Below are 109,529 nucleotides of genomic sequence, written 5' to 3' on the forward strand. Positions count from 1 at the left end.
CCTGTGTGGTGAACTTTCCGCCGCGCCAGATCGGCCCCTTCATGTCCGAGGTGCTGACCCTGGGTTTCCCGGACGCCCACGGCAAGGTGGTGCTGGTCACGGTGGACCGCGACTGCCCCGACGGCGGGCGGCTGTTCTGATGCCCTCTTCCTCGCCCGATGTGAGGAAGGCGCTCGACGCGGCGGCCGACCTGGTGACCGTGGCGCTGGACGAGCTGTTGCCGCGCGCCGACGGCCCGGAGACCCGACTTACCGAGGCCATGCGCTATGCGGCGCTGGGGCCCGGCAAGCGCCTGCGCCCCTTCTTCGCCCTTGAGACCGCCAAGCTGTTCGACGCCGAGGAACAGGCGGTGTTGCGCGCGGCCTGCGCGCTGGAATGCCTGCACGCCTACAGCCTGATCCACGACGATCTGCCGGCCATGGACGACGACGACACGCGTCGCGGCCGACCGGCGGTGCACAAGGCCTATGACGAGGCCACGGCCATACTGGCGGGCGACGCCCTGCAGGCGGCCGCCTTCGAGATCCTGGCCGACCCGGACACGCATCGCAGCGCCGAGGTGCGCTCGGAACTGGTGCTGCGGATGGCCATGGCCGCCGGCGCCCGCGGCATGTGCGGCGGCCAGATGATCGATCTGATGGGGGTGCGCGACGACCTGGGCGGCGTGGCGCGCATGCAGCGTCTGAAGACCGGCGCCCTGATCGCCTGCGCCTTCGAGATTCCGATCATCATCGCCCGGCCCGAGGAGCGCGCGCGTCAGGCCCTGATGATGTTCGCCCAGGACCTGGGCCTGGCCTACCAGATCATGGACGACCTGCTGGACGCCGAGGGCGATCCCAAGGCGCTGGGCAAGGCCGCGCGCAAGGACGCCAGGCGCGGCAAGGCCAACTTCGTCACCCTTCTGGGCGTGGACGCCGCGCGTCAGCGGCTGGATCACCTGACCCAACAGTCCAAGGCTCACCTCGACGTGTTCGGCCCCGACGCCGAAATGCTGCGCCGGGTGGCGGATTTCATGCTGCAAAGACGCGCCTGAGATGACGGTCAACACCTCGATCGCGGCGCGGATTCTGAGGGTCAATCACGGCGGCGAACACGGCGCGATCTTTATCTACAGCACGCAAATCGCCGTGGCGCGGTGGCGTGCGCCGGACCTCATACCGTTCCTGAAGGAGGCGCTGGATCACGAGCAGGCTCACAAGGCGCGGTTCAGGTCCCTCATGCCCGCCCGCGAGGCCAAGCCCTGCCGCCTCATGTGGATCTGGGCGGGCGGCGGCGCTCTTCTCGGCCTAGTCACCGGGTTGCTCGGACGCGAGGCGATCCTCGCCTGCACAGAAGCGGTGGAGCGAACCGTCCATGGCCATCTGACCGACCAATGCAGGTGGGCCAGGGGTCGCGATCCCGAGCTCCTTCATGCGATCAGCCAAGTACAGGCCGAAGAAGAGGCGCACATCGCCTACGCTGTGAACACGCGGCTCGGCCACGGCCAAGCCTGGCTGGCGAGCCTCATCGGCGGAGTCACCGAGGGGCTAATCTGGGTCTCCACGCGCGGGGATTCCCGCCGGCTGGCTGGGGAGCTTGCTCACCTCGCATGAATGGCCTCGCGCGCGTCGGCAAGAGCGCGTAAAACGCCAGCCCATGCCTGAGACCCCGCACCTCGACGCCATCGCCTCGCCCGCCGACCTGAAGGGCAAGACCATCGGCGAGCTGAGGATTATCGCCGACGAACTGCGCGCCGAGACCATCGACGCCGTCAGCCAGACGGGCGGGCACCTGGGTTCAGCCCTGGGCGTCATCGAGCTGACCGTGGCGCTGCACCACGTGTTGGACACGCCCCAGGACATCCTGATCTGGGACGTGGGCCACCAGGCCTATCCCCACAAGATCCTGACCGGGCGACGCGACCGCATCCGCACCCTTCGCCAGGGCGGCGGCCTCAGCGGTTTCACCAAGCGCGCCGAGAGCGAATACGACCCGTTCGGCGCCGCCCACGCCTCCACCTCCATCAGCGCGGCGCTGGGCTTCTGCGTGGCGCGCGATCAGCGCGGCTCGGACGAAAGGGTCGTGGCCGTCATCGGCGACGGCTCCATGAGCGCGGGCATGGCCTACGAGGCCATGAACAACGCCGAGGCCACCAATGGCCAGCTGATGGTCATCCTCAACGACAACGACATGTCGATCGCGCCCCCGGTGGGCGGCATGAGCGCATACCTCGCCAAGCTGGTCTCGGGCGGCGCCTACCGGTCCATGCGCAAGATGGGCAAGGCCATGGCGGGCGTCCTGCCCCAGTCGCTGCAGCAGGCGGCGCGCAAGGCCGAGGAATACGCGCGCGGCATGGTGACGGGCGGCACCTTCTTCGAGGAGCTGGGCTTCTACTATGTCGGTCCGGTCGACGGGCATGACCTGGACGCCCTGACCCCGATCCTGAGGAACGCCGCCCAGATCACCGACCGGCCGGTCCTGGTCCACGTGGTCACCAAGAAGGGCAAGGGCTATGGCCCGGCCGAGAACAGCGCCGACAAGTACCACGGCGTCGTCAAGTTCGACGTCATTTCGGGTGCCCAGCAGAAGGCGCCGTCGAACGCCCCCAGCTACACCAAGGTGTTCGGGACCGAGCTGATCAAGCGGGCCGAGCGCGACCCCAAGATCGTCGCCATCACCGCCGCCATGCCTTCGGGCACCGGCCTTGACCTGTTCGGCCAGGCCTTCCCCGAGCGCACCTTCGACGTGGGCATCGCCGAGCAGCACGCCGTCACCTTCGCGGCCGGTCTGGCGGCCGGGGGCCTGAAGCCCGTCTGCGCCATCTATTCGACCTTTCTCCAGCGTGGTTACGACCAGGTGGTCCACGACGTGGCCATCCAGTCGCTTCCGGTGCGCTTCGCCATGGACCGCGCGGGCCTCGTGGGCGCCGACGGCGCCACCCACGCCGGCAGTTTCGACATCGGCTATATGGGCGCCCTGCCCGGCATGGTGCTGATGGCCGCCGCCGACGAGGCCGAGCTGGCCGCCATGATCGCCACCTCGCTCGAGATCGACGATCGGCCCAGCGCCTTCCGCTATCCGCGCGGCGACGGCGAGGGCGTCGAGATCCCCGAACTGGCCGCGCCGCTCGAGATCGGCAAGGGCCGCATCGTCCGCGAAGGCACGTCGGTGGCCATCCTGTCCCTGGGCACGCGCCTGGGTGAAAGCCTGAAGGCCGCCGAGCTTCTGGCCGCGCGCGGCGTCTCGGCCACGGTCGCCGACGCCCGCTTCGCCAAGCCGTTGGATGAGGAGCTGATCCTGCGCCTGGCCCGCGAGCACGAGGCTCTGGTCACTGTCGAGGAGGGCGCCATGGGCGGCTTCGGCGCCTTTGTCCTGCAAATGCTGGCGGCGCGCGGCGTGCTGGACGGCGGGCTAAAGATCAGGACGCTGACCCTGCCGGACCGCTTCCAGGACCAGGACAAGCCCGAGCTCATGTACGCCACCGCCGGCCTGGATGCGCGCGGCATCGCGGCGTCGGCCCTTGAGGCTCTGGGCGTGCCGGCCGAGCGCGCGGCCAGAGCCTGATCAGGCGCCTGACCGGCTTGCCGTGAGGCGCGTCCACCGCTACCACCGAGCGGCAGACCCATTATTCATCACCTGATGAAAGAGACCGCGATGCGGAAGATCTATCCCGGCGCGAAGGAGGCCCTGGACGGCCTGCTCTTCGACGGCATGACCATTATGGCCGGCGGCTTCGGCCTGTGCGGCATCCCGGAGAACCTGATCGCGGCGCTGCGCGACTCGGGCGTGAAGGGGCTGACCGTCATCTCCAACAATGCGGGCGTGGACGGCTTTGGCCTGGGCCAACTGCTGGAGACCCGGCAGATCCGTAAGATGGTTTCCTCCTATGTCGGGGAGAACAAGGAGTTCGAGCGTCAGTACCTAGCCGGGGAGCTGGAGCTGGAGTTCAACCCGCAGGGCACGCTGGCCGAGCGCATCCGCGCGGGCGGGGCGGGCATCCCGGCCTTCTTCACCGCCACCGGCGTCGGCACCCTGGTGGCCGAGGGCAAGGAGGTCCGCGAGTTCGACGGCCGCAAGTATGTGATGGAGACCGGCCTCGTCTCGGACCTGTCCATCGTCAAGGCCTGGAAGGCCGACGAGCGCGGCAACCTGGTGTTCCGCAAGACGGCGCGGAACTTCAATCCGATGATGGCCACGGCCGGCAAGGTCACGGTGGTCGAGGTGGAAGAGATCGTGCCCGTCGGCTCGCTCGACCCCGACCAGATCCATACGCCAGGCATCTATGTGGACCGCCTGATCGTGGGAACCTTCGAAAAGCGCATCGAGCAGCGCACCGTTCGTCAGCGGGAGACGGCGTAATGAGCGAGCCCGCCCCCATCGATCGCGACGAGCTGCTCAAGAAGATCAACGGCAAGCTGGCCTGGATCATCTTCTTCCTGGTGCTGATCACCCTCAACACCTGTTCGCTGGAAGACAGCATCAGCGACGCCGTCCGCGACATGCGCAACGATGACGCGCCTGCCGCCGCCGCCGAGGAGACTGCCTGATGCCCCGCACCCGCGACCAGCTGGCCCAGCGCGCCGCCCAGGAGCTGCAGGACGGCTTCTATGTGAACCTGGGCATCGGCATCCCGACCCTGGTGGCCAACTACATCCCCGAGGGCATGACCGTGACGCTGCAGAGCGAGAACGGCATGCTGGGCATGGGCCCCTTCCCCTATGACGACCAGGTCGATCCCGACCTGATCAACGCCGGCAAGCAGACGATCACCGAGATCCCCGAGAGCGCCTATTTCAGCAGCGCCGACAGCTTCGCCATGATCCGGGGCGGCCACATCAACCTGTCCATCCTGGGCGCCATGGAGGTGGCCGAGAACGGCGACATCGCCAACTGGATGATCCCCGGCAAGCTGGTGAAGGGCATGGGCGGGGCCATGGACCTGGTCGCGGGCGTCAAGCGCGTGGTCGTGGTCATGGAGCACGCCAACAAGCACGGTCAGTCCAAGGTGCTGAAGCGCTGCACTCTGCCCCTGACCGGCACGGGAGTCGTCAGCCGCATCATCACCGACCTGTGCGTCTTCGACGTCAAGCCGGACGGCGCGGGCCTGGAGCTGATCGAACTGGCCGACGGGGTGACGCTCGAAGAGGTCGCCGCCAAGACCGAGGCCGCCTACACCGTTGCGTCCGGCCTGGCCTGACCCGGGAACAGAGTCGCCAGCATGGCCAGGGCCTCTTCGGTCTCGGCCCTGTTCGGCGTCTCGTCGTCGATTCCGTAGCCGACCATTTCGCCCGCGCCGACCGCCTGGATGACCATGCCGTCCGCGCGGGGGACCATGGTGACGCCGTTGTAGTAGAGGCCGTAGGTCACCTCCGGCTGGGGCGCCAGCCAGCCGATCTGACCACGCACCGGCACGATGCTGTGATCGCCGAAGAGGGCGCGGGCGCCATATCCGGTGCAGTTGACGACGACCGGCTCCGGCAGGTCCGCCAACTCCGACGGGCGATGGAACGTGCGTGAGACGATATGGCCGCCCTCCAGCAGAAAGGCCTCGGTCAGCTCGCGCGCATACTCGGCGACGTTGAAAGTCATCTGCGGAAGGAGGCGTGCGGACTCCACCGGGAACGGATGCTCTTCGGGCGACAGCCGCCGGCTATGCGGGCCCAGATCATCGAGCCGCCCCTCGAAGTGCTCGAAGGGGACGTGGCCCGGAGACGGCGGCGGCCCGACGCGCGCCCTCTGACCTTCGGCCGCGCGCAGGTTGTACTGGTTGACGAACCTCACGGGATCGCCGTCGAGGCCCACGAAGGTGCGGTGGACCGCCCACGCGCGGCGAGCCATGGCCTCCCACCGCTCCGGGAAGTCGGGCGGCATCGCGTCCGTGGCGGCGATGCGCGACTCCGGCGACCAGATGCCGGTCGCCCGCGCTGAGGGAGTGAACGGCGTCCGCTCGGCCGCGTAGATGGTCGTGCGCGCCCCGCTTCGCAGGAGCGTCAGGGCCGCCGTCAGCCCCAGGGCGCCGCAGCCGATCACCGCCACGTTCTGGACGCCGCCCCCCAGCGCCAGATCGCGCGCCAGGGTCGCGGAGCCCCAGGATAGGGACCATCCGGCCCCGCCGTGCCCATAGTTGTGCACGACGCGCTTGGCCCCGATCATCTCCGCTTCGATGCGCGGCCCCTGCGCGCGGAAGGGCCTAAGACAGACCGTGATGTGGCTGATCCTGCCCGGGTCGGTCTCCAGGGGCGCAAGAACGGGGCGTTGGAATGCCGGGCGCTGGTGGAGGCTGGACGCCGGGGTCAAACGCGCCGGAGACGTCGAACAGCCGGCGAGGCCAAGGCCGGCCAGACCCCCCAGAAGCAACCGCCGATCCAGTTGAACATCCATCGGCGCCCCCACACGCTTGCCCCCCTGAGCGGGTAGCATCGGGTCGTAAGCGCAGCAATGCGCCGTTGCCGAGCGCCTGAAGTCCGGGTCATAGTTTCCCCTCTGTGAGGGGGCAGACCATGGCTGGGGGTCTTCCCCGGCCGGATTCAGGCCGGGTAGAGGCGATCAGGAGCGGGCTGAAGGGCTCGGAGCGCGATGTGGGCCGCGAGGCCCTGCGCGCGCTGGACACCGCCATGGAGCGGGCCGCAAGGCGTCTGTCCGCGTCGATCAACGTCCATGGCGCCAGGGCGCGCCGCCTGGCTGAGCGTCTGGACCGGCTGGACGCGGCTCAGCTGGAGCCGGGCCGGGGCCTGGGGGCCCTGTTCAACGGCCGCGCGGCACGGCTGAAGGGCCTGAAGGACCGGCTGGCGGGCGCGAGCCGTCTGCTGACCGACGGGGCCGCCGTCCTGTCGGAGCAGGCCGCCGGCGTGCAGGCGCGCCTGGTAGGTCTGGAGGACGCCTATGACGAGGTGCGCGCCTGTCTGATGGAGGCCCTGGCCTGGCGCGAGGCCGCGCCCGCCGAGCGCCGCGACCGCTTCGATCAGGCGTGCCGCCGGGCGCTGCGGCTGCTGACCTGCCTGCGCGGCGCCCAGAACGTCACAGGCCACGCCGAGGCCACGTGCCAGACGGCGCGCGAGGCGCTGGAGGGCTTCGCCCGGGGCTGGCGCGACCTGCTGGCGGATCCGAAGGCCTACGAACAGGCGCGCAGGGCGGCCCTGACCGCCGCGCGGAACGCCGAGCGCGCGCTTGACGGTATGGCTGGGCGAATGTCGGAGCTGCGCGGACGGATCAACGCCCGCTAGCGCGCCGCGCCCGCCGCCCAGGCAGCCATGCGGCCCTGAACCTGATCCACGGCCTGGGCATAGGCCTCGGCGATGGCGGTGACGCGATTGTCCGACGCCCGCACCTCGGCCCGGAAGGTGTCCTCGCCGATGATCGCGCGCTCGGGGAAGCGCAGCAGCCGCCCGCGCGTCTCGACCACCACAGTCGGCGCAGCCTCGTCGCCAGCCAGATAGCGGGTCTCGAACACAGGCACGTCGACGGTCAGCGTCAGGGTGGAGGCCACCAGCTCCTGGCGGTCGACCAGCCGCACACCCCCCTGCTCGGCGAAGGCGCGCTTCAGTCCCTGCATGAACTGAACCTCGGCGGGGCTCACCCAGCGGCTGGCGGCGATATAGGCGGCCTGCCTGCCCGAGGTGGTCAGGATACGATCGGACGCCGCCGCCCGATTGAAGGACACCTGGCCCAGCTGGATCGCCGGGGCTCCGGCCGGAACCGCCGCAGCGGCCTCATCCTCGGCGCCGGTGAAGCTGTAAAGCTGGGCGGGATCGGTCTTTCCGAACAGGGAGATGCAGCCCGGCAGGGCCAGGGCGGCGGCGAGCACACCGGCCAGGGCCAGGCGATGGCGGAAGAGCTGGGGCGTCACGGTTCAACCTCGCGTTCCTGGCCGGGCGGCCTCGAAATCAGTCCCTGGGGACTGGCCTGCACGTCTTCGATCAAACGGTTCAGGGCCTCGGTGGCCTCCTGGAGGGAGCTGATCGCCGCCGTCAGCTGGGGCAGGCCGGTGGAGGCGAAGTCGCCCACCGGGCCGTTCAGCCGCGCCGTCATCTGGCGCACGTCGGCGGCCGCGCCTTCCACCTGGCCGGCGGCCTCGGAAATGCGCTGCACGGCCTGGGCGCCGTCGCCCTCCACAAGACCGCGCGTGCTGGCGGCCAGCTGGCGGAACTCCTGAAGGGTGGCGGTGGCCTCGCGCAGGGCCGCCTCGGCCTCGGCGAACATCTCGCGCCGGGCCGCCAGCTCGCTGGACACCGTCTCGATGTTGTTCAGGGAGGTGGAGAAGGAACGGATATTGTCGTCCGACAGCACGCGGTTGACGCGGTTCAGCGCATCCACCGCCTGGGCCAGCAGCGTTCCCGAGCCGGCCAGCAGTTCCGTGATGGCGCTGCTCTGGCTCTGGATCACAGGAACCGTATCGCCTGGGTAGCGCGACTTCAGCAGCACGTTGCTCTGGCCCGAGGTGATCTGGATGTAGTTCAGCCCGGTGATGCCCTGGGGCTCCAGCTGGGCGCGCGAGTCCACCTTGACCGGCGTGGTGCTGTCCAGGCGCACGCGGGCGATGACCTGGGCCCCGGTCTCGGGATCGAGGGACAGGTCCGTCACCTCGCCCACCTTGATGCCGTTGAACTGCACCTCGGCGCCTTCATTCAGGCCGCGCACCGGCCCCTGGAAGACGATGTCGTAGAGGTCATAGTCCTCGTTGAACTGGAAGGCGCTGAGCCAGACCACGAAGATGGCGGCGGCGACCAGGAGGATCACCGTCGTCAGGCCCACGGCCGCGTAGTGTGCGTTGCGTTCCATCTATCTGCTTGCTCCGGCCGCGGCGGCTCGTCCGCGCGGCCCCAGGAAGTATTCACGGATCCAGGGATGATCCGAGGCCTCAAGCTCCTGCACCGTAGCCTTCTCCACCACGCGCCGGTCGGCCAGCACCGCCACCTTGTCGCAGACAGCGTAAAGCGTATCCAGGTCGTGGGTGATCATGAAGAGGGTCAGGCCCAGGCTCTCGGACAGGCGGCGGATCAGCTCATCAAAGGCCGCGGCGCCGATAGGGTCGAGGCCCGCCGTCGGCTCGTCCAGGAACAGCAGCTCCGGGTCCAGCGCCAGGGCGCGGGCCAGGCCGACGCGCTTGCGCATCCCGCCCGACAACTCCGCCGGCTTCAGGTGGTGGGATTCCGGGCCCAGGCCGACCATGGCGATCTTCATGGCGGCGACCTCATCGACGAAGTCGCGCGTCAGGCCGGTATGCTCGAGCAGCGGCGCGCCGACGTTCTCAAGCACGGTCAGGGACGAGAACAGCGCCCCCTGCTGGAACAGGACGCCGGTGCGGCGCTCAAGCTTGGCGCGCTCGCTCTCGGACAGACCGCGCACGTCCTGGCCGAACAGGAGCACCTCGCCCTCGTCGGCCTGGCGCAGGCCCAGGATGGAGTTGAGCAGCACCGTCTTGCCCGAACCGGAGCCGCCCACCACGCCCAGAATCTCACCGCGCTCGACGGTCAGGTCGAGGTTTTCGTGGATGGTGCGCTCTCCGAAACGGTTGACCAGGCCGCGCACCTCGACCGGCGGCGTGTCGGCGTCCGGGGCCGCGGCGGCGTCCTCGATCCGGGGGGCGGCGCTCATACGCCCGCCTCCAGATAGATCATGGCGAAGATCGCATCGATGACGATGATGGCGAAGATGGCGTGGACCACCGCCGCGGTCACCCGGCGGCCCAAGGACAGCACGTCGCCCCTGACCGCGAAGCCCTGGCGGCAACCGATGGCGGCGATGACCACGGCGAACACCGGCGCCTTGGAGACGCCGACCCAGAAATGCTGGATGGGCACATAGGCCGTCACGCGCTGGAGAAAGAAGGCCGGGCTCAGGTCCAGCTTGGCCCAGGCCACCAGCACCCCGCCCGCCAGGCCCGCCACCATGGCCACGAAGGTGAGCAGCGGCAACATCAGCAGCAGGGACATCAGCCGGGGAATGACCAGGGCCTGGAAGGGGTCAACCCCCATGACCTGCATGGCGTCGACTTCCTGGGTCATCTTCATGGAGCCCAACTCGGCGGCGAAGGCCGAGGCCGAGCGCCCGGCCAGCAGCACCGCGGTGATGACCACGGCGAACTCGCGCAGCACCGATATGGCGATCAGGTCGACCGTGAAGACCGAAGCGCCGAAGTCCGTCAGCAGGTCCGCGCCCAGGAAGGCGATCACCGCCCCGATGAAGAAGTTGGTCACGGCGACGATGGGTATGGCGTCCATGCCGGCCCGCTCGGTCAGGCTGAACCAGGCCGGCCAGCGGATCGTCCTGGGCCGCGACAGAGCCGCGCCCAGGGCCATGACCAGACGACCGATGAAGATCATCGATCCGGTCATCTCTTGGGCGAAGTCGAAGACGCCCTGGCCGATGCGCACCAGCGAGCGGGTGATGGGATCGAGCCTGGGCGGCGGCGGGCCCTTCTCCGGCTCCAGTCCCCGCACGTAGTCGAAGAGGCGCTTGGCCTCGGGCCGGGCGCTCCAGCCCTTTGCCGGCAGGGGCTCATCCGAGGCTCTCAACACCGCCAGAAGGCCTACGGTGTCCACGCCGGCCAGGTCCGACAGGTCGACGGCCGAAAGCTTTCGCCCCTGCAGGGCGCGCGCCAGCCGCCGGGGCGCGCGGCCCAGCGCCGTGGCTGTCCAGTCGCCGGACAGGGCCAGGACGGCCCCGCCCTTAGCTTCGACGATTCGGAAGTCGGCAGCCTGCATAAGGCCTTCATAGCAGAGAGCTTCGCCGTCGCGCAGACGGCCCGGGCCCAGGTGAGCGCCGACGTGGTCGCACGGCAACGCTCGGCTCAGGCGGCTGTTCCCCTGGCCAGCCGTCCGGCCGTGCGCAAATCCTCGACAAAGGCTTTGTAGGCTGCGGCCTTGGCAGTCTCGTCCGGCAGGCGGAGAAGGTAGGAGGGGTGCACCGTCACCAGCCCTTCGGCGCCGTCCTCCAGCGCGAGGGGGCGTCCGCGCACCTTGGTCACGGCGACCGCCTTGCCCAGGACGGCCCGCGCGGCGGTCCCCCCAAGGGCGACGATCACGCGGGGCCGGGCCAGGCGGCGCTCGTGGTCCAGCCACCAGCGGCAGGCCTGTACCTCGCCCGCGTCAGGCGTCTTGTGCAGGCGTCGCTTGCCGCGCAGCTCGTACTTGAAGTGCTTGACCGCGTTGGTGACGTACACGTCGCTACGGTCGATGCCGGCCTCGGCGAGGGCCCGGTCGAACAGCTTGCCCGCCGGACCCACGAAGGGCTTTCCAGACAGGTCCTCCTGGTCGCCCGGCTGCTCGCCGACGAACATCAGACGCGCCTGGGCCGGGCCCTCGCCAGGGACTCCCTGGGTGGCGCCTCGCCAGAGGTCGCATCTGCGGCAGCCGTCCAGCCGGGCGGCGATGTCAGCCAGCGAACCGGGCGCCCTGTCTTCATCCGCAGACCGAGCGGGGACGCGCCGCAGGGCCTTTTCAGCGTAGCGGGCCGGTTCGGTGGGTCCGGCGCGGACCATGGCTCGTTCCCTCTGTTCGGCCTGGGCCATCAGATCTGGAATGAGCCGCGCCTCCGGCAGGTTCCGCCAGTACCGCTTCGGCATCTCGGACTGCATCATGGCGGGTTTCAGCCGGGCGGGATTGAAGGTCGAGGCGTAGTAGGTGGCCCAGAAAACCTCGATCTCATCGCCCTTGGGGGCGTGGGACCTGTCCACGCCGGGGGTGAAGCTCAGCGCCTGCGTGTCCCAGTGGGCGCACAGGTCCGGCGTCAGAATCGAGAAGGCCATGGTGGAAAAGCGCCGGGCGAAGAAGGGCGCGGTCAGCTCCGCCACCCGGTGCGCCGGCTCGAACCAGGCGCAAAAAGCGGTCTCGGCCGCATCGACCGGCCGGAAGCGGACGAAGGCCTTCATCTTGTGGGCGGCGCGGCTGACGTTCTTGGCGCGGTCCAGCGCATCGGCCACGTCGGCGTCCGTCTCATGACGCATCAGGTTCGGTTCGTCCTTCAGCCGCCACAGCAACCGGTAAAGCAGGTCGAAACGATCCTCCTTGCGATGCAGGATCACCCGCTCCGCCAGATCGAGAAAGGCGCGGGGCGCGCTGAACGCCTGACCCTCCGCCGCAGGCAGGGGCGCATCAAAAAGAGCCTGACCGCCGACGCTGAAGGCCGCCTCGTGCGGGGGCGCGCCGGCCAGCCGAAGACGCCGGGCGCCTGCGCGCCAGCCGTCGAAATCCGTCTCGGACGCCAACGAAACGACGTGCATCAGAACAGCGACAGCTGCACCGGCTGGGGCTCGGGCGGCAGCACGCCCTTAAGGTCCACGCGGTCGGTCAGCCCGCCGGGCGACCAGCCGTCCGCCACCACGAAGGGCTTGATCTTCTCGACCGAGCGACAAAGACGCTTGAGATCATCCAGCCCCAGCCGTTTCCAACGCCGCAGCGAGACGATGCGGTTGACGCTCTTCACGCCCAGTCCGGGCACGCGCAACAGCGCCCCCCGCTCGGCCCGGTTCACGTCGACGGGAAAAACATCGCGGCGGGCCAGGGCCCAGGCCAGCTTCGGATCGAGCGCCAGGTCGAGCATGCCGTCCTCGGCGCCCTCGAAGATCTCGCCCGCCTCGAAACCATAGAAACGCATCAGCCAGTCGGCCTGATAAAGCCGATGCTCCCGCATCAGGGGCGGTTTGCTGACCGGCAGGCGGGAACTGGCGTCGGGAATGGGACTGAAGGCCGAATAATACACCCGCTTCAGGCCGTAACCGCCATACAGCGCCGCGCTGCGTCCCACGATCTCGGCGTCCGAGGCTCCGTCCGCCCCCACGATCATCTGCGTGCTCTGGCCGGCGGGCGCATAGCGGGGCGGACGCTTGCGATCCCCTCTGCCGGCGCGGTGCTCATCCAGCTTGAGGCGCACGGCGCCCATGGCCTTCTTGATGACGCCGGCGTCCTTTTCCGGCGCGAACGAGGCCAGGCTCTCCTCACGCGGCAGCTCGATGTTGGCCGACAGGCGATCGGCGTACAGGCCCGCCTCGGTCACCAGGTCGGGCGAGGCCTCGGGGATCAGCTTCAGGTGGATATAGCCGCGAAAGTCGTGGTCCAGCCGCAGCGACTTGGCCACCCGGATCAGGGCCTCCATGGTGTAATCGCTGGAGCGGATGATGCCCGACGACAGGAACAGCCCCTCGATGTAGTTGCGGCGGTAAAAGGCCAGGGTCAGATCGACCACCTCCTTCACCGAGAAGCGCGCCCGCTCCACGTTCGAAGAGACGCGGTTCACGCAGTAGGCGCAGTCATAGACGCAGAAGTTGGTCAGCAGGATCTTCAGCAGCGAGACGCAGCGCCCGTCGGGCGTGTAGGCGTGACAGATGCCCATGCCCTCGGTGGAGCCGATCCCCTTGCCGCCGAGGGAGTCCCGCCTGGATGTGCCCGACGAGGCGCACGAGGCGTCGTACTTGGCCGCGTCGGCCAGAATAGCGAGCTTTTCTTTCAGAGACTTGGCGGCCATGTTCTATCTATGTTCCATACGCGTGAAGGTGGCCAGCGGTTCAGCGCGCGACCTTCCGCCGCGCGAAACTTGCGAAGGGTTCTCAACTGTGCGAGGAGGCGTCGGTCGCGCCCAGGAGTCCCGCCCCCATGCCCCTCGCCCGCCTGTTCAATCGCCGCCTGACGATCGGCCTGGGCCTGGCCGCGATGTTGAGCCTGCCACTGGCCGCCTGTCAGGGCGAGGACGGAAAGCGGGACGACGCGCCGGCCGACGCGGGCGTGGTCAACCTCTACACCGCTCGGCACTACGACTCGGATCTTCAGGTCTACGAGGCCTTCACCGAGGCCACCGGCATCCGCGTGCGCCGCATCGAGATGCCCGCCAGTGAGATGATCGAACGGTTGCGCGCCGAAGGCGACGCCAGCCCCGCCGACGTGATCGTCATCGCCGACGCCGGCGCCATGGGCCGCGCCGCCGAGGCCGGTCTGCTACAGCCGGCGGCCTCCGACGACCTGGTCAGCCGCGTGCCGCAGAACTTCCGCGATCCGCAGAACCGTTGGTTCGGCTTCACCCGCCGCGCCCGCGTGGTCGCCTATGACTCGGCCAAGGTGCGTCCCGAAGAGATCGACACCTACGAAGAGCTGGCCTCGCCCCGCTTCCGCGGCAAGCTGTGCGTGCGCAACTCGGACAACCCCTACAACATCTCGCTGCTGTCAGCCCTGATCGAGCATTGGGGCCCCGAGCGCGCGACGGAATGGGCCCGCGGCGTCGTCGCCAACATGGCCCGCCCGCCCCAGGGCGGCGACACCGACCAGATCCGCGCGGTCGGCGCGGGCCAGTGCGAGGTGGCCATCACCAACAGCTATTACTTCCTGCGCATGGCGGGCTCCGAAAACGCGGCCGACCGCGAGATCATGCAGGGTGTAAGGCTGGGCTTCCCCAGCCTGGATGGGCGGGGATCGCACAACAACGTCTCGGCCGCCGGCCTGGCCGCCAACGCGCCGAACCGGGCCAACGCCATCCGCTTCATGGAATTCCTTACCGAAGCTCAGGCCCAGGGCGTCTTCGCCGAGGTGACGAACGAGTTCCCGACAGCCGAGGGCGCGGCGGTTCCGGAGCGCATGCGCGACTACGCCGCCCGGCCGGTCGATCCCCTGCCCATGAGCGCCTACGGGCCGCGCCAGGCCGAGGCCCAGCGCATCTTTGAGGCCGTCGGCTGGCGGTGAGCCTGCCGCTCCGCGCCCGAAGCGACCGGAGGGGCCCGAGCCCCCTGGCCTGGGCCGCCCTGCTCGCCGCCCTGGTGGCGATCGCGCCGCTGGCCGCCGCCGTCATGACCGCCCTGCAGCCGGGGGCCCACAGCCTGACCGCGCCGACCTTTCTGAGGTATGCGGGCGCCTCGGCGGCGTTGGCCGCCATGGTGGCAGTGGGCGCCACCGTGCTGGGCGCGGCGGCCGGCGTGCTGGTCGGACTGCATCGCTTCCCGGGACGAGGCTTGATGGCGTGGCTTCTGGCGGCGCCCCTGGCCGCCCCCACCTTCGTGCTGGCCTACGGCTACGCCGACCTGTTCGACGTCGCCGGACCGATCCAGTCGTCGCTGCGCGGTGCGCTGGGGGTCAGCCCCGACCTGAACGTGCGCAGCCTTTGGGGCGCGGGCCTGATCCTGTCCCTGGCCTTTTACCCCTACGTCTACCTGACCGTGCGCGCGGCTCTGGCGCACCAGTCCGCCAGCACCCTGGAGGCGGCGCGCACCCTCGGCGCCACGCGCGCCCAGACCCTGCGGCGGATCATCCTGCCCCTCTTGCGGCCGGCTCTCGCGGCGGGCGCCGCCCTGGCCGTCATGGAGACGCTGGCTGACTACGGCGCCGTTTCCTTCCTCGGTGTGCAGACCCTGACCACGGGCGTGGTGCGGGCCTGGAGCGTGTTCGGATCGACCGCCGAGGCGGCCCGGCTGGCCCTGCCGCTGGTGGGGGCCGCCGCCGTGCTCTTGTGGATCGAACGCCGCAGTCGCCAGGGCCGGGTATCCGACGCCGCCAGGGCGAAGGCGACGCCGCTCGCGCTCGAACCCCTGGGCGGATGGCGCGGCCTGGCCGCCCTTGTCTTCTGCGTGGGGCTCATCGGCCTCGGCCTGGCCTTGCCGCTAGGCTGGCTGGCGCATCAGGGCCTGAGCGTCGAGCCCGATACGGCCGCCCTGGTCAGGGCCGGCCGCAATGTCCTGATCCTGGCCGTTCTGGGCGGCGCCCTCACCCTGGGCCTGGCCACGGCCCTGGCCCTGGGCGGGCGCAGGACGCCGTTTCTGACGCGGCTTGCGGGCCTGGGCTATGCGACCCCCGGCGCGGTCATGGCGGTGGGCCTGCTGGCGCCGGCCGGATTCCTCTGGCGCGGGGTCGAGGGCGCCGCGCAAGGATTGGGCGCCGGCGTGCTGCTGCTGGTGCTGGCCTACGCCTCGCGTCTGACCGCCGCGGCCCTTGAACCCATCGGCGCCGGGCTGGAGCGCGTCACCCCCGCCATGGCCCACGCCGCCCGCAGCCTGGGCGAGAGCGAAACCGGCGCGGCCCTGCGGGTCGAGCTGCCGATGGCGCGCGGCGCCCTTCTCACGGCGGCCCTTCTGGTGTTCATCGACATCCTCAAGGAGCTGCCCGCCACCGTCATGCTGCGCCCCTTCGGCTTCGACACCCTGGCCGTGATCGCCGACCGCTACGCCAAGGACGAGCGCCTGGCCCAGGCGGCGTGGCCGTCGCTGCTGATCGTGCTGATCGCCGCCCCTGTGGTGATCTGGTTGAACCGGCAGGTGAGCCGCACGGCGCGAGGCGTCACGCAATGACCGCCGAGGTCCACATCGACCAGGTCCGCAAGGCCTATGGATCGCGGCTGGCCGTGGCCGACGCCTCGCAGAGCCTGGCGCCGGGCGCCGTCACCTGCCTCCTGGGTCCGTCCGGCTGCGGCAAGTCCACCCTGCTGCGCCTGATCGCCGGGCTTGAGCGGCTGGACAGCGGTCGCATCACCATGGGCGGCCGGACGCTGTCGGGCGCGGGCGTCCACGTGCCGGTCGAACGACGCCGGATCGGCCTGGTGTTCCAGGACTTCGCCCTCTTCCCTCACCTGACCCTGTTGCAGAACGTGGCCTTCGGCCTGGGCGGACTTGCGCGAGCCGAACGCCGCGCCCGCGCCCTTGAACTGCTGGAACGGGTGCATCTGGCCGACCGGGCGAACGCCTATCCGCACGTGCTGTCCGGCGGCGAGCAGCAACGCGTCGCCCTGGCCCGCGCCCTGGCCCCCCGGCCTGAAGCCGTGCTGCTGGACGAGCCCTTCTCCGGACTGGACGGCGCGCTTCGAGAAACCGTGCGCCGCGCCGCGCTCGAGCTGATCCGCGAGACCGGCGCCGCCTGCCTGCTGGTGACGCACGACGTGGACGAGGCGCTGATGGCCGCCGACGCTCTGGCCGTCATGCATCAGGGGCGGATCCTCCAGACCGGCGCCCCTCAGGACGTCTATCAGCGGCCCACCTCGGCGGAGGCGGCGCGGCTGCTCGGGCCGATCAATCTGATTCCAGCCCGGATCGCGGACGGCGTGGCGTTCACCGCCGTCGGAGAATTTCCCGCGTCCGGCGCCCCGGCGGGGGCCGGCAGGCTGGGGGTCCGGCCCGAGGACGTGGCCCTGACCACCGGCAATGCGCTGAGGGTCCGTTCAGTCCGCTTCGCCGGCGGGCGCTGGACCGTTGAGCTGACCGGGCCAGACGGGCTGGAACTGCGCGCCTCGGTCACGGGAACGCCGCCACGCGAAGGCGAAACGGCCGGGATCCGCCTGGACCCCGGCCGCCTATCCGTCTTCGGTTCGGAGAAGAATTAGTCGCGGTACTGCTGGATGCGGGTCGTGCGCAGGCCCTGCATGCCCCAGCGGTCGATGGCCTTTTGCCAAGCCAGGAATTCTTCAGCCGTCAGGCGATAGCGCTCGCAGGCGTCTTCCAGCGTCAGGAGACCCCCGCGCACGGCGGCGACCACCTCGGCCTTGCGCCGGATCACCCACCGCTCCGTATTGGGCGGGGGCAGATCATTCAGCGTCAGTGCGTTTCCTGTCGGACCCACGATATACTTCTCGCCTCTGCTGTTTACGCGTTGCTCTTGCAGCATGGGCTTAGGCCTCTCTCACCACCATCTTGGCGCAAGCATAGCCATCCGCCCCTAAAAGCCGCTTAAATCCCGTGGTGAAGGAAGACTGAATCATGACAGCCCCCAATCATGGTAAATCAGGAATTAAGCGCCCCCGTTAGTATGGTTAATCTATCGTTTCACCCGGATCAGCTCCTCGAGCATTTCGTCCGCCGTAGTGATGATCTTGGATGAGGCGGAATAGGCGCGCTGGGTCGTGATCAGGCCGGTGAACTCGGCCGACAGGTCGACCGTCGAGGCCTCCAGCTGGGACGGTGCGATGAAGCCCGAACCGCCTGAACCCGGCGCCTTGAGGTTGTAGGTGCCGGAGCCCTGGCTCACCCGGTAGGCGTTTCCCGACACCGAGGTCAGGTTGTCCGGGCTGGGGAAGGTGGCGATGGCGATCTGGCCGATGCGGCGGGTGACGCCGTTGTCGAAGATGGCGGCGACGTTGCCCAGTTCGTCGATCTCGATGTTGGTCAGGTTGCCGAAGGCGGTGCCGTTGGTGATCACGGCCTGGACCACCGACTGGCTGTCGTACTGGGTCAGCCCCCCGGCCGCTGCGGTCAGGTCGAAGGTGATCTGCTGATCATCCACACCCAGCCCCCCAGCCCAGTTGACCTGGCCCGCGCCCGGCGCCGCGGCGTCAGAGGCGCCGAAGGTCAGGCTGGCCTGGGAAGGATCAGGGAACAGGGCCACGCCGGGCGCCATGGCCTGCATGGCGGCCACGTCCAGGCGTCCGTCCTGGGTGAAGGCCACAAGGCCCGAACGGATCTGCCCGGGGGCGAGGCCCGCGCCGGTCACTACGTCCGACGCCGGAATGGCGCGGATCTCCGCGTACCACTGGTTCGGCACGTCGCTCTTCAGCAGGGCGATGGACAGGGTGCGCTTGCCGCCCTTGGAATCGGAGACGGGCACCTGCAGCTCGAAGTCGGGCTTGACCCCGGCGCCGGTATCGGGGTCCCACGCCGACATGGAGTTGGTCAGCGCGTTGTAGGCGTTGGGACCGGGAGGAACCAACGCCGCGTCGGCCGCCTCGGGCGAGATGGCCTGGGATGACCGCAGGTTGGCGTTAATCTGGGCCCGGGTCGTCGGCTCGGCCGCGCCTCCCACCGCGCCCACATTGATCGAGCCCAGACGGCTGAGGTCGGAGGGGTCGGCGCTGACTTCCCCCTCTGCGTCCACCGGCCAGCCCTGCAGATAGAAGCCGGCGCTGTTGCGCAGATAGCCGAGGGTGTCGATCTGGAACGAGCCGGCGCGGGTGAACAGCCGCGCATCCGTGGCCTGCAGGTTCTCCGGCCGTTCGGTGACGACGAAGAAGCCCTGCCCGTCGATCCCCAGGTCCGTGCTGCGGCCGGTGCGCTGCAGCAGGCCCTCGGCGGAGATGAAGTGGCGCGTGTTGGCCTTGACCCCGCCGGCGCTGTACCCGCCGGCCGAGGAGCCGGTGACGATGGTCTGGAAGTCGGTCTGGCTGCGCTTGTAGCCGACCGTATTCACGTTCGAGATGTTGTCCGAGATGGCCGCGAGGGCCGCGGAGTTGGCGGTGAGGCCGGAGACGCCGGCCAGCATGGCGCTGTTGATGCTCATGGCGATACGCTCCTTACGAGAACAGTTTCATGGGGTTGAGGCGGGCCAGGATGCTGTCCGCCTCGTCCCCGGTCGGGGCCGGGGCGGCGGCGGGCTGGGCCACGCTGATGATCTGACTGAGCGGTAGGACCGAGCCGCCCACGGTGACGTAGGGCTGGCCGTCATAAAGCTCGACGGCGGTCACGCGGCCGCGGATCAGCACCTGGGAATCCACGGGCGCGCCGCCCGCGGCCGCCGCGCTGATGCGCAGGGTGTAGACGCCGCCATCGGCCAGCTGGTCACCGGCGCTGTTGCGCCCGTCCCAGGTGAAGTCGTGGACGCCCTCGCCCAGTTCGGGGGCCGCGCCCCTCCAGACGACCTCGCCCTGCCCGTTGAGGATTTCGAGGGTGGCGCCTTCGGCCTGGCGCGCCAGTTCGTAGGACCAGGTCGCCTGGCCGTCCTGGAGGCGCACGGCGGCGCCGGCGGCGGTGACTTCCTTGCCGATATACTGGACCGCCCCGTTCAGACCGGTGGCGGAGGCGCCGACCAGGCCGGTCAGCAGTTCGTTGGTCAGGATCTGCTGCTCGACGCCCGCCATCTGCACCAGCTGGGCGGTGAAAGCGTTGGAATCGACCGGCGAGAGCGGATCCTGGTTCTTCAGCTGCGCCGTCAGCAGCTGCAGGAAGGTCTCGTAGTTCTGGGCCAGGCTGGCCCGTCCGGTGACGGTGGACTGCTGGGCCTGGTTGAGGGAGACGCCGTCGACCATGGTCAGATCCTTACGTCCACGCCGGATCGGGCGTTGAATGTCAGCCGCTGCATGGGGGCCTCCGCCGCCTCGGTCAGGCGCTCGCCGGCGTCAAAGGCATGGGCCGCGCGTCGCCCGCCGCGGCTGTCCTGGTCGCCCCGCTCGGCGAAGCTGAAGGCATCGTCGGCCAGCTGGAACCCGGCCTGCTGCAGGTCGCGGCGCAGCTCATCCACCCGTCCGCGCATCTCGGCGGCGGCGGCCGGATTGTCGAAAGCCAGGCGCGCCTGCAGACGCCCCTCGGCGTCGATGTCGAGCTTCACGTCCACCTGGCCCAGATCGGCCGGGTGGAGCTCCATCTGGAAGCGCGAGACCTGGCCCTCCAGGCGACGCAGAATCTGCGCCGAGACCTGCGCGAGAACATCGGCGGCCGCCACGGCGTGGGCCGCGTGGACGGTCGGCTGGAAGGCGGCGCCCGTCAGGGACGCGGTCGCAGCGGCGCTCTGCGGCAAGGACGCCATGAGCGCGTCGTCCGCGGCGGCGCCCGGAACTTCAGCCGTCTGAGACGCCTCGGCGCGGGCGGCGGTCTGTGCCTGAGCCTGGGTCTGAGCGTGGGCGGCGACGGCGGTCTGGGCGGCCATCGGATGGGCGGCGCCCCCCTGTATCGACGCCGCCGCCGGCGAGGTCGGGGTCAGGGGCGCGGTGGGCGGGCGGGTCTCAGCCGTGTCCGCCCCCTCGTCCTGCATCTGCAAGGCCATGGCGCTGAGGGCGGCCAGGCCCTCGGTCGCGCCCTGAGTCTGGAACTGAGCCTGGGGCTGAGCTTGGGCCTGCGCCTGGCCCGCGGGCGCCGCCGCAAGGGGCGGGGAGCCGGGGGTCTGGGGCGTGGAGAGCTGGGCCACGCCGGGGGCCTGCGGCGCCGCATCGGCGATCGTAGCGACCGGCGCGGCCACGGCTGATGCGGGCGTGGAGGTCTGTGAAGCAGCGGCGGCCGCCGTCGGCGGGGCGGCCTGGGCCGGCGCCGTCTGGGGCGTGGATCCGACCAGGGCGGCCGTGAGGGGCGTCGTCTCGGCGGACGGGTCCGGACCCGACGCTGGCGCGGCCGGCTCACCGGGAGCGGCGGGAGCGGCGCTCGTCAAGGGCTGCGGCTGGATCAGCCGCCCAGGACGGGTCGGCGTCGCGAGGGCCGCCGCCTGCACCGGCCCATCATTGGCGGCCTCCGGCGCGGCGGACATGGGCCGCGACAGCCGCCCGGCCGGGCGCGCGCCGCCTTGCACGACTGGAGCCGCCGCTTCATCCGGGGCTCCGCCGCCACCCAGGCTGGCCAGCAACTGCTCAAAGCCGCCCAGACGCGCCGGCGCGCCCTGGCCCTGGGGGGCCGGACGGGGCTCAAGGGCCGCGATGGACAGCTCGGCAGGCGACATGGTGCGCGCGGGTTCCACGAAGGGAGAGTGGGGCGGCGCGTTTTGCACCCGGTCGTGGGAAGCGCCGCAGCAAGGCCTGGGCCATCGGCTAGTCCATTATTATTGCGGGACTTTCTCGCGCCTCATCGCGCTCAAGGTAGGAGCGCCGGTCCGAATCTGCCGCGCGCGGACGACCCTTTTTTGCCGGGCGAAGAACCGCGTCTGAGCCATTCGGGAGCCGGGGCGTTCCCTCGGACGGTCCCGCAGACGAACCTCAGGAGGGCGCCATGGCCCACGACCGGCTTTCGGCCCTGTTCATCAACTGCACGCTCAAGCCCAGCCCTCAGACCTCGAATACCGACGGGCTGATGGACGTCGTCCGTGCGGTCATGGAGACGCAGGGCGTGACCGTCGAGACCGTTCGGGCGGTCGACCACGACATCGCCCCGGGCGTCCAGACCGACATGCGCGAACACGGCTTCGAGCGCGACGACTGGCCTATGATCCAGCAGAAGGTGCTGGACGCCGACATCCTGGTCATCGGCACGCCGATCTGGTGCGGAGAGAAGTCCTCGGTCTGCACGCGGGTGATTGAACGGCTCTACGGCTGGTCCGGCGAGCTGAACGACAAGGGGCAGTCGATCTTCTACGGCCGCGCGGCGGGGTGCGTGGTCACCGGCAATGAGGACGGCGCCAAGCACTGCGCCATGAACCTGATCTACTCGCTACAGCACATCGGCTTCTGCATCCCGCCCCAGTCGGACTGCGCCTGGGTGGGCGAGGCGGGTCCCGGCCCCTCCTACTGCGACGACGGCTCTGGCGGCCCCGAGAACGACTTCACCCAGCGCAACGCCGTCTTCATGGCCTGGAACCTGATGCACATGGCCAAGCTGCTGAAGGCGGCGGGCGGCTTTCCCAACGAGGGCAACGACCGTCGCGCCTGGAAGGCGGGCGCGCGCTTCGGTCACCCCAATCCCGAATACCGCTGACGGAACGGCCCGGCGCCGCCGCGGGTTAGCGAGGCGAACCCTGAAGGAGCCGCCGCCATGGCCGACCGCCGCCACGCCGACAACGCCACACCCGACGCCGATGAGAAGGCGGTCGTCGAGCGCCAGCGCGACATCCAGCGGCCCATCGACCGCTCAGACCGGAAACAGGACGAGGACGGCGGTTCCGGCGCCATGCAGGCGGGCGCGCGCAAGTACCCCGAACCGCCCTTTCCCGAGCAGCATCAAGCCAAGCCAGGCCTTGAGGCCAGGTTGAAGCCCGAACCCCTCTATGACGCCCCGCACTGGAAGGGGTCGGGCAAGCTGGAGGGCATGGCGGCCCTGATCACCGGCGCCGATTCCGGCATCGGGCGGGCCGTAGCGGTGCTGTTCGCGCGCGAGGGCTGCGACGTGGCCATCGCCTATCTGTCCTCGGAGGAGGACGCCAAGACCACCAAGGCCGCCGTGGAGAAAGAAGGGCGCAAGGCCATCCTGCTCGCCGGCGACATCGCCGATCCGGCCTTCGCCAAGGAAGCGGTCAAGCAGACACTGGACGCCTTCGGGCGGCTGGACGTGCTGGTCAACAACGCCGCCTATCAGCAGCACGTGGGCGACCTGATGGAGCTGAGCGAGGATCAGTTCGATCTGACCATGAAGACCAACCTCTACGGCATGTTCCACATGATCAAGGCGGCTCTGCCGCACATGAAGCCAGGCTCGTCCATCATCAACACCGGCTCGATCACCGGCATCGACGGCAATAAGCAGCTCCTGGATTATTCCCTGACCAAGGGCGGCATCCACGCCTTTACGCGCGCCCTGTCAGGCTCGCTGCTGGAGAAGGGAATTCGCGTGAACTGCGTGGCGCCGGGGCCGGTCTGGACCCCCCTGAACCCCGCCGATCGCGACCCCGAGGGCGTCTCCGAGTTCGGCTCCAGCGCCAAGATGAAACGTCCGGCTCAACCCGAGGAGCTGGCGCCGGCCTATGTCTTCCTGGCCTCGCCCCAGTCGGGCAGCTACATCACCGGCGAGATCCTGCCCGTCATCGGTGGGTACTAGCGCTCGCGCTTCCTGACCCACATGGCGGCGTCGGCTTCGGCCAACCAGTCCTGGGGGGCCGCCTGGCCAGTGAAGGCGCGCACCCCGAAGGAGCCGCCCAGCGGGCGCCGCTCGCCCTCCCACTCGAAACCCTCATCGCCGAGAGCGCGGGCCAGGGCTTCGGCCTTGGCCCTGGCGGCCGCCTGATCGGCGTTCAGCAGCAGCACAGCGAACTCGTCGCCGCCCAGGCGCGCGACGCTGTCGCTTTCGCGCAGATTGGCCTCGAGCAGACGCGCCACACCGATCAGGGCCGCGTCCCCGGCCGCGTGGCCCAGGCCGTCGTTGATGGTCTTGAAGCCGTCGAGGTCCAGATAGAGCAGCGCCGCCGGCACGCCATGACGTCGGGCATAGGCCATGCCTGCCGACAGGGCCTGGTCAAAGCCGCGCCGGTTCAGCACACCGGTCAGGGCGTCGCGGTCGGCCAGCCGCTCGGCCGCTTCGGCGCGGGCGCGCCAAGCCTGCAGCTCGGCCGCCAGCCGTTCGATCTCGGCCTTCAGGGTCTCGGCGGAATCGCTCACGGGACCAGAGTAGACGGCGCGGTTGCGAGCGCAACGCGGGCGCCTATACTCCGCGCCTTTCCGAAAGGGGCCCCTCCGCGTCATGGCAGACCAAAGCGCCCGGGTGGCGATCATCATGGGCAGCCGCTCGGACTGGCCGACCATGCAGGCCGCCGCCCATGTGCTGGATGAGCTGGGGGTCGCCTATGAGGCGCGGGTCGTCTCGGCCCACCGCACGCCCCAGCGCATGTACGACTTCGCCGCGGGGGCCAGGGACGAGGGCTTCCAGGTCATCATCGCCGGCGCGGGCGGGGCGGCCCACCTGCCGGGCATGACCGCCTCCATGACCGACCTGCCGGTGCTGGGCGTGCCGGTGGAGTCCAAGCTGCAGAACGGCCTTGATTCCCTGCTGTCCATCGTCCAGATGCCCGGCGGCGTCCCGGTGGGCACCCTGGCCGTGGGCAAGGCCGGGGCCAAGAACGCCGGCCTGATGGCCGCGCGCATCCTGGCCCTGGCGGACGCGGACCTGGCCCGCAGGCTGGCTGACTGGCGCTCGGCCCAGTCCGACGCCATCCCCGAGAGCGTCGAAGACTGACGTGACGCCCCTTCCGCCTGGCTCCACCATCGGCATCCTCGGCGGCGGTCAGCTGGGCCGCATGCTGTCTCAGGCCGCCGCGCGCCTGGGCTTCGATGTCTGCATCCTCGATCCCCAGGAAAACAGCCCGGCGGGGCGCGTCTCCAAGGGCCAGATCGTCGCCGCCTACGACAATCCCACGGCGCTGGATGTGCTGGGCAAGGCCTGCGACGCGGTCACCTTCGAGTTCGAGAACGTGCCGGCCGCCTCGGTGGAGCGCCTGCAGAAGACTGGCGCGCGGGTGGCGCCGGGCGCCCTGGCCCTGGCCACGGCCCAGGACCGTCTCGAAGAGAAGACCTTCCTCAACAGGGTTGGGGCGCCGACCGTGCGCTTCCTGCCCGTCGACACGGCCGAGCAGGCGCGTGAGGCGGCCCAGCGGCTGGGCGTTCCGTCCCTGCTCAAGACCCGGCGAGAGGGCTATGACGGCAAGGGCCAGGTCTGGGTGCGCAGCGTCGCGGGCGCGGGCCGCGCCTTCCGTCAGCTGGGCGAACGACCCGCCATCCTGGAGGCCGCCGCGCCCTTTACGCGTGAACTGTCGGTGATCGCGGCGCGCGGCTGGGACGGTCGCACGGCCGTCTATCCGATCGGCGAGAACCGCCACGGCGGCGGCATCCTGCGCTCGACCCTTGCGCCCGCCGATATCGATGAGCGTCTCGAACGCCGCGCCCGCATCATCGCCCGGCGCATCCTCAAGGGCCTCGACTACGTCGGCGTGCTGGGCGTCGAGCTCTTCGAGCTGGAGAATGGCCGCCTGCTGGTCAACGAGATCGCCCCGCGCGTCCACAACACCGGCCACTGGACCCAGGACGGATGCGACTGCGATCAGTTCGAACAGCATATCCGCGCCGTGGCCGGATGGCCGCTGGGCCCCACCGCGGCCCACGCCCGCGTCGAGATGAGCAACCTGCTCGGCGAGGATGTGGATCGCTGGGAGAAGCTGGCCGGCCTGACCGATGTGCGCGTCCACCTCTACGGCAAGGGCGAGGCCCGCCCCGGCCGCAAGATGGGTCACGTGAACCGCATACTGGAGCGCTAGCGGCTCTGGCGCGCGCCCGCCGAGGCGCGCATGGTGCGTCCATGAGCCCCTCGCCGCCCGCCGAGACCTGTCGCATCGACGTCTGGCTGTGGCGCGCTCGCTTCTTCAAGACCCGCGCCGAGGCGGCTCGCTTCGTGGAGACCGCGCGCCCTCGGCGCCTCCGCCATGGATCCGAAGCCCGGCTCGACAAGCCCAGCCGCTCGGTTCAGCCCCAGGACCGCCTCGTCTTCGCGCGCGCCGGTCGGCTGATCGACGTGCAGGTGATCGCCTGTGGCGTCCGGCGGGGCCCGCCCGCCGAGGCGCGGGCGCTGTACCTGTCCACTGAGGAGCCGACGGCATGATCGCCTTGCTCACCGCAGCCTTGGCGCTGGCGACCCCCGCCGACGAAGCAGCCATCGCCGAGCTTGAGCGCGCTTGGCACGGCGCCGCCGACGCCGCGTGGATGGAGGCCCATCTGGCCGAGGACTTCCTGCGGCCGATGCCAAGCGGTCAGATCTGGGACCGGGCGCGTCAGATCGAGCACGTCCGCCGTCTGCCGGCGGCGCCGCCGCTGAGGGTGTCCGTCGAACCGCTGCGCATCCGCATCGCCGGCGAGAGCGCCCAGGCCATAGGCGAAGCCAGCCTGATCGACGCCGAAGGGCGCGTATTGGATCGGAACGCCTTCGTTGATCTCTACATCAAGGTGGAAGGCCGCTGGCGCCTATTAGCCGCGCACCGCAGCCAGGTCCGCCCGGTTGACAACGGCGCCCCTTGAGCCCAAGTCCGCCCCCGGTTTCTCTCCCCGTCCCCTGATCGTCCCCCGATGACCTACATCGTCACCGACGCCTGCGTGCGCTGCAAGTTCATGGACTGCGTCGAGGTATGTCCGGTGGACTGCTTCTACGAGGGCGAGAACTTCCTGGTCATCAACCCGGACGAATGCATCGACTGCGGGGTGTGCGAGCCCGAATGCCCGGTCGACGCCATCAAGCCCGACACCGAGGACGAGCCCGACGGCAAGTGGCTGCAGATCAACGCCTCCTTCGCCAAGGTCTGGCCCAATATCACCGTGAAGGGCGAGCCGCCCGCGGACGCCGAGCAGTTCGAGCGCGAGACGGGTAAGTTCGAGAAGTACTTTTCCGAGAAGCCTGGGAAAGGCTCTTAATCTGCCCATCGCCGCCAAGGCGTAAGCGGCTGGTATCTGCGAACCTCGGTCGGCGCGCCCGGCTCTATCGCGACTAGCTGGCGCCGATGCAGGTGGGCGATGGCGGTCTGCACCGTCCGGCGCGCCAGCCCGGTGCGGGCGGCCAGATCCGCATAGCTGAGCGCCACGCGCCCGCCGTCTCCCGCGGACCAGATCGCCAGATAGACCACATAGGCGGCCGGCGTTCGATCATGGCCGATGAGGTCGGCCATGAGCCCTTCCAGCATAGGGCGATGCAGGGTCACTGTATCCTTCATTGCCATAGCAATAACGCCTCTGGTGGACTCCGGCGAGCCCCCTTGGCTACCACCGCGCTCGGAGGCCGAAATGATCAACCGTCTCAAGTTCGCATCCATTCCCACGCACGATCAGGACGCCGCCCTCCGCTTCTGGGTCGACAAGGTGGGCTTTCGGGTGATCACAGATCAGCCGATGGGGGGCGGCAAGCGCTGGATCGAATTGGGCATCGGCAACGCCGAGACCCGCATCGTGCTGTTCACCCCCGAAGGGCATGAGGATCGCGTCGGCTCATTCTTCAACGGCTCTTTCGCCTGCGATGACGTCGAGCACACCTGGCGTAAGCTGTCGGAACGAGGGGTCGAGTTTGAAGGGCCGCCCCAGAAGCAGCCCTGGGGCACGTTCGCCACGTTCCGCGACCCGGATGGAAATACGTTCGTCCTGTCCAGCCGCTGAGCGAGCCCGTCGTCGCGCTTCGCGATCATTCGCCTGCGGTTGGTTTTTCCGCTTTTCTGTGATACATTCGCAACCTGGATGGGCGGTCGTGAACTTCGCGGGCCGCCCGATTTCGTGAAAAGAACCGTCCCTCGAAAGGAACGGCTTTCGGCAAGGTTGGGTTGTCTCCTGTTCCCGATGCGGTGATCGGCGTCCGGCGGACCTGAAAAGGGCCGCCCCGGCGACACGGCTCGCGGTCTTCGGTCCGCGGGGGAAGGCGGCGCTGACCTTGCAGCACAAGAGGATTTGGAATGACGAGCAAGAGCGGGCTTGAGTTCAAGGTCGGGGATCATGTGGTCTATCCGGCGCATGGCGTCGGCACCGTGGCCGCCATCGAGACCCAGGAAGTCGCCGGCATGGCGCTGGAGGTCTATGTGGTGACCTTCGCCCACGAGAAGATGACGCTGCGCGTTCCGACCAAGAAGGCCAAGACCGCCGGCCTGCGCTCGCTCGCCGCCGAGGACGTGGTGGGCAAGGCCCTGACCACGCTGAAGGGCCGCGCCCGGGTGAAGCGCACCATGTGGAGCCGCCGCGCCCAGGAATACGAAGCCAAGATCAACTCTGGCGACCTGATCTCCATCGCCGAGGTGGTCCGCGACCTGCACCGCGCCGACAACCAGCCGGAGCAGTCCTATTCGGAGCGCCAGCTGTATGAATCGGCCCTGGACCGCATGGCCCGTGAAGTCGCCGCCATCGAGCGCATCGACCGCGACGCCGCCGTGGCCATTCTGACCAAGTCGCTGAGCAAGCAGCCCCAGCCCCAGGCCGCCGCTGCCGCCTGACGGGCGCGTTCAGCTTCAGACAAGAAAACGCCCGGCCGCATCGCGACCGGGCGTTTTTCTTTTGAGCTCAGCCCGAAAGGACCAGCCGACGGTCAGCCACCGCCCGCTCTACGGGCACTCGGCGCTGATGCGGCGGGCGCGGATGCTGCCCGTGGGCGCGATGGGCACACCGCCGATGGAGGTGCGCAGATTGCCCGACAGCTGGAAGGTGGTCGGCGTATAGGTCCCAGAGACCGACACATCGACGGTGCGGCCGCGCTTGTCCCGGCACTGGCCGACGAAGCGGGCCCGGCCATTGGCCACCTCGCGCGTCGGATAGGTGCAGGTGTAGTGGCGGTTGCTGGGTCCCGAGAAGAAGCGCTCGATCTCATGGGCGCGGACGCACCGGCGTTCGGTGTCGCTGTCGCTGATCGGACCAAGCGCGATGCGGCTGGAGCTTTCCCAATAGCCGGGCAGGATGGGGGTCGACTCCTGCGCCTGGGTCACGGCGCCGGCCAGCAGGACGGGCGCGGCGAACACCAGGGCGCGGCGAAGGGTGCGATTCAGGTTCATAGCGGCATCATAGCTGGGATTTGTGAACGGCGCCTGCAAGCGGGGCCTTCCAGTCCGGCCTTTCCGCGCCTTGACGCCGAAGGGCCGTTCGGCCTATATCGCCGCTCCCGCGCGGGCTGATCAGGCCTGCGCGTTTGCATTTTATCGCGCCAGGCGGCGCGCATGAAGGATCAAGACGATGTCGCGTCGTTGCGAACTCACCGGTGTCGGCCCGATGGTTGGCCACAAGGTGAGCCACTCCAACATCAAGACCAAGCGCCGGTTCCTGCCCTCGCTGCGCGCCACCGCGCTGCAGTCCGAGGCCCTGGGCCAGAGCTACCGCCTGCGCGTGTCGAACGCCGCGCTGCGCACCCTGGATTTCAAGGGCGGCCTGGACGCCTTCCTCGTCAAGGCTGACGAGGCGGTGCTGTCGCCCCGCGCGCTCAAGCTGAAGCGTCAGATCAAGGCCAAGCTGGCCGAGACCGCCGCGGCCTGATCACCGCAGATCTCTGAATGTCGAAAGGGCCGGTCCTGCGACCGGCCCTTTTCTGTTGCGCCCTAGGGATTGGCGGCGCGCCAGGCGGCGATCGCCTCGAGCGCGGGATCGCGGCCTTCCAGCCAGGCCTCGATGGTCAGCGGCGCGGGGATGTCCGGCTGTAGGCTGCTCACGCGGATCGGATTGCGGCGGATGTTGCCGTGGCAATCTTCCTCCGGACAGCCGGTCATGTAGTTGTGCCGCTCCGTCGCCTGCAGCAACAGGCCGCCGGAATAGGGAAGTTCCATCACATCGCCCTCGGCCCAGAACTCCAGCCGGTCGCCCACGGGTTCACCGACAATGACGACGCGATCGCCGCCGGCCTCCTTCAGATAGCCCAGGCTGGCGATCGCGGCCGAAAAGGTCTGACCCGACGTCAGGGCGAAGATCCGGCCGCCCTCGGGGATCAGGGTCGGTAGAGTCTTCATGAAGTTCCGCGCCGTGTTCAGGTCCCCGCCCCCATTGAGACGCAGATCAATAATGACGTTTCGGGGCCGGACGTCGCGGATTTCAGCTTCTGCGGCCGCGAGCGCCTCGGCGATGGGCTGTCCCCGCCCGTCGCGGGTGGCGCGCATGGCGAAATAGAGTGCCTGGAACTCGGGCATCTCCTGAGTGAAAAACGTCTGATCCGGGCGGCTCAGATATGCGGGGACGGCGCCGTCACGGGGCGCATCAAGCAGGCGGGACCGGAACGGGTTCAAAGGCGGCGCGGCGATGAGATTCGGACTGCGCTCGACTTCACGTCCGCCCTCTGTCCGGAAGCGCAGGGTCGGCCGGTCAGCGTTTGAGATCAACCCGGCCTCGGCGAGGATGGCGGGGGTGCGGAGAAACACCGGGAGGAATTGATCCTTCCACGACTGCTCGCCCCCTTGGTAGCGGTTGTAGGCGGCGCGCAGGTCGGGAACGGGGCGGCCGTCCATGGCGATTAGTTCGGCGCCGGTCAGTTCATCATCTCCGGCGGAGTCGATGACGTAGATGCGCCCCTGGAACACATGCAAAGTGTAGGGCAGCAGAGCGTTGTCCCTCGCCAGCACGGTGGGGATCATGAGGGTGTGGCCGTTGTCGGCGAAAGCCGCGATCTCGGCAGCCGCCAGCCGCACCGCATTCGGGGCTATTCGGGTCGCCCGCGGCTCCAGTTCATCAAGCCGAGCGAGGGCCCGCGCTCGTTCTTCCGGCGTGTAGGCGGCGTCACCCTCAACGAAGGCGCGGATCGAGGCCAGATCTCCGGCGGCGCTGGGCGCCGCTTCAGCCGCCTCTACGGTTGGAGAAGCGCCGTGTTCCTGAGCGCTTGCCGGCAGAATCCCCGCCAGAGCCAGCGCCGCCAAGGACGCCCCTATCGACAGCCGCATGCTCCACCCTCCCAAGCGATAGCCGCGCCACGCTAGGTCGGTCTCGCCGCCCCGGTCGAGTTAAGCTTTGGTCACGCAAGGTCGGTGCCGGACTTACGCCTCCAGCTCGATGTCCCAGTAGAGGTAGTCCATCCAGCTCTGGTGCAGATAGTGCGGCGGAAACCGCCGCCCGGCCTCCTGGAGACGATGCATGCTTGGCCGCAGCGGCGCCTTCATGGGCTGCATGTGCGCCTCGCGTGGGGTGCGGCCGCCCTTCCTGAGGTTACAGGGCGCGCAGGCGGCGACGATGTTCTCCCAAGTGGTCCGCCCACCCCGGGATCGGGGGACGACGTGGTCGAAGGTCAGCTCACCCCTGGCTCCGCAATACTGACAGGCGAAGCCGTCGCGGAGGAAGACGTTGAATCGGGTGAAGGCGGGGCTGCGCGCCTGCTCCACATAGCTTTTCAGCGAGACCACGCTGGGCAGCTGGAAGCTCACCGAGGGCGAGCGCACGACCTTGTCGTAGCTCTGGATGACGTCCACGCGGTCCTGGAATACGGCCTTGACGGCCTCCTGCCAGGGCCAGACCGAGAGAGGGTAGTAGGACAGCGGCCGGAAATCGGCGTTCAGCACCAGGGCCGGCCAGCCCGATGGCGGGCGGGTCAGGACCTGCATGGATGTCTCCATGCCAGGCCGTTTTCATGCTGGAACGCCGCGAACCTGAAGACGCCGCCTCCTTCTCATGCAGCAGCGCGCGAACGCCGCTTCGGTTCACGATAGGCCTGATTCTGCGACGGGCAAACGACGCTTGTGCGTCGTCACACCACCGCGCGCAGGGGCGAGGGCGGCACGGCGGGCTCGGCCTCGGCGTCCGGGCCCACACGACGATAGATCAAGGCCTCGGCCACATGGCGGCGAAGGATCGGGCCCGCCCCTTCCAGATCGGCGATCGTGCGGGCCAGCCGCAGGGTGCGCGTCCAGCCCCGCGCGGTCAGGCCGCCCGCTTCCGCCGCGCGCAGCAGCAGATCCCGCGCAGGCGCCTCCGGCCCCGCCTCGCCCTCCAGCACCGAGGCCGGGATGCGGGCGTTGGTCCCGTCCTCGGGCTTCAGGCCGTGGGCGGCGGCCCGGCTGATCTGGACATCCCGCGCGCGCGCCACGCGAGCGGCCACCTCGGCCGAGGTCTCTCCATTCGCCGGCAGGGCCATGTCGGCGGGGGTCACCGGGGGCATGTCCACCTGCAGGTCGATGCGGTCGATCAGAGGTCCGGAGACGCGGTTCTGATAGTCCTTCTGGCAGCGGGGGGCCTTGCCGCAGGCGCCGCGCCCGGGACCGCCCAGCCCGCAGCGGCATGGTCGTGTTGCCATTTTGTTGGCCGCCTCAAAGAACAAACTTCGGGTCCGGAGAGCGGAATTTGTGCTCGGGGAAGGGGCGTCGCTTGGTCGCCACCTCCGGGCTCGGCGCCTGGCCTTAGGGCATCGAGTGGTGGATGCTGCTGCCGTTGTAGGCAGCGATGCGAAGTCGTGGATGTTTTGGGAGCGCGATGAGCGCGAGCCGTTCATCCACTTCTATCCCGCACTCATCGCCTATCTCGGCTATGAGCCATGGTCGGAGCCCAACTCGTTGGGTGAGCGACTACGTCTGGAGCGCAGGCGTCGGGGTGTAAGGATTGATCAGGCCGCGAGACTAGTCGGCGTGGACGAAGGAACATGGCGGCGATGGGAACGTGGCGAGTGGAGGGTGGCGCGGGGCTCGGTTCCAGACCTGTCGGCGTTCCTTAGGTGCCGCATCGCAACCGCGTACCCTTCTGCAATACGTTCTTTAGCCCGCCGTTGAGCATTCGAACATCCACCCGACGCGCTTAGATACGTTCGCACTGCCCGTTCGCCCTTCGAGCTTGTGTACTGACGACCAGGGAGATGTCGCCGTAGACGCTGCGCCGCCACCGCAGCGGCTGGCGGGGGGGGGGCGACCTCACGCGCTGCGTGGGTTCAGATGATCGAGCCGCCGGCCTTCGAAGACCCCGACAGCGAGCGCAGCGAGCACCAGATAGCCGATCAGATTAAGCACAATGATGTAGGCCAACGCCAACACGCCAGCGTCCAGGATAAACGCGACATGTGCGAGGAGGGAGAGCAAGTGCAGGCCCGCCGCCGCCGTGGGCCAGAACCGGTTGGTGCGCAGCGCAAGCCAGATCATGACCGCAAGGAGCGCGAGGTCGACGCCCATCAGGCCGATCTGTGGCGAGACCCAGTCCGTAGTGTCCTGCATGATCGGGGCAGCAATGTATGCGAGAAAGATGGCCGTTGCCCCCCAGCGCTCGGGTGAACGTCCGAACACCCAAGCCAAGCCGCAAACAATGAGCACGACTATGGCCGCCACAAGCTGATGCAAGCTGTCGACCAAACCCAAGGTAGCGTGGAGAAAGTCCGTCATGGCGGCGGCCTCCTTCAGACCACCGCCACTGTGCCGGACTCGATTCTGGTGGCAAGCCTTAGGCGGCCTTGCCGCCCTCGACTGCCTGGAATCCGGTCTTGGCCGGTATTCCATCCTCAGGTTTCTCCAAGCCCGGTCCGCTGGCGAAGCGACCAAGACCAATGCGGCGATGCGCAGCGGCCAATTCTTCGTGGGTCACCACGATGGAGCGGCGAGCCTCAGAAAGGGAGTTGATCGCGCCGGCGGCGCCGTCGAAGGCAGGTTGCCCGACGCACGCGGCCAGACGGGCCCGAAGGCGGGCGCGGGGCAGAAGACTGGCCAATTCAGCAGTCTTGCTCAGCGCCTGGTCGATGGCCAGTTCGGCTTCAAACAGCTTTTCCGCCACATCGGCGGCGATCTCATGGCGTTCAGACATAAGGGCTCCTTGCGCACCGAAGCCTCGGCGCGTCTTGATGACTGTGGTTCTTGATGGAGGCTCGGCCTCAGGCCGCCGAGAGGCTCTGTATTGCGTGGAGGAGGGCCAGGATGCCGGCTAATCCGGCTCCGAGGGCGACGGCGGTCACGGCTGCCACCAAGAGCATCAGCCCCACGCGCTGGTAAAGGTTCAGGTCATTGGGTCCGAGTCCTCCTCTTGCGAGGGGTTGAACCCATCGTCGGCCAGGATGGCGGCGATCAGGAGAATTTCCTGTAGCACCATTTCCGAGGGCTTGGCCCAGGCCTGCTTTCGCGTCCCCGAGACCAGATCGCTCGCCATCCGCTGCTTGACCGGCGTCGTAGCTAGGCTGGAGAGTTGTCGCTCCAGCTGTTCCCAGGTGAAGCTCAGCGGCGGAAACGCCGACGCCGAGATCACCGGCCACCGGTCCTCGAACCTGCCGACGTCCCGCCGCAGCCGAGCCGCCGCCTGGATCGTGCTTCGCTTCACCTGCTCCGACATTTCCGGCCGGTCCCTCCCCATGTGACGTCGGGGAGAGTGAGCCTGATGAACGAGCTGCGGACATACCGGATGGGGCGTATCCCGGTTTATCCGGTAGGCCGCCACCCTCCTGGACGGCGAGCAAGGCGCGTACGGCTTGGCGGCGGGTCGAGACGCCGAGCTTGCGGCAGGCATTGGAAATGTGCTTGTCGACGGTCTCGCTGGAGATAGACAGGAGCCGCGCGATCTCTTTGGATTGCTGGTGTTGCGCCACGAGTCGAAGCGCCTCACGCTCACGCGCCGTGAGGCTGTCCAGACCGTCGTGACGCCCCCGCGTCCCCCCCATCTCGCAAGCTCACCTAACGGAACTTTTTTGATGTATATCCGAGACAAGGCTGATGTCGGAAGCCCCTGACCCGCTCGACGCGGCCGTGGGGGTTCGCATTCGCATGCGGCGCACGACCATGGGCCTCACGCAAACTCAGCTCGGGCGAGCGCTCGATCTGTCGATGCAGCAGATCCAGAAATACGAGCGTGGCGCGACGCGCGTGTCCGGGCGCACTCTGCTTAGGATCGCGAAGGAGCTGGACTGCACAGTCGCCTGGCTGGTGGGAGAAGAAGAGACGCAGGACACGCCCTTGATGGCTCAGCTTATGCTGCCGGGCGCCGACCGCTTGCTCGAGGCCTATGCCGCGCTCCCCAACTCGGAGCTTCGTACGGCGGTCGTTAAACTCGTCCGGAGCATGGCCCAGCCGAAGAACTGGATCTCAGACGGGTCCGACCACGACGACTGAAATCTAGCTGTCTGACAGCGAACCCCGTGTCCCCTTGTCATGCTCCAGGGGGCCGAAGCGCTGCGTCCCGGGATGAAAAAAGAGGCGGCAGCTGCCGCCTCTGAAAGGACTAATGACCGGAAGACCGGCTACCGCGCCGCCACTTGGCCGTTCTTGATCCGGCGGCCAGCCTCAACAACAGCGCCTGGCTCGACCACGGCGTCGACCTCAACGATAGCTGTTTCATGCACGCGCGCCGAGGCCGCCACCCAACCGCCGATCGTACCGTCCGGATTTTGTCGGCGTAGTGCCTTTTCGCGCCGCCCACTGGGATCAACGAATGTGAAAGTTGCAGTTGAAGACACGGGACCCTCCATGCTCGCCCGATTCAGTCTACCGCAAACTGTAGTGCTTCGCATGCAGTGGATAACTATATCTGGTTATAGCATGGTTAAGAGCCGCAAGCCGATCTCGCGGAAGTCAGTCGCGAACATGAAGACCACGGCCCCGGCCATCACAAGCGGCACCCAGATGTCGAAAAGGGCGATAGCCGATTTGACGGCAGCCTGAAGCCGAGCATTTCCTTCGAGGTTCGCCCCAAGCTCATCTGGCAGCGACTGCGCCTGGGAGCCGGCCCCGGTCACTTGCGCGACCTGATGGTCCAGTTGGGAGGCAAGCCGGTCCTCCCATACGCGCAGCACGAAGTAGGCAGTGACGACAAGGGAAGCGGCGGCCGTCAACACGGCCGCATGCTCCGCGCCCGCTAGAGCCCACCAGCCGGTTAGATTGGGCGTGTCTGCGGCGCGCTCCAGCGTCTTGAGGAGGATCGCCGCGCCCGAAAGGGCGGCGGCCCGCTGGCCCAAGGCCCGCGTCACCGCGGGAAACGGCCCATATTATGACCGCCGCGAATGCGGTAGGCGGTCGTCTTGACCTTCCGCCGCCCCTTCCGGTGCTTATAGATGCTGACCAGAAGCGTGGCGTGAGGCGACCCCAGCGGAACTAGTTGGCGATGTACGACCTTCGATCCTTCCGCCAATAGGGCCAAGTCGGGCTCTGGAAAGATCCCCGTGGCCCGCGCCTGATCGCGTAGGACGTCGTACTCCGGCGTCGGATGGCACACCGTCACGACGCCTGTGTCGCGAACGGTCAAAATGGCGACACAGTCGTCCTTAGCGAATGGCATGGTCCCCTCCGTCGCCTGACAGATATCAGCGCAGGAGTCCGAAGACAACTAACATGATATCCGCCGATTCGTCATGACTACCTCCGGTATTCCCGGTGAACGCCCCGCGGCCCGCCGATCCTCGGAGCGTGTCCGCTGACACGCGGATACCAAGTCCGACTTTATCCGCTCGTACAACAAGGCCGGAGGCCAGTGACTACGCCTCAGGCAGATTGACGATCTGCCCAGCGTAGTAGCGATCGGAGTCGAGAATGGTCGTACGGTTCAAGGCCAGTATCTCATCAGCACGGGCCCTATTGCCGAGCTGGTTCTCCGCGATCTCGGCGAGCGTAGAGCCCGCAGGGACGACGTATCGGCGAAGGGGGTTTCCTTGACCATCGACTGCGGGAGGGAGTTCCGCCGGCTCGTATCCGCCGCGCGCCACGAACTCCCATGGAAGATACGACGCCGCAGCTCTATCCATCTGCGCCCGAATATCTTCCAACGGCTTCGGTCGCCAAAGCGGGCGGTCAGATCCCTCTGGCGCAGCCCAGCGGACGATGGCTGCGGTGGAGACCTCATGCATTGCCGTGGGCCCACGACGATCATGCTTGGGCAGATTGCGCATCACAACCGAGGCAATATCCCACTTCTTCTCAGCCGTGTTGACCGTTGGGGCAAGCACGTCCGGTCGGATACCCCAGATCTTCGAGTACGAAGAGGCGTCGAGCGCGAGACCCTGTTTCTTTGCCCCCTCCCACACCCACTCCAGGGCCTCGTCCGACAAGCCACGGATCTCACCTCCGCCACCGACCGAACCATGGTCTCCAGGGAACCACTGCTGCTGGTACGGCCGATCAGAGTCATTGATTGAGGCGCCGCGTTTCTCGTTGAGTTCGTCGACGTTATCCCAAAGTGTCACGTCAAACTTCTTCCGGCGCTCGTCGATGGCCACTGCGTGCCGGGCCGCCTCCACAGAAGGATGTAGCCGATGGTCGTGGAACTCGGCCGCGTCGTACTCCCCATCGCCGTCGTCGTCCCCGAGCATGGGGTCGCCAAGGGTCTTCACCGTGTCCCAGACGCCAATGTACTTGATCCCCACGATTGGGAGCTTGTCGGCTCCAGCCGCCCCGCCGTTCTTGAGGCGCCAAGCGCGGTCCTGCTCGCTGGCGCAGACGTCAGGCGCGAACTGGGCGCGGAAGCGGTTGATTTCGTCCAGCTCCTCGATGGCGTCCTTTTTCTCACGGCGCTCGTACAGAGATGCGGCCACGTGAATTTTGTCGGCATAGCAGCTGTTGACGATGCCCACGTGCTGAATGAGGCCAGCGAACGAGCGGGCGGTGTAGGCGCCGCGTGAGAAGCCGAAGATGAAGATCTCATCCCCGGGTTCGTAGTTGAAGACGAGCGCTTTGTACCCCTCCACGACACGCTCGTAGAGACCCTTGCCGGTCGCGCCGCCCACCATCTTGTCGCGCCAGGTCCCGGTGCCGACCCCCTCATCGTAATACACGATCTGAGCCACGCCGCCCTTCGCCGTGTTCTTCACGCCAGCCGCCGTGATGGCCACATTCGTCGGGTGGGGTCGATCGAGCGTGTTGCCCGTGCCGTCAAAGCAGAAAACCAGACGCTTCATCATGCTCTCCGTTCTTGCCCCGCTTGAGTAGCGGGACGTCCCGTCAAGGGCGGGCGCATCCCCTCACTGAATCGCTCGACTCACCCCATACTACTTTATAGGAGGCTCACAGGTATGCGCACCACCATTATGATGCTGGGTCTGACCTGGCTTCTCACCGCCGGAGCCGCGGCCGCCGACGACGCTGAGATCCACACCTTCCATTGCCTTCATGGCTGCCCGATGGGAACGCCAGCGACGAACGACCTCGTCGTTCGGGAAATCTACACGCTGTCCTCGAACGATCGGACGAAGTTCGCCGACTGGGTCGCCTACCGAGTTACCGCAAGCACTGTCGGCGCATCTGAAAGCCGACGCTGGCGAGCCGATCCATGGCTGGCCGATGATGAGACTTTGGAGCCGAACGACTATGACGATGCGCCCCGCGCGCTCTCGATAGATCGCGGCCACCAGGCGCCCCTCGCCGCACTGTCTGGCACCCCGTACGCGGAGGACACAAACCTTCTTTCAAACATCACCCCCCAGCGGGCCGCACTGAACCAAGCCTCCTGGCAACACCTTGAGGCGCAGGAGCGGAACCTCGCGACCCGAGCGACGGATCCTGAGGTGCTCTATGTGCTCACAGGGCCGCTGTACGAGCGCGTGCTCCAGCCGCTCCCGATGCCGAGGGGGGCCGAGCGGCACCGGGTGCCGTCCGGCTATTGGAAAGTCATCGCGACCGAAGACGGCCGAATGTCGGCCTTCATCTTCCCACAGGAGACCCTGCGGAGCGCCAACTACTGCGACATGCGCGTTTCGCTCGAAGAAGTGGAGCTTCGCACCAATCTGACCATTTTTCCAAGGCTCGCTGAGCGCACCTTCGCCTCGCTCGATCTAGCTCTAGGCTGTCCACCCCTTTGATTTGAGACCCCGGGCGTCGAAATCTTGCCAGGGGCTATGTTTAGCCGCCGACATGAGCTGTCCGAGAGCACGCCATTGGCTAAGCTATATTTTGGGCGATGCGAGAACTCGGTAGCTGCACTTCGCAAACGTCGCCTCCGCGGACCTCAAAGACCCTTTTTGCGCGCCTCACCAATGCTGGTCGATGAGACACCACGATCCGGGTGATATTGAGACCGGCGACGATGTCAGCAATCCGATCCTCGTTGGATGCATCCAGATTTGCAGTTCCTTCGTCGAACACGAGGAGGGCAGGATCATTGTAGAACGCCCTGGCGAGGAGAATCCGCTGCTTTTGCCCGCTCGACAAAGCCGCGCCGAGTTCACCGATCAATGACTGATAGTTCATGGGCATCGCCATGATTTCGTCGTGCACCTGAGCCGTCTGCGCAGCGCGGTGCAGGCGCTCTCGATTCACGTCGGGACTAAAGAAATTGATGTTATCGGCGATAGAGCCTGCGGCTAGATGATCTTCTTGGGTTACGAGACCAATCGAGCGCCGCCACGCCCGCCAAAGCTCAGGCGATGCGACCGCACCGTCCAGCTCCACGTGTCCAGAACTGGGCGTGTACAACCCCAAGATCAGCTTGAGTAGTGTCGACTTGCCTGAACCCGACGGCCCGGTGATCGCTACATAATCGCCGGATGGTATATGCAGATTGACGCCCTTGAGCACCGGGCGGTCGGTGGCGCCGTACCGAAAGCTCACATCGACGAGCCGGATATCGCCCCCGATCGGCTCTGTTAGAGCTGCGACTTCAGTCGCCTCGGCCGGGGTGGAGACAATCTCCGACAGCCGCTCGAGCAGGACCTTCACCATCTGCAGCTGGCCGTACGTGGTGAGCAGGCGAAGCAGCTTCTCCGAGGCTAGGCCCCTATAGACGAATGCGGCCAAAAGCATGCCAAGCGTAAGTTCGTCATTGATTACGAGGTAAGCGCCAGCCGCCATGAGGAGGACCGTCGACGCCGACGATATCCCCGCGCCTGCCTGGGACTGAAGAGTGCGGAACCTGGCCAGCGAAAACGCCGAAGCCAGGGCTTGCGCCAGTTGGTTACGCCACAAGGTCTCCCGTTCGGCCTCTCGCGCATTCAGTTTAATCGGGAGAATGCTCCGAAGCGTCTCAAAAAGTATGCTTTGCTCGTGACTCCGGTCGGAGATGCTGGCGTCCACTAACGCATTGATCCGGCCCTGAAGGGCCCACGTCACGCCGCCTGCGACAGCCGTCGAGACGAGGGTTATAAGACCCAGCCAGACGGAATAATGAAAAAGGATCGCGAGGGCCAACAGCGCCACCACAGTGTCGATGAGCGCAGCCACCGCGCCGCTCAGGATGATCTCATTGATCTGAGAAACGCCTTGGAAGCGAGACGCGATGTCTCCCATGCGCCGGCCCTCGAAGAAGGTGATGGGCAGCCGGACCAAGTGTCTGAAAACATTGCCTGCCGCTTCATAGGAGAGGTGGCTCGCGTAGTACTGTATGATCCAGGCGCGGACGAACTCGATCATGAGCTGAAGGCCCGCCAGCAGCAAAAAGACCCCCGCGATCAGCGGTAGCAGCGAGACGATCCCAGGCTCGACCGCCTGATCGATGATGAACTGCATTTGTAGGGGAAGGACAAAGCTCACGCAGCCCAGCGCGGCGGAGAAAGCCAGAACTTGGAAGAGAGCCGCGCGAAGCGGTCCGGCGTCCTTCCATAGGGTTGAAAGCCGAACCCGGGGCGTCGGCGCGCACAGTGTGACGGACGAGGTCGGCTCAAGTTCAAGCACGACGCCGGTGAAGTGTGCAGAAAGCTCGGTCCTTCTGATGCGACGCCGACCCACTGCAGGGTCCAGAATTTCTACGTGATGGCGATCGATGTGGCTGAGGACCACAAAGTGATTGAAATCCCAATGCAGAATCGCCGGCAGTCGGACGACCGACAACTCGTCGATCTCGGCGCGATAAGCCCGAGGCGCCAGGCCGCTTGCCGATGCGACCTCCATGAGACCCTTCAGATTGACGCCCGCGAGCGAAGTCTGAAATCGTTGGCGAAGCGCACTCAGGGTCGAGCGCCCATCGTGGTGGGCCAGCACCATGGCCAAGCACGCTAAGCCGCACTCAGACCCCTCGGTGGCGCGAAAGAACGGGACCTTTGACCGGCGCTTCGTACTCATTGCTCATTGCGATCCCAGAGTCGCTGAAAAAGGGACCGGGCATCTTTGACGATGGACAGCCTAACGGGCGCCCCGGCCGGCCAAGCGCGGGTACCAGGGGGAAATCTCACCCGGACGAGGTATCGGATCGAATCCGCCGCCCCCTCGCCGGCAGTGGTGCTCGGCATTGGTGTTTCAGATACGCTGGCGACGACGCCCTCGATCCGACCATCACCCACGCCGGTGGAAACTAGGCGGGCCACCACCCGCTGCCCGACCTTCACGCGACTCAGAGCGTCTGCGGCGATAGGCACCTCCGCCTCGATCGGTGCGCCAGCCGATATCTGTAAGAGGGGGCGAGCCGGCTGAACGGCCTCACCCGCTCTGGCGGTGATGGCGCCAACAATGCCCGCGGCGGGAGCTCGAACTACAAGGCGGCTTTGGCTCTCGAGCGCCGCCGTAGCGAGCCGAGAGTTGCTCGCCGCGACATCGCTCAGAGCCGTGATTCTGGCCCGCCGGCCCGGGATCGCCGCGGCCGCCGCTCTGAGTTCAGCGAGTTGGCGAAGGAGGCCGGCTTTTCGCTCATCTAGAGCGGCTGCATTCCGCTGCTCGCTTAGATATTGATTGCGACGCATGTCGAGCGCGGCTTGAGACAGCATTCCCCGGGTGACGAGTTCGCTAGACCGCTCGTACTGCTGCTGCGCTATTTCCACCTGCTCGATCTGCAGCAGGGCTTGGCGATCCAGGCTTTGCAGTTGGGCCTGGAGCGCTTGAATCTGATTAGACAAGCCAGCAGCTTCGCTGTTCAGTTGGGCCAATTCGGCATCGCTAGCCCGCACTTGAGACTCTGCAGCGCTGCGCACATGCACCGAGGCTGCGTGGTTGGACTCCTCGGCCCCGAGTCGGACCGTGACCAGCGCCATGCCTGGTTCAACCGAGTCGCCCTCTCGTACGTGAACCGCCGCCACGACTCCGGGCTGCGGGGTCTCGACGTTTAGCAATCCCTGGGTCGGCACGACGCGGCCACTGGCCGTAACGAGTTCGGGTATGGGCAGCCACAGAAAAATGGACCCAACCGCCGCTGTTAGGGCGCCGCACAGAGCCAGAAGAATCCTGACTGGGGGCCGGGGAAGGTTCAGGGGCCGACCGTGAAGGCGCCGCTGATTAAACTCAAGGGCCTCCGTCCGGAACAAGCCGTAGGATACGACCCCCTGAGATGCGTCAGCGCCGCGTTCGACATCCATCTCAAAAGTTACCCAGTGGGCACTTGGAGCTCCTCAACCGCGCCTTGGCGTTCATGACGCAGTTGCAGACTTTGCACTGGAGCAGCGGCGCCGTCCCAGGCGCGACAGTGCTAGCGCCCCTGCCTATCAGGAAACGGATCTCGGGGCAGTCCAGGCAGATTGAAAGGCGACGTTCATACTCGGATTGACTAACCGGTAGAATGCCTTGAATGAGACGACGTGCCAGTTCCAGTCTTCCCTGCGGGGTAGTCTGGGCAGCGCCGTCGGGCTCATCGACAAGCGTCTCGGCCAGCTCTTCTGCGAATCCTTCTGCAATTTGCTCTTGCCCTTCGGTCGATGGCATATCCCGAAGGCGCTGATGCAGCCGCTCCACCAATGTGCGGTCGATCAGCGTCATGCGGCCACGCCCTTCTCACGGGCGGCGCCCTGCGTCTTCTCAGCCCGGCGCACAAGCTCGTCGGCTGCATGCTCAGATAGCGGCAGACCCAACTCTTCCTCCAGGCCTGCCCACTGACCGTCCGGATTGCACTCAAAGAAGATGTGCTCGCCCCGAGGGGTGACCGCCAAGTCGAAGACGCCGCTATCAAGACCGAAGTGGTCCAGGAACGCCGCCAGTCTCAGCCGAAGATCCTCTGAGATCTCTGTAGGCTCGTAGAGCGTGGGATCCGCTGCCAGCAGCCGCCAATCGAGCTGCGTAGCACGGTGCGCCTGGGAGTTTATCCGCACCGAGACGTCTCGCGCCCCGAACACGTGCACTCGCAGTTCGTGAGCTTTTGGAATCTCGTTCTGGTAAATGCCCGGAACAGCCCGGACCGCCGCTTCGTTTTCCGTGATCTGAGACGTCTCAAAAAGCGCGACGGGCGGCGGCCCTCGATCATCGTACCTTTGGGCGGAGACCGGTTTGTAGAGAACCGTATTGGGGAACCGCTCCGCTAGGGCTCGCGGCTCGTTGCCGATGACGGTCTCGGGAATATTGAACCCAAGCCGCAACGCGACTTTCAACTGGCACGCCTTTAAGTGCGCGCCCGATTGAGATCCGGCATATCCGGATATGTAGATATGCGGTGCCTCCTCGCTGATCATTCGAAAGAGCGCATGGAGGCAATCGCGCCACTCGGCGCGCCAGAATTGATGCCGTGCTACATCAGAATGGCGGCTGCGCAGTTCGGGGCCGAAGGGGGGCTTTAGACGAAGCCATACGAGACCGACCTCGGCCCGCTGAAGCTCCTCCATGAATGGCCAGGTGACACCCTCCGCCCCCAAGCCGATGGCGAATGTGTCGTTGTAGTGGTCGAAAACGGTGACGGTGAAACTCCGCGCGATCAATCGATCTCGCATCAGCCGTATGTGTGCGTCTGTCTCCTGGCCGAATAGAACCGCACACCGAGTGACCATGCACTTTCGCTCATCTTCAAAACAGGACGAGGGCGGGCATCGCCCGCCCTCGTACGCATTAGCAGTCGAAGCAGGGGCTCGCGTCACAGACCAAGTCGTCACAATCAAGCTGGTCGTTGTCGGACTGATGCACGCCCATCCGCGTCCAACGGCAGTTGGCGGTCCAAGCGCCGTCGCACGTGTCGGCGCCGAACACTACGTTCAGATCGGCTTCAGACAGGCGCTGCAGCTTGTTTGCGAAAGCCATTTCGGGGACGCTGGATCTCGTTTCCATGATAACCACCTCCAGTATGCCAAGATCGGCGGCATTGATGATATGCACCACCTTAGGTAAATATCAACGGCCTTCATTGGAGCTCAAAATGATGCCTGTGGGCCGCCGGGATCTGGTATTTGGATCGCTTGCTCTTTCACTCCTCTGGCCGTGGGGGTCAGCGAGAGCGGCGGCTCCGGGTGACGCATGGAATGACCCGCTCGCTCGATACCTCCCAGCCCTCGCCGAAGTGCGGGCCGCCGCCGAGGTGGAGATTGCAGGGGGCGTTCAGACCGGCCCCAGACGAGCGCAGTTGGCGCAGATGTATGCGATGGTTGGCGACGAGGCGGCCGCATTGACGATCTCGGCGCAGATCGAGACGGCGTCCCTGGAACGGCGTCGCGCGAGCGGGTCCACCTTGGCCGCGGAGGCAGCACCTGACCTGACCCAGACCCGGTCGGCTCCAGCTGCCGAGTACATCCTGCGACAGGCGGAAGGTCGTCGGTTGGTCATCCTGAACGAGGCCCATCACCTTTCACGCTGCCGCGCGTTCGCCGAGGAGCTCCTGAGCGGTCTCGCTTCGCTTGGCTTCACTTGGTTCGCAGCCGAGACCTTCCAAGAGTCTGCAAACGCCTGGTCGCCTGGACAAGCCGTCAGGCCCGATATGGGGTTCTACGTCCGGGATCCAGTCTATGCCGAACTTGTGCGCAAGGCAGGCCGGCTCGGCTTCAGCCTCGCTGCATACGAGATGCGCCAGGATCAAGTTCTCACAACCGATAGCCCGAGCTCTCTAGAGCTCCTCAATCACCGGGAAGCCATGCAGGCGTCCAACTTGGTAGCTCACGTGTTCGAGCGTGATCCTGGGGCGAAGGTGTTCTGCCTCTGTGGCTACGGCCACGCTGTCGATAATCCCCGCAATCCCGAGCTCGCACGCATGTTCGCGGCGCGGCTACGCGAACTGACAGGCATCGATCCTCTCACCATTTCCCAGACAGGCGGGCAGCCAGCACGGACGCCTATGGATGACTCGCCCGCCGTGCATGCGGTCCTAGAGCGTTTCGAGCCCGTGGACCCCATCGTCGTGCTGGACGCGCTAGGCGGAACGGTCCGAGGCGGCCGTAGTGACAACGGAATGGATCTGGCGGTCTTCCATCCTCGATACGAGGATGTTTATGGACGACCGGGTTGGTTGGCCAAGGCCTCCGGACGCGTTCCCGTGAGGATCGCGCTGCCGCCTGATCCCTCCGGATCCGAACGGCTCCTCCAAGCTCTGCATGCCTCTGAAGGGTCGCCCACTGTGCCTGCCGATCAATGCCCCGTCGCCGGCATGTCCGCAGCAACTCTATTCCTGCGACCCGGCCGCTATCGCCTCCGCGTCGAAACAGAGGGCGGTATAATCTGGCTAGAAGACATAGGCGTGTGACGGTTCCCCCGGCGCTGAAGGAGGGGCGAGCTGCCTGCCTCGAGCGTGCCCACGCAAAACCGCCAACGGGGGCGCCGAGGTTGCGAGGCCTTGACCAGTCTTGCAGCTGCAAAGACCAAAGGGGGCCGCCGTGGTCACCACGATGCACGCCTAAAATGGAGGGCGGCGTCCTAAATCTCTTAGCAGACCCGGCGTAAATATCCGCTAGGGGGAAGTCGCTGCTCAATCGTTCGGCCTGCCACGCGCCCACCGGGCTGCGGCTCCGCCGCCGCCTCCCTTAGGTCGGTTTGGGCAGCGACCCTGAGGATCGCGCTATCACCCGCGCCACGGCAGAGCGCCTGTCGCGCGCCTCGGCGGCGCTTACGCTCGTCTGCGAGACCTTCACGCGATAGCCCCGCACGACGCTGGCTTCGCGCGGGGGAGCCGTCAAGGCGTCGAGGGCCGTCGCGAAACCATCGGGCGTCAGGAAGCTGATCTTCTCAAGATCCGCCTGCGGCAAAGCTTCCCGGGCGCGCGCTTCCAGCCTCCGCAGGCGCTTCTCGTCGGGAGCCAGGGCCCACACCTGCGTAAAGCCCGCGGCGAGGCACTTGGCCAGGTTCTTAAGTTCGTGCTCCGGCGTCGAGGTGACGGAGATCTCGCAGGCGATGGAAAGATCGTCGCGATAGAGCGCCACGTCGACCTGTCCGGGACCCGCCGCCGCCTCAATCACGGCCTTGTAGCCCCGCTCCTCGGCGAGCCCCTTCAGCAAATGCTGGACATAGCGATGCTGCGATCCGCCCTTTCCCGGCTCGTGAGGCGGGGCCAGCGATCCTGATGGAGGCGGCTGCCTCAGCGTCGGTGCGGCCAGCGCCGATCCGGCCGTCGGGGAAGAGGCAGGCGTCGTCACGCCGTCGGCAACCGGACCGGCTTCGGCGGCCGATAGGGATTCGGGCCAATCTGCGACGGCGTTCGGCCCGAGACCCTCGCCGGGCGCCGGCAGGGCCGGTAAGAAGCCCGGTATGTCGCTCAGCGCGCCGCAATAGCGGACTCGGTTGAACTCCAGGTTCAGTGCAAAGGCTTCCTCGGTCAGCAGCGGCTGCCGTTCCAGGAACCCGAGGGGAACCGAGACGCGGATCGCATGGGGCGTACTGTGCTTCAGCCAGACGGCGAACTCCGTCTGGTCTCGCCGCCGCTTCATGCCCTCTATGAAGTCTGAAGTGGTGTGCAGTTCGTCGGCCAGGGCGCGCGCATCCTTGGCTGAGACGCCGCCGACGCACTTCAGGCTGGTGTTGGCGAGAATCGCCGAGCGCAGGCGTGGCGACAGTTGATCGAGCGCCTGGTGGGCGAGGGTGAGCCCCACGCGGTACTTGCGCGCCTGGTTGAGGATAGTCTCGATGGAGTCGTCGAAATACTCCTGCGCCTCGTCCACATAGACAAAGGTCGGGGTGCGCGCCTCGGGCGCGATGGTCGATCGCTCAAGCGCCGCCTGGGCGATCATGGCGATGAAGAAGCGCCCAAAGAGCGCGCTGCCGTCCGCCTTGAGAAGGTCCTTGGCCGTCGAAACGAGGATGATCTTGCCCTCGTTCATGGCCGCGAAGAGGTCGAGCTTGTTGGCCGCCTGAGCGAACATGCGCTCGAACGCCGGCGTCGAGAGGACGCCCCAGAGCCGCTTCAGGATCTGTTTCTTGGTGGCCGCGAAGGAGGGGTGGAAGAATTCCGCCTCAAAGAAGTGGCGGGCGGACCCCTCCAGACGCGCCATGTGCGGCTTAAAGGGACGACCATCCTCCATGAGCTGCATCAGGGTGTGGATGGTGGCTCCGGGGATCGTCACCAGGAGGCGCGCCAGATAGCGGAAGATAACGCCCTGCTTCTGCGTGAGCTCCGCGCCGAGCATGGCCCCAAAGAAGGTTTCATAAAGCTCTATGACGCCGTTGAGCACGCGCTCACGATCCACGGGGCGGTAGTCCCGAAGCCGGTCCAGATGCGCATCAAAGAGATTGAGCGCCGCCGGGAACTCGATGTCGGCCGGATCGATTACTACCAGCCGATCCGCCAGGCTGCCCGGCTCCCACCGATCAAACAGTGCCAGCCGTTGCAGCTTGTTGATCAGGTCGCCCTGGCTGTCGATGACCACAACGGATCGCCTGTCCTCCCGCGCCGCCTCCAGATCGGCGTGGATCATCCGCTGCATCAGCTGGGTCTTGCCGTGTCCGGTGCCGCCGACGATGTGGCAGTGCTCGAACCGCGCCTCGTCGGGGATGCGGAAGGGCGCCGGCGTCTCCAGGAGCTCCAAGAGCGGGGTGCCGCCGAGGTAAAGGCGCGCGAGTTCGGCCGCGCTCTTGCCCTTCTGGTTCTGCGGCGAAATGAGGCGGCTAGCGCGCTCATGGGTGTTGTCATCGGGCCGGAAGCCCGAGGCCACGAGCATGTTCGTTCCCAACTGCTCCCGCAGGCGCAGGAACAGATCATAGCGCATCGTCTCGTCGTGGAACGGGAAGACAAGGATACGGTGTATGGTCTCTGCCGGGTCCTCCAGAAGATCAATCAGAGGAACGCCGAGCGCGCCGTCCATGTCGCCCTGGTCGCCAAAGCAGGCCTCGGGAAGGGCCTCGAACAGAACTCCGTACAGCTCCATGAACCGCTCGCCAACGATGCCACTCATCTGGTCGAAATGCTGGGCCCAGCGGCGCCGGCGCTCCGTCAGCTTCCGGAAGTTGGCCGCGACGGCCACGTCGCCTTCGATGATCGGCCAGACAGCTTCGGCCGGTTCAATGTCCTCGGCGTGGAGAAGCTTTTCGGTCGCGTCGGCGACGGCGATCAAGACCGACAGCGACGGCGCGCGGTCGGCCTGACGGAGCCCTGCTCGGACGTAGCCGATGGCGAGGTCCTCAAGGCCGCCCGCCAGCGGCGAAGCCCGCCAAAGCGCCTCCGTCTCCTCCCAAGCGCGCCGCGTCTCCTGAAGCTCCTTGAGCCGCTGGTCGCCGGCGAGCCAGTTGGTGAGATTGCCCCAGCTCACCCGCTAGAGCTCCACGACCTCCTCGCCGCCGAACTGCGCGGCTGCCGCGAGCACCTGGGCGAAGGTCCTGGCGGCCTCCTTGATCTGCTCTTCCACCGCCAGCATCTCGACGATGTCCTTGCACTCGATCTTCTTGCCGGCTGTGAGGTCCCTCACCGTCACGCTGATGGTCATCGCCTTATGGGCAAGGCGTGTCGCCATCCCCAACAAGCCGCTACCGCGGTCCACAAGTGTGTGGCTGGCGTAGAGCTCGGTGTCGGCCAGCTTATAGCGATCAATCGCCGCCTTCTCGTCGGCGCTGATGTCTGCTCGGACGTTAAGGACGAACACCGGCTTGGAGCCGATGATGGCGGCGCGCTGCTCGCGGCGAAGTAGCAGCTTCATGCGGCCCTCCGGTATCCATGTTATACGACCTACCGACGTTTGGTTCGTGTGTCCAATTTCGAGGTGGGAGGTGTGATGTGTCAGACGACCTGACCTTCGGTGGACTCCGGGCCTCTTCCGTTCCTCACGTCCTCGACGTTTACACCAGGATGTTTGATATTGACGGAATAGGACCGCTGAAGCTCTTGATGATCACCACAGACCTTCCAATGGAGCCCTCGCGGGGCGGCTATTCTGAGGCAAAGCTCACTCAGGTCCTTGAGGCAGCACAGGCCGCTCGAGGGACAGGATTATTCGACAGCGTGGCCGTGTGCTCAATCAAGGCTCCGCCTGACCATTGATCGCTGCATCCATGCCCAGGCTTGGTAGATCGTCCTCGCGGCACATGCGATGATCTTCCAAGCCCTGACCGCCATTCTGCGGGACGTGGAAATCACCATGGCCCCAAACAGAACAACAACTGTCGTAGCGCCAATCTGGCTGAGCTCCGGCAGCGCACAGAACCTAACCCAAATATCCCATGGAGAATCGGCAGCCTGGAAGGCATTCACCAGCGCTAACACAACCAAGCCGTCAATCGCTTTTCGCAGTATCGGCTCGCTTGGACCAGTCATATTACCAGCCTCCTTCTAAGTGCCCAACGTACACGTCAGGGTGACAGAAGTCTGGTGCTGAACAGTGCTAATGAGAAGACATATCCGACTACATTACACCTAAGCTAGCCTTGATAACCTCACTTTAGCCCCCGCAATGCATATAGATGAAGGTCACTAATCCATATCTAATCCATCTTGCTGGTCAAGGACCCGCAGGAGATTTGCCGTATGGTTCCTCACCATGTCAGCGGAGATGCTTGGGGAGCCCGTTGGCAGAGCCAAGTCGTCATGATACTGCGCCTGCGCCTGTGCCCACATGGTATCGATACGACTTAACTCCCTTTGAACCATCACGACGTCCCGGGGAGCGGGGCTAATAATGTAACTCGTCGGCTTTACATGAGGCGGCGTCTGCATGATCTGACATGAAACCATGCCCGCCAACGAAATGGGAATTTCTCGTGTCTTGCACAAAACTTCGCACTCATGGAGCCCTTCATCGTCAGCATAGGTTCTTTCGCCGCCGGGGGGGCGGTAGAAAATCATATTAAAGTTCTCAAAACCCAATAAGGCGACCGCATCTGTAACCCAAGCCCTCCTAGAGGCGCGGCTCTTTCTGTTCAGGAATCTTTTCAGCGTCGGGAAATTAACAACGACCTTATAGTTCTTTTCGCCTCGCTCGATCAATGTGCGAAAATATCTTTTGTAGGAATCAAACTCCTCACAAAACACATCAAGAGCGATGCCCGCAATACTCATACTGACTGCCCACGCCTCGATATCGTCTTCTCCCCACAATACGAAAGGCGGCTCATTTACAATCAACAGCTCGTACCCACAGTAGATCTTTTCAATCGCAAATATAACAGCTAGCGCTCTCTCGTTCTGAAAGCTGTAGAGTGGCAGTTGAAAGATCTCATCCTCATTTGTCGGTAGCTGCCGAATAAACATGCGTAACTCCTTTTGGTCCGCGGCCGGCCTCAGTTCATCCAGCAACTGTATTCGACCCGCGCGAACGGCCTCAGCGTAATGTGAAGCTGCGATTTCATCATTGCTATAGCCGCCAAGCAGATAGCCAAGCGGTACATCCAGCGCTTTTGCCACAAGTTCTAGCGGCGGATCGCGGTAGGTGGTCGGCCGCCTTTTCGGAAGGACATAGCGAATTTTGTCATTTTCCATGTTCTTCAGGCTGGATAAGCTGACCCCTCGCCCATCGAGACCTGTGGCTTTGCACAGGGCCCTTTGTGTTAGCCCCAGTTCGTTGCGCCGGGACCCGATCCGCTCAGCGAGGCGGACTCGTGGAAGGGGACGGTCCAATTAAGCTCTCCTAAGGGCTTGGTTTGGCCACAACACGAACTGGAGCTCCATCCCACTGATACTTTGCGGGCAGAGCAACTATCTCGAAACTAGGATGGTCAACCAAGGAGGAGACATTAGCCAGGTTCTCGATGATGAGCACGCCATTACCGAGCAGCATCTTGTGAATCGGAAAGGGATGGCGATCCGGGGTGGGTGTATCAAGTGCGAGAATGGACACCTCCTTGCGGATCAGTTCTTCCGCGAAGGCCGGGGTGACCAGCGGGTGGTCAGCAAAATAGTCGGCTTTGCGGAACCGTTCGTGCCAACCTGTGAGCACGACAATGATGTCGCCCCGCTCAACGCGTGCTCCCTTCAAGAGGTCGACGGAGATCTCAGAGCTACCCCGCGCGTCGATGAGCCTCCCGCGGCCGAAGAACCTGCTCACCGGAATTGCAGACACCGGCTGACCGTCCGCTACCATATGAAGCGGCGCATCTATATGGGTGCCGACGTGCATGCCGCCGCGAAAGCAGAACTCGTTGTATTCATCCTCGGCAATTCGCGCGATCTGGGTGATCTCGGGACAGTCGTCACCTGGGTAGACAGGCATGCTGTGGTCGAACGAGTGCGTCAGGTCGATTAATGCCTTCATGGTCATCTCCATTGTACCTGATCCTCAGGCTGCCTCGGTGCCATTTCCGAGATCATAAAGAATGTCGGCTGTGTCGCCGTAGCGAGTCTCCGGCCCGAGCTGATAGGCCAGGTTCAGTATCGCCCGATAGGCGCCGCTCTTCACCGGCGTGACGCGGTGAAGGCAGCGATCTGCGCGAAGCATGTAAGCGTCACCGGCACAGTGGTGCTTCCTTCGAAGAAGGCCATCTGCTTGCGCAGCTTCAACGAAGGGTGTGACACCCCCAAAGCGGGCGAGCTCCCCTCTTTGGTCCTTTCTGACGCAGTCGCTCACAAACTCCAGCACCCCCCCTTGGGACGCGGCGGGAGCATCCACGACGATAACGAGAGCAAGTGCCGGATCATCGAAGTGCCAGCCGTGGGTCGCTCCCTCCTGATCGAAAATATTCATAACCATGAACTCATTAGGGTGAGAGCAAGGCTGAGCACGTTCTCCGGAAATGCCAGAAATCAGGTGGACGACATCAGGATGGTCATAAAGCCACATCAGGAGCTGAGAGCGCTCCCGAAGTAACTTCCCGCCGATTCCCTTCATGCGCCGAGGTGTCATTAGGCCCGGCATCACGAAGTTGCGAGCTGTGGCGTCTTGAGATAGGCCCGCCGCCTCATGGGTGAGTGCCGCGAGGGCCTCACTGGTGAGCAGCTGGGGTAGTCTCACGTATCCCCCGGTGGAGAATTGAAGCGCGAGCTGCTTCAATCGCTTCGGGTCGCGATAATCCGCGTTAGTGACTGCGAAATTCAGAGACGGCATTTGGGCCTCCTGCGCAAGCCGCACGACTTTGCACACCTCGCAGGGACAATTCACGGGTAATCTAAGGGACGGTGGACCCCCTCGCCGGACACGCACATGCCGTGCCCTTATTCGCCTGAACTCGCACCTCCCCAAATCTTGAACGCTGTCTCAAGATAGTACAACCGAATTGCACGAGCTTAGACGCCAACCAGCAATACAAGCGTCCTGGCGCTGAACGGCTTGCTGGGAGCCTGATCGATCATCAGCCTGAGATAGGCGTGGCGGTTCGGAAGCGACATCACGTCTTGGGCGCCGAAGGTCGGTTGGAACTCGGCACCGATAAACGGCGCGTCTTCGGCGCCCACACGGAAGGCGATTAGGGTCCCGGCGTTTCCAAGCACCGCATGCCGGATGTCCGGCTCCAGTTGATGCAGGTGCTGATGCGCTAGTGTGAGACCAACGCCGTATTTCCGGAGCTCCGCCATCATGTTCACGAATGCGAGCGTCGTGAAGCTCTGGAACTCGTCTACGTAGAGAAAAAATGGCCGCCGCTCTGGCTCCGGCATGTTAGCCCGACTGAAGGCGGCCATGGCGATCGTCGAGACGATAAAGCCACCGAGGATTTGTGAGGCGTCCTCGCCGAGCTCTCCGCGCGAGAGGTTCACGAGCAAGCCTCGCCCTTCGTCCATGAGCGGGCGAAAGCGAATGTCCGACGCCGGCGCAACGAAGATGCGATGGAGTGTGGGATCGGACAGAAGCGCTCCGAGCTTGTTCTGGATTGGCGCGATCGCCTCCGCGCGGAGCCGGGCAGGATAGTTCTCGAACTCGACCTTCCAGAACTCCCGCACCACATCGTTGCGGATGTCTCTGGCTACGCGGACCCGGAACTTCTTGTCGTTGTAGAGCCCCAGGATGTCGGTGAGGTCGACGTCGTCTCTTTCCAGAAGGGCATAGAGGCTGTTGCGCAGCACATGCTCCATGCGAACACCCCATGCGTTCGGCCATAGCTTTCGGAGGGTCTCCAGCAGCCCGGACGCAGCAAGCGGTATCCGATCATCTCGCACCCGCCGTAGGGGATTATATCCGTAGGGCTGTCGAGGGTCCGGACCATTCAGATAGGTGATTCGGTCGCGCTCGGCGTTGGAGGCGCTCTCCCATACCCGCGCGGCCAAGTCTCCGTGAGGATCCACAAGGGCGAAGCCGCGGCCCGCCTCGATGTCCTGCCGCACAAGGGACTCCAGCAGGCGCGACTTGCCGACGCCCGTCTTGCCAATGATGTGCACGTGGAGGAGCCGGTCAGCCTGGCGAATGCCGAACCTGGTGTAGGCGCGGCGGAACGTGGTTTCTCCGAGATAGGAGACCGCATTTGGGTCGGAGGACATCCGCTCATGTTCACGCCGGGCGGGCAATCAGGCACGGCGGCGTTCCGGCGCCAGACGGCCAAAAAAGGAGCCCCCGGAGGGGCTCTAGGTCAGTCGCTGAGCACGAGACTGTTCAGGTAAGTGATCGCCTGCCTGGCCTTCTGCGCAGCCGTGAAGATGGCTCGCTTGTCGGCCCGCAGGAGCTCAAGCCAGTGAGTGAGATACGCAGCGTGGTCCCGCCGAGGCTTGTTCGAGACGCCGTAATCAGCACAGAGGAACGCCGCGCCGAGTTCCGCAATCAACTCCTCAGCTGCATAGGTTTGGTCGCCGAACCGTTGGCCGAACTCTCGATTGAGGCGACCCGGAGCGCCGCTCCAGTGCACCAACTCATGAAAGAGTGTGGCGTAGAACGCTTCGGTCGCGGTGCTCGTCTCCGTGCCTATAAACCGCTCCCGCTCCGGCATGAGGATCAGATCCTCGAGGGGCCGAAAGCATGCAACCTCACCCCCGAGCCTGACATTTGCTTTGGTCGATGCGACGAAGGCCTCGGCTGCCTCGATAGTGGCCGCCTCGCCCATGCACACCGGCTCTGGCGCCACCCACCCTCGCACCTGGTCCGCATTGAAGACCCGGAAGGCTCGCGCCACTAGGCGGGGACGCTTCTCCTCTTCTTCGTCTTCGCTCTCGGCCTCAAGCGACCGATAGAAGACAACGGTTGCGCCATGCTGGCCTCGACCGACCTGCGCTCCGAGCCGCTGCCACTGGTCGTACGTCGCCCACCAATGGCTCGCGTAGCCGCAGACCATCGCCTCGGCCCAGAGGGCGATGACGTTGACCCCTTGGTACTGCGCCTTGCTCACGGCATTCGCCGGCCGTCCCAGCCGAGACTGGTGCCAGGGCATAACGAACGCCCCTGCTCCCGCCTCTATGGCCTCGACGATCTTGTCCGTAACGGCTCGATAGACGTCGAACCGCTCCTTGGAATGAACTTCTTCCACAATGAATCTCCCGCTTCTCGGGAGCACCGAAACTGTTCGATGCTCCAGAAAGCGGGCGAGCCCTATGGGTCCGGACAGATTGTCGCCGAGCGCCGTAGAGGGCGCACGACGGCGCTTCGGCAAGGAGGGTGACCAAGGCCTTCCGCGTCCTCAGGAGCGACGCAGCGCCGTCGTGCGCGCTCGACGCCGCCGCCGCACACTGTCCTCATGCTACTCGAAGGCGAACAGCTTCAGGACTTCATCCGATCATACGAAATCGCGTTCAACGAACGGCTCAGCGTGGCCGAAGCGAACGAGCTCTACCTGCGCCTTCTCAACCTGTATACCTCGATCAAGAGGGTGGCTGATGAGGGAGAAAGCAAAGTGGGCGCTCCTGGGGAGCTGGCTGACGACATCCAGATGTAGGCTATAGCCGGCGGGCGGACTAGGTAGCGCTTCCGCTTCTTCTGACTGGTTGCGGACCTTCAGGACGAAATCACACACGCGAGGAAGCGCGAACGGGTTCAGCAATCGAGCGCCTCCTGTTCCACCTGCTCTCTGAGGGCCTGGCCGGTTGCTGGGGTAGGCGAGAGCTTGGCCTCCGCCTCTCACCTCGCAAGCCAGCGGCGCACCCAATGGCCCACGACGTTGAGAACACTAGACCGAGCCGGATGTCGCTTAGGGCCTCCAGACGGAACTCTCCCTCTCCGGACGGCTGCCTTCAGACGCTCCAGATTGTCATCGAGGGCATCGCGGGCGCGACGCATCAGTTCCTCCTCCGATGCTCCGGCTGGGCCTGGCCGGTTGAGCGTCGAAGGCGGATCTCGATCCGTCTTCTGGACTGGTCATCGCGGGGCGCAGTGCCGTCAGCCATACGGTCTACCGGCACGATCATCTGGGCACCGGACAGCGGCAGGATAGTCACGTTGGCCAAACGGGGATCGGCACGCAGGATACGGACGACGGCCACAGCCCTCGCCATGGCGAGACCGGCATTGTCGGTCGATCGCAGTTCGGCGATTGGATAGCCGCCAGCCGAAGCTGTGATGAGGCGTCCGTCGAGATTGCTGGTTCCCACCATCGGAACCTCGTCGGTGTGACCTATTACCTCGATCACGTTGACGTCGTAGTCGGCGACGGCCGAAGCCAGCATGGGCACGATGTCGGTGCGCAGGCTCTGCTCGAACTCGGGTCGTAGCGTCGCCTTGCCGCTCTCGAAATAATAGCCGCCCGCCTCGCTCAGGTTGAAGAAGGGCGGCCATTCTCCCTCCCGCCCGCGTTCGGCGGCGGAGACGGCGCGTCTGAGGTAGTCGGCCGGGTCGTCTTCACCGGCGGCCTCACGCACCTGTCGACCCAGTTCCGCGTCCTCAACGAGGGTCGATAGTCCTTCCTCGCGGCCCGAACGCTCAATCTGGTCGCGAACCTCGATTGCGCGCACCAGCTCCCGAAAATAGTCGTCCGCGTTCTGCGCCTGTGGATAGGCCTGCTGGAGGCGCTCTATAAGGCGAGAGGCGCCGCCTTGGTCCAGGGCGGCGATGCGCCGGTCCCGGTTCTGAAGCGCAGCCGCCAGCGCCATGAGCAGTAGGAACAGCAGAAGGACCATCACCTCGGCGATCGTCAGGCCAAGGACCAGGCCGCGGCGATAGGCCCTGTCCTGACGAAGATCAGGAAGGTCGGTCATTCCGGCCGCCGCTCCACCTTCTCGACGAGCTCACGCGTCATCTCGACCAGGGCTCCGTGGACCTTCGCGACGTTCTCCCGCGAGCGCGCCACCTCCTGCTCCAGCGCGCTGTTGTGTCGGGCAGCTGTCTCGGCACCTGCCCGCACCTGTTCCCCGAGGCTCTCAACCAGCGCAGCCTGGGACCGGACAACCGCTTCCAGATCACCCCGCAGCCGCTCGAGCACGCCGGCGATCCCCGCCATCGCCTCGTCCGCGACAGCTCGTGGCACGGCCTGGATGTCGGACAGCTTTCCGGCCAGCACACGCTCAAGCCGGACGGTCGATTCGTTCAGCCCCTCGACGTGCTGTCCCAGGCGGGAAGCTGCGGCGGCCATTTCCCGCACGGTGTCGGCCGCGCCGGCCTGCAGCTGCCCAACACCGCTGCTCTGTTCGACGAGATCACGCAGGATGACCTGCGACCGCTCGGCCGCACTTTCGAGCGCATTCAGGGCTGTCGTTATGCGGGACTGGGCCTCCTCAAGCCCCGCGAGGGCTGCTGCGTGACTTTCGATCCCGCTCACCACCCGGTCAGTGGCGGTGGTGATCTTCTTTGAGCGGGAGACCGTGGCCTCCGATGTTTCTGTGACCGCTGTGGTCGCCTGGCCCGCCACCTCCCTGACCGCCGTCCCGGCGGCGTCCGCTACCGAGCGAATGCCATCCACCATCTCGGCACGAAGTTCCTCAAGGGACTGCCGGGTCTGGCGGCTGAAGTCGTTCATGCTGACGACCGCCCGGGACAGCTCAGCCTTCAGCTTGCCTGAGGCAGCCGCAAGCTCCAGCCGCGCGGAGGTTTCTGCCTCGGCGATGTCGGGACGGCTTTGATTGAAATAGACCCGAAGTACGAGCCCCACGATCGTTGTCAGAAGCGCGACGCCGAAGCCGCTTATAATCGTGTCGGCGGTTTCGGCCGGATTGAAGGTGAAGATCGCATAGGCCAAGCTCGCCAGGGTGTAGACGAGTCCGAGATAATAGCAGTTGTCTCCAGCTTGGTCGCTTCGCAGCCGACCGGTACCCGTCTGCTGGATAAGAAGCGCATAGGCGAGGATGGCCGCGGCCGCGCAAAGCGCGATGACGACGGCGTGGACACCTATGACCTTGCTCAGAATGATCAGGGCGGCACCGCCGAAGGCGAAGCACAGAAAGCCGTAACGATCGATGAGCCCTCGCTCGGTCAGGCGATCCACGAAAGAGATGCCGCTGCCCGTCATTTCAGCTTATCCACTCACGTTGTAGGCGCGCGTGACCGTCGCGCCCTGTGCGGTCAGCAAGGCATCCCACAGATCCACGAGCGCACGCGGCTGGGTCCGTGTGGTATCCGAACGCTCCAGCATCCAGATCTCGGCCTCGACATCCCTCAGGTCGGTGCGGACGCGCCGAAACGCGGCGGATTCCACGAAGGCCTCCGCAGACGGGAGCCCACGGTAGAAGCTGACTGTGTCGGTGTTCTGGAGCAGGTCCGACGCCAAGATCAGACGCCGGGGAAGACCTTGGACCTCTGGTGCGAGGAGTTCCGTCAGCGCCGCGGATTGGACGGACTCGAGGATCGGAGAGCGCGTGGAGCCGCTTGCCCGGGAAAGGTCGGTGAAGGCCTCGTTCAGCGGCAGGACGAACTCCTCGGCGTGCATCCGTTGGACCCTCCCCGGGTTACCGGTCCACTCGCTGACGTCCTCGGCCCTTCCGGGATTGCACCGCACGATCACAGGTTCAAGCAGTCGGTCGGCAGCAGAGTCGACCTTCATGACCACAAGCTTGCCGTAACGCGGGATTGAGTTGCGCAGAACGGCCAGCTGGTTTTGGAAGTCCTGGCGCTGCGCCACCGTCATGGGGTCCGTCACGTCCACGAGAAGGAGCACGACGCTTGCCGGTTCAGCGGGACAGAGGGTTTCGGGGTCTAGCGCCCTGTGGCCTCGGGACACCATGAGGTAACCGCCGAGCACAACGACGCCGGCAAGTCCGACCAGCCCGATCTTCAGCCAGCCCTTTCGCGTCTCGCTTTCAGCAGCCCGATTTGCCGGCCGCGCCCTGCGGGACTGTCGGTTCCTACGCATCGGAGAGTTTCCGTTTCAGCGCGTCGAGAGGTTCAAAGGCCCCTACAGCTTCATCGAAGGCTGACGAGAGGTCGCCGATGGCCCGGTCAAGCATAGTCTCTGCCGACCTGATGTCAGTTTCCGATACCGGAAGCGGCGGCGGCGGCGGCAGCACCGTGCGGGGCAAAACCCAGGGGGTGGAGAAGGTGGGGGGAGATGGCGTCGACCGGGCCGCCTGGTTGGCGGCGCGATAGTCCTGCAGCAGACTGTTGGCAATCACTTCAAGCTGGTTGCTGAACTCGTCAAAACGCCGCACGAAGGCCGCTCGCGCAGCGAGAATCTGTCCCCTTTCAGCGGCCTGGCCTGCCAGTTCGTCGCGAACCGAAGCGACCTCGTCGACGGCCTCATCGCGGATTTCCTGCAGTTCCGCCGTCGCGGATTCCACCGCTGACGCATAGGCGTCGCAGCGTTCATCGTGGCGCCGCGAGACGCGACCGAAGCCCGGATAGGGGTCGTCCATACGAAAGCCGGAGAGAGCGGCCAGGGCCGCAAACAGAATGCCTGCGAGCAGAAGCGCCCAGGAATAGATGCTGTCTGGCGCTCCAGACATCATGGCGAGCGCCTGAACTTCCGGATTCTCAACGCCGCTGACCTTGGCGTCTCTGTAGTGGGCCGCGCCTACATTCCAGACGAGCATCAGCACGATCCACAGTGCCGTGACGGTCCACCCGATGACTTTACGCATGGGAGCACGGTGAAGAGTCTGGGGCCACACCAGTCGGCCTACAACGGCAGCGATTCCGACGTTGAGCGCCCCAATCGTTCCGGCCGCGACCACGCCGCCGAGATAGCCCATGTCGTCATTTTGGCGGAGCAGCGAGGCGTTGAGCAGGGTCTCGACGCCCCACGCGCCGACAATGGCGCCCCAGCCGGCCGGCCCGGAAAGAGCGCGGTGAGCGGGCCGGCGCAGCCCGTGTTCCAGACAGAACTCTCGCAGTTCGGAGTAAGAGCTCTCAATGTCGTCCTTGCGGTTGGCCAGACGATTGAGTGCGTTGCCGACGCTGGCCCTGAAATCGCTTACAGCAAGCCGTGCCGAGGCGGCGATAGAGGAGGTGCTCCCAAGAAGGGCGAGTTCTGCGCTCCGGCCGTCGTACGTGCGGATGCTGTTTGCCGCGTCCGACTGCGCACGCGCGTACACTTCCAAGACGTGCGTAGCGATCTCTGCTTCCACGAAATCAAGCGTCCGCAGATGTGAGGGCGGCTGTTCCAGCGCCCCCTGTTCGGTGCCGCGCTCGCGGAGCCTCAAGCGCTCAGACGTCGCCTCCCTGTCGATCTGGATGAACGGATCTTCCATCGGAGCGAGCAGTGGCTCGCGCCGAGCGAACAGTTCCCGCAGTTTCGCCATTGCCCCCATGGCTGCACCATATGCGGGAGATATCCTGGGTGGAAGCCCCGGGAAATTCAGTGCACTGGGTCCACAAACTGGCAGGCACCGGACACGTCCATGCAACCCCTTTCCTGTTCAGGGCCGCGGTCTCACTTCGCCGACTTGCGGGACCCCAGCCCGGCGAAGCGTCATGGTCGGCCCGCGCGGGGGGCCTGGGCGTTCTGACCCCCGCGCCTGACTCCAATCGGACCTTGCGAAGGTCCACTAGTCGGAGTTCGGCGTAGCGCCAGCCTCCGCGGCGACGACCTGTCTCAACGGCGACGTTGGGGAGGTCTGCTGATTGCGCGGAATAGCAGTTAAGGCCGCTGGCTACGTGTATCGCCGAAAATCCGGCGAAACGTCCGCGCCGTACTCGACGTGTTTGAGGATGCGCCCGACTTCACGGGCTGCCTTGATGGGCGCAGGGAGCTTCTGATCAAACTGCGTTGTATTCCAATTGACCTTCGTCAGCGCCAGCACGTCCTTCGCCAGCGCCAAGAGGTTGCTGTCGGTATTTTGGTGCGGCACCAGCAGCAGCGGGCGCGGTACGCGCAGCCCTGGGTAGGTCCCGTAGAAGGGGACGCTGCCGCGCGTATAGAGTAGGCCTTTGCCGCCCAGATCGACGAACGTGCCACGCAGGACGGGGTAATTGCCGTCACGGAACATCGCTATCGGTGAGCTTTCCTGCACCCACACGAGATCACACATCTCGATCCCGTGTTTTTGGAGCGCTGCGTCGATTCCTTCCGCCTCTTCGGGCCGGAATCGCGACGTTTTGAGGACAACCAGCCGCGCGGGTACGTGGCGGTGATGCGCCTTGTAGGCGGCAATCGACTGCGCGACCAAGTCCTCCGCACCCTGAGCGGTCAAGTACGGATGTCGGCCCCGTATTTCGGTCTGCGCACGAGCACCGCGCAGGATGAGTCCGCGTCCGCGTTCGTCGAACATCTGGGCCGTGCTCGTCCAGAGCTGCTGGCCATCGAGGTCGCGATAGAAACCGATTCCAAGGAAGCTTGCGCGATACTCAGCCTGATGTGGGAGAAGCCGCCACGGCACCTTGCCCGCCTTATAGAACAGCGCGTTCAGGAGATTCCATGCACGGGTGGCTTTGACCTGCGTCTGGCGATTGCTGTCCCGCTTCACCTTCCGGGGGATTTTCGCGGCGTCATCCCATGTGTCTGGCCAGACGATCTGGGTTGGCACCGGCAGATGAAGCGTCTTGGCCTTTAGCAGGTCGCGGAAATTGAGCATGTCGCCACGCTCGTCGTAGTCCTCGCCAGCGTCAGCATCTTCCTCACTCTTCGCATTGACCAGCTTCTCGATCAGGGCAACCGGGAGGGCGAGAACGATCACGTCCGGTTTGGCGCTGCCTTCGACGAGCGCTGAGATCTGGCCCGTGATCAGTTCCACGGCTTGAATGACCGCTTCGTCGTGACGGCCGATGGTGGTGATTTCGCTGACCTGGCGCCGCGAAATGGAGACGGTTCCACCCTCCGGTACCTCGAATTTGCAGCGGAACGGGTTCTGATTTCCAAGGCCGGGGAAGTCCGGATTGAGATTGATGAGTTGCTTATTGCCGCTTTCGATTCCGCGTCCGGTCTCGGCGAGGAATTCGGTGAATCCCGCAACCGTGTCGTCTGTGCCGATCACACCGACACGAACGACCTCTCCGGAGCGGGGCTGGAGCGGACCGAACTCCCGCAAGCCCTGGCGGGGGTCGCAATGCTGGCCCCCATCGCCGAACTCAAGCATCGGCTCGTCGAAGACATGCGCCTTGAACGGCATCAGACGCCCCCTTCTTCGAAGAGGTCCAGCGCTTCCATCTCTTTCGCGCGAGGATCAGTCCGGCTCCACGAATCCTCGGGAACGGCTTGGGAGAGTTGAATGATGGGCAGACGCTCGAACTGAAGGAGAGGGGCGGAAGTGCCAGTGTCGAAAAGCCCAACGTCATGGGTTCCGCTCTCAACAAGCAGGTGTTGCCACATCATCACCTGTCCGCGGACAGCCGCATTGCGCTCAAGGCGCTTTTTCCCGGCGAGCAGCGCCTCGGGATACCGGTGCGGCTGGAACCCGTCATAGGTGAAATAGAAATCGGGATCCACGACGACAAACCATTCGTCTGCAAGCCGCTCGAAACGCAGCCGCGCGGCGTGGTGCCGGACATACCCACGCCCTTCCTTCTTTTTGCTCGCATAGGCACTTACCACCTTGGCGGAGGTCTCATTGACGTTCGCCATATACCGGTAGCTCCGCCCCTTGTTGGGAGCTGTGGCCTTGAAGTGAAAGAGCCGATCCTTACGCAGATAGACGAGCTGCCCCCAAGTCTGCCGCTCGACGGTGCGGCGGAGCAAATCCATCGTGTCGATCAGATCGTCCTGCTCGTCGTTCAGCGCAAATAGTTTTGTATCGACCGCTTCAACCTGATCCAGATCGACAATGGCGCGGGTGCCGAAATCCCGTGGATCAAAAAAGGAAACAAACCGGCGCTTCCGGATGACCCAGTCGAATCGAGTGTTGCCGTGCTTGACCAGCTCGGGCACCGCATCCTGCCCGCTCCCGAATGGGGAGGTGGCGATGAAGATTTCCTCGGGCATCTTCACACGCAGCAGGTTGATGATGGCGCCCTCGCCCTGATTTAGAGGAGGTAGGAAGACGCCCGGCGTTCCCCGGTCTATTGTCAGGTTGCCAAGCCGATCCCCGCATGTCCGGTCAAAGAGGTCATCCCGTTTGTCGAATCGCAGGCGGCGCTCTTCGCCTCTCACGCAGTCGGTGACCTCCTTCCAGTACGCCGTCTCGTCAGACTTCCGCCATAGCACGATCACGACAGGGATATTTGACGTGCGCCAGTATTTCAGATCGTCGGGCTTGAGCAGATATTCAAATCCGCGATCATCCTCGCGGGTGTATTGTCCGTTGTCCGTAGACTTCACCTGCACGGCCAGCAATTTACCCAGAGGTGCACCGCTGCGCGGATCGCGCAGTTCGATCAGGCCATCCGTGCCTGCTTCCAGCCGCCCGCGATGCTCGTAGATGAAGCCGGTTTCGAGCACGATCTTCTTGACCGCCGTCTCGCCGAGTTCCCCAAGCACCTGGCTATCGGTGATTCTCTTGGACATCCGGCCATCATACGGCGCTTTGCGGTTGCGCCGAAGAGTATTGTTCGCGTTATGTTTCGCGCTGCCCCCGGGCCGTGTTGTCTGGTCCCCTACGGTGCCCCTAAGGAGGTCGTGTGTCTAAATCCCCCGCGGCGCGGTTCCTGATGCCCCTGAGCGAGTACAACCGCATCTACCAAGTCGCGCATGGCACCATTGGAGACGTGGGCGACGCGCACCGCGCCTGCATGTTCTTCAATGCGTTCGGTGCTTACGTCCTCAGTAAACACTACAAAATCCCCGCGCGAGTCGTCGCGGGAGCCTTTGGACTCTGTGTGAGCGACCGGCCGGATGTGGCGTTCTTCGGCCACCACACGGACGGTCGTCTGAGTTCATCGTCGGACGGCTTTCATATGTGGGTCCAAACCGAGACACACGTCTTGGACTTTATGGCACCAATCTTCCCTGAAGTGTTCGGCAGTTTGCTGCCTGACCGGCAGCTTCCCCGGAAGATGCTGCAGAAGCTAATCGCGGCCGAGGCGGCAGGTGCGTCTTCGTTGGCCGCCACCGGGGATTTCGTGACTTTCCCTGACCTCAACCTAACCAATCAGCTGGTCGATAACTTCTTCAACCGGCCCGCGAATGGCGATCTGATAATGGTGGCGGAGGCTTGGTTCGGCTCCCGCCGCACGAAGCAGAAGCGCTCGTTCGCTATGCAAAACGACCTCGGCGAAGTCTACGAACTGGCACTGCCCGCTACGGTGGCCACGGGCGCGTGGTAAGGTCGATCGGCGACTAGGAACTTGGGGCAGACAGCGGTTCAGAGGGGGCATCGCCCGGTGACTCCTGCATGAACCAGAAGTCGTCAGCTGCCTCGAAGGTCGGCTGGATTTCCTTCACCCGGAAGAGACCGCAGTTCACGACCCTAGCAACGTCGGGGTTAAACAGGGCGATGTTGTAACCGTCCACACCGAACGCGCTCTTGTAGGCAACGCCGCCATAACCAGCTTGCTTAAAGGTCTCCGCCAGGATTTGGGTCGCGGCGTAATCGGCCTCGTTGTCTGAGCGCGCCAGGGGTTCAGCGAAAGCGCGGTCGATGTGGGACCACACGGCCTCCTTACGGAGATCTGCATCGGGCTCTTCGAAATAGAACGGCGTCCTTTGGTGGCCGCGGGTGCAGTCGACGACCTCAAGGTCCTGCAGCAAGCGGAGCTGACCCACCGATACATAGGAGCCAACCCAAGGCCGCACTTCCGACATAGCGGTTTCTTTTGTGGTGGCGACGTAGAGACTGGGAATTCCGCGCGGGTTCGCACGTCCGTCCGAAGCGCGACCCGAGAGGGGCTTCATTCGACTGGCAGAATATGCGCATGGGATCTCGATCTCGGCTTCCTCGGGGCCCGTAAGCCGCCAGTCATGCCCAAGCTGCGCCCGCCAAAAGTGCGATCCCGCCTTTAGGGTGCCGACCCGTTCCCGGCAGGTCTCCAAGACCGTCTGTAGGAAGGTCTCGCTTGCTGCGGTGCGGACGTAACGGAGCTCACTGCGGACCGACTGCTGGAAGATCCAAAAGCTACGCCAGGACGGGAATTCGTGGAGGGCCGGTTCTCCGGCCATGGGCGGCATCTCGGACATCGCCACAGTTATGGCGCAAGAGGGCCCGGGTGAGGAATCTGTTTCAACTCGATCGGCGCAACGGTTCGGCTGCGGTGCTTCTGAGTCGCCGGTGAACGTCCGAAATGCGGCTTGGAGCCAACGTCTGCACCTGGCGCAGGGCGGTCGTTCAGCGACGACCCCGCCGCCAATCCTCTGGTGGAACAAACTCGGTGGTCCACATGCCTAGGCGCTGCCGTCGGGCCCGCGTTTCCTCGGTGAGGTAGTCCCGGCTGTAGCGCACATAGGCCAAGGCCCAGCCCTCGCCGACCAGCGCACCGGCTATATCGCGTCCCGCAACGCGGCACGTGGCGATGATCCGCCGATAGCGATCGCGGGACCGGCCCGTACAGTTCACCGGCCGCCGTCCGATGATCGCGACGAGGCGTGCTCGGGACTCGGCTCCGCAGGCCAGGGGCCCGCAGGTCTGGCGCAACTCAGGTGCATCGATGCCATGCAGGCGAATACGTTCATCGCCAATACGGAGTGTATCCCCGTCGATGACGTAGGCGGATCCGCTGACATCCAGATCGGCGATCATTCGCAGCCAATCCCATCACCATCACGGTCCAGATGAGGACCATAGCCCGGCTCGCCTCGCAGGACGGGCGCTGCGCCGGCGGCCCGGGCTGCTGCACAGTTCGCGAAGGGCCTGCCGTTTGCCAGTGGCCGAACAGGCGGGGCCTCCGGCCGCTGCGCTGACGGGCGCTCACTGTCACCGGGAGCCCTATGGCAGTGCCGCGCTCCGGAGCGACGGTCCCTGTGGCACCCATCAGCGGCCAAGCCGCCCGGATGGGCGCTGACGGCACCAGCGGTGACGAGGCTGAGAGCCAGCAGGACTGCGGCGCACTTCATGAACCTCTCCCCCTCAGCTGGGCGATGCCAGAGCCACCGCATTGCCCAACGGCTAAGCCCTACGCTACTGCGCGACGCTCGTCTGCAAAAGGGCAAGGATCGGCCCGCCCAGGGGCGTCAGGAGGAGGGCTAGGAGACCGATAGCAAGGAAGAAGGCCAGATTAATGCACCAAGCCGCGAAGGCCCGCGGCCGCTTCCAGGGAAGCGGCGGCCAGGGGAAGCCGTAGTTCGGTTCACGATCCATCCACCGCCCCTTCGGTTCAGTGCGTCAGCATTGGATTGCGCAAGACGCAGTGTGGAAAGCTCGGCAATACCGATAGGGAAGCGTCGGCCCAACCTCGGGGCGCGGCTGGTCTCTAGCCACGATCGCGTACGGCACGGAGTGTTCGGAGCTGATTTTGGGTGTGCTTCATCGCGGCTCGTGCGTCACCCAGTGCCGCTGACGCAGCCTGAGAGGGAGAACTCAGAGCCCTGGCCCGTGCAATGGCCTCGTCGGCTTTCTCCTCACGCAGCCGGTCTTCTAACTCGTTGATCTCATCATCATGAGGGCTCGCCATTGCCGTAAGATGTCGGGATCCCGTCGGATCATCAAGGATAGCCTGCAGAGCCTGGCCAGCAGGCCTTCGATTGAGGACGTCAGGACTTCACCTAAACCTTACGCCACTGATCGCTCCTCAATCGTCCGACACCGGGCCTTGCACCATTCGAACTGACTAGGGTGCTCAAGCGCCCATTCGTAGCTCGTCGCACACAGCGCCTGGAGCGTCTCTGTAGGGACCAAAGGTTGTTGTGTAGTGTCCGTAGCACCCAGCTAGCGGTCGCAATGTGCGTCCAACTGCACGGGTACGGTCCAAAGTTCCCGCTGTCATACCATCAGGCGACCTACAGCTCGCCGAGCGACACGCGTCTGCCGGCTGGGCCCGTGAGACCCATCACCTCGATCAACTCCATCTGGAAGATGGCTGCCTCGTTGATGGTTTCGCCGAGCATGGCGATGAGCTCGAGGGAGCTGAGGATGAGCTCGAAGAACGCATCATCCCTGCTCCCTGGCTTTGGTGCGCCTATGGTGTTCGTTGTCATAGGAGGAGTGCTTGGCTACTAAGCGCCGGATCGACCACCCGGCCTAGGCATCATGAGCGCGGCAGGGGAGTTTGAAACGGCGGTGGTTCGGCGCCGACAGCACCACATTAGGTTGTCCACAGGGGTTCAGTTGCATCCCGAGTGGTACTATGGTCCGAGAAAGCGCACTCGATTCATTAACCCTTCACCCCACCACCATGGCAGACTTTTTTGAAATAGATATCCTTCCGGTCGAAACAAAGAAGAGCGGCGACGCTTTAGCCCTTCGCTATCGCTTAGACGGTCTAACTTGGGTTCATGTAGTCGATGGCGGATACCAGTCGACCGGGCCTGCAGTCGTTGAGCACATAGCCAAGTACTATGACGGCGCGACTTATATAGACAACGTCGTTGTGACTCACCCAGATGGTGATCACGCTGGTGGTCTGCGCACGGTGCTTGAGGAGTGTGAGGTTGGCACGCTCTGGATGCTGAGGCCGTGGCTATATGCTGCAGAGATCATTGATCGGTTCACGAGGTTCTCTTCTGTAGAGAACCTGGAGCGTCGCTTGCGAGAGGTTTATCCGAATTTAGTCGCGCTTGAAGAAATTGCCATTCGCAAGGGCATACCGATCGAAGATCCATTCCAGGGAACGACCATAGGACATTTCCATGTCCTAGCGCCGACAAAGGCGAGGTACCTGGACCTAGTGGTGGCCTCGGAGCGCACTCCCGAATCCGTGAAGGAAGCGGAGGAAACCGCCCTCACCAAGGTGGGATCGTTCTTCGAAGCGACAGCAGCCCGGCTCGTAAATCTGGTTAAGGCAGCCTGGGGTGAAGAGAGCTTCTCTACTCAGGAGACAAGTGCTGAGAATGAGATGAGTGTAGTTCAGTATGCCGAACTCCTAGGTGAGCGAATCGTGTTGACCGGAGATGCCGGCCGAGCAGGCCTCGCAGAGGCGGCCGACTATGCTCCATTGGTAGGACTTCAGCTCCCGGGAGTGGATCGCTTCCAGGTCCCGCACCATGCATCGCGACGCAACGTCTCAACAGAACTGCTCGATCGATGGCTCGGGCCGCGATTGGCAACCCAGCCAGCGAGGGGCGAGGAGAAATTTACCGCGTTCATCAGCTCGGCACTGGAAGACCCAGACCACCCTCGCGACTCGGTTGTGCGCGCACTGATCCACCGTGGGGCAAGGGTTATTGCTACCGAAGGGGTTGGCAAGCGCACTGGCCACAACGCACCTCGCCGGGATGGCTGGGTTGCGGCGACGCCACTCGCTTATCCAGAGGCAAACGAGGAGTAGGCAAAATGGCTAATCCTCTTGAAAACCTGTTCGATTCATACTCACGTCAGGCGCGCGTCTACCCAGCGCTCCTCGTCTTATTGCCTGTCATTGTGACTGTCTGGTCCTGGTTCCCTGAGACCGTATTGGGAAGCGTCGGGGGAGCGATTGCGACACTCGCAATCTCCTGCGGAGCAGTCTTCTTCTTGGCTGACATCGCCCGAGCACAGGGAAAGCGGGTCGAGCGGCGTCTATTAGGCAAGTGGGGTGGATGGCCCACTACGCTCTGGATGCGTCATCAAGACCAAAGCTTAAACGAAGCAACACGGGCACGTTACCACGCCAAACTGCAGAGCCGGGTGCCTGGCGGGGTCCCGACCCTTGCAGAAGAGCAGGCCGATCTTGCAGCTGCCGACCTCCGCTACGCCTCAGCAGTAGATTGGTTGAAGGAACAGTGTCGCGGAGCAGACTTCCGACTCATCCATAAGGAGAATGCAAGCTACGGCTTTCGCCGAAATATGCTGGGTCTGCGGCCAGGCGGGGTCGCTCTTGCAGGCCTTGGCTGCATTGCGGTTTTGGGCTCAGTGTTTCAGCCAGTCGTGATTGGGGAGAAGACGCTCCCGGAGAGCGTTGCCAACATGCACTTTGAACTGGTTGTCGCGGCTCTAGTGACTGGCGTCTTTCTGGTCAGTTGGCTGTTGGTTGTTCGAGAGAGATGGGTTAGAGAGGCAGCTGACCAGTATGCACGAGCACTGCTATCTGCATGCGAGAATCTGTAGACTTTAGGACTTCTGGACTTCGTCCGTGTCCTGTGCGGCGCGCCTCTCCGCGTGCTGGCGGCAGCGCTTCAGGCACCACCTGAACTGTTCAGGGTGCTCAAGCGCCCATTCGTAGCTCGTCTCTGCGAGTGACCGGAGCGTCTCCAGGGGGACCAAAGGTTGCTGTCTATCGTTCATAACTCCCAGCTAGCGGTCGCAATGTGCGTCCAACTGCATGGGGCACGGTTCCAAAGTTCCCGCTGTCATACCATCAGGCGACCTACAGCTCGCTGAGCGACACGCGTCTGCCGGTTGGGCCCGTGAGACCCATCACCTCAATCAGCTCCATCTGGAAGATGGCTGCCTCGTTGATGGTTTCGCCGAGCATGGCGATGAGCTCGAGGGAGCTGAGGATGAGATCGAAGAACGCATCATCCCTGCTCCCTGGCCTTGGTGCGCCTATGGTGTTCGTTGTCATACGAGGAGTGCTTGGCTGCTAAGCGCCGGATCGACCACGCCGGCCTAGGCATCATGGGCGCGGCAGCGGAGTTTGAAACGGCGGCGGCTTGGCACACCGATACACGGCCCCTACGTCCAAAAAAGTCGCATCGGGTACATACCCTCAACGCGGTTCCTGCGCTTGCGCAGATTCTCTCAAAGGGGGAGAATGACATCAGGATGGTCTCGCGCGCCGAGGGACTTTTATCACTAAGAGATAACACCATGAGCAAACCCGAGCAGGACAACGGTCGCGGAAGCGACAAAGAAGTGACTATATTCGTTGGTGAAGACGAGCACATCGTGCCGAAGGCGAAGATTTCGTACGACGCCATTGTTGCGCTCTATCTCAAGGATGGCGGACATGCGTCAGCTGAATACCTTGTGAAGTACTCCCACGGTCATTCATCTGACTCGAGCGGAACGCTGGCACCAGGTAAGGATGTGATGGTACACGATGGCATGCGATTTAGAGTTTCAGGAACTGGCGAATCGTAATCCGTTCCTTCGGGATCTGGACGAACAAGGCTATGAGGTCGATTTTATAAGCGGCCACATCGTTGTTTTTGGCCTACCCTACCTTAAGGCAGATGGCTCGCTTGGTTACGGGGATCTAGCAACTCCGTGCGAGCCGACAGCCGACGGAATCATAGATGTGCCGGAGGATCATCAAGCGTGGTTTCGTGGTGATCGCCCGCACGATCAAAGTGGGCGTCAGCTACGCCTGGGCGGCGGCCCCCACGCAATCGTCATAACGGAGACGCTCAGAACGGATCACTCATTCTCGTTTAAATTGAACGAAGGAGGGGCAATGCGGCCGTATCACTCGTTCGAAGAAAAGATCCAAACCTACATCGACGCCATAGTTCCACCTGCCCTGGCCGCACATCCTGACGCAACACCGCTCCGAGGAATCTCAATTAAAGCTGCGAAACACGAGAGCCCCTTACGACTGCCGGACACGCTTTCATCTCGCTATCATATGAATGACCTCTCCGCTCGGCTCTTAGGTAAGAGGGTGGCAATCATCGGTCTTGGGGGAACGGGCTCTTACATTCTCGATTTCATCGCACGCACCCACCTGGCAGAGATTGTGCTGTTTGATGATGACAAACTTCACATCCACACGTTCTTTCGATTTCCTGGATTTATGAAGCCCGTTACAGGCAAAAAGGTCGATGTGCTCGCGAGGGTTTACGACGGTTGGCATGGAGCCATCTCCGCCAAGCCCGAGCGCATCACGCAGGAGAACATTGAGAGCCTTGCGGGATTCGATTTCGTTTTCGTCTCGGTCGATCATGGCCCTTCCCGTGTCCTCATAGTGGACTGGCTCACGTCGCACGACGTCCCGTTCGTCGACTGTGGCATGGGACTGAACAGGGGGGTGGGCGGCCTTAGTGGGATCGTTCGTATTACCGGCACCGATCGAGACGCCTACACACAGACCGCTGGCTCTGTGCACCTACCTGCCGGAGACCCGGTCGGCGGCGAGTATAGGCGCCAGGGTCAGATCGCTGAGATGAATGCACTCAATGCCGCGCTCGCAGTGATCAGATTCAAGCAGCATTTTGGGATATATGAGCACCTAGACGACGGGATCTCGTATCTGTTCGACAGCGCTACCTACGAGATGGACTCTAAAAAGAGGACGTCATGAGATATCGATACGAGGAGGTGACAAAGACGCCAAAACCGCTTGAGGCTGGTATCGTATACCATAATCCGAGTTTCGAGCTGGCTACATTGTTATGTGCGTGCGGGTGCGGCCACAAGGTTACGCTTTTAGTCCCCGACGGACACAGGGTGATCAACAACAGCGGATACGCAACCATAACACCCTCGATCGGCGTGTTCGATGCGCCATGCATGTCGCACTACTTCATTACGAATGGGCATGTGCGTATGTTGATGCCATTCCGTGGCGCGCAGGCGGCCTCTGTTATGCGGTCACAGATCGCTAGGCATGCGCGTCGCGATGAGAAACCGGTTGAGGAAGCACGAGGTTTTTGGGCGGGTCTTAAAAAACTCTGGAAACGCTTCTTTCGATAGGTGTGTCGCGGGGACTTTGGGACGTTAGGACTTCGACTTCGTCCCCACCTTACGCAGCCAGCCTCCCCACGTGCTGACGACACCGGTCCCTGCACCGCTCGAACTGCGTGGGGTGCTCAAGCGCCCATTCGTAGCTCGTCGCACACAGCGCCTCTAGCGTCTCCGGGGGGACCAAAGGTTGCTGTGTAGTGTCCATAGCACCCAGCAGTCTAGGACAAGCCCCGATTTCAGCGACGATGCGAAACGGTTTCGCGGCCTCAAACCTGAGGATTTTACCCTCCAGGACCGGGTTCGATGTGACCGTTTTGACGATCTCGCGCTTGTCCCCCTCTTCGCCGCCCGAAAACCAATCCATGGCGTACTTGCTGAACGCGAGCACGGTCTCGGCGGGTTCGATGTACCTGACGGTATCAGGCCCTTGCGGGCCGCTTCGGCCGGTGCTGAGGCGGGCGCGGGCAGCCGTGAGGCGGCTGCGGTCGGTGAGGTATTCGGTCTCGGTGATGATCTCCCGCAGCCTCAGGTCGGTGAGCGTCCGCAGCTGTCCGTCCAGATCGTCGAGCTCGGCCTCACTCGCCCGGACGCGGCTCCGCTCCACATCCTCCAGACCCTTCCGCACATGGGCGTATATGGCGGCGGGCAAGGCGAAGGCGCGTAGGCCGTCCTCGATCTGCCGCTCCAGATGGCGCACCTCGACCGAGGGCTCCTTGCAGATGGGCCTGCGGCTGCAGTGGTAGTAGGTATAGCGGTGGCCGTGGCGGCTGGTCTTGTGTTCCGCCGTGAGATGCCAGCCGCACGCGCCGCAGCGGATCAGGCCCGTATAGGTGAAGCTGTGCCGCCGGGGATTGTCGGCGCGGCGGATGCGGCGTTGCACGGCCTCGAACTCCTCGGGAGTTACGGCGGGCTGGTGCCGGCCTGGATGAGTCTCGCCGTTCCAGACGATGACGCCTGCATAAAAGGGGTTGGTGAGGATCTGGTGGACGGTGTTGCGCTGGATGAGGCCGCCGCCGCGCCCGCTGTCGCGCGTCCGGAACTGCCACACCTCGCGCGCGATGCGCCAGGCTCCTACCGCGCTCTCGCCTTGTAGGATGAGCTGGAAGAGCTGGCGTATGCGATCGAAGCGGGCCGGGTCGATGACGATTGTCCGAGTGGCGGGATCGTTGAGATAGCCCGTGGGAGCCTGGTTGGGCCGCCAGCCGCGTTCAAGCTTGGCGCGGTTGCCACGCTTCACCACCTCGGAGAGGTTGTCGGAATAGTACTTCGAGTAGCCGAACATGACGTTCAGCATGAACTTGCCCTGGGAGTTGTTCTCGAAGGTGTAGGTGGCGAACTTGAGGTCTTTGAGCCCTCCCGTGTCGAGCAGGTAGACGAGCCGCCCGCCGTCGATGGAGTTGCGCGCCAGTCGGTCCGGAGCCCAGGCGATGAGGCCTTCGGCCTCGCCCGCCTCGATGCGGCGGATCATGGCGTCGAAGACGGGCCGACCCGGGGCCTTGGCGCTCCGGGCCTCCACACACACCTCCACCACGCGGACGCCGGGATTGGAGAGGAACGCCCGCTCCAGCTCCGCGCGCTGGGAGTCGATGGACATGACCTGACGGTCTTCCGCCTCGGTCGATTTGCGGCAGTAAAGGAAGTATTTCATGAGGACGTCCCCCAAGTCCCGATGTCCCGCGACGTCTGGGGGCTGACGCCGAGTCTAAGGCGCCGCAGGCGTCTTGCGCCAATCGAAACGCCGTGGCCTGGCGCCTCATGGTGCGCCGGGGCCGCGCCCCGCGCCAGGCGGCGCTCGGGCGACGGCGGCGCTCCGGAAAGTTGGGAGGGGACTTAAGCGCCCCCTCCCGATGACTTTAGGCCGGAGGGGCCGCCGCGGGCCTCAACAGCGGCGGCAGCCAGCCTTCCGCGCCAAGGAGGTCGGCGGCGGCTTGGACCAGCGCGTCCTTCTTCAGGCCGTCCAGCCTTGCGACGGCCTCCGGATGGGCCTCGGCGACCGCCGCGAGGATTTGCGCCTTACTGAGGCGGCCGAAGTAGCTCTGCGGCGTGGCCTGCCAGTAGCGGCGCATGTCCAGCCCCACCAGATCGGCGAGGTCGTCGTCGCTCCAGCGGCCCCACGCACTGCTCCGCGTTCGCACCGCGTTGAGACTGAGGGAGACACAGTGGGCCAGCAGGCTCAGCCGCTCCTCGGCGGACAGCTGGGCGAGCGCGGTCCATACGGCGTCCCGGCTCTCCGGCAGGCGCGCCGCCCAATGGGCGTGGCGCGCCTCTATGGCTTCCACCGCGGGCGTATCGGCGATGCCCTCCGCATAGGGCTCAAGGGCCGTGTGAGTGAGAGTGATCTCTAGACAGCTGCCGCCCCGGCCATGGCCGAAGGTCTGCTGCACGAGCACATGAAGCAGCGCGAGGAAGGCCGCCTCGGGATGCTCCGCCAACCGGTCGCGCAGCGCCGCCGTGCGGTGCGCCGCGAGGTCGGCGATCAGGCGCTCGGGCAGAGGCTTGGGTCCGCCGTCCACCTCGGCTTCACCGGACCCTTCTTCCCGATCAGCGTCAGCCCCCTCCGCCGCCTCCGCTTCCGGGGCGGGTGGTTCATCCTGCGGGCGCACGAAGCCCCGGTCCACACGGACCTTTCCGTCTCGGCCCAGGCTGACCAGAAGCCCCGCCAGAGCGCGCTGCTCATCGTCGAACACCGGGGCGGCGGCGGCGGCCAGTTCGGCCTCGATCTCTCCGAGCCGGGTCTCGATCTCCGGAGGAGCCTCGGCGTCCTCGCCAAGGCTGGCGATGTGTCCGTCATATTCGTCGGCCAAGGCCTTCAGGCGCGCCTTGGTAGCGTCATCATGGGCGGGGCTGTGCGGATAAAGGCGGCGCAGGCCGTGATCGTGCGGATAGTCCAGCAGGCTCTCCGCCCAGCGCCAGCCCTCGGCCAACCGCAGACGTTCGGCCTCGGTCCTGAGGGCGGACAGGACTAGCTCCTCCAGCAGGCCCACATCCTCGAACCAGCCGCCCTGATCCTCGGCAAACAGGTCGCGCCGGATGCGTCCGCCCGCCGCCTCATAGGCCTCCGGGCCGATGAAGACGGCGCGCCGGTCGGTGGCGGGGACCTCGGCCTCAGTCAGGACGCGGCGGATGTAGGATGGCGAGCGGTTGTAGGACAGCTGCTCGTAGACCTGCTCCTGCCGGGCGTGGTCGTCGGTGACGGCGAAGGCCATCAGCTGGTCGAGCCCCAGCTCTCCGTCGCGGTAGAGGCGAAGGAGGTTTGGGCTCACCGCCCCCAAGCGGAGCCGCTGGCGCACCGTGTGGGCGGTGATGCCGAAGCGCGCGCCGATCTCCTCGGCGCTCCAGCCCTTGGTCTCCGCTAAGTCGCGGAAGGCCTCGAACTGGTCGGCGGGGTGCATGGCGAAGCGGGTGACGTTCTCATCGAGGCTGATCTCGAAGGCGTCGTTGTCGCTGTCCAGAAGGCAGCGAACCGGCGCGGTCTTGCTGATCTGCTTGCGCTTGGCCAGCAGCCGCAGGGCCTGCCGCCGTCCCTCGCCGATGGTTACGAGATAGGCTCCGGTCTCGCCGCCTTCGGCGGAGCGTTCCGGCTCGACCACGGGCGGTTGCAGCAGGCCCTTGACGGCGATGGAGGCCGCCAAGCTCTCGATGTCGGTGGGCGCGTGGGGGGTCCGCCGCGCATTGCGAGGCGAGGCTTTCAGCTTGCTCAACGGCACGTGGATTTCAACGCCGCGCTGCACGGGTTGGGATGGTTGCATCGTCATGGGAGTGTCCTTTCGGGTTGGGTCGCAGGCGCAAGGGCGCGCCTGCGGCCCTGCCCGTCGGCGAGACCGGGGGTAGCAAGCGCCTGGGCGGACCGGCGGAGGGGGATCACCCAGTCTGCACGGAGCGCAGCGGAGGAAGACTGGGGAGACCGCCGGTCCGGCGGCGCAGCCGCGCACCCTGGCGTGCGCGAGGGGCGGCGCCCCTTAGTCTAAAACCCGACCGACTGACCCACTCCGTCTCAGGACCGGACGGACCGCCGCCTGGCGATGAGGCGCCCGCTCGGTAAGCTCAGGGGATGAGCCCGACAGACGCTGTCCCGACGATCTCGCGCCGCCTCGCCGATGGCCGTCTGGTGGAGCTCGTCTATGATCCCGACCGTCAGGCGACGGCCTTAGCGATCCATGACCCGGATGGCGCGACGCACCTTGTCCCGGAGGTCTCGGTCGCCGGCGGCGAACGGCTAATTCCCTACGCGGCGACCAACAATCTCATTGCTACCGGCTGCGTGCTGCTGCCGTCCGAACCGGTGGACTACGGCGACAAGGCCCAGCTGCTGGCCGACATCCGCACCTATCTGCGCCGCTACGTCGATCTCTCCCCGGCCTTCGAGGGCGTCGCCGCCCATTACGCGCTCTTCAGCTGGGTCTATGAGGCCTTCAGCGAAGCGCCCTATCTGCGTTTCCGCGGCGACTACGGCACCGGCAAGACCCGCGCCCTCCTGGCGCTCGGCTCCATCTGCTACAAGCCCTTCTTTGCCTCGGGCGCCTCCACCGTCTCGCCGATCTTTCATGTGCTGGACGCCTTCCAGGGCACCCTGGTGCTGGACGAGGCCGACTTCCGCTTCACCGACGCCACGGCCAGCCTGACCAAGGTCCTCAACAACGGCAACGCCGTCGGCCTGCCGGTGCTGCGCAGTGTCGCCAACCGGCATAAGGAATACAGCCCCCGCGCCTTCCGCGTCTTCGGGCCCAAGCTCGTGGGCATGCGCGAGCGCTTCGGCGACGAGGCCCTGGAAAGCCGCTTCCTGACCGAGGAGACGGGCCTGCGCCCGCTGCGGGACGACATACCTCTCGCCACGCCGGCGGACCTTCAGACTGACGCGCTCATCCTGCGCAACAAGCTCCTCATGTGGCGCTTCCGGAACCTGAACGTTGTCGCCAGCGATCCCAGCCGCGCCGCACCGGATGTGGAGCCGCGGCTGAATCAGACGGCGCTGCCGCTGCTGTCGCTCATGGACGATCTGGCCGTCCGCGGCGCGCTTCAACAACGGCTGGCCCTGGAACAGGCGCGCCTGCGCGCCGATCGTGCGGGCGCCCCGGAAGCGCGCGTCCTAGTCGCCCTGTCTGGTCTCTTCGCAAGCGCGACCCCAGGCGCCGTGCCCATCAGCGCCGTGGTCGAGCGGCTGAACGCCGAGGGCGTGAAGACGGGGAGCCAGACGGTCACGGCCAAATGGATGGGCTGGTTTCTGCGCACCCGCCTGCGGCTAACCACCCTCAGAACGCGTGGCGTCTACGTGATCCCGTCCTCGGAAGCGGGCAAGGTCGAGGCCCTGGCGCGGCGTTTCGGCGTCGCGGCCGGCGTCGTGGATACCGCCCCTTAGCGTCACCCTGTGCGCCGCCGTCGCGGTGGGTGACGGCGCCGGCATGCACAGAGCGCCGCCTCGTGTCGTCCGCCAAGCTTGCGACAATGGACGCAGGCCCTTCTGGGGCTTCCATAACGCTCTGTCTGCTATGCCACATGCCAAGCATCTTCGTCGGCACCGGCGGCAGTGGGCGCTTTCGCAGGAGCATGTTGCGCTCCTCCTCGGACTCAAAGCCCGCAGCCTCGTGTCTCGTTACGAAAGGGGAGAAGGTCTCCCTCATCTCAGGTGCGCCCTCGCTTATCAGTTCATTTTCGGGGCGCCGCTTACGGATCTGTTCCCCGAACTCGCGCAAGACGTCCTCGACGCCGTCATGCAGCGCGCCGCCCTTCTCGACGAGCAATGCCGCGATCCCAGCGATCCTGCCGCTCAACGCCGAGCCGCCCTGTTGCAGAACATGATCGAACGCGCCGCTAGCGACGAAGCCGTATGACGGCGCCGCCAATGGTCGTCATGGGCTTCCATCCGACCACCCGGGGCTTCGGCTGGGTCGTGTTCGAGACTCTCGCCGCGCCATCCGACTGGGGTCTGGCCTACGCCAGGACGGACAAGAACACCAAAGGCCTTCATCAGCTGCGCGAACTGCTGGAGCAGCACCGGCCCGAATATCTCGCGCTGGAGGCGCCGCGCGAAGGCGGAGGCCCCAAGTCCGACCGGCTGAGGGCGCTGCACGACGGCGTCCTGAGCCTCGCGGATGCGTTCGGGATTGCAGTGGTTCTCTACACCCGCAAGGACATCAGCCGCGCCATCCTTGGCCACGCTAGGGGCACACGGCAGCAGGTCGCCGAGGCCATCATCAGCCACGTGCACGCCTTCAGTCATCGACTGCCGCCGCACCGCAAGCCTTGGGAAAGCGCGGATCGCCGCCTCGCCCTGTTCAGCGCCGCCGCCCTGGCCCTGACCGTCTACGCTCAGGAGTCGTAATCCACGGCTGCGGGCGCGACCGACCAAAGCCGCACTTGGCGCACCGTGCAGGACGCGTAGGATTCAACGGGAAGGAGAGCGGCCATGTCCGAAGAGGAAGCCAAGCGGATCGGCATCTGGGTCCGGGTGTCCACCGAGGATCAGGTGCGCGGCGAGAGCCCGGAGCACCATGAGCGACGCGCACGCGCCTACGCCGAGGCCAAGGGCTGGACCGTCGTTGAGGTGTTCAGGCTCGAGGCCGTCAGCGGAAAGGCCGTCATGCAGCATCCGGAGGCCCAGCGCATGCTCCGGCTGGTGCGTGGTGGGGCCATCACCGGGCTGGTGTTTTCAAAGCTGGCCCGCTTGGCGCGCAACACGCGCGAGCTGCTGGAGTTCGCCGAGATCTTCCGCGAGGCGGGCGCTGACCTCATTTCCCTCCAGGAGGCCATCGACACCAGCACGCCGGCCGGCCGCCTCTTCTTCACGATGATCGCCGCCATGGCGCAGTGGGAACGCGAAGAAATCGTCGATCGGGTGCGCGCCTCAGTGCCCGTGCGAGCCAAACTCGGCAAACCCCTCGGCGGCGCCGCGCCGTATGGCTACCGCTGGCGTGACAAGAAGCTGGAGCCGGATCCCGTCGAAGCGCCGATCCGCACCCTGATCCATGAACTCTTTCGAGAGCACCGCCGCAAGAAGACCGTGGCCCGAATCCTGACCGAGCGCGGCTACCGCACGCGCCGGGGGGCGCCCTTCTCAGACAGCACGATCGACCGCTTGCTTCTGGACACCACGGCGAAGGGCGTTCACCGCGCCAACTATACGGCGACCTCAGAGCACAAAGGGGCTTGGACCCTGAAGCCTGAAAGCGAGTGGGTCTACACCTCTGTGGACGTGATCGTCTCCGAAGAGCTCTGGGATGAATGCGCCCGAATCCTGATGACCCAGAAGGCTGGGACAAAGCGCGTGACGAAGCGCACCACACACCTGTTTAGCGGGCTTACCTACTGTGCCTGCGGAGCGAAGATGTACGTGCGCACGGGGTCGCCGAAGTACGTCTGTGAAGCGTGCCGTACGAAGATCCCTGCGCCCGATCTTGAGGCCATCTTCAAGGAGCAACTCCGGCACATCTTCTTCTCACCGGACGAGATCGAGTCCCACAATCAGGCCGCTAAGGACGCGCTGCTAGCGAAGGAGCGGGTCGTCGAAACCACCGCGAGCGAGTTGCGCCGCGTCCTGGCCGAGGATCAGGCCCTTTTCGATCTATATGTCTCGGGAACGCTTTCGAAGAAGGATTTCGGACGTCGCCACGCCCCGATCTCCGTGCGGATCGCAAGCCTTGAAGCCGAGCTCCCGCGGCTCCAGGCAGAGCTCGATGTTTTGCGCATCACCGCTGCTTCGCGAGAGGAAGTGTTAGGCGAAGCGCGTGATCTGATGGACCGCTGGGACGGGCTAGCTGCCGTCGAAAAGCGACAGGTCATTGAGGCGATCACCGAGCGGATTGTCGTCGGTCGCGAGGATGTGGAGATCGCGCTCCTGCACCTGCCTAACGGCGAAATACCCGACCAAAGGGCAACACGGCCACAGGGGTTCTGGGCCGCCACCAGTTGCACGCGCGCCGGATAGCGGACGTGGTGATTGGCCCGGGCCACGATCACTTCGCCGGTCTCCAGAGGTTGCCTGAGGCTGTCGAGCGCCTGGGGCGAGAACTCGGGCAACTCATCAAGGAACAGCACCCCGTTGTGGGCCAGGGACACCTCGCCCGGCTTGGCGCGATGCCCGCCGCCGGTGAGCGCAGCCATGCTGGCCGAGTGGTGGGGCGCACGATAGGGCCGGGCCCGCGTCAGGGCCCCTCGCGCGATCAGCCCGGCCAGGGACCAGATCATGCTGGTCTCAAGCAGTTCTCCGGCGGTCAGCGGCGGCAATAGGCCGGGCAGGCGCTGGGCCAGCATGGACTTGCCCGAGCCCGGCGGCCCGGTGAAGAGCAGGTTGTGCCCGCCCGCCGCGGCGATCTCCAGCGCGCGCTTGCCCTGCTCCTGACCGCGCACGTCCCTGAGGTCGGCGAAGCCGGGCCCGTCCAGCGCATCACCCGGCTGGGGCTGGGCCAGCAGCTGTGTGCCCCGGAAATGGTTGACCACCCCGATCAGGGAGCGCGGCGCCAGCACGCGGCAATCGCCGGCCCAGGCGGCCTCGGGTCCGTTGGCCTCCGGGCAGATCAGGCCCAGTCCGTGGGCGGAGGCCGCCACGGCGGCGGGCAGGGCGCCGGACACAGGCGCGATCTGGCCATCGAGGTTGAGCTCGCCGACGGCCGCCCAGCCGTCCAGCGCATCGATGGGAATGGCGCCCATGGTCGCCATCAGGGCCAGGGCGATGGGCAGGTCGAAATGGCTGCCCTCCTTGGGCAGGTCGGCGGGCGCCAGATTGGCGATGATGCGCTTGGGCGGAAAGCCCAGGCCGATCCCTGCAAAGGCGCCGCGCACCCGCTCGCGGCTCTCGGCCACGGCCTTGTCGGCCAGGCCGACGATGGTGAAGGAGGGCTGCTGAGCCGACAGCAGCTGCACCTCCACCTCGACGCGGCGCGCCTCCACGCCCTCGAAGGCGAAGGTCGTCAGCCGTGCGACCATGTTCCCGCTCCATCAACCCGGGCGAGAACAAATCACGAACTTAAGCGAGTGGCAAGCCGTCGTTAGGCGGACGCCCGGATCGCCTCTATGCGCTCCCACAGGGCCGTCGCGGCGTTCGGGCCGCCGAAGCGTTTGAGCTGCTGGGCGCCGGTCGGCGAGGTGACGTTGATCTCGGTCAGGTAGTCGCCGATCACGTCGATGCCGACAAAGAGCAGGCCGCGCGCCTTCAGTTCGGGCTTCAGCACCTCGCAGATCTCGCGGTCGCGGGCGGTCAGGTCCACCGCCTCGGCCCGGCCGCCGCGGGCCAGGTTCGAGCGCACCTGATCCTTGGCTGGCACGCGGTTGATAGCCCCCACGGGCTCGCCGTCCACCAGCAGAATGCGCTTGTCGCCCGCCGAGACGGCGGGGATGAACTTCTGGGCGATGACGGGCTCCCGCCCGATCATGGCGTGAAGCTCCAGCAGGGCGTCGAGGTTGGGGTCGCCGGGCCGCAGACGCACCACGCCCGAACCGCCGCCGCCGTAGAGGGGTTTCAGCACCATGTCGCCGTGGCGGGCCTGGAAGTCGCGGACGGCCTCGGGATCAGACGTGATCAGGGTCGGAGGCTGCAGGCCCTCAAAGCCCGTGACCCAGACCTTTTCGGGCGCGTCGCGGACCTCGGCCGGGTTGTTGACCACCAGGGTCTTCGGATGAACCGTCTCCAACAGGTGGGTGGCGGTGATGTAGGCCATGTCGAAGGGCGGGTCCTGACGCATCAGGATCACGTCCACATCGGCGCCGAGATCGAGCCGGACCGGATCGCCGAGGGTTGCGTGGTCGCCCGCCACCTCCCGCACCGTGGCGGGCCGGGCCCAGGCGGTCAGGCGCCGGTCCTCCAGCGCCAGCTTCTCGGGCCCATAGACGAAGAGCGAATGCCCGCGCTCTTGCGCCTCGGTCATCATCAGGAAGGTGGTGTCGGTCGTGATGTTGACCGCCTCGATGGGGTCCATCTGGACCGCGACCCTCAGCATGATGCACCCCTTGAGAAACCTGGGCCGTAAATCGGTCGTGCGGCGGCCAAGATCAAGCGTCGGCTCTAGTTCAGGCGCAGGCGGACCCGTTCGCGCACCTGGCGCAGGCGGGCCTGGAAGTCGCCCTCGACTGTCTTGGCCTGATCCAGCGCCGACAGGGCTCCAGCCAGGGCGCCCTGCCGCTCGCGCGCCTGGGCCACGTCCAGCCAGGGACGGTGGTCGCTGGGGTCGAGCAACGCCTTCCTCAGCGCCGCCCCTTCCGCCGCCGGGTAATCGCCCGCCCGGATCGCGCGGATGAACAGCAGGTCCTGTAGACGCACCAGCGACTGTCGACGGTTGATGGGCGCCATCAGCAAATCAAGACGATCAGCCACGGCGGGCGTCAGCCCGGCCCTCAGCGCCCGCCGCGTCAGCTCGGACGGCAGCACCAGACGCCCCTGACTGAACGGATCGATCGCCACCGGTCCTTCGCGCGTATCGACCCGCAACAGGAAGTGTCCCGGAAAATCGACGCCCTGAACGTTCAGTCCGCAGGCCAGGCCCGCATGGATGTAGAAGACGCCAAGCACGGCCGACAGGCCGCGCCTGCGGTCCGCCACGGCGATGATGTCGCCCACCTCGAGGTCGCCCTCGTCCATGAGGTCGCCGTCCAGGCCCAGCTCGCCGGACAGGGTCTCGGCCAGGGCCTCTTCGGGGGATTCGACCCCGGCTCGCTCGCGCAGGCGTTCGACGGCCCGCGCCGCCAGGGTCCGCACAGCCGAGGGATCGCGAAAAGGCCGGTCGTGGATGGCGCAGGCGATGGCCGCCTCGAGCAGGGGAAAGGCGTCGTCCTGCGCCTGCCCCGCCTCTGTAAGGATGTCCTCGGCCTCTTCGCGCGTCATCACCGATCCACGATCAGGCCGCGAACATGTCTCGGAAATCGTCCCGGCGCGAGCGTCACCATATCCAATCTTAGATCGAGGCCTTTCAGAGCGGGACGACGGGCGATCCACGCCTGCCCCGCCGACAACAGACGGGCGCGCTGCTGGGTTCCTAGCGACTCAAGGGCGGCCTCCACGCTGGCGCGGCGCTTGACCTCGACCACGGCCAGAACCCCGCCCTTGCGCGCCAGAAGGTCGATCTCGCCCAGCCGGTCCTTCAGGCGAAAGCCCAGCACCTGGTAGCCCTTCAGCATCAGCCACAGGGCGGCCGTCCATTCGGCGCGACGGCCCTGCTCGCGGGCGCGACGGCCCCGCTCGATGCGGCGGTTCATTTGAAGCCCAGGGCGCGCCGGTAGAGCGCGCGCCGATTGAGGTTGAGCGCCTTAGCCACTTCCCCCGCAGCCTCCGACGGCCCCAGGCGGGTCAGCGCCTCGCGCAGGGCGGCGTCGATCTCGTCCTCGCCGGCCGCCTCCGCTTCCTCAGGGGGCCCGACCACAATGACGATCTCTCCCTTCGGAGCCTCCAGCCTGGGATCGGCGGCCAACGCCTTGAGGCTCCCCCGCACGCAGGTCTCGTGCAGCTTGGTCAGTTCGCGCGTCACGGCCGCCTCGCGCGCGCCCAGCACGGCGGCCATGTCGGTCAGGCACGCCCTCAGACGCGGGCCGGTCTCGAAGAACACCAGGGTGGACCGCACCGGCGCCAGCGCCTCCAGCACACGCTGGCGGCCCGCGCTCTTGGCCGGCAGAAAGCCGGCGAACAGGAAGCGGTCGGTGGGCAGGCCCGCAAGGGTTACGGCGGCCAGGACGCTGGACGCTCCGGGGATCGGATGCACCGGCAGGCCCTCCGACGCCGCCGCCCGCACCAGCCGGTAGCCGGGGTCCGAGATCAGGGGCGTGCCCGCGTCGGAGATCAGGGCCGCCACGCCGCCGCCTCGCACCACGTCCAGCACACGCTCGCCCGCGGTTTCGGCCACGTGATCGTCATAGCGCTCGACGCGTTTGGACAGGCCATAGGCGTTCAGCAGCTTGCCCGCCACGCGGGTGTCCTCGGCGAAGACCACGTCCGCGGCCTGCAGGACGTCCAGCGCGCGCAGGGTGATGTCGCGCAGGTTCCCGATTGGCGTCGCCACCAGGTAGAGGCCGGGCGTGACGGGCTTGGGCGGCGGCGGGGTCATGGGGCGATCAAGGCTGCGCCGCCCGTTCGGGTCAAGGCCGCGCCAGCAGAGCCGCGAGCACGGCGTCCAGCACCGGGCGACCTGCGGGGGTCGCGGCCACTCGGCCACCGCACTGCTCCAGAAGGCCATCGGCCAGCAGCCAGCGCAGGGGATCGGCGTCCGCCGACAGGCCCAGCGCCGCGAACAGGCCGGCAGGCGCGCCCTCCGCCAGACGCAGGGCCAGCATCAGCCGCTCCTCGGCGTCTTCCCGGGCGTCAAGCGCGGCGTCGCGTTCAAGCCCATCGCCGCGCTCGGCGACGGCGGCCAGATAGTCGTCGACGCGGGGCGCCCCCAGGGTGGCGCGGCGCACGCCTTCGAGGGTCAGACGGCCATGGGCCCCAGGTCCGATGCCGAGGTAATCGGCGCCCCGCCAGACAGACAGGTTATGCCGCGACCGGGCGGCCTCGCCCCGCGCATGATTGGAGACCTCGTAGGCCTCGAAACCCGCCTCGCCCAATACCGACTGGGTCAGTTCGTACAGCGCCGCCCCTCGCCGTCCCCCGGGCGGTCTCAGCACGCCGCGCGCGGCGGCGCGGCCAAAGGCGGTGCGCGCTTCGATCGTCAGCTGATAGGGCGAGATGTGCTCGGCGCCGAGGTCGGCGGCCCAGCACAGTTCATCCCGCCAGGCTTTCAGCCTCTGCCCCGGCAGGGCGTAGATGAGGTCGATGGACAGGCGCGCGAAGCGCTGGCGGGCCAGGTCGGCGGCGCGGCGCGCCTCAGCGGCCTCATGGTCGCGCCCCAGGAACCGCAGCGCGCCATCGTCTAGAGACTGCACCCCCAGGGACAGCCGGTTGACTCCCGCCGCCGCGAAGTCGGCGTAGCGTCCGGACTCGGCGTCGGTGGGATTGGCCTCCAGCGCGATCTCCAGATCATGCGCCGGGCTGAACAGGGCCGCCGCCTCGTCCACCACCGCGGCGATGAAGGCCGGATCGGCGAGGGAGGGCGTGCCGCCGCCGAAATGGATCGAGACCAGACGCCTTGGCCCCAGCCGCCCAGCCTGGGCTCTCAGATCCGCGAGCATTGCCGTGGCCAGGTGGGCGGCCTCGGCCTCGCGCCCGCGCGCCCGATAGACGTTGAAATCGCAGTAGGGGCAGATGCGCGCGCAGTACGGCCAGTGGACGTAAAGGGCGATCGGCGGGGGCTCAGCCAATCAGGGCGGCCTTCAGCTGGGCGAAGGCGCGGGTGCGGTGGCTGATGGCTTCCTTGGCGGCCTGATCCATCTCGCCGAAGGTCTGCGCCCCGCCCTCCGGAATGAAGATCGGATCATAGCCGAAGCCCCGGTCGCCCCGCGGCGGGAAGCTGACGGTCCCGTGGACCTGCCCCTCCACGGCAACCACCGGCCCCTGCGGCCAGGCCACCGCGAGGGCGCACGAGAACCAGGCGGCGCGGTCGCTCGAACCGCCGGCTATGAGCTTGCGCTCCACCTCGGCCATGGCGATGGCGAAGTCCTTGCCGGGGCCGGCCCACCGGGCCGAGTAGACGCCGGGATCGCCCCCCAGCGCGCGCACCGACAGGCCGGAATCGTCCGCCAGCGCCACGAGGCCGGACGCCTCCGCCGCGGCCCGCGCCTTCAGCACGGCGTTGCCGACGAAGGTGGCCTCGGTCTCCTCGGGCTCAGCCAGGCCCAGCGCGCCCGCCGTGACGATGTCAAAGCCGTCCAGCAGGGCGGCGATCTCGCGGGCCTTGCCGGGATTGTGGGTCGCCAGAACCAGCTTCTGACCGCGCTGAAGGGTGATCGCCATGCCCTTTCCTTAGGCGGTGGGACCATCCTGGGAAACCCCTTGCGACGCATGACTTCCGCGTAATCTATTGCGGAAGTTTAATATCGTTAAACGATAATTTAGTTGGATGATAATCGATAAACTCGTATCTCCTGAACTCAAGAGGGCGGCCACCCCGGACCGCCCCGGACGAACCAGGAGATAGAACAATGACTGCGATGAAGTGGATGGACCGGCTGAGCATGACCGTCGTTGCCGGCATCATGATTGTGGGCCTGCCCTTCGGCGTGATCACCGCGATCGCCCAGTCGATCTGACGCGCCGGAGCCGGCCCGCAAGGCCGGACCGTTGATTTTGTCTCGCGGCGGCGCAATGTGCGCGCCGCCCGCGGGTCAACCAGCCTTTCCCGCGCATACGGAGGCCACAAGAGAACCCGACATGCGCGCCCTCGGCCCCGGATCCATCGCCAGCGTCCTCAAGCTGGCCCTCGATGTGGTCCACATCCTTCTGATCGCCATCGCCGTGATCCTGGCCATGGCGCTGCTCGCCGGCCTGGTGGTCCCGGTCAGCAACCTGACCGTCACCGTCGACGACGACACCGGCGCCCGCGTCCTGCCCCTGACGCGCGTCCTGATCGTCTCCGTGCTGGGCTTTCTCGTCGCCTACTTCGGCGTTTTCATTCTGATTGTTCGCCGCCTGCGCCGCATCGTCGCCACCGTGCAGGTGGGCGACCCCTTCGAGCCCCGCAACGCGCAACGCCTGCGTCAGGTCGGCGGTCTGCTGGCGGTCGCCAGCCTCGGCCAATACCTGCTGCGCCTGATCGGCGCGCACTTCCTGCCCAACGCCGTCACGCGCCAGGATCTGTCGGACCTGATGACGCCGGGCTTCGCCGTTCTGGCCATCTTCGTCCTGGCCGAGGTGTTTCGTGAGGGCGCGCGCCTGCGCACCGAAGCGGAGCTGACCATCTGATGCCCATCCGCGTCTCCCTCGATCGCATCCTCGTCGAGCGGCGCATGTCGCTGACGGAACTGGCCGACCGCGTCGGCGTGACCATCGCCAACCTGTCCATCCTCAAGACCGGCAAGGCGCGCGCCGTGCGCTTCTCGACCCTGGAGGCTCTGTGCCGTGAGCTGGGCTGCCAACCGGGCGACCTGCTGGAATACGTCGCCGGCGACGGAGAGGCGACCGACGCCGATCTGGACGATGAGGCGCGCGATCAGGCCGTCGGCGATTTCTAGCCCATGGCCGGTCGCAGAGACCTGAGCCCAGAGGAGAAACGGCTTTGGCGGCGGGTGGCCTCCACGGTGGCCGCCCGGCCGGGCCGCAACTTGCCGGAGGAGCCCACCTCCACGCCCGTCAAGGCCGACACGACCTCGGTCCCGGCGACGGCGCCCGGCCCCGCCGCCGCGACCGCGCCGCGGCCCCGCCAGCATTCGCAAGCGCCGGTGGACATCATTGAGCCGCGTCGACTGCGCCGGCTGGCGCGCGAGCGCGACCCCGTCGACGGCCGCATCGACCTGCACGGCATGGGCCGTTTCGAGGCTGAGGACCGGCTGGTGGAGTATCTGCTGTTGAAGCAGGCCACAGGCGCCCGCGCCGTCCTGGTCATCACGGGCAAGGGCCGGCGCGGCGAAGGCGTGATCCGCCGCTCGGTGCACGACTGGCTGATGGGCCCGCGCCTGCGGCCCATCGTTTCGGGCGTGGCCGAGGCGCACCGACGCCACGGCGGCGAAGGCGCCCTCTACGTGACGCTGAAGCCCAGGGTCTAGAGCAGACCGGCCTTCGCAGCCTCATCCTTCAGCGACACCAGGGGACGCGGCCCCCAGTGCGAGATCACCTCGGCCGCCGCCAGCGAGCCAAGCCGCCCGCAGGTTTCCAGGGAGTAGCCACGCGCCAGACCCAGCAGGAAGCCCGCGGCGTACTGATCGCCGGCGCCGGTGGTGTCCACCACCTCCGCCACAAAGACAGCCGGAATGGCCGCCAGCTCGTCGCCGCGCACGATCACCGAGCCCTTCTCGCTGCGGGTCACGGCCGCCACCTCGACCTTTTCCGCCAAGACCCGCAGACCCCTGTCGAAATCATCGTCCTGAACCAGAGCCGCCAGTTCGCCCTCGTTGGCGAGCACGATATCGACCGAGCGGCCGATGAAATCGAGCAGAGGCTCGCGCCAGCGATCCACGACGAAGGTGTCGGACAGGGTCACCGCCACCTTGCGGCCCGCGGCGCGCGCGATTTGGGCCGCCCGCTCCAGCGCGGCGCGCGCGGGCGGCGGGTCAAACAGATATCCCTCGAGGTACAGAATGGACGAGGCCTCCACGAGGTCGGCTTCGATATCCTCCGGCCCCAGCTGGTTGGCGGCGCCCAGGCAGGTGGACATGGTTCGCTGCCCGTCCGGCGTCACATTGATCAGGCTGCGCCCCGTCGCGGGGCCCTGGAGCGGCGGGTTGCGGAAGACGACGCCCTGGGCCGTCATGTCGTGACGGAAGACGCCGCCCAGCTGATCGTCCGCGACGCGGCCGATGTAGGCGCAGGCGCCGCCCAGCGAGGCCGCCCCCGCCACCGTGTTGCCGGCCGACCCCCCCGAGGCCTCCAGTCCTGGCTTCATTCGGGCGTACAGCTGTTCGGCGCGCGCATCGTCGATCAGGGTCATGGAGCCGGGGACCAGGCCCTCGGCGGCCAGGAACTCGGGTTCGCACGGCGCCAGCACGTCGACGATGGCGTTGCCTACGGCGCAGATGTCGAAGCTCTCGGCCACGTCGGCTCTCCCTTGATGCGCGTCGGCTTTAGCGGCTGGCGCACGCCTTCGCCACCTGAGAAAAGCTTGAATTGCCCGTCGCCCTCGCCACGGCTAAGCGGCGGCCATGCATGTGCTGATCCTGACGCCCGATCCGCAAGACCCCTCGTTTCACGGTCGTTGGCGCGACGTGTTCCAGCGCATGGCCGCCCCGTTGGAGGCGGAGGGCGTGACGGTATCCGGCCAATCCTGGGACGAGGCCACGACGCCGCAGGCGGACCTGATCCTGCCCTTGATGGCCTGGGGCTATCACCGCCGCATCGGCGACTGGCAAAGCGCCTGCGACCGCTGGGCCCGCGAGGGTCTGCCCGTTCTGAACGCCCCGCCGGTTCTCAGCTGGAACGCCGACAAGTCATACCTCGCCGATCTGGAAGCGCGCGGCTGCGCTATCGTGCCGACCCTGTTCCGCGACACGCCCGGCCCCGTCGACCTGGCCGAGGCGGTGCATCGGTTCGGCTGCGAGCAGGTGGTGGTCAAGCCGCGCGTCTCTGCCAGCGCCTATCGCACTTTGCGTGTGCGGCCAGGGGATTCGCTCGAGGGCGGCCCCGAGGGTCCGGCCATGATCCAGCCCTACATGGCCTCGGTCGAACGCACCGGCGAGCTGTCCATGATCTATCTGGGCGGCGCCTTCAGCCACGCCATCCGCAAGGTGGCCAGGGCGGGCGACTTCCGCGTCCAGCCCGAGTACGGCGGGATCATCTCAAAGGTGGAGCCCAGCCCCGCCGAACAGGCCGCGGCGGAATTGGTCCTCAAGGCGGCGGGCGCCGATGTGCTCTACGCCCGCATCGACCTGGTGGACGGGCCGGACGGATCGCCTCTGCTCATCGAAGCCGAGCTGATTGAGCCCGACCTCTACCTCAGCTTCGATCCTGCGGCGCCGGGCCGCTTCGTCCGGGCTGTCCTGGCCGCCCGGGCAGGCGGCGCCGTCTGAACCTGAGCCGTCAGATGGGCGCGTGAGGGACACAGGTCCCTGACCGGACAGGCCTCGCATTTCGGCTTCTTGGCCGTGCAGGTGTAGCGGCCGTGCAGGATCAGCCAGTGGTGCGCCTTCTGAAGCCAGCGCCCGGGAATTACCTGATGCAGCTGGGCCTCGACCTTATCGGGCGTATTGGCTCTGGCCAGGCCCAGCCGGTGCGAGACGCGAAAGACATGAGTATCCACGGCCACGGCGGGCTCGACGCCCAGCTCGTTCAGGACCACGCTGGCGGTCTTGCGGCCCACGCCCGGCAGGGCCTGGAGATCGGCGCGGTTGAGCGGCACCTCGCCGCCATGGCGCTCGATCAGCATCCTGCTCATCGCGGCCAGGTTCTTGGCCTTGTTCCGATAAAGGCCCAGCGAACTGATGAAGGGGATGATGCCCTCTTCGCCCAGGGCCGCCATGGCCTGGGGCGTCGGCGCCGCCTTGAACAGGCCCGCAGTCGCCTTGTTCACCGCCACATCGGTGGTCTGGGCCGACAGGGCCACCGCCGCCACGAAGGTGAAGGGGTCGGTGTAGTTCAGCTCGGTCTTCGGATCAGGCATGACGCCGCTCAGGCGCTCGAAGATCGCCTCGACCCGCGCCTCGTCCGGCGGCCAGCGAAGAACCGTCACCCCGGCCGGTTCCGGATCAGGTCGTCCACCACCGCGGGATCGGCCAGGGTCGAGGTATCGCCCAGGCTGCCGAACTCGCCCTCGGCGATCTTGCGCAGGATGCGACGCATGATCTTGCCTGATCGGGTCTTGGGCAGGCCCGGCGCCCATTGGATCACGTCGGGCGCGGCGATGGGGCTGATCTCATTGCGCACCTCGTTGACGAGGGCCTTCTTCAGCTCATCGCTGGGCGTCTCGCCCTGCTTCAGGGTGACGTAGCACCAGACGCCCTGGCCCTTGATGTCGTGGGGATAGCCCACCACCGCCGCCTCGGCGACGGCGGGGTGGCCGACCAGGGCCGACTCGATCTCGGCGGTGCCCAGCCGGTGCCCCGAAACGTTCAGAACGTCATCGATGCGCCCCGTGATCCAGTAGTCGCCGTCGGCGTCGCGCCGCGCCCCGTCGCCGGTGAAATACTTGCCGGGGAAGGTCGAGAAATAGGTGTCCAGGAACCGCTGGTGATCGCCCCAGACCGTGCGCATCTGGCCAGGCCACGAATCCACTAGGCACAGGGGCCCCTCGGCCGGGCCCTCCTTGGGCTTTCCGGCCTCATCAACGATGGCGGGAAAGACGCCCGGCAGGGGCCGGGTGGCCGAGCCGGGCTTCATGGGCGTGGCCCCGCAGATGGGCGAGATCAGGACCCCGCCGGTTTCGGTCTGCCACCAGGTGTCGACCACGGGGCAGCGCTCGTCGCCCACCACCCGCCAGTACCACAGCCAGGCCTCGGGATTGATGGGCTCGCCCACCGTTCCAAGCAGACGAAGTGAGGCGCGGCTCGCGGCCTTCACCGGCGCCTCGCCCTCGCGCATCAGGGCTCGGATGGCCGTCGGCGCCGTGTAGAAGATCCGCACCTGGTGCTTGTCGATGACCCGCCAGAAACGGCTGTGGTCCGGCCAGTTCGGCACGCCCTCGAACATCAGGGTCGTGGCCCCGTTCGCCAGTGGGCCATAGACGATGTAGCTGTGCCCCGTGACCCAGCCCACATCGGCGGTGCACCAGTAGATCTCGCCGGGGCGATAGTCGAAGACCCGCTCGTGGGTCCACGAGGCCCAGGCCAGATAGCCGCCGGTAGTGTGCAGCACGCCCTTGGGCTTTCCCGTCGATCCCGAGGTGTAGAGGATGAACAGCGGATCCTCGGCCCCCATGGGCTCGGGCGGACAGTCGTCTGACAGGCGCTCGCGGATGTCGTTCCAGACGATGTCGCGGCCCTCAGCCAGCGGCACATCGGCGCCTGTGCAGCGCACCAGCAGCACCTTGTCCACCGGCGCCTTTTCAAGCGCGGCGTCCACATTGGCCTTCAGCGGGATGCGCTTGCCCCCCCGCCGCCCCTCATCGGCGGTGATGAGGAAGCGGCTGCCGCAGTCCTCGATGCGCCCCGCCAGGCTGTCGGGCGAGAAGCCGGCGAAGACGACCGAATGGATGGCGCCGATCCGGGCGCAGGCCAGCATGGCCACCGCCGCCTCGGGGATCATCGGCAGATAGATGGTGACACGGTCGCCGCGCCCGGCGCCCATGTCCTTCAGCGCATTGGCCATCCGGCACGTCTCGGCATGCAGCTCGCGATAGGTCAGGGTCCGCGACTGGTCAGGATCGTCCCCTTCCCAGATGACGGCGACCTGTTCGCCACGTTCCGCCTGATGACGGTCCAGGCAGTTGGCCGCCGCGTTCAGCACCCCGTCCTCAAACCAGCGGATGCGGAAATCGGCGCGGTCGAACGAGACGTCCTTGATCCGCGTGAAGGGCTTTATCCAGTCCAGCCGCTCCCCCACGCCGCGCCAGTAGGTTTCCGGGTCACGGCGGGCCTGCTCACAGGCGGCCTGATACTGATCGAGGGTCATGCCGGCGCGCGCGACGGCGGAGGCGGGCTGGGGGATGCGCGTCTGTTCGGTCACAGTGTGATTCCCTTTGTCGCAGCGGGTCCGTTAGGGCTCGCGCCCCCTGCCGCATAGGCGTAAGCGACCGGCCTCGAATCTCCAACGGGGGGCGGGGGCGTCTTCCGTACCGAAAGGCCCTTTTCATGTTGCTTCACCTGTCGAGCTGGCCCGAGATCGAGGGCCAGCTGGCCAAGTCCCGCGCCGTGGTGGTGCCGATCGGCTCGAACGAGCAGCATGGCCCGACGGGCCTTCTGGGCACGGACTGGCTTTGTCCCGAGATCATCGCCCACGAAGCCGAGCGGCTGGATCCGTCCCTCCTGGTGGCGCCCACCTTCAACATCGGCATGGCCCAGCATCACCTGGCCTTTCCGGGCACCATCTCCTTGCGTCCGTCCACCTTCATGGCCGCCATTTCGGACTGGGTGTCGTCCCTGACGCGACACGGCTTTGAGCGCATCTACTTCCTCAACGGCCACGGCGGGAACGTCTCGACCATCGAGGCTACCTTCGCCGAAATCTACGCCGACTGGTCCTTCGCCGAAGAGCGCTGCCCCTTCATGCTGAAGCTGGTCAACTGGTGGAACCTGCCGGGGGTCGAGAAGCTGGCGCTGGAGCTTTACCCGACCGGCCACGGCATGCACGCGACGCCCTCCGAGATCGCGGTGACGCAGGCCGCCTATCCGGACCGCATCAAGACCGCCGCCCTGGAGCCCAAGATCGCTCCCACCGGCCCGATCCGCGACGCGCTGGACTACCGCGCCCGCTTCCCCGACGGCCGCATCGGCTCCGATCCGCTGCAGGCCAGTCCCGAAGGCGGCCGCAAGCTGATCGACGCCTCGGCCCAGGCCCTGCTCCAGGACGTGGCCGCCTTCACGGCCGAGGTCCAGCCGGGCCTGTGACTAGGCCTGCCTGAAGCCCAGCACGTCCTGCATGTCGTAGAGGCCCGGCGGCCGGCCCACCACCCAGGCGGCGGCGGCCACCGCGCCCTTGGCGAACAGGGATCTGTCCCGGGCGGAGTGGCCCAGGGTCAGCACCTCGTCCTCCGAGGCGAAGATGACCGAGTGCTCGCCCACCACGCCGCCGGCGCGCAGGGACGCAAAGCCGATGGAGCCCGGCTCGCGCAGGGCCTCCGCCCCATGACGCGGCGCGGCGCGTAGATCGGACAGGGCCTTTCCGCGCCCTTCGGCGGCGGCCTCGCCCAGCATCAGGGCGGTGCCGGACGGAGCGTCCAGCTTTCGGCGGTGATGGGTCTCGAGGATTTCGATGTCCCAGTCGGACGACAGGCGTCGCGCCGCCTGTTCCACCAGGCCGATCAGCATGTTCACGCCGAGTGAGAAGTTGCCGGACAGCACCACGGGCGCGACCTCGGCGGCGCGGGCGATGACGGCGCGCTGCTCGGGCGAAAAGCCGGTGGATCCCACCACCAGGGCGGGCGCGCCCTCTTCAGCCACCCGGGCGGCCAGGGCGGCCGAGGCCTCGGCCGTGGTGAAGTCGATGACCACGTCGCAGCGCGACAGGTCCGGCGCCGTCTCCCGGTCGAAACGGCAGGCCACGACCATGCCCTCGCGCTCATCCAGCACGGTCGAGACCGCCCGGCCCATGCGCCCCCGCGCCCCGGCCAGGCCGATATGGATGATGCCGTTCATGCGGCGCGAGCCTCTTTTCTCATTCGGCGATGAAGGCCCGCGCCGGGCGGGTGGTCAAGCCGGGATCAGGCGTGCGGTTTAGGCTTCCTGGCCGGTCAGGTCGGCCCAGAAGGTCTTGGCCTTCTTCATAAAGCCGGAGTTGCGCGGATGCTGGGTCTCGCCGCAGCATGAGGCCAGCTCCTTGAGCAGCTCCTTCTGGCGCCCGGTCAGATTGGTGGGCGTCTCCACGAACAGCTCCACCACCAGGTCGCCGCGCTGGCGCCCGTTCAGGGCCGGCATGCCCTTGCCCCTGATACGGATGGTCTGGCCTGTCTGGGCGCCCTCGGGCACCTTGACCGAGACCCGGCAATGACCGTCGCAGGCCTCGCTGGACAGGCAGGGGGCCTCGATCTCGCCGCCCAGCGCCGCCAGGCACATGGGCACGGGCGCCGAGCACAACAGGTCCAGCCCGTCGCGCTCGAACAGCTCGTGGGGCTTCACCGAGACGAAGATGTAGAGGTCGCCGCGCGGCCCGCCGCGCGCGCCCACATCGCCCTCGCCGGCCAGGCGGATGCGCGCGCCGTCATCGACGCCGGCCGGCACCTTCAGCTGCAGGGTGCGATGCTTACGAACCTGGCCGCGCCCGTGACAGGGCTTGCACGGCTTGGCCACGACCCGGCCCTGACCGCCGCAGCGGGGGCAGGTGCGCTCCATCTGGAAGAAGCCGTTGGCGGCGCGCACGCGACCCTGGCCGTTGCAGCCGGGGCAGACCACGGGCTGGCTGCCGGGCTCGGCGCCCGAGCCGCTGCACGTGTCGCACACGGCGGTCGTTGCGGTGGTGATCTCCACGTCGGCCCCGCGATAGGCCTGCTCCAGCGTGATCTCCAGATCGTGGCGCACGTCGCCGCCGCGCTGGGGGCCGCCTCTGGCCCGGGCGAACATGTCGCCGAAGACGTCGCCGAACACCTCCGAGAAGATGTCGTTGACGTCGTGGAAGGCGCCGCCGCCGAACGGGCCGCCTCCACCCATGCCGCCCATGCCGTTCACGCCCGCGTGGCCGAAGCGGTCATAGGCCGCGCGCTTCTGCGGGTCGGACAGGATGGAATAGGCCTCGTTGATGGCCTTGAAGCGTTGCGCCGCCTCCTCGCAGCCGCCGTTGCGGTCGGGATGGTGCTCCATCGCCGCCTTGCGGAAGGCGGATTTCAGCGCCGCGGCGTCCGCCGTGCGGTCGACGCCCAGCGTTTCATAATAGTCGGTGGTGGTCATAAGCGACTGGTTCCCGAACCCGCCCCCGCAAGTCCGGCGACCGGTCTAGCGGTTGGGCGGAGGGCGCGCCCCGCGACGTGACGCCGCGAAGCGCGCTTCTGCGCTGACAGATCAGGCGCTCTTCTTCTCGTCGCCATCGGAGGAGACCTCCTCGAACTCGGCGTCGACCACGCCCTCGTCGGAATTACCGTCCGAAGCGTCCGAAGCGTCCGATCCGTCCGACTGCTGGGCCTTGTACATGGCCTCGCCCAGCTTCATCGACGCCTGGGTCAGGGTCTGGGTCTTGGCGTTGATGGCGTCGGCGTCCTCGCCGTCCTTGACCGCCTTCAGCTCGTCGATGGCCGTCTGGATGGCGTTGCGGTCCGCTTCCGACACCTTGTCGCCGTGCTCGGCCAGGGCCTTTTCGGACGAGTGCAGCAGGGCCTCGGCCTGGTTCTTGGCGTCGGCCAGCACCTTGCGCTTCTTGTCGGCCTCGGCGTTGGCCTCGGCGTCCTTAACCATCTGCTCGATGTCGCTGTCCGACAGGCCGCCGTTGGCCTGGATGCGGATCGCCTGCTCCTTGCCGGTGGCCTTGTCCTTGGCCGTCACGTGCACGATGCCGTTGGCGTCGATGTCGAAGGTGACCTCGATCTGCGGCATGCCGCGCGGCGCGGGCGGGATGCCCACCAGGTCGAACTGGCCGAGCATCTTGTTGTCGCCGGCCATGGGCCGCTCGCCCTGGAAGACGCGGATGGTCACCGCCGACTGGTTGTCCTCGGCCGTCGAGAAGGTCTGGGACTTCTTGGTCGGGATGGTGGTGTTGCGCTCGATCATGGGCGTGAAGACGCCGCCCAGAGTCTCGATGCCCAGCGTCAGGGGCGTCACGTCCAGCAGCAGCACGTCCTTGACGTCGCCTTGCAGCACGCCGGCCTGGACGGCGGCGCCCAGGGCCACCACCTCGTCGGGGTTCACCCCCTTGTGCGGCTCCTTGCCGAAGAAGGCCTTCACGGCCTCCTGCACCTTGGGCATGCGGGTCATGCCGCCGACAAGCACCACCTCGTCGATGTCGCCGGGCTTCAGGCCCGCATCCTTGAGGGCCTGCTGGCACGGGCCGATGGTCTTGTTCACCAGGTCTTCGACCAGGCTCTCCAGCTTGGCGCGGGTCAGCTTGATGTTCAGGTGCAGCGGACCCGAGGCGTTCATGCTGATGAAGGGCAGGTTGACCTCGTACTGGGTCGTGGAGCTGAGCTCCTTCTTGGCCTTCTCGGCCTCTTCCTTCAGGCGCTGCAGGGCCAGCTTGTCCTGGCGCAGGTCGACGCCCTGCTCCTTCTTGAACTCGTCGGCCAGGAAGTCGACCAGACGCAGGTCGAAGTCCTCGCCGCCCAGGAAGGTGTCGCCGTTGGTGGCCTTCACCTCGAAGACGCCGTCGCCGATCTCGAGGATGGACACGTCGAAGGTGCCGCCGCCCAGGTCGTAGACCGCGATCTTCTTGCCGTCGTTCTTCTCAAGCCCGTAGGCGAGCGCGGCGGCCGTCGGCTCGTTGATGATGCGCAGGACTTCCAGGCCCGCGATCTTGCCGGCGTCCTTGGTGGCCTGGCGCTGGGCGTCGTTGAAGTAGGCCGGAACGGTGATCACCGCCTTGGTGACCGTCTCGCCCAGATGCTGCTCGGCGGCCTCCTTCATCTTCTGAAGGATGAAGGCGCTGATCTGCTGGGGCGAATAGTCCTTGCCGTGGGCGCGGACCCAGGCGTCGCCGGTCGGGCCCTTGACGATCTCGTAGGGCACCATGCCCTTGTCCTTCGCCACGACGGGGTCGTCGAAGTTGCGGCCGATCAGGCGCTTGATGGCGAAGAAGGTGTTGGTGGGGTTGGTGACCGCCTGGCGCTTGGCCGGCTGGCCGACCAGACGCTCGCCGTCATCCTGGATGGCGACCACCGAGGGGGTGGTGCGCAGGCCCTCGGCGTTCTCGATGACCTTGGGATTCTTGCCGTCCATGACCGCCACGCACGAATTCGTCGTGCCGAGGTCGATGCCGATGATCTTGCTCATGGGCTTTTACGTATACGCCTTCTGTTAGGCGGGTCCGCCGGCGGCCTTGAAGGCAAGCGCCGCACCTGGACCCCCAGTGGGTTTTCTTGAGCGACGAAGCCGACTTGCTCGACTTCGCGATGCTGTGGCGCATATGGGAAAGTCCCCGCCCACCGCAAGGGCTTATGGACGACATCAAGGAGGAGGCCTCATGCTCACCCTGACCCGCCCCGAGGGGACTCAGCCCGGCGATCTGAACCTCTCCCGGCGTTCGCTGGGGGGCCTGATGTTCTTCGGCTATGCGGCGGCGGCCCTGTCGGCCGAGGCCTCGCCCATCGTGACGCCGGAAGAGGGCCTGGTCTGCGGTCCCATCGACTTCACCGGCTGGGCGCCCGAAGGCGCCTATCCGCCCAGCCTGCCGGCCTATGTGGCGCGGCCACAGGGGTCCGGTCCGTTTCCCGTGGTCATCGTCGTCAACGAGATCTTCGGCCTGCACGCCTACATTCAGGACGTCTGCCGACGCCTGGCGCGCCAGGGCTACGCCGCCATGGCGCCCGGCTATTTTGCGCGGTCAGGCGATCCCTCCCGTCTGACTGAGTTCGAGCCCATCCTGGCCATGGTGCGCGCGGCCCGCCATCCCCAGGTCATGGGCGACACGGCCGCGGCGCTGGACTGGCTGCGCGCCCAGCCCTGGGCCGACGCGGACCGCGCCGGGATCACCGGCTTCTGCTGGGGCGGCACGGTAGTGTGGATGGCCGTGGCGGACCTGCCCTTCAGGTGCGGCGCCGCCTGGTACGGACGGCTGGTGGGCGGCGAGAACGCCGAGCCCGACCGCGACTATCCCGCCGATGCGGCGGGCCGCCTGCGCGGGCCGGTGCTGGGCCTCTATGCCGAGAACGATCGCGGCATCCCGCTCGAAAGCGTCGAGACCATGCGCGCGGCGCTCAGCGCGGCGGGCAAGGCCGACAGCGAGATCATCGTCTATCCCGGCGCCCAGCACGGCTTTCACGCCGACTATCGCGCCACCTATGACCGCGCGGCGGCCGAGGACGCCTGGAGCCGGATGCTGGCCCTGTTCGAGCGCGAACTTAAGGCAGGCTAGCTCCCTTCGCCGCCCGTGGCCTTGGCGTAGGCGGCGGCGCCCTGGCGCTGGGTCTCAGCCTGACCCGAGCCCTTGGCGGCCACGGCCACCATGGCCGGACGCACCACGCGCCCGAACAGCGAATAGCCGGGCTGGAAGGTCTGCACCACACACCCGGCCGCCACGCTGTCCGAGGGCTGCTCAATCATGGCCTGGTGCACATTGGGGTCGAAGCGCTCGCCCGGCTCGGGCGCCACGCGGGCAAGCCCGTTGCCCTCGAAGGCCTGCAGCAGCGCCTTCTCGGTCATCTCAAGGCCGGTCACCAGCCCCTGGACGCCGGCGTCGTCGCTCTGCGGGGCGGCGGCCAGGGCGCGCTGCAGACTGTCGGCCACGCCTAGCAGGTCGCGGGCGAATTTGGTGATGGCGTAGGCGCGCGCGTCGTTCATCTCGCGCTCGGTCCGGCGCTTGACGTTCTCGGCCTCGGCCACGGCGCGCAGGGCCTGGTCGCGCCACTGCTCAGCCTCGGCGCGGGCGGCGGCCAGCTCGGCCTCCAGGTCCTCGGCCTCGGGAGCCAGGGCTTCGTCTTCGGGCAGGTCGTCGCGGTCGAACTCGTCGGTCATGGCTACTCTCGGGAGGGACGCGCCGAGATATAGGGGCGCAGGCTCATCCGTCCAGCATCCGGCTGAGGACACGGGCGGTGTAATCCACCATCGGGATGACGCGGGCGTAGTTCAGGCGGGTCGGTCCGATGACCCCGATGGCGCCCACCACCTTCTGCCTTCCGGTCAGGTAGGGCGCCGCCACCACGGACGATCCGGACAGGGAAAACAGCCGCGTTTCGGCGCCGATGAAGATGCGCACGCCCTGGGCTTCGCGCACCCCGTCCAGCAGCGTGATCAGCTGCTCCTTCTGTTCCAGATCGTCGAACAGGGACCGCACCCGCTCCAGGTCGGCCACGGCCTCGGCGTCCTGCAGGAGGTTGGCCCGGCCCCGCACGATCAGGGACCGGTCCTCCGGCCCGCCGCCGGACCAGGCGGCCATGCCCTCCTCCACCAGGCGGGCGGCGGCGGCGTCCAGCTCGCGGCGGGCCTGATCCAGCTCCTTGCCCACCTCGGCCTTGGCGTCGGCCAGGGTCTTGCCGCGCAGACGGGCGTTCAGAAAGTTCGACGCCGCCTGCAGGTGGCTGGGCGTGACGCCGGGGCTCAGCGGCATCAGCCGGTTCTCCACCTCGCCGTCGTCGTAGACGATCACCGCCAGGGCCTGATCGCCCTGGCCCAGCGCCACGAACTCCACATGGCGCACCCCCGCCTCGCGCACCGGGCTGACCACCACGCCCGCGCCGCCGGCCAGACCGGACAGCAGGTTCGAGGCCTCGTCCAGCGCCTCCTGGAAGCCGCGGCCCCGCCCGGTCAGGCGCGCGTCGATCTCGCGCCGTTCGTCCTCGGACAGGTCGCCGATCTCCAACAGGCCGTCCACGAACAGGCGCAGGCCCGTATGGGTCGGGATGCGGCCGGCCGAGGTGTGGGGCGCCGCAAGCAAGCCCAGCTGGGCCAGATCCTGCATGGTGTTGCGGATCGAGGCTGGGGACAGGGCCACCCCGCCCTTGGACAGGGTGCGCGAGCCCACCGGCTCGCCCGTGGCCAGATAGCTTTCCACCACCCGGCGGAAGATGTCGCGCGCGCGTTCGTCCAGCGCCGCCAGGCCGGGCGAGGGGCTGAAGGGCCCGTTCACGCCGCGCGCCCCTGGTCCGGGTCCCGGCCCAGCCAGGCCTCGCGCGTCAGCCGGTGGACCAGGCAGTCGTCTTCGTCATTGAACAGGCGCCGTTCTTCGGGGACGAAGCCCAGCCGCTGGTAAAAGCGGTGCGCCTCGGCGTTCGAGGCCAGCGGATCGATGATCACCGCCGTCACCTCCGGCGCGGCGAAGCAGGCGTCCAGCGCCTGGGTCATCATCTGCGTGCCATAGCCGCGGCCCAGGGCGTCGGGCTCGCCGATCCAGATATCCAGCGCGCGCAGGTTCGGCTCGATCTCGCCCCAGTAGTGGGTCGGCTCCAGATGCGGGTCGATGACCTGCATGGCGCCGATGGGCCGACCGGCTGCCTCGGCGATGAGATAGTAGCTGACCTCCGAGGAGGTGGTGATCTCCTCCAGCCAGTCGGCGCCGGCGAAGGCGACCTCCGCATCAGGATCATCGGTGACGCAGGCGATGACGTGCGGCTGCCGGTCCCAGCGGGCCAGAAGTTCGGCGTCCTCGGGGCGCGCGCGGCGCAGAACGACGGGGCTGTCAGGTGGCGGTGACACGCCCGATAGGATAAGCCCGCCCTCTCTCAACTCAAGGACCTCGCCCATGCGACCCTCAGGCCGCGCGCCCGACCAGCTTCGTCCCGTCACACTCGAGACGCGGGTGAACCGCTACGCCGAGGGCTCGTGCCTGATCGGGTTCGGGCACACGCGCGTGCTGGTCACCGCCAGCGTCGAGGACAGCCTGCCGCCCTGGCTGCGCGGCAAGGGCCAGGGCTGGGTCACGGCCGAATACGGCATGCTGCCCCGCGCCACCCACACGCGCGGCCGCCGCGAGGCCGCCGCCGGCAAGCAGTCGGGCCGCACCCAGGAGATCCAGCGCCTGATCGGCCGGTCGCTGCGCGCCGTGGTCGACCTCAAGGCCCTGGGCGAGCGCCAGGTGCTGATCGACTGCGACGTGGTCCAGGCCGACGGCGGCACCCGCACCGCCGCCATCACCGGCGCCTGGGTCGCGCTCAAGATGGCCACGGACCACCTCGTCGCCGAAGAGGTGCTGAAGCAGAGCCCGGTCATCGACCAGGTGGCGGCGGTGTCCTGCGGCATCTTCGAAGGCCATTCCGTGCTCGACCTCGACTACGAGGAGGACTCCAACGCCGAGGCGGATTCCAACTTCGTGCTGACGGCCCAGGGCGGCATCGTCGAGATCCAGGCCACGGGCGAGAAGCGCGGCTTCGCCCGCACCGAGTTCGACCAGCTGTTCAACCTGGCCCAGAGCGGATGCGCAGAGCTGTTCCGCCTGCAGCGCCAGGCGGTCGAGGCCTAGCCCGCCTTCTTGCGCGGCGCGGCCTTCTTCTTGGCCGCCGGCGTCTTGGCGGCCGAGCGGGCCGATCCGGACTTGCGCCGCGGCGCGGGCTCGGCCCCGCCCTTGAGGCTGGCCCTCAGGGCCGCCATCAGGTCCACAACATTGGTGTCGTCCGGCTCGGGCGCCGAGACGATGCGCTCGCCCTTGCGCTTGGCCTCGATCATCTCGCGCAGGGCCTCGTCGTAGCGGTCGACGAACTGCTCGGGATCGAAGGGGCCTTCCTTCTGGCCCAGAATGCGCTTGGCGATCTCGACCATGTCCTTGTCGGGCTTGGCGTCGGGGATGTCGTCGAAGAACTCGTCCGCGCTCTTCACCTCGTCCCTGGCGCGCAGCGTGTAGGCGATCAGGCCCTTGCCGCGCACCTCGATGGCCAGCTGCCGCTCCTTGCCGCGCAGCACCAGCGTGCCCAGCGCCACCTTACCCGAGGTCTTCATGGCCTCGCGGATGACGACGAAGGCGTCGATGTCGCCCTTGGCGTCGGGCGTCACGAAGAAGGGATCGTCCCAGTACAGGCGGTCGATGTCCGCCTCGTCCACGAAACGGTCGATGGTGATGGTGCGCGTGCTCTCCAGCCGCACCTTCTCGAAGTCCTCCGGCTGGAACAGGACGTATTCGTCGCGCTCCACCTCATAGCCCTTGACCAGATCCGAGCGCTCGACCGGGCCGGTGTCCGGGTCGGTCGGCACCAGGCGAATCCTGTTGTTCGTCTCGGGATTGATCAGGTGAAAGCGAATGTCGTTGGCGCTGGTCGTGGCGGTGTAGAGCGCCACCGGGCAGGTGACGAGCGACAGCTTCAGATGGCCCTGCCAGCTGGGACGCGCGGCCATGGTCCTTGCTCCTGAAATGCGAAACCGCAGGCCGACTCAATGCATGAGCGGGCCTGCGGCTCCGATTCAGGGGCCTGAAAAGACTCTGGTTTAGAAGGCGTAGCGCGCCACCAGCTGCCAGACCGGGCCCGCCTCTTCCGACTCCAGTTCGAACTCGTCGTAATCGCGGGCCAGCTGGTCAGCGATGCTGTCGAACTTGTGGAAGGTCTCGTCCTTCGACGCGTTCAGCAGGTTCGAGCCGGTCAGGCGCAGCACGAAGTTGCGGCCGAAGCGGCGCTCGACGAACAGGTCCAGGTTGTCGCCGTACGAGGTGTAGACCTCCTCGGTAGCCACGCGGTCAAAGGCGTCGCCCTGCTGGTAGTAGGTGGCGCCGAAGGCCATGTTCCAGGTCGGGATGTCGTGGGTGAAGCCCGCGCTCAGGACATAGTCCGACTGGCCGTTGAAGCGGCGCTCCCCGGCGAAGTCGGTGATCTCGCTGTCCAGCCATGACAGGTTCAGGAAGACCCCGGTGTTCTCCATGTCCAGGACCGTCAGCGGCGTGGACAGGTCGAACTCGACGCCCCAGACGCTGCCGTCGCCGACGTTGTCGACGCTAAAGACGGACGTGCCCGCTCCGCCCGAGCCCACGGCGCCGGTGTCCACGTCCTCGATCAAATCCTCGACCGAGCGGTAGAAGACGTTCAGGCCCATGACGCCGCGGCGGCCCAGGCGACGCTCCACGCCCACATCGACGCCCCAGGCGGTCTCGGCCTGGAGGTTCGGGTTGCCGATGAAGTCGTCGTCGCCGTACTCCTCCTCGAGCAAGGCCGGAGACAGGTGGTTGAAGCTGGGACGGCGCAGGGTGCGGCCCGCCGACACGATCAGCCGATCCGTCTCGTTCAGCTGGAAGCGCAGCGAGGCCGAAGGCAGGATGATGTCCTCGTCGGTCTCCGTCACCGTTCCGGCCGTGCGGTCCGTGATGGTGATCTCGCTCTGGTCCAGACGCACGCCGGCTTCCCAGGTCAGGCGGCCGCTCTCGCCCGCCAGGACGACGTAGGGCTCGACGCGGTCTTCCTCGATGGTGTTGTCGCCGCCAGGCACGGGCGCATGGCCGGTGAGCGGCGGCACGGCCGGGCGGGGCCCGCCGTTCGGCACGTTGAAGCGGATGCGGTCCGCCTCCTGCACCAGGGTCTCGCGCTCCTTCCAGGTGAGGTCGACGCCGAACTCCATGGACAGGCCCGGCGCCAGGTCCCGCTCATGCTCGAGGCGCAGCCCGGTCTCGCGGTCATCCAGATCGGTCAGCTCCTGATCGACGGTGTAGCGGTCCTCGTCCGGGAAGGGCGTGGCGTCGCGCAGATACTCAGACTCCGCCTCGACCGAGGAAATGTCGTCGTTGTAGCGGGCGTGCGTCAGGCGGATGCGGCTTTCGCCGCCGAACATCTCGCGCTCCCAGCGGGCGCGGGTGGACCAGTTGGTGGAGCTGATATCCTCGACCTGATTGTTGTAGGTCAGCAGGTTCGGGCTGGTCAGAACGCCGTCCTGGTACTCGTAGGAGTTCTCGACCTCGTCGCGGCTGGTCAGGACGTAGGCGCCCGACAGCTCCAGCGCGCCGCCGAACAGAGGCTGCTCGTAGGCGGCGTTGAACGAGTAATCCATGCCGTCGCGGATGTCGGACTGCAGCTCGATATTGTCCAGCGTGCCGCCTGGCTCATCGAAGCGCCAGCTGGTCTTGGACTTGGGATTGCGGCGGCCCTGAACGTTCATGCCCAGCAGCAGGCGGCCGCCCGGGCCCACCTCGCCGCCCCAGACGGCGCCGAAGGTCGGGACGACCCGGCCGTCGTCAAAGCGCAGACCGCCGAAACGGAGATAGCCGCCTTCCAGGGTGTAGGCGTCGCGCAGCACGATGTTGATGGCGCCGGCCACCGCATCGCCCGAGCGGCGGGCCGACGGAGCGCGCACCACCTCGACCCGCTCGATCAGTTCGGCGGGGATACGGTCCACGAAGAAGGAGCGGTCGACGCCGGCGCCCGGCACGCGGTCGCCGTTGATTAGGATCTGGGTGTAGCCCGGGTCCAGGCCGCGCAGGCGCGCACCGTCCGACTCGATCACATCCGACAGGAAGGTGACGCTGGGCACGCGGCGCAGGGCGTCCCCCACGGTCAGCGGCTCGAAGCGTTGGAAGTACTCCAGGTCGTAGGACAGGGTCGGCACCACGTCGTCGGTGCGGTTGCGGAACACCGGCTGAGCCGTGACGATGATCTCCTGCACCGCCGTCGGCTGGTTCTCGGCGGTGTTCTGGGCCTGGTCGCCATCCGCCGCGAAGGCGTGGGAGGCCATGATCAAGGGGGCCGCAGCGCCCGTCATGATCAGCTTAGAGACTTTCATATTCTTGTCGCCCCAATGTTATCGACTGGTCATTGACCAGTCTGGACCGGTGTGGTCTTTCCCGAGGCGCAATATGGCTGAGCTGTTCGGAGGGCCAGTGATGATTTCGTGTCAGTACAGCAATGGGAATATTTCACGGCTGGCGTCCCTGACTTCGGCTTTCCTTGTGATTTCAGGATGCGCCGCCCTGGACCCGGAACTGTTCTCAGACAGCCGCCGCATGGCGGTGGGCGCAGGAACCCCCGTGCCCGTGGCGGGCGAGACACAGGCCGTCGGCACCACCCGCGCCGACGCCGCCGACGACCCGGAGATCTGGGTCGATCCGCGCGATCCGTCGCGGGGCGTCATCCTGGGCACTGACAAGCAGGCCGGGCTCTACGTCTATGGGTTCGACGGCGCTGTGCGCGCCTTCATTCCGGACGGGCGGCTGAACAATGTCGACCTGCGCGGCGGCTTCCCGACCCCCCAGGGAGAGCGCGTTCTGGTCGCCGCCAGCGACCGCGGCCGCATGGGCGCGGCGCTCTACCTGCTCAACCCGGACACGCTGGAGCTGACCCCCTGGGGTCTCGTGCCTCTGGACCTGACCGAGCCCTATGGCCTGTGCATGGGCCGCCGCGCCCACACCGGCGACTATGTCGTCATCGTCAACAGCACCGACGGTCAGGTGCGCCAGGTCCGCGTCTCGGCCGACACGCAGGGCCGGGTGGTCACGCACGAGGAACGTCGCTTCGGCCTGGCCACCCAGGTGGAGGGCTGCGTCGTCGATGATGCGCGCGGCCGCCTCTACATCGGCGAAGAGGCGCGCGGCGTCTGGCAGTTCGACCTGAATGCGCCTGACGAAGGTCGGCTGGTGGCCGAGGCGCCCTCCGCCATGCTGGTCCCGGACGTGGAGGGGCTCACCCTGTTGCACGACGGGACCGAGAGTTTCCTCATCGCTTCCAGCCAGGGCGACAGCGCCTTTGCGGTCTGGCGCGCGGATGGCCCGGAACTAGCCTACCTCGGACGCTTCTCGCCCGCGGCGGCGAACGGCGTCGATGGGGTCACGGGCACCGACGGGGTCGCGGCCCTGGGAGGTCAGGTGGGACCGTTCCCGGCCGGCCTCGTGGTCATGCAGGACGACGTCGATGCCGAGGGCGAGGAGGCCTCCACCCGCCGCGCGCGTCAGAACTACAAGCTGGTCGACTGGCGCGAGGTGCGCCGCGCGCTCGGCTTCTAGCCGAAGGGCACGATGCGGTTGCCGATGTCGTGGCCGATGTCGGCTGGTCCGAGGAAAGGAACGCCCGCCCGGTCGCACCAGTGGCGCACGATCTCCTCGGGCGTCTGGCCGAAGGGCGGATCGTTCTCGGGGATGTCCGACACCCGCCCCAGCCGAATGCCCTTCAGGCCCTTCAGCGCGGGGCTGGAGGTCAGCTGCCACAGGTCGCGGTCGATGCGGTAGAGGTGCTCGGACACCTCTTCGATCATCAGCACATGGCCGGACAGATCCGGCATCCACGGCGTGCCCAGAAGGTGGTTCAGGATCACCAGGTTGAAGGCCGCGCGCGGCGCTCCGTCGTCCGAAGGCTCAAGCCCCTCAGGATCGCGCCGGACCAGCCAGTTCAGCGCCCGGACCACCGCCGCCTCGCCGCCAGGGCGCAGGGCGTCCTGCGCCATGGGACCGTGCGCCACGCCGCCGAATCCCGCCGAATAGAGCGCGCCCAGCAGCGTGCCGGCGTCCGAATAGCCCAGATAGGTCTTGTTTCGCGCCGTCCTGTTCAACCCGGGCATGACCCGGTCCAGCAGACGGCAGCTGCCATAGCCGCCGCGCGCGAACCACAGGGCGTCGAAGCCGGGGTCGTTGGCCACGTCGAGAAAGGCCTCGGCGCGCGCCGCGTCATCGCCGGCGAAGTGGCCCGCCGCACGGTTCCCGCTGGGATGAAAGACGATCTCGGCCTCGCCGGGCGAGAACAGGCCCCTGGCGATGTCCTGCACGGCGGCCTCGGTCCCCGGCGCGAGACGCGAAGCGGTGGCGACGACGCCGATACGGACCATGCGGACTTGCCCCCTTCATGCGGCCGGAATCGCCTCATTGCCCGGCGCGCGGGCGCACCTTATCAGACCCAGCCATGAGCGAGCAGCGATCCTGGTTCTTCTGTGGCGTCGGCGGCAGCGGCATGGCGCCCCTGGCGGCCATCGCCCTTTCGCGAGGGGATCGCGTCGCCGGGTCGGACCGCTCGCGCGACCAGGGCCGCAATGGCGAGCGCTTCGCCTGGCTTGAGGCGCAAGGGGTGCGCCTGTTTCCCCAGGACGGCTCAGGCCTGACATCGGCCGACCAGACCCTGGTGGTCTCCAGCGCCGTGGAGGAGACCATCCCGGACGTGCAGGCCGCCCGCGCGGCCGGCGCGCCGGTCATCAAGCGGGCCGAGTTGCTGTCGCGCCTGTTCAACCAGGCGGCCCTGCGCATCGGCGTGGCGGGCACCAGCGGCAAGTCCACCGTCACCGCCATGACAGGCTGGATGATGCACCAGGCCGGGCGCGACCCCACCATCGTCAACGGCGCGGACATGACCAACTTCGTGGGGCCCGACCGGCCCTTCGCCGCCGCCCTGGCGGGCCAGGGCGAGGCCTTCGTCGCCGAGGTGGACGAGAGCGACGGCTCCATCGCTCTCTACGATCCGACCGTGGCGGTGGTCACCAACGTCTCGCTCGACCACAAGAGCCTGGACGAGTTGCGCGACCTCTTCGGCGATTTCACCCGAAAGGCGCAGACGGCGGTGCTCAACCTCGACAACGAAGAGACCGCCGCGCTGGCCCAGGGCCTCGGCGGCCGAGCGCGCACCTTCAGCCTCGAGAACGATCAGGCCGACCTGTCAGCCGGGGATCTGCTGCCTCTGGCGGACGGCGTCGCCTTCGACCTGCTCGAGCGCGCGACCGGCCGGACAAGGCGCGTGCGACTGAAGGTTCCGGGCGCCCACAACGTCGGCAACGGCCTGGCCGCTCTGTTGGCGGTGCAGGCGGCCGGTGTGTCGTTGGACGAGGCCGTCGCCGCGCTTGAGGGCTTCACCGGCGTGCGGCGTCGGCTTGAGACCATCGGCGAGAGCGGCGGCGTCACGATCATCGACGACTTCGCCCACAACCCCGACAAGATCGCCGCCACCCTGGCCACCCTGCACGCCTTTCCCGGGCGGCTGCTGGTGATGTTTCAGCCGCACGGCTACGGCCCCCTGCGCCTGATGCGCCAGGCCTTCGTCGAAGGCTTCGTGCGCGACCTGAACCCGGAGGATGTGCTGCTGATGCCCGAGCCCGTCTATCAGGGCGGCACGGTGGACCGCTCGGTCTCGACCGCCGATCTGGTGGGCGACCTGACCGCGCGCGGCGTCAGGGCCGAGGCGCAGCCGAGCCGCGCCGACTGCGGCGATCGGCTTGTCCAGCTGGCCACGGCAGGCGACCGCATCGTCGTCATGGGCGCGCGGGACGACACCCTGACGGTGTTCGCGCGCGAGCTACTGGGCCGGCTGGGCGGCTGAAGACGCCTCTTCGGCCTCAAATTCCTCGATGACCTTGGCGGTGTGCTCGGGACTCTTCGTGAAGCGCCCGAAGACCGCATAAAAGACCGGCGCGATGAACAGGGTCAGCAGGGTGGCGAACATCGCGCCCGCGAAGATGACCACGCCGATGGTCTGGCGGCTGCCCGCCCCCGCCCCCTGCCACAGGACCAGCGGCAGAGCCCCGAAGGCCGTGGCGATCGAGGTCATGATGATGGGCCGCAGGCGCAGGGCCGAGGCCTCGATCACCGCCTGGCGCAGGGTGCGGCCCTGGTCGCGCAGCTGGTTGGCGAACTCGACGATGAGGATGCCGTTCTTGGCCGCCACCCCGATCAGGATGATCAGGCCGATCTGCGAATAGACGTTCAGGCTGGACCCGGCCATGACCAGGCCGAACAGCCCCCCGGCCGCCGCCAGCGGCACGGTCAGCATGATGACCGCCGGGCTGATCCAGCTTTCGAACTGGGCGGCCAGGGCCAGAAAGACGAGCAGCAGCGCCAGGCCGAAGGCCAGGGCGACCGCGCCGCCCGCCTCCTGCAGCTCGCGCGCCTGGCCGCCCCAGCGCGGCGTCAGGTTGGGGGCGTGAATGCGCGCCTGGTCCTGCAGGAACTCCACCGCCTGGGCGACCGTGTAGCCGTCGGCCACGTCCGCCGACAGGGTGATGGCGCGCTGGCGGTCCAGACGGCGCCGGTCGGGCGTGTCGCCGCTGGCGCGAGTCTCGACCACCGAGGCCAGGGGCGTCACCCCGCCCTGGGCCGTGCGTACGTACAGGCGGTCCAGGTCCGACAGGTTCTGCCGGTTGGCCCGGTCGGTCTGCAGGATGACGTCGTACTCCTTGCCGCCGCGGATATAGGTGGTGGCCCGCCGCGCCCCGAACATGGTCTCCAGCGTGCGGCCCACGGTCTGGGACGAGACGCCCAGCGAGGCGGCCCGCTCGGGGTCCACATTGACCAGCACCCGCGGCGCGTTCGGCTCGTAGTCGATGCGCGGCCGGCTCAGGGCTGGGGCGTCGCGGGCGGCGTCCAGGATCGGCTGCATGGCCTGATAGATCTGGTTGTAGTCCGGCCCGGTCAGGATCAGGTCGACGCCGTTGCCGCCGCCGCCGCGCTGGAAGGGGCCCGGCACGTTGGCGTTGACCCGCGCCGCCGTGATGCCGGACAGGCGCCGGTTCAGGTCACGAGCGATATCATCAGCCGACGTGGTGCGCTCGCCCCAGTCCTTCAGACCCAGGACGCCGTTGCCGGTGTTGAAACTGCCGCCGCCGAAGCCAGGCGCCGAAACGAGGTAGCTGTCGGCCTCGCCCGCCTGGCGGTAGGCGTTCAGGGCCGTCTCGATGTCCAGCATCACCGTGCGCGTGGCGTCAAAGCCGGTGCCTTCGGGGCCTTCGGCGCGCACGATGACCCGGCCCCGATCCTCGGCGGGCGTCAGCTCGTTGGGAAGGATCGCGAACATGCCCCAGGCGCCCAGGGCCACCAGCGCCACCGTCGCGCCCGCCCCCCAGACAGCCGCGCGGCGGCCGATCAGGGCTTCAAGCGAGCCGCGATACGACGCCTTCAGCCCCTCCATGGCCGCGTCGACCTTGCGGGCGACCAGGCCCTGTCCGCTGGCGGGGCGCAGCAGCTTCGACGCCAGCATGGGCGACAGCGTCAGGGCCAGGAAGGCCGAAAAGGCCACGGCGGCGGCGATGGCGGCGGCCAGCTCGACGAACAGCCGTCCCACATAGCCGGGCAGGAACATCAGCGGCGCGAAGACCGAGATCAGCACCACGGTGGTGGCGATGACGGCGAAGAAGACCTGGCGCGCCCCGCGCTGGGCCGCGATCACCGGCGGCTCGCCCATGTCGATGCGGCGCTGGATGTTCTCGGTCACGACGATGGCGTCGTCCACCACCAGGCCGATGGCCAGCACCAGCCCGAGCAGGGTCAACAGGTTCAGCGAAAAGCCCAGCGGCGCAAGAACGATAAAGGTCGCCAGAAGGCAGATGGGCGCGACGATGGACGGGATCAGGGCGGCCCTCAGCGTGCCCAGGAAGACGAAGTTGACGATGGCCACCAGCACCAGGGCGATGCCGATGGTGATCCACACCTCCTCGATGGCGTGGGAGGTGAAGACCGAGTTGTCCGATCCGACCTCCAGCGTCGCGCCCTCCGGCAGGCTCGGGCGCACCTCCTCAATGGCGGCGCGGACGCCTTCGGAGATCTGGAGGTCGTTGGCCTGGGACTGGCGCGTCACGGCCAGGCCGATCTGGTCCATGCCGTTGCCCCGGAACAGGCGGCGCGGCTCGGCCGGGGCCTCCTCGATGCGCGCCACATCGCCCAGGCGGGTGACATAGCCGCCCTCGCCGGGCTGGCCGACGGGCAGGGTCGCGAACTGCTCCGGGCGGCTGTAGCTGCGCGCCACGCGCACCGTGTAGTCGCGCTGATCCGATTCCAGGGCGCCGGCGGGCAGCTCCACATTCTGGGCGGTCAGGGCCGCCTCCACGTCCTGCACGGTCAGGCGATTGGCGGCCAGGGCGTCCGGGTCCAGCCAGATGCGCATGGCGTAGCGCTGCTCGCCGAAGATGTTGACCGTCGCCACGCCCGGCACGGTCGAGAATCGCTCCACCAGATAGCGCTCGGCGTAGTCGGTCAGCTCCATGCGGCTCATGCCGGTCGAGCGCAGGAAGACGATCATGATGGGCGAGGAGTCGGCGTCGGCCTTGGCCACCTGGGGCGGCTCGGCCTGGTCGGGCAGACGGCCCGCCACCCGGCTGACCCGGTCGCGCACGTCGTTGGCGGCGGCGTCGATGTCGCGGTCCAGGGCGAACTCGATGGTCACGCGGCTGCGCCCATCGCGGCTGGACGAGGTGATCCGCTCCACGCCCTGCAGGCCCGAGACCTGCTGTTCGATGGGCTCGGTGATGCGGCTCTCGATCACCTCGGCCGAGGCGCCGTTGTAGGCCGTCGAGATCGACACCACGGGCGGGTCGATATTGGGCAGCTCGCGCACCGGCAGGGCGAAGAAGGCCGCCGCCCCGATCACGCACAGGACGATGGCGGCCACGGCGGCCAGGACCGGCCGCTTCACCGCGATGTCGGACAGCATCATGGGCGCTTGCCCGCCGGGGCCCGCCCGCCGCCGGCGCCGTTCACGCGGATCGGCGCGCCCGGCTGCAGCCGGTTCAGCCCGCCCACCACGATGCGCTCGCCCGGACCGACCCCGGCCAGGATCTCGACGAAGCCGCCCTCGATGGCGCCGGTTTCGACCAGCACCCGCTGGGCGGTCATCCCGTCGGGGCCCTGGACGGCGCGGAAG

110 protein-coding genes and 3 pseudogenes (2 of these 113 cut by a window edge) are annotated in these 109,529 nt (G+C 66.6%); 44 read left to right on the forward strand and 69 right to left on the reverse strand.

Features of this window, described 5'->3' with window-relative positions; all coding sequences use genetic code 11:
- The 7 genes from Q0812_RS11535 to Q0812_RS11565 form a co-directional block, all read left to right on the forward strand.
- On the forward strand, window positions 1-140 hold the end of the coding sequence (locus tag Q0812_RS11535) for a tRNA-binding protein (RefSeq protein ID WP_302110490.1). The gene continues 214 nt to the left of window position 1, outside the view; the window shows 140 of its 354 coding nt (coding positions 215-354); its start codon lies off the left edge, out of view; its stop codon occupies window positions 138-140.
- Entirely contained in the window at window positions 140-1,033 is an 894-nt protein-coding gene (locus Q0812_RS11540) for a polyprenyl synthetase family protein (RefSeq protein ID WP_302110491.1), read from the forward strand. The genes Q0812_RS11535 and Q0812_RS11540 overlap by 1 nt, the downstream gene beginning before the upstream one ends.
- A gap of 1 nt (window position 1,034) precedes the next feature.
- Window positions 1,035-1,592 carry a demethoxyubiquinone hydroxylase family protein gene (locus Q0812_RS11545; protein ID WP_302110492.1) on the forward strand — a complete coding sequence of 186 codons (558 nt, stop codon included), beginning with the start codon at window positions 1,035-1,037 and terminating at the stop codon, window positions 1,590-1,592.
- A gap of 43 nt (window positions 1,593-1,635) precedes the next feature.
- Window positions 1,636-3,543 (forward strand): 1-deoxy-D-xylulose-5-phosphate synthase, encoded by a 1,908-nt coding sequence (gene dxs / locus Q0812_RS11550; protein WP_302110493.1) that lies wholly within the window; start codon window positions 1,636-1,638, stop codon window positions 3,541-3,543.
- 90 nt (window positions 3,544-3,633) lie between these two features.
- Entirely contained in the window at window positions 3,634-4,338 is a 705-nt protein-coding gene (locus tag Q0812_RS11555) for a CoA transferase subunit A (RefSeq protein WP_302110653.1), read from the forward strand.
- A complete protein-coding gene (locus Q0812_RS11560) occupies window positions 4,338-4,526 on the forward strand; it encodes a hypothetical protein (protein WP_302110494.1) in 189 nt (62 codons plus the stop codon). Before Q0812_RS11555 ends, Q0812_RS11560 begins: the two co-directional genes overlap by 1 nt.
- A complete protein-coding gene (locus Q0812_RS11565) occupies window positions 4,526-5,176 on the forward strand; it encodes a 3-oxoacid CoA-transferase subunit B (RefSeq protein WP_302110495.1) in 651 nt (216 codons plus the stop codon). Before Q0812_RS11560 ends, Q0812_RS11565 begins: the two co-directional genes overlap by 1 nt.
- Here Q0812_RS11565 and Q0812_RS11570 read toward each other — a convergent pair.
- Window positions 5,149-6,132: an FAD-dependent oxidoreductase gene (locus Q0812_RS11570; protein WP_302110496.1), complete on the reverse strand. Its 984-nt coding sequence runs from the start codon at window positions 6,130-6,132 to the stop codon at window positions 5,149-5,151. The two genes, Q0812_RS11565 and Q0812_RS11570, sit on opposite strands and share 28 nt — an antisense overlap.
- Before the next feature lie 347 nt (window positions 6,133-6,479).
- Between Q0812_RS11570 and Q0812_RS11575 the strand changes: the two genes are divergently transcribed.
- On the forward strand, window positions 6,480-7,202 hold the full coding sequence (locus tag Q0812_RS11575; RefSeq protein ID WP_302110497.1) for an FUSC family protein: 723 nt from the start codon (window positions 6,480-6,482) through the stop codon (window positions 7,200-7,202).
- Here the strand turns inward: Q0812_RS11575 and Q0812_RS11580 are convergent.
- The 6 genes from Q0812_RS11580 to Q0812_RS11605 all read right to left on the reverse strand — a co-directional run bounded on the left by Q0812_RS11580 (window position 7,199) and on the right by Q0812_RS11605 (window position 13,440).
- Window positions 7,199-7,825, reverse strand: a complete 627-nt coding sequence (locus Q0812_RS11580; RefSeq protein WP_302110498.1) for an ABC-type transport auxiliary lipoprotein family protein — start codon at window positions 7,823-7,825, stop codon at window positions 7,199-7,201. The genes Q0812_RS11575 and Q0812_RS11580 overlap by 4 nt on opposite strands.
- Complete coding sequence (locus Q0812_RS11585) at window positions 7,822-8,757, reverse strand: MlaD family protein (protein WP_302110499.1); 936 nt, start codon at window positions 8,755-8,757, stop codon at window positions 7,822-7,824. Before Q0812_RS11585 ends, Q0812_RS11580 begins: the two co-directional genes overlap by 4 nt.
- Entirely contained in the window at window positions 8,758-9,573 is an 816-nt protein-coding gene (locus Q0812_RS11590) for an ABC transporter ATP-binding protein (RefSeq protein ID WP_302110500.1), read from the reverse strand. It abuts the gene before it with no gap.
- Window positions 9,570-10,682, reverse strand: coding sequence for an ABC transporter permease (locus Q0812_RS11595; RefSeq protein ID WP_302110501.1), 1,113 nt, complete (start codon window positions 10,680-10,682; stop codon window positions 9,570-9,572). The genes Q0812_RS11590 and Q0812_RS11595 overlap by 4 nt, the downstream gene beginning before the upstream one ends.
- Window positions 10,683-10,768: 86 nt before the next feature.
- Window positions 10,769-12,199: a UdgX family uracil-DNA binding protein gene (locus Q0812_RS11600; protein WP_302110502.1), complete on the reverse strand. Its 1,431-nt coding sequence runs from the start codon at window positions 12,197-12,199 to the stop codon at window positions 10,769-10,771.
- Window positions 12,199-13,440 (reverse strand): putative DNA modification/repair radical SAM protein, encoded by a 1,242-nt coding sequence (locus Q0812_RS11605; protein WP_302110503.1) that lies wholly within the window; start codon window positions 13,438-13,440, stop codon window positions 12,199-12,201. Before Q0812_RS11605 ends, Q0812_RS11600 begins: the two co-directional genes overlap by 1 nt.
- 128 nt (window positions 13,441-13,568) lie before the next feature.
- On the opposite strand from Q0812_RS11605, the gene Q0812_RS11610 reads away from it, so the two are divergent.
- Genes Q0812_RS11610 through Q0812_RS11620 form a run of 3 tightly spaced genes read left to right on the forward strand, consistent with a single transcriptional unit; the run spans window position 13,569 to window position 17,265 of the window.
- Window positions 13,569-14,645: an extracellular solute-binding protein gene (locus Q0812_RS11610; protein WP_302110504.1), complete on the forward strand. Its 1,077-nt coding sequence runs from the start codon at window positions 13,569-13,571 to the stop codon at window positions 14,643-14,645.
- Window positions 14,642-16,240: an ABC transporter permease gene (locus Q0812_RS11615; RefSeq protein WP_302110505.1), complete on the forward strand. Its 1,599-nt coding sequence runs from the start codon at window positions 14,642-14,644 to the stop codon at window positions 16,238-16,240. The genes Q0812_RS11610 and Q0812_RS11615 overlap by 4 nt, the downstream gene beginning before the upstream one ends.
- A complete protein-coding gene (locus tag Q0812_RS11620) occupies window positions 16,237-17,265 on the forward strand; it encodes an ABC transporter ATP-binding protein (protein WP_302110506.1) in 1,029 nt (342 codons plus the stop codon). The genes Q0812_RS11615 and Q0812_RS11620 overlap by 4 nt, the downstream gene beginning before the upstream one ends.
- On the opposite strand, the gene sciP is transcribed toward Q0812_RS11620, so the two are convergent.
- The 4 genes from sciP to Q0812_RS11640 form a co-directional block, all read right to left on the reverse strand.
- The gene (gene sciP, locus Q0812_RS11625; RefSeq protein ID WP_302110507.1) at window positions 17,262-17,546 is read right to left on the reverse strand and encodes a CtrA inhibitor SciP; all 285 of its coding nucleotides are present in this window, start codon (window positions 17,544-17,546) and stop codon (window positions 17,262-17,264) included. The two genes, Q0812_RS11620 and sciP, sit on opposite strands and share 4 nt — an antisense overlap.
- Before the next feature lie 150 nt (window positions 17,547-17,696).
- Window positions 17,697-19,151 (reverse strand): flagellar hook protein FlgE, encoded by a 1,455-nt coding sequence (gene flgE / locus Q0812_RS11630; RefSeq protein WP_302110508.1) that lies wholly within the window; start codon window positions 19,149-19,151, stop codon window positions 17,697-17,699.
- Between the two features lie 13 nt (window positions 19,152-19,164).
- Complete coding sequence (locus tag Q0812_RS11635; RefSeq protein ID WP_302110509.1) at window positions 19,165-19,896, reverse strand: flagellar hook assembly protein FlgD; 732 nt, start codon at window positions 19,894-19,896, stop codon at window positions 19,165-19,167.
- 2 nt (window positions 19,897-19,898) lie between these two features.
- A complete protein-coding gene (locus tag Q0812_RS11640) occupies window positions 19,899-21,293 on the reverse strand; it encodes a flagellar hook-length control protein FliK (RefSeq protein ID WP_302110510.1) in 1,395 nt (464 codons plus the stop codon).
- Window positions 21,294-21,559: 266 nt separating this feature from the next.
- On the opposite strand from Q0812_RS11640, the gene Q0812_RS11645 reads away from it, so the two are divergent.
- Complete coding sequence (locus Q0812_RS11645) at window positions 21,560-22,261, forward strand: flavodoxin family protein (RefSeq protein ID WP_302110511.1); 702 nt, start codon at window positions 21,560-21,562, stop codon at window positions 22,259-22,261.
- Between the two features lie 57 nt (window positions 22,262-22,318).
- Window positions 22,319-23,317, forward strand: a complete 999-nt coding sequence (locus Q0812_RS11650) for an SDR family oxidoreductase (protein ID WP_302110512.1) — start codon at window positions 22,319-22,321, stop codon at window positions 23,315-23,317.
- Here the strand turns inward: Q0812_RS11650 and Q0812_RS11655 are convergent.
- Window positions 23,314-23,874, reverse strand: a complete 561-nt coding sequence (locus tag Q0812_RS11655; RefSeq protein WP_302110513.1) for a GGDEF domain-containing protein — start codon at window positions 23,872-23,874, stop codon at window positions 23,314-23,316. The two genes, Q0812_RS11650 and Q0812_RS11655, sit on opposite strands and share 4 nt — an antisense overlap.
- 82 nt (window positions 23,875-23,956) lie before the next feature.
- On the opposite strand from Q0812_RS11655, the gene purE reads away from it, so the two are divergent.
- Genes purE through fdxA form a run of 5 tightly spaced genes read left to right on the forward strand, consistent with a single transcriptional unit; the run spans window position 23,957 to window position 26,667 of the window.
- Window positions 23,957-24,448, forward strand: a complete 492-nt coding sequence (gene purE / locus Q0812_RS11660; protein ID WP_302110514.1) for a 5-(carboxyamino)imidazole ribonucleotide mutase — start codon at window positions 23,957-23,959, stop codon at window positions 24,446-24,448.
- A 1-nt stretch (window position 24,449) separates the two neighbouring features.
- The gene (locus Q0812_RS11665) at window positions 24,450-25,523 is read left to right on the forward strand and encodes a 5-(carboxyamino)imidazole ribonucleotide synthase (protein ID WP_302110515.1); all 1,074 of its coding nucleotides are present in this window, start codon (window positions 24,450-24,452) and stop codon (window positions 25,521-25,523) included.
- A gap of 41 nt (window positions 25,524-25,564) precedes the next feature.
- Window positions 25,565-25,864, forward strand: a complete 300-nt coding sequence (locus tag Q0812_RS11670) for an RNA-binding S4 domain-containing protein (protein WP_302110516.1) — start codon at window positions 25,565-25,567, stop codon at window positions 25,862-25,864.
- The gene (locus tag Q0812_RS11675) at window positions 25,861-26,277 is read left to right on the forward strand and encodes a nuclear transport factor 2 family protein (RefSeq protein WP_302110517.1); all 417 of its coding nucleotides are present in this window, start codon (window positions 25,861-25,863) and stop codon (window positions 26,275-26,277) included. The genes Q0812_RS11670 and Q0812_RS11675 overlap by 4 nt, the downstream gene beginning before the upstream one ends.
- 48 nt (window positions 26,278-26,325) lie before the next feature.
- A complete protein-coding gene (fdxA, locus tag Q0812_RS11680) occupies window positions 26,326-26,667 on the forward strand; it encodes a ferredoxin FdxA (RefSeq protein WP_302110518.1) in 342 nt (113 codons plus the stop codon).
- On the opposite strand, the gene Q0812_RS11685 is transcribed toward fdxA, so the two are convergent.
- Entirely contained in the window at window positions 26,664-26,963 is a 300-nt protein-coding gene (locus Q0812_RS11685) for a helix-turn-helix domain-containing protein (protein WP_302110519.1), read from the reverse strand. The genes fdxA and Q0812_RS11685 overlap by 4 nt on opposite strands.
- 70 nt (window positions 26,964-27,033) lie before the next feature.
- Between Q0812_RS11685 and Q0812_RS11690 the strand changes: the two genes are divergently transcribed.
- Window positions 27,034-27,399: a VOC family protein gene (locus tag Q0812_RS11690; protein ID WP_302110520.1), complete on the forward strand. Its 366-nt coding sequence runs from the start codon at window positions 27,034-27,036 to the stop codon at window positions 27,397-27,399.
- 290 nt (window positions 27,400-27,689) lie between these two features.
- Window positions 27,690-28,220 carry a CarD family transcriptional regulator gene (locus tag Q0812_RS11695; protein WP_302110521.1) on the forward strand — a complete coding sequence of 177 codons (531 nt, stop codon included), beginning with the start codon at window positions 27,690-27,692 and terminating at the stop codon, window positions 28,218-28,220.
- A 108-nt stretch (window positions 28,221-28,328) separates the two neighbouring features.
- Here Q0812_RS11695 and Q0812_RS11700 read toward each other — a convergent pair whose 3' ends face one another.
- A complete protein-coding gene (locus tag Q0812_RS11700) occupies window positions 28,329-28,772 on the reverse strand; it encodes a DUF3617 family protein (protein ID WP_302110522.1) in 444 nt (147 codons plus the stop codon).
- Between the two features lie 178 nt (window positions 28,773-28,950).
- On the opposite strand from Q0812_RS11700, the gene rpmB reads away from it, so the two are divergent.
- The gene (gene rpmB, locus Q0812_RS11705; protein WP_302110523.1) at window positions 28,951-29,247 is read left to right on the forward strand and encodes a 50S ribosomal protein L28; all 297 of its coding nucleotides are present in this window, start codon (window positions 28,951-28,953) and stop codon (window positions 29,245-29,247) included.
- Window positions 29,248-29,309: 62 nt separating this feature from the next.
- Here the strand turns inward: rpmB and Q0812_RS11710 are convergent, their stop codons facing one another.
- From Q0812_RS11710 to Q0812_RS11720, 3 genes and pseudogenes are all read right to left on the reverse strand, one after another.
- The gene (locus Q0812_RS11710) at window positions 29,310-30,635 is read right to left on the reverse strand and encodes a S41 family peptidase (protein WP_302110524.1); all 1,326 of its coding nucleotides are present in this window, start codon (window positions 30,633-30,635) and stop codon (window positions 29,310-29,312) included.
- 93 nt (window positions 30,636-30,728) lie between these two features.
- Entirely contained in the window at window positions 30,729-31,289 is a 561-nt protein-coding gene (locus Q0812_RS11715) for an HNH endonuclease (protein ID WP_302110525.1), read from the reverse strand.
- 143 nt (window positions 31,290-31,432) lie between these two features.
- Window positions 31,433-31,975 (reverse strand): annotated as a pseudogene (locus Q0812_RS11720) (magnesium chelatase subunit ChlI family protein); the annotation flags it as partial.
- Between the two features lie 163 nt (window positions 31,976-32,138).
- Here Q0812_RS11720 and Q0812_RS13775 point away from each other — a divergent pair.
- The gene (locus Q0812_RS13775; protein WP_425281572.1) at window positions 32,139-32,447 is read left to right on the forward strand and encodes a helix-turn-helix domain-containing protein; all 309 of its coding nucleotides are present in this window, start codon (window positions 32,139-32,141) and stop codon (window positions 32,445-32,447) included.
- 138 nt (window positions 32,448-32,585) lie between these two features.
- Here the strand turns inward: Q0812_RS13775 and Q0812_RS11725 are convergent, their stop codons facing one another.
- From Q0812_RS11725 to Q0812_RS11740, 4 genes and pseudogenes are all read right to left on the reverse strand, one after another.
- On the reverse strand, window positions 32,586-33,047 hold the full coding sequence (locus tag Q0812_RS11725) for a hypothetical protein (RefSeq protein WP_302110526.1): 462 nt from the start codon (window positions 33,045-33,047) through the stop codon (window positions 32,586-32,588).
- A 58-nt stretch (window positions 33,048-33,105) separates the two neighbouring features.
- Window positions 33,106-33,462 (reverse strand): hypothetical protein, encoded by a 357-nt coding sequence (locus tag Q0812_RS11730; RefSeq protein ID WP_302110527.1) that lies wholly within the window; start codon window positions 33,460-33,462, stop codon window positions 33,106-33,108.
- Window positions 33,463-33,651: 189 nt separating this feature from the next.
- The gene (locus Q0812_RS11735; RefSeq protein ID WP_302110528.1) at window positions 33,652-33,981 is read right to left on the reverse strand and encodes a hypothetical protein; all 330 of its coding nucleotides are present in this window, start codon (window positions 33,979-33,981) and stop codon (window positions 33,652-33,654) included.
- A 139-nt stretch (window positions 33,982-34,120) separates the two neighbouring features.
- Window positions 34,121-34,306 (reverse strand): annotated as a pseudogene (locus tag Q0812_RS11740) (LuxR C-terminal-related transcriptional regulator); the annotation flags it as partial.
- Between the two features lie 52 nt (window positions 34,307-34,358).
- Between Q0812_RS11740 and Q0812_RS11745 the strand changes: the two are divergent.
- A complete protein-coding gene (locus Q0812_RS11745) occupies window positions 34,359-34,754 on the forward strand; it encodes a helix-turn-helix domain-containing protein (RefSeq protein WP_302110529.1) in 396 nt (131 codons plus the stop codon).
- Window positions 34,755-35,173: 419 nt separating this feature from the next.
- Here Q0812_RS11745 and Q0812_RS11750 read toward each other — a convergent pair whose 3' ends face one another.
- Both Q0812_RS11750 and Q0812_RS11755 read right to left on the reverse strand, forming a co-directional pair.
- Complete coding sequence (locus tag Q0812_RS11750; protein ID WP_302110530.1) at window positions 35,174-35,596, reverse strand: hypothetical protein; 423 nt, start codon at window positions 35,594-35,596, stop codon at window positions 35,174-35,176.
- A gap of 516 nt (window positions 35,597-36,112) precedes the next feature.
- Entirely contained in the window at window positions 36,113-37,531 is a 1,419-nt protein-coding gene (locus Q0812_RS11755) for a phospholipase effector Tle1 domain-containing protein (protein ID WP_302110531.1), read from the reverse strand.
- Between the two features lie 111 nt (window positions 37,532-37,642).
- Between Q0812_RS11755 and Q0812_RS11760 the strand changes: the two genes are divergently transcribed.
- Window positions 37,643-38,428, forward strand: coding sequence for a DNA/RNA non-specific endonuclease (locus tag Q0812_RS11760; RefSeq protein ID WP_302110532.1), 786 nt, complete (start codon window positions 37,643-37,645; stop codon window positions 38,426-38,428).
- 79 nt (window positions 38,429-38,507) lie between these two features.
- On the opposite strand, the gene Q0812_RS11765 is transcribed toward Q0812_RS11760, so the two are convergent.
- The 5 genes from Q0812_RS11765 to Q0812_RS11785 form a co-directional block, all read right to left on the reverse strand.
- Window positions 38,508-40,622 carry a peptidase domain-containing ABC transporter gene (locus tag Q0812_RS11765; protein ID WP_302110533.1) on the reverse strand — a complete coding sequence of 705 codons (2,115 nt, stop codon included), beginning with the start codon at window positions 40,620-40,622 and terminating at the stop codon, window positions 38,508-38,510.
- A complete protein-coding gene (locus Q0812_RS11770) occupies window positions 40,619-41,524 on the reverse strand; it encodes an HlyD family secretion protein (protein WP_302110534.1) in 906 nt (301 codons plus the stop codon). The genes Q0812_RS11765 and Q0812_RS11770 overlap by 4 nt, the downstream gene beginning before the upstream one ends.
- Window positions 41,525-41,846: 322 nt before the next feature.
- Entirely contained in the window at window positions 41,847-42,242 is a 396-nt protein-coding gene (locus Q0812_RS11775; protein WP_302110535.1) for a hypothetical protein, read from the reverse strand.
- On the reverse strand, window positions 42,239-43,183 hold the full coding sequence (locus Q0812_RS11780; protein WP_302110536.1) for an MvdC/MvdD family ATP grasp protein: 945 nt from the start codon (window positions 43,181-43,183) through the stop codon (window positions 42,239-42,241). The genes Q0812_RS11775 and Q0812_RS11780 overlap by 4 nt, the downstream gene beginning before the upstream one ends.
- Window positions 43,184-43,298: 115 nt before the next feature.
- Window positions 43,299-43,565, reverse strand: a complete 267-nt coding sequence (locus Q0812_RS11785) for a hypothetical protein (protein WP_302110537.1) — start codon at window positions 43,563-43,565, stop codon at window positions 43,299-43,301.
- 241 nt (window positions 43,566-43,806) lie between these two features.
- Here Q0812_RS11785 and Q0812_RS11790 point away from each other — a divergent pair, with 241 nt between their 5' ends.
- Window positions 43,807-44,916 carry a hypothetical protein gene (locus tag Q0812_RS11790; protein ID WP_302110538.1) on the forward strand — a complete coding sequence of 370 codons (1,110 nt, stop codon included), beginning with the start codon at window positions 43,807-43,809 and terminating at the stop codon, window positions 44,914-44,916.
- 277 nt (window positions 44,917-45,193) lie between these two features.
- Here Q0812_RS11790 and Q0812_RS11795 read toward each other — a convergent pair whose 3' ends face one another.
- The 7 genes from Q0812_RS11795 to Q0812_RS11825 form a co-directional block, all read right to left on the reverse strand.
- Window positions 45,194-47,908, reverse strand: a complete 2,715-nt coding sequence (locus tag Q0812_RS11795; protein WP_302110539.1) for a type IV secretory system conjugative DNA transfer family protein — start codon at window positions 47,906-47,908, stop codon at window positions 45,194-45,196.
- 3 nt (window positions 47,909-47,911) lie between these two features.
- Complete coding sequence (locus Q0812_RS11800) at window positions 47,912-48,292, reverse strand: hypothetical protein (RefSeq protein ID WP_302110540.1); 381 nt, start codon at window positions 48,290-48,292, stop codon at window positions 47,912-47,914.
- 770 nt (window positions 48,293-49,062) lie between these two features.
- Window positions 49,063-50,067 carry a hypothetical protein gene (locus tag Q0812_RS11805; RefSeq protein ID WP_302110541.1) on the reverse strand — a complete coding sequence of 335 codons (1,005 nt, stop codon included), beginning with the start codon at window positions 50,065-50,067 and terminating at the stop codon, window positions 49,063-49,065.
- 148 nt (window positions 50,068-50,215) lie between these two features.
- On the reverse strand, window positions 50,216-50,851 hold the full coding sequence (locus tag Q0812_RS11810; protein WP_302110542.1) for a cyclase family protein: 636 nt from the start codon (window positions 50,849-50,851) through the stop codon (window positions 50,216-50,218).
- Window positions 50,852-50,863: 12 nt separating this feature from the next.
- On the reverse strand, window positions 50,864-51,628 hold the full coding sequence (locus Q0812_RS11815) for a HalD/BesD family halogenase (protein ID WP_302110543.1): 765 nt from the start codon (window positions 51,626-51,628) through the stop codon (window positions 50,864-50,866).
- Between the two features lie 179 nt (window positions 51,629-51,807).
- Entirely contained in the window at window positions 51,808-52,992 is a 1,185-nt protein-coding gene (locus tag Q0812_RS11820; protein ID WP_302110544.1) for a type IV secretory system conjugative DNA transfer family protein, read from the reverse strand.
- 89 nt (window positions 52,993-53,081) lie between these two features.
- Window positions 53,082-53,969 carry an ArdC family protein gene (locus Q0812_RS11825; RefSeq protein ID WP_302110545.1) on the reverse strand — a complete coding sequence of 296 codons (888 nt, stop codon included), beginning with the start codon at window positions 53,967-53,969 and terminating at the stop codon, window positions 53,082-53,084.
- 207 nt (window positions 53,970-54,176) lie between these two features.
- Here Q0812_RS11825 and Q0812_RS11830 point away from each other — a divergent pair, with 207 nt between their 5' ends.
- The gene (locus tag Q0812_RS11830; protein WP_302110546.1) at window positions 54,177-54,374 is read left to right on the forward strand and encodes a hypothetical protein; all 198 of its coding nucleotides are present in this window, start codon (window positions 54,177-54,179) and stop codon (window positions 54,372-54,374) included.
- Window positions 54,375-54,714: 340 nt separating this feature from the next.
- Here Q0812_RS11830 and Q0812_RS11835 read toward each other — a convergent pair whose 3' ends face one another.
- The 6 genes from Q0812_RS11835 to Q0812_RS11860 form a co-directional block, all read right to left on the reverse strand.
- Window positions 54,715-55,629, reverse strand: coding sequence for a hypothetical protein (locus Q0812_RS11835; protein ID WP_302110547.1), 915 nt, complete (start codon window positions 55,627-55,629; stop codon window positions 54,715-54,717).
- Window positions 55,626-56,876 carry a hypothetical protein gene (locus Q0812_RS11840; RefSeq protein ID WP_302110548.1) on the reverse strand — a complete coding sequence of 417 codons (1,251 nt, stop codon included), beginning with the start codon at window positions 56,874-56,876 and terminating at the stop codon, window positions 55,626-55,628. Before Q0812_RS11840 ends, Q0812_RS11835 begins: the two co-directional genes overlap by 4 nt.
- Window positions 56,877-56,882: 6 nt before the next feature.
- Window positions 56,883-57,716 (reverse strand): hypothetical protein, encoded by an 834-nt coding sequence (locus Q0812_RS11845; protein ID WP_302110549.1) that lies wholly within the window; start codon window positions 57,714-57,716, stop codon window positions 56,883-56,885.
- Window positions 57,709-59,109, reverse strand: coding sequence for a hypothetical protein (locus tag Q0812_RS11850; RefSeq protein ID WP_302110550.1), 1,401 nt, complete (start codon window positions 59,107-59,109; stop codon window positions 57,709-57,711). Before Q0812_RS11850 ends, Q0812_RS11845 begins: the two co-directional genes overlap by 8 nt.
- Before the next feature lie 342 nt (window positions 59,110-59,451).
- The gene (locus Q0812_RS11855) at window positions 59,452-60,906 is read right to left on the reverse strand and encodes an argonaute/piwi family protein (protein WP_302110551.1); all 1,455 of its coding nucleotides are present in this window, start codon (window positions 60,904-60,906) and stop codon (window positions 59,452-59,454) included.
- Window positions 60,906-62,237, reverse strand: coding sequence for a DUF4365 domain-containing protein (locus tag Q0812_RS11860; protein ID WP_302110552.1), 1,332 nt, complete (start codon window positions 62,235-62,237; stop codon window positions 60,906-60,908). Before Q0812_RS11860 ends, Q0812_RS11855 begins: the two co-directional genes overlap by 1 nt.
- A 113-nt stretch (window positions 62,238-62,350) precedes the next feature.
- Between Q0812_RS11860 and Q0812_RS11865 the strand changes: the two genes are divergently transcribed.
- The gene (locus Q0812_RS11865; RefSeq protein ID WP_302110553.1) at window positions 62,351-62,995 is read left to right on the forward strand and encodes a DUF2026 family protein; all 645 of its coding nucleotides are present in this window, start codon (window positions 62,351-62,353) and stop codon (window positions 62,993-62,995) included.
- Between the two features lie 13 nt (window positions 62,996-63,008).
- On the opposite strand, the gene Q0812_RS11870 is transcribed toward Q0812_RS11865, so the two are convergent.
- From Q0812_RS11870 to Q0812_RS11880, 4 genes are all read right to left on the reverse strand, one after another.
- Window positions 63,009-63,827, reverse strand: a complete 819-nt coding sequence (locus tag Q0812_RS11870) for an RES family NAD+ phosphorylase (RefSeq protein WP_302110554.1) — start codon at window positions 63,825-63,827, stop codon at window positions 63,009-63,011.
- Between the two features lie 166 nt (window positions 63,828-63,993).
- A complete protein-coding gene (locus Q0812_RS11875) occupies window positions 63,994-64,404 on the reverse strand; it encodes a thermonuclease family protein (protein WP_302110555.1) in 411 nt (136 codons plus the stop codon).
- The gene (locus tag Q0812_RS13780; RefSeq protein ID WP_425281569.1) at window positions 64,401-64,760 is read right to left on the reverse strand and encodes an excalibur calcium-binding domain-containing protein; all 360 of its coding nucleotides are present in this window, start codon (window positions 64,758-64,760) and stop codon (window positions 64,401-64,403) included. Before Q0812_RS13780 ends, Q0812_RS11875 begins: the two co-directional genes overlap by 4 nt.
- Before the next feature lie 840 nt (window positions 64,761-65,600).
- On the reverse strand, window positions 65,601-65,798 hold the full coding sequence (locus Q0812_RS11880; protein ID WP_302110556.1) for a hypothetical protein: 198 nt from the start codon (window positions 65,796-65,798) through the stop codon (window positions 65,601-65,603).
- Window positions 65,799-65,995: 197 nt separating this feature from the next.
- On the opposite strand from Q0812_RS11880, the gene Q0812_RS11885 reads away from it, so the two are divergent.
- Window positions 65,996-67,087: a ComEC/Rec2 family competence protein gene (locus tag Q0812_RS11885; RefSeq protein WP_302110557.1), complete on the forward strand. Its 1,092-nt coding sequence runs from the start codon at window positions 65,996-65,998 to the stop codon at window positions 67,085-67,087.
- A 5-nt stretch (window positions 67,088-67,092) separates the two neighbouring features.
- A complete protein-coding gene (locus Q0812_RS11890) occupies window positions 67,093-67,845 on the forward strand; it encodes a hypothetical protein (protein WP_302110558.1) in 753 nt (250 codons plus the stop codon).
- Window positions 67,846-68,104: 259 nt separating this feature from the next.
- Here the strand turns inward: Q0812_RS11890 and Q0812_RS11895 are convergent, their stop codons facing one another.
- Window positions 68,105-68,302 (reverse strand): hypothetical protein, encoded by a 198-nt coding sequence (locus Q0812_RS11895; protein ID WP_302110559.1) that lies wholly within the window; start codon window positions 68,300-68,302, stop codon window positions 68,105-68,107.
- Between the two features lie 11 nt (window positions 68,303-68,313).
- On the opposite strand from Q0812_RS11895, the gene Q0812_RS11900 reads away from it, so the two are divergent.
- The 3 genes from Q0812_RS11900 to Q0812_RS13785 are packed head-to-tail and all read left to right on the forward strand — an operon-like array spanning window position 68,314 to window position 70,371.
- Complete coding sequence (locus tag Q0812_RS11900) at window positions 68,314-68,820, forward strand: multiubiquitin domain-containing protein (protein WP_302110560.1); 507 nt, start codon at window positions 68,314-68,316, stop codon at window positions 68,818-68,820.
- Complete coding sequence (locus Q0812_RS11905) at window positions 68,780-69,979, forward strand: ThiF family adenylyltransferase (RefSeq protein ID WP_341923625.1); 1,200 nt, start codon at window positions 68,780-68,782, stop codon at window positions 69,977-69,979. Before Q0812_RS11900 ends, Q0812_RS11905 begins: the two co-directional genes overlap by 41 nt.
- Window positions 69,976-70,371, forward strand: a complete 396-nt coding sequence (locus Q0812_RS13785; RefSeq protein WP_425281570.1) for a ubiquitination-like system serine protease family protein — start codon at window positions 69,976-69,978, stop codon at window positions 70,369-70,371. The genes Q0812_RS11905 and Q0812_RS13785 overlap by 4 nt, the downstream gene beginning before the upstream one ends.
- A 49-nt stretch (window positions 70,372-70,420) precedes the next feature.
- On the opposite strand, the gene Q0812_RS11910 is transcribed toward Q0812_RS13785, so the two are convergent.
- A complete protein-coding gene (locus tag Q0812_RS11910) occupies window positions 70,421-72,010 on the reverse strand; it encodes a recombinase family protein (RefSeq protein ID WP_302110562.1) in 1,590 nt (529 codons plus the stop codon).
- A 205-nt stretch (window positions 72,011-72,215) separates the two neighbouring features.
- Window positions 72,216-74,117 carry a ParB/RepB/Spo0J family partition protein gene (locus tag Q0812_RS11915; protein WP_302110563.1) on the reverse strand — a complete coding sequence of 634 codons (1,902 nt, stop codon included), beginning with the start codon at window positions 74,115-74,117 and terminating at the stop codon, window positions 72,216-72,218.
- Window positions 74,118-74,413: 296 nt separating this feature from the next.
- Here Q0812_RS11915 and Q0812_RS11920 point away from each other — a divergent pair, with 296 nt between their 5' ends.
- The 3 genes from Q0812_RS11920 (at window position 74,414) to Q0812_RS11930 (ending at window position 78,283) form a co-directional block, all read left to right on the forward strand.
- The gene (locus Q0812_RS11920) at window positions 74,414-75,718 is read left to right on the forward strand and encodes a hypothetical protein (RefSeq protein WP_302110564.1); all 1,305 of its coding nucleotides are present in this window, start codon (window positions 74,414-74,416) and stop codon (window positions 75,716-75,718) included.
- A 468-nt stretch (window positions 75,719-76,186) separates the two neighbouring features.
- A complete protein-coding gene (locus Q0812_RS11925; RefSeq protein WP_302110565.1) occupies window positions 76,187-76,681 on the forward strand; it encodes a crossover junction endodeoxyribonuclease RuvC in 495 nt (164 codons plus the stop codon).
- Between the two features lie 84 nt (window positions 76,682-76,765).
- Window positions 76,766-78,283 (forward strand): recombinase family protein, encoded by a 1,518-nt coding sequence (locus Q0812_RS11930; protein WP_302110566.1) that lies wholly within the window; start codon window positions 76,766-76,768, stop codon window positions 78,281-78,283.
- On the opposite strand, the pseudogene Q0812_RS11935 reads toward Q0812_RS11930, so the two are convergent.
- From Q0812_RS11935 to rdgB, 7 genes and pseudogenes are all read right to left on the reverse strand, one after another.
- Window positions 78,241-79,281, reverse strand: a pseudogene (locus Q0812_RS11935) (YifB family Mg chelatase-like AAA ATPase); the annotation flags it as partial. The gene Q0812_RS11930 and the pseudogene Q0812_RS11935 overlap by 43 nt on opposite strands.
- A 62-nt stretch (window positions 79,282-79,343) precedes the next feature.
- Window positions 79,344-80,294 (reverse strand): glutathione synthase, encoded by a 951-nt coding sequence (gene gshB / locus Q0812_RS11940; RefSeq protein WP_302110654.1) that lies wholly within the window; start codon window positions 80,292-80,294, stop codon window positions 79,344-79,346.
- Between the two features lie 62 nt (window positions 80,295-80,356).
- Window positions 80,357-81,172, reverse strand: a complete 816-nt coding sequence (locus Q0812_RS11945; protein ID WP_302110655.1) for a transglutaminase family protein — start codon at window positions 81,170-81,172, stop codon at window positions 80,357-80,359.
- Entirely contained in the window at window positions 81,172-81,543 is a 372-nt protein-coding gene (locus Q0812_RS11950) for a YraN family protein (RefSeq protein WP_302110567.1), read from the reverse strand. Before Q0812_RS11950 ends, Q0812_RS11945 begins: the two co-directional genes overlap by 1 nt.
- Window positions 81,540-82,385 carry a 16S rRNA (cytidine(1402)-2'-O)-methyltransferase gene (gene rsmI, locus Q0812_RS11955; RefSeq protein ID WP_302110568.1) on the reverse strand — a complete coding sequence of 282 codons (846 nt, stop codon included), beginning with the start codon at window positions 82,383-82,385 and terminating at the stop codon, window positions 81,540-81,542. The genes Q0812_RS11950 and rsmI overlap by 4 nt, the downstream gene beginning before the upstream one ends.
- A 31-nt stretch (window positions 82,386-82,416) precedes the next feature.
- Window positions 82,417-83,574 carry a radical SAM family heme chaperone HemW gene (hemW, locus tag Q0812_RS11960; protein WP_302110569.1) on the reverse strand — a complete coding sequence of 386 codons (1,158 nt, stop codon included), beginning with the start codon at window positions 83,572-83,574 and terminating at the stop codon, window positions 82,417-82,419.
- Entirely contained in the window at window positions 83,567-84,166 is a 600-nt protein-coding gene (rdgB, locus tag Q0812_RS11965) for an RdgB/HAM1 family non-canonical purine NTP pyrophosphatase (RefSeq protein WP_302110570.1), read from the reverse strand. Before rdgB ends, hemW begins: the two co-directional genes overlap by 8 nt.
- Window positions 84,167-84,517: 351 nt before the next feature.
- Here rdgB and Q0812_RS11970 point away from each other — a divergent pair, with 351 nt between their 5' ends.
- The 3 genes from Q0812_RS11970 to Q0812_RS11980 are packed head-to-tail and all read left to right on the forward strand — an operon-like array spanning window position 84,518 to window position 85,914.
- On the forward strand, window positions 84,518-85,114 hold the full coding sequence (locus tag Q0812_RS11970) for a DUF2975 domain-containing protein (protein WP_425281571.1): 597 nt from the start codon (window positions 84,518-84,520) through the stop codon (window positions 85,112-85,114).
- A complete protein-coding gene (locus tag Q0812_RS11975) occupies window positions 85,114-85,383 on the forward strand; it encodes a helix-turn-helix domain-containing protein (protein ID WP_302110572.1) in 270 nt (89 codons plus the stop codon). The genes Q0812_RS11970 and Q0812_RS11975 overlap by 1 nt, the downstream gene beginning before the upstream one ends.
- Window positions 85,384-85,386: 3 nt before the next feature.
- Window positions 85,387-85,914 (forward strand): Smr/MutS family protein, encoded by a 528-nt coding sequence (locus tag Q0812_RS11980; RefSeq protein ID WP_302110573.1) that lies wholly within the window; start codon window positions 85,387-85,389, stop codon window positions 85,912-85,914.
- Here Q0812_RS11980 and Q0812_RS11985 read toward each other — a convergent pair.
- Window positions 85,911-86,900: an adenosine kinase gene (locus tag Q0812_RS11985; RefSeq protein ID WP_302110574.1), complete on the reverse strand. Its 990-nt coding sequence runs from the start codon at window positions 86,898-86,900 to the stop codon at window positions 85,911-85,913. The genes Q0812_RS11980 and Q0812_RS11985 overlap by 4 nt on opposite strands.
- Window positions 86,901-87,006: 106 nt before the next feature.
- Here Q0812_RS11985 and Q0812_RS11990 point away from each other — a divergent pair, with 106 nt between their 5' ends.
- Window positions 87,007-87,870, forward strand: coding sequence for an ATP-grasp domain-containing protein (locus Q0812_RS11990; protein WP_302110575.1), 864 nt, complete (start codon window positions 87,007-87,009; stop codon window positions 87,868-87,870).
- Here the strand turns inward: Q0812_RS11990 and nth are convergent.
- Together nth and acs are read right to left on the reverse strand one after the other, a co-directional pair.
- Window positions 87,792-88,529, reverse strand: coding sequence for an endonuclease III (nth, locus tag Q0812_RS11995; RefSeq protein ID WP_302110576.1), 738 nt, complete (start codon window positions 88,527-88,529; stop codon window positions 87,792-87,794). The genes Q0812_RS11990 and nth overlap by 79 nt on opposite strands.
- Window positions 88,526-90,406 carry an acetate--CoA ligase gene (gene acs, locus Q0812_RS12000; protein ID WP_425281573.1) on the reverse strand — a complete coding sequence of 627 codons (1,881 nt, stop codon included), beginning with the start codon at window positions 90,404-90,406 and terminating at the stop codon, window positions 88,526-88,528. Before acs ends, nth begins: the two co-directional genes overlap by 4 nt.
- A gap of 179 nt (window positions 90,407-90,585) precedes the next feature.
- On the opposite strand from acs, the gene Q0812_RS12005 reads away from it, so the two are divergent.
- Complete coding sequence (locus Q0812_RS12005) at window positions 90,586-91,341, forward strand: creatininase family protein (protein ID WP_302110578.1); 756 nt, start codon at window positions 90,586-90,588, stop codon at window positions 91,339-91,341.
- Here Q0812_RS12005 and dapB read toward each other — a convergent pair whose 3' ends face one another.
- From dapB to dnaK, 3 genes are all read right to left on the reverse strand, one after another.
- Window positions 91,342-92,088, reverse strand: a complete 747-nt coding sequence (dapB, locus tag Q0812_RS12010) for a 4-hydroxy-tetrahydrodipicolinate reductase (RefSeq protein WP_302110579.1) — start codon at window positions 92,086-92,088, stop codon at window positions 91,342-91,344.
- A gap of 78 nt (window positions 92,089-92,166) precedes the next feature.
- Complete coding sequence (dnaJ, locus tag Q0812_RS12015; RefSeq protein ID WP_302110580.1) at window positions 92,167-93,333, reverse strand: molecular chaperone DnaJ; 1,167 nt, start codon at window positions 93,331-93,333, stop codon at window positions 92,167-92,169.
- A 111-nt stretch (window positions 93,334-93,444) separates the two neighbouring features.
- Window positions 93,445-95,361, reverse strand: a complete 1,917-nt coding sequence (gene dnaK, locus Q0812_RS12020) for a molecular chaperone DnaK (RefSeq protein WP_302110581.1) — start codon at window positions 95,359-95,361, stop codon at window positions 93,445-93,447.
- Between the two features lie 190 nt (window positions 95,362-95,551).
- Here dnaK and Q0812_RS12025 point away from each other — a divergent pair, with 190 nt between their 5' ends.
- A complete protein-coding gene (locus Q0812_RS12025) occupies window positions 95,552-96,442 on the forward strand; it encodes a dienelactone hydrolase family protein (protein WP_302110582.1) in 891 nt (296 codons plus the stop codon).
- Here Q0812_RS12025 and grpE read toward each other — a convergent pair.
- Genes grpE through Q0812_RS12040 form a run of 3 tightly spaced genes read right to left on the reverse strand, consistent with a single transcriptional unit; the run spans window position 96,439 to window position 98,718 of the window.
- Window positions 96,439-97,041: a nucleotide exchange factor GrpE gene (gene grpE, locus Q0812_RS12030; protein ID WP_302110583.1), complete on the reverse strand. Its 603-nt coding sequence runs from the start codon at window positions 97,039-97,041 to the stop codon at window positions 96,439-96,441. The two genes, Q0812_RS12025 and grpE, sit on opposite strands and share 4 nt — an antisense overlap.
- A 43-nt stretch (window positions 97,042-97,084) precedes the next feature.
- Window positions 97,085-98,152, reverse strand: coding sequence for a heat-inducible transcriptional repressor HrcA (gene hrcA / locus Q0812_RS12035; RefSeq protein WP_302110584.1), 1,068 nt, complete (start codon window positions 98,150-98,152; stop codon window positions 97,085-97,087).
- Window positions 98,149-98,718: a GNAT family N-acetyltransferase gene (locus tag Q0812_RS12040; protein ID WP_302110585.1), complete on the reverse strand. Its 570-nt coding sequence runs from the start codon at window positions 98,716-98,718 to the stop codon at window positions 98,149-98,151. Before Q0812_RS12040 ends, hrcA begins: the two co-directional genes overlap by 4 nt.
- A 46-nt stretch (window positions 98,719-98,764) precedes the next feature.
- Here Q0812_RS12040 and rph point away from each other — a divergent pair, with 46 nt between their 5' ends.
- The gene (gene rph / locus Q0812_RS12045; RefSeq protein WP_302110586.1) at window positions 98,765-99,481 is read left to right on the forward strand and encodes a ribonuclease PH; all 717 of its coding nucleotides are present in this window, start codon (window positions 98,765-98,767) and stop codon (window positions 99,479-99,481) included.
- Here rph and ku read toward each other — a convergent pair.
- Window positions 99,478-100,347: a non-homologous end joining protein Ku gene (gene ku / locus Q0812_RS12050; protein WP_302110587.1), complete on the reverse strand. Its 870-nt coding sequence runs from the start codon at window positions 100,345-100,347 to the stop codon at window positions 99,478-99,480. The two genes, rph and ku, sit on opposite strands and share 4 nt — an antisense overlap.
- Before the next feature lie 90 nt (window positions 100,348-100,437).
- On the reverse strand, window positions 100,438-102,711 hold the full coding sequence (locus Q0812_RS12055; RefSeq protein WP_302110588.1) for a TonB-dependent receptor plug domain-containing protein: 2,274 nt from the start codon (window positions 102,709-102,711) through the stop codon (window positions 100,438-100,440).
- Window positions 102,712-102,811: 100 nt separating this feature from the next.
- Here Q0812_RS12055 and Q0812_RS12060 point away from each other — a divergent pair, with 100 nt between their 5' ends.
- Window positions 102,812-103,927, forward strand: a complete 1,116-nt coding sequence (locus tag Q0812_RS12060; protein ID WP_302110589.1) for a phytase — start codon at window positions 102,812-102,814, stop codon at window positions 103,925-103,927.
- On the opposite strand, the gene Q0812_RS12065 is transcribed toward Q0812_RS12060, so the two are convergent.
- A complete protein-coding gene (locus tag Q0812_RS12065; protein WP_302110590.1) occupies window positions 103,924-104,742 on the reverse strand; it encodes an LD-carboxypeptidase in 819 nt (272 codons plus the stop codon). The two genes, Q0812_RS12060 and Q0812_RS12065, sit on opposite strands and share 4 nt — an antisense overlap.
- Before the next feature lie 74 nt (window positions 104,743-104,816).
- Between Q0812_RS12065 and Q0812_RS12070 the strand changes: the two genes are divergently transcribed.
- A complete protein-coding gene (locus tag Q0812_RS12070) occupies window positions 104,817-106,217 on the forward strand; it encodes a UDP-N-acetylmuramate--L-alanine ligase (protein WP_302110591.1) in 1,401 nt (466 codons plus the stop codon).
- Here the strand turns inward: Q0812_RS12070 and Q0812_RS12075 are convergent.
- Window positions 106,194-109,319, reverse strand: coding sequence for an efflux RND transporter permease subunit (locus Q0812_RS12075; protein WP_302110656.1), 3,126 nt, complete (start codon window positions 109,317-109,319; stop codon window positions 106,194-106,196). The two genes, Q0812_RS12070 and Q0812_RS12075, sit on opposite strands and share 24 nt — an antisense overlap.
- Window positions 109,319-109,529: the end of an efflux RND transporter periplasmic adaptor subunit gene (locus tag Q0812_RS12080; RefSeq protein WP_302110592.1), read on the reverse strand. The gene runs 959 nt beyond the window's last position; 211 of the gene's 1,170 nt are visible here — the last part of the coding sequence; its start codon lies off the right edge, out of view; its stop codon occupies window positions 109,319-109,321. The genes Q0812_RS12075 and Q0812_RS12080 overlap by 1 nt, the downstream gene beginning before the upstream one ends.

Origin of the sequence: Peiella sedimenti (genome assembly GCF_030504955.1) — a bacterium.
Lineage (GTDB): Bacteria > Pseudomonadota > Alphaproteobacteria > Caulobacterales > Caulobacteraceae > Brevundimonas > Brevundimonas sedimenti.

Bases quoted from the DNA above. Each gene is read 5' to 3' on its own strand.
- Q0812_RS11925 (WP_302110565.1), top strand. From the start codon at position 76,187: ATGACGGCGCCGCCAATGGTCGTCATGGGCTTCCATCCGACCACCCGG.
- Q0812_RS11815 (WP_302110543.1), bottom strand. From the start codon at position 51,628: ATGCCGTCTCTGAATTTCGCAGTCACTAACGCGGATTATCGCGACCCG.
- acs (WP_425281573.1), bottom strand. From the start codon at position 90,406: ATGACCCTCGATCAGTATCAGGCCGCCTGTGAGCAGGCCCGCCGTGAC.
- Q0812_RS11690 (WP_302110520.1), top strand. From the start codon at position 27,034: ATGATCAACCGTCTCAAGTTCGCATCCATTCCCACGCACGATCAGGAC.
- sciP (WP_302110507.1), bottom strand. From the start codon at position 17,546: ATGCTGCAAGAGCAACGCGTAAACAGCAGAGGCGAGAAGTATATCGTG.
- Q0812_RS12070 (WP_302110591.1), top strand. From the start codon at position 104,817: ATGAGCGAGCAGCGATCCTGGTTCTTCTGTGGCGTCGGCGGCAGCGGC.
- Q0812_RS11555 (WP_302110653.1), top strand. From the start codon at position 3,634: ATGCGGAAGATCTATCCCGGCGCGAAGGAGGCCCTGGACGGCCTGCTC.
- Q0812_RS11670 (WP_302110516.1), top strand. From the start codon at position 25,565: ATGAGCCCCTCGCCGCCCGCCGAGACCTGTCGCATCGACGTCTGGCTG.
- Q0812_RS13785 (WP_425281570.1), top strand. From the start codon at position 69,976: ATGAGATATCGATACGAGGAGGTGACAAAGACGCCAAAACCGCTTGAG.
- Q0812_RS11755 (WP_302110531.1), bottom strand. From the start codon at position 37,531: ATGATGAAGCGTCTGGTTTTCTGCTTTGACGGCACGGGCAACACGCTC.
- Q0812_RS12025 (WP_302110582.1), top strand. From the start codon at position 95,552: ATGCTCACCCTGACCCGCCCCGAGGGGACTCAGCCCGGCGATCTGAAC.
- Q0812_RS13775 (WP_425281572.1), top strand. From the start codon at position 32,139: ATGTTTTGGGAGCGCGATGAGCGCGAGCCGTTCATCCACTTCTATCCC.
- Q0812_RS12075 (WP_302110656.1), bottom strand. From the start codon at position 109,319: ATGCTGTCCGACATCGCGGTGAAGCGGCCGGTCCTGGCCGCCGTGGCC.
- fdxA (WP_302110518.1), top strand. From the start codon at position 26,326: ATGACCTACATCGTCACCGACGCCTGCGTGCGCTGCAAGTTCATGGAC.
- Q0812_RS11810 (WP_302110542.1), bottom strand. From the start codon at position 50,851: ATGGAGATGACCATGAAGGCATTAATCGACCTGACGCACTCGTTCGAC.
- Q0812_RS11895 (WP_302110559.1), bottom strand. From the start codon at position 68,302: ATGACAACGAACACCATAGGCGCACCAAGGCCAGGGAGCAGGGATGAT.
- Q0812_RS11910 (WP_302110562.1), bottom strand. From the start codon at position 72,010: ATGAAATACTTCCTTTACTGCCGCAAATCGACCGAGGCGGAAGACCGT.
- Q0812_RS13780 (WP_425281569.1), bottom strand. From the start codon at position 64,760: ATGCGGTGGCTCTGGCATCGCCCAGCTGAGGGGGAGAGGTTCATGAAG.
- grpE (WP_302110583.1), bottom strand. From the start codon at position 97,041: ATGACCGACGAGTTCGACCGCGACGACCTGCCCGAAGACGAAGCCCTG.
- Q0812_RS11700 (WP_302110522.1), bottom strand. From the start codon at position 28,772: ATGAACCTGAATCGCACCCTTCGCCGCGCCCTGGTGTTCGCCGCGCCC.
- Q0812_RS11575 (WP_302110497.1), top strand. From the start codon at position 6,480: ATGGCTGGGGGTCTTCCCCGGCCGGATTCAGGCCGGGTAGAGGCGATC.
- Q0812_RS11610 (WP_302110504.1), top strand. From the start codon at position 13,569: ATGCCCCTCGCCCGCCTGTTCAATCGCCGCCTGACGATCGGCCTGGGC.
- Q0812_RS11715 (WP_302110525.1), bottom strand. From the start codon at position 31,289: ATGCAGGTCCTGACCCGCCCGCCATCGGGCTGGCCGGCCCTGGTGCTG.
- purE (WP_302110514.1), top strand. From the start codon at position 23,957: ATGGCAGACCAAAGCGCCCGGGTGGCGATCATCATGGGCAGCCGCTCG.
- dnaK (WP_302110581.1), bottom strand. From the start codon at position 95,361: ATGAGCAAGATCATCGGCATCGACCTCGGCACGACGAATTCGTGCGTG.
- flgE (WP_302110508.1), bottom strand. From the start codon at position 19,151: ATGAGCATCAACAGCGCCATGCTGGCCGGCGTCTCCGGCCTCACCGCC.
- Q0812_RS11870 (WP_302110554.1), bottom strand. From the start codon at position 63,827: ATGGCCGGAGAACCGGCCCTCCACGAATTCCCGTCCTGGCGTAGCTTT.
- Q0812_RS11745 (WP_302110529.1), top strand. From the start codon at position 34,359: ATGTCGGAAGCCCCTGACCCGCTCGACGCGGCCGTGGGGGTTCGCATT.
- Q0812_RS11540 (WP_302110491.1), top strand. From the start codon at position 140: ATGCCCTCTTCCTCGCCCGATGTGAGGAAGGCGCTCGACGCGGCGGCC.
- Q0812_RS11565 (WP_302110495.1), top strand. From the start codon at position 4,526: ATGCCCCGCACCCGCGACCAGCTGGCCCAGCGCGCCGCCCAGGAGCTG.
- Q0812_RS11635 (WP_302110509.1), bottom strand. From the start codon at position 19,896: ATGGTCGACGGCGTCTCCCTCAACCAGGCCCAGCAGTCCACCGTCACC.
- Q0812_RS11710 (WP_302110524.1), bottom strand. From the start codon at position 30,635: ATGCGGCTGTCGATAGGGGCGTCCTTGGCGGCGCTGGCTCTGGCGGGG.
- Q0812_RS11770 (WP_302110534.1), bottom strand. From the start codon at position 41,524: ATGGCGCTGGTCACGGTCCGACTCGGGGCCGAGGAGTCCAACCACGCA.
- Q0812_RS11915 (WP_302110563.1), bottom strand. From the start codon at position 74,117: ATGACGATGCAACCATCCCAACCCGTGCAGCGCGGCGTTGAAATCCAC.
- Q0812_RS11805 (WP_302110541.1), bottom strand. From the start codon at position 50,067: ATGGAAAATGACAAAATTCGCTATGTCCTTCCGAAAAGGCGGCCGACC.
- Q0812_RS12055 (WP_302110588.1), bottom strand. From the start codon at position 102,711: ATGAAAGTCTCTAAGCTGATCATGACGGGCGCTGCGGCCCCCTTGATC.
- Q0812_RS12065 (WP_302110590.1), bottom strand. From the start codon at position 104,742: ATGGTCCGTATCGGCGTCGTCGCCACCGCTTCGCGTCTCGCGCCGGGG.
- Q0812_RS11890 (WP_302110558.1), top strand. From the start codon at position 67,093: ATGGCTAATCCTCTTGAAAACCTGTTCGATTCATACTCACGTCAGGCG.
- Q0812_RS11885 (WP_302110557.1), top strand. From the start codon at position 65,996: ATGGCAGACTTTTTTGAAATAGATATCCTTCCGGTCGAAACAAAGAAG.
- Q0812_RS11620 (WP_302110506.1), top strand. From the start codon at position 16,237: ATGACCGCCGAGGTCCACATCGACCAGGTCCGCAAGGCCTATGGATCG.
- Q0812_RS11835 (WP_302110547.1), bottom strand. From the start codon at position 55,629: ATGACCGACCTTCCTGATCTTCGTCAGGACAGGGCCTATCGCCGCGGC.
- Q0812_RS11930 (WP_302110566.1), top strand. From the start codon at position 76,766: ATGTCCGAAGAGGAAGCCAAGCGGATCGGCATCTGGGTCCGGGTGTCC.
- Q0812_RS11590 (WP_302110500.1), bottom strand. From the start codon at position 9,573: ATGAGCGCCGCCCCCCGGATCGAGGACGCCGCCGCGGCCCCGGACGCC.
- Q0812_RS11605 (WP_302110503.1), bottom strand. From the start codon at position 13,440: ATGGCCGCCAAGTCTCTGAAAGAAAAGCTCGCTATTCTGGCCGACGCG.
- dnaJ (WP_302110580.1), bottom strand. From the start codon at position 93,333: ATGACCACCACCGACTATTATGAAACGCTGGGCGTCGACCGCACGGCG.
- Q0812_RS11675 (WP_302110517.1), top strand. From the start codon at position 25,861: ATGATCGCCTTGCTCACCGCAGCCTTGGCGCTGGCGACCCCCGCCGAC.
- Q0812_RS11725 (WP_302110526.1), bottom strand. From the start codon at position 33,047: ATGACGGACTTTCTCCACGCTACCTTGGGTTTGGTCGACAGCTTGCAT.
- Q0812_RS11765 (WP_302110533.1), bottom strand. From the start codon at position 40,622: ATGAGTACGAAGCGCCGGTCAAAGGTCCCGTTCTTTCGCGCCACCGAG.
- Q0812_RS11850 (WP_302110550.1), bottom strand. From the start codon at position 59,109: ATGGGGGCAATGGCGAAACTGCGGGAACTGTTCGCTCGGCGCGAGCCA.
- Q0812_RS11650 (WP_302110512.1), top strand. From the start codon at position 22,319: ATGGCCGACCGCCGCCACGCCGACAACGCCACACCCGACGCCGATGAG.
- Q0812_RS11780 (WP_302110536.1), bottom strand. From the start codon at position 43,183: ATGCGAGATCGATTGATCGCGCGGAGTTTCACCGTCACCGTTTTCGAC.
- Q0812_RS11545 (WP_302110492.1), top strand. From the start codon at position 1,035: ATGACGGTCAACACCTCGATCGCGGCGCGGATTCTGAGGGTCAATCAC.
- rsmI (WP_302110568.1), bottom strand. From the start codon at position 82,385: ATGACCCCGCCGCCGCCCAAGCCCGTCACGCCCGGCCTCTACCTGGTG.
- Q0812_RS11905 (WP_341923625.1), top strand. From the start codon at position 68,780: ATGGCATGCGATTTAGAGTTTCAGGAACTGGCGAATCGTAATCCGTTC.
- rdgB (WP_302110570.1), bottom strand. From the start codon at position 84,166: ATGGCGATCACCCTTCAGCGCGGTCAGAAGCTGGTTCTGGCGACCCAC.
- Q0812_RS11820 (WP_302110544.1), bottom strand. From the start codon at position 52,992: ATGTCCTCCGACCCAAATGCGGTCTCCTATCTCGGAGAAACCACGTTC.
- Q0812_RS11875 (WP_302110555.1), bottom strand. From the start codon at position 64,404: ATGATCGCCGATCTGGATGTCAGCGGATCCGCCTACGTCATCGACGGG.
- Q0812_RS11595 (WP_302110501.1), bottom strand. From the start codon at position 10,682: ATGCAGGCTGCCGACTTCCGAATCGTCGAAGCTAAGGGCGGGGCCGTC.
- Q0812_RS11560 (WP_302110494.1), top strand. From the start codon at position 4,338: ATGAGCGAGCCCGCCCCCATCGATCGCGACGAGCTGCTCAAGAAGATC.
- Q0812_RS11600 (WP_302110502.1), bottom strand. From the start codon at position 12,199: ATGCACGTCGTTTCGTTGGCGTCCGAGACGGATTTCGACGGCTGGCGC.
- dxs (WP_302110493.1), top strand. From the start codon at position 1,636: ATGCCTGAGACCCCGCACCTCGACGCCATCGCCTCGCCCGCCGACCTG.
- Q0812_RS11760 (WP_302110532.1), top strand. From the start codon at position 37,643: ATGCGCACCACCATTATGATGCTGGGTCTGACCTGGCTTCTCACCGCC.
- Q0812_RS11800 (WP_302110540.1), bottom strand. From the start codon at position 48,292: ATGAAGCTGCTACTTCGCCGCGAGCAGCGCGCCGCCATCATCGGCTCC.
- Q0812_RS11970 (WP_425281571.1), top strand. From the start codon at position 84,518: ATGTGCGCGCCGCCCGCGGGTCAACCAGCCTTTCCCGCGCATACGGAG.
- Q0812_RS12005 (WP_302110578.1), top strand. From the start codon at position 90,586: ATGTTGCTTCACCTGTCGAGCTGGCCCGAGATCGAGGGCCAGCTGGCC.
- Q0812_RS11840 (WP_302110548.1), bottom strand. From the start codon at position 56,876: ATGACGGGCAGCGGCATCTCTTTCGTGGATCGCCTGACCGAGCGAGGG.
- Q0812_RS11775 (WP_302110535.1), bottom strand. From the start codon at position 42,242: ATGACGCTGATCGACCGCACATTGGTGGAGCGGCTGCATCAGCGCCTT.
- Q0812_RS11830 (WP_302110546.1), top strand. From the start codon at position 54,177: ATGCTACTCGAAGGCGAACAGCTTCAGGACTTCATCCGATCATACGAA.
- Q0812_RS11645 (WP_302110511.1), top strand. From the start codon at position 21,560: ATGGCCCACGACCGGCTTTCGGCCCTGTTCATCAACTGCACGCTCAAG.
- rpmB (WP_302110523.1), top strand. From the start codon at position 28,951: ATGTCGCGTCGTTGCGAACTCACCGGTGTCGGCCCGATGGTTGGCCAC.
- Q0812_RS11860 (WP_302110552.1), bottom strand. From the start codon at position 62,237: ATGTCCAAGAGAATCACCGATAGCCAGGTGCTTGGGGAACTCGGCGAG.
- Q0812_RS11975 (WP_302110572.1), top strand. From the start codon at position 85,114: ATGCCCATCCGCGTCTCCCTCGATCGCATCCTCGTCGAGCGGCGCATG.
- Q0812_RS11735 (WP_302110528.1), bottom strand. From the start codon at position 33,981: ATGTCGGAGCAGGTGAAGCGAAGCACGATCCAGGCGGCGGCTCGGCTG.
- Q0812_RS11640 (WP_302110510.1), bottom strand. From the start codon at position 21,293: ATGTCGCCTGCCGAGCTGTCCATCGCGGCCCTTGAGCCCCGTCCGGCC.
- Q0812_RS11845 (WP_302110549.1), bottom strand. From the start codon at position 57,716: ATGCGTAGGAACCGACAGTCCCGCAGGGCGCGGCCGGCAAATCGGGCT.
- Q0812_RS11945 (WP_302110655.1), bottom strand. From the start codon at position 81,172: ATGACGCGCGAAGAGGCCGAGGACATCCTTACAGAGGCGGGGCAGGCG.
- Q0812_RS11990 (WP_302110575.1), top strand. From the start codon at position 87,007: ATGCATGTGCTGATCCTGACGCCCGATCCGCAAGACCCCTCGTTTCAC.
- dapB (WP_302110579.1), bottom strand. From the start codon at position 92,088: ATGAACGGCATCATCCATATCGGCCTGGCCGGGGCGCGGGGGCGCATG.
- Q0812_RS11685 (WP_302110519.1), bottom strand. From the start codon at position 26,963: ATGAAGGATACAGTGACCCTGCATCGCCCTATGCTGGAAGGGCTCATG.
- rph (WP_302110586.1), top strand. From the start codon at position 98,765: ATGCGACCCTCAGGCCGCGCGCCCGACCAGCTTCGTCCCGTCACACTC.
- Q0812_RS11730 (WP_302110527.1), bottom strand. From the start codon at position 33,462: ATGTCTGAACGCCATGAGATCGCCGCCGATGTGGCGGAAAAGCTGTTT.
- ku (WP_302110587.1), bottom strand. From the start codon at position 100,347: ATGGCCGCGCGTCCCAGCTGGCAGGGCCATCTGAAGCTGTCGCTCGTC.
- Q0812_RS11855 (WP_302110551.1), bottom strand. From the start codon at position 60,906: ATGCCGTTCAAGGCGCATGTCTTCGACGAGCCGATGCTTGAGTTCGGC.
- Q0812_RS11920 (WP_302110564.1), top strand. From the start codon at position 74,414: ATGAGCCCGACAGACGCTGTCCCGACGATCTCGCGCCGCCTCGCCGAT.
- Q0812_RS11695 (WP_302110521.1), top strand. From the start codon at position 27,690: ATGACGAGCAAGAGCGGGCTTGAGTTCAAGGTCGGGGATCATGTGGTC.
- Q0812_RS11570 (WP_302110496.1), bottom strand. From the start codon at position 6,132: ATGATCGGGGCCAAGCGCGTCGTGCACAACTATGGGCACGGCGGGGCC.
- Q0812_RS11980 (WP_302110573.1), top strand. From the start codon at position 85,387: ATGGCCGGTCGCAGAGACCTGAGCCCAGAGGAGAAACGGCTTTGGCGG.
- Q0812_RS11880 (WP_302110556.1), bottom strand. From the start codon at position 65,798: ATGACAACGAACACCATAGGCGCACCAAAGCCAGGGAGCAGGGATGAT.
- Q0812_RS11585 (WP_302110499.1), bottom strand. From the start codon at position 8,757: ATGGAACGCAACGCACACTACGCGGCCGTGGGCCTGACGACGGTGATC.
- Q0812_RS12060 (WP_302110589.1), top strand. From the start codon at position 102,812: ATGATTTCGTGTCAGTACAGCAATGGGAATATTTCACGGCTGGCGTCC.
- Q0812_RS11950 (WP_302110567.1), bottom strand. From the start codon at position 81,543: ATGAACCGCCGCATCGAGCGGGGCCGTCGCGCCCGCGAGCAGGGCCGT.